The organism is Nonomuraea cavernae, from assembly GCF_040655715.1.
Taxonomy (GTDB): Bacteria; Actinomycetota; Actinomycetes; order Streptosporangiales; family Streptosporangiaceae; genus Nonomuraea; species Nonomuraea cavernae_A.
The window spans coordinates 508,664-594,483 of sequence record NZ_JBFAKL010000001.1; the positions used below are offsets into that span (position 1 = coordinate 508,664).

Annotated in this window: 83 protein-coding genes and 2 tRNA genes (1 of these 85 cut by a window edge); 31 read left to right on the top strand and 54 right to left on the bottom strand. The window is 69.5% G+C overall.

All coding sequences use genetic code 11. The annotated features are described in order from the left end of the window. Positions 1-215 carry the 5' end (the start) of a zinc-dependent metalloprotease gene (locus AB0I38_RS02345; protein ID WP_358460793.1) on the bottom strand. It extends 862 nt beyond the left edge of the window, so 215 of the gene's 1,077 nt are visible here — the first part of the coding sequence; it begins with the start codon at positions 213-215; its stop codon lies off the left edge, out of view. A 160-nt stretch (positions 216-375) separates the two neighbouring features. After that, the gene (gene dacB, locus AB0I38_RS02350) at positions 376-1,767 is read right to left on the bottom strand and encodes a D-alanyl-D-alanine carboxypeptidase/D-alanyl-D-alanine endopeptidase (RefSeq protein WP_358460796.1); all 1,392 of its coding nucleotides are present in this window, start codon (positions 1,765-1,767) and stop codon (positions 376-378) included. Between the two features lie 108 nt (positions 1,768-1,875). On the opposite strand from dacB, the gene AB0I38_RS02355 reads away from it, so the two are divergent. Then, positions 1,876-2,370 (top strand): inorganic diphosphatase, encoded by a 495-nt coding sequence (locus AB0I38_RS02355; RefSeq protein WP_189122210.1) that lies wholly within the window; start codon positions 1,876-1,878, stop codon positions 2,368-2,370. Here AB0I38_RS02355 and AB0I38_RS02360 read toward each other — a convergent pair whose 3' ends face one another. From AB0I38_RS02360 to AB0I38_RS02375, 4 genes are all read right to left on the bottom strand, one after another. Further along, positions 2,371-3,492: a C40 family peptidase gene (locus AB0I38_RS02360; protein ID WP_358460546.1), complete on the bottom strand. Its 1,122-nt coding sequence runs from the start codon at positions 3,490-3,492 to the stop codon at positions 2,371-2,373. A 94-nt stretch (positions 3,493-3,586) separates the two neighbouring features. Next, positions 3,587-5,044, bottom strand: a complete 1,458-nt coding sequence (locus AB0I38_RS02365; RefSeq protein WP_358460549.1) for a hypothetical protein — start codon at positions 5,042-5,044, stop codon at positions 3,587-3,589. Positions 5,045-5,242: 198 nt separating this feature from the next. Then, positions 5,243-6,040 carry a hypothetical protein gene (locus AB0I38_RS02370; protein ID WP_358460552.1) on the bottom strand — a complete coding sequence of 266 codons (798 nt, stop codon included), beginning with the start codon at positions 6,038-6,040 and terminating at the stop codon, positions 5,243-5,245. A 158-nt stretch (positions 6,041-6,198) separates the two neighbouring features. Beyond that, entirely contained in the window at positions 6,199-7,809 is a 1,611-nt protein-coding gene (locus AB0I38_RS02375) for an ABC-F family ATP-binding cassette domain-containing protein (protein WP_358460554.1), read from the bottom strand. Positions 7,810-8,069: 260 nt separating this feature from the next. On the opposite strand from AB0I38_RS02375, the gene AB0I38_RS02380 reads away from it, so the two are divergent. From AB0I38_RS02380 to AB0I38_RS02395, 4 genes are all read left to right on the top strand, one after another. Next, positions 8,070-9,335 (top strand): Fic family protein, encoded by a 1,266-nt coding sequence (locus tag AB0I38_RS02380; protein ID WP_358460557.1) that lies wholly within the window; start codon positions 8,070-8,072, stop codon positions 9,333-9,335. A 187-nt stretch (positions 9,336-9,522) separates the two neighbouring features. Next, complete coding sequence (locus AB0I38_RS02385; protein WP_358460560.1) at positions 9,523-10,689, top strand: DUF4185 domain-containing protein; 1,167 nt, start codon at positions 9,523-9,525, stop codon at positions 10,687-10,689. Continuing rightward, entirely contained in the window at positions 10,686-11,696 is a 1,011-nt protein-coding gene (locus AB0I38_RS02390; protein ID WP_358460563.1) for a DUF4432 family protein, read from the top strand. Before AB0I38_RS02385 ends, AB0I38_RS02390 begins: the two co-directional genes overlap by 4 nt. Next, entirely contained in the window at positions 11,693-12,463 is a 771-nt protein-coding gene (locus AB0I38_RS02395) for an SDR family NAD(P)-dependent oxidoreductase (protein ID WP_358460566.1), read from the top strand. The genes AB0I38_RS02390 and AB0I38_RS02395 overlap by 4 nt, the downstream gene beginning before the upstream one ends. Positions 12,464-12,563: 100 nt before the next feature. Here the strand turns inward: AB0I38_RS02395 and AB0I38_RS02400 are convergent, their stop codons facing one another. The 11 genes from AB0I38_RS02400 to AB0I38_RS02450 all read right to left on the bottom strand — a co-directional run bounded on the left by AB0I38_RS02400 (position 12,564) and on the right by AB0I38_RS02450 (position 25,230). Continuing rightward, complete coding sequence (locus AB0I38_RS02400; RefSeq protein ID WP_358460569.1) at positions 12,564-13,436, bottom strand: hypothetical protein; 873 nt, start codon at positions 13,434-13,436, stop codon at positions 12,564-12,566. Then, positions 13,433-13,852, bottom strand: coding sequence for a peptidase inhibitor family I36 protein (locus AB0I38_RS02405; protein ID WP_358460572.1), 420 nt, complete (start codon positions 13,850-13,852; stop codon positions 13,433-13,435). Before AB0I38_RS02405 ends, AB0I38_RS02400 begins: the two co-directional genes overlap by 4 nt. Before the next feature lie 108 nt (positions 13,853-13,960). Then, positions 13,961-15,193: an enolase C-terminal domain-like protein gene (locus AB0I38_RS02410; RefSeq protein ID WP_358460575.1), complete on the bottom strand. Its 1,233-nt coding sequence runs from the start codon at positions 15,191-15,193 to the stop codon at positions 13,961-13,963. Beyond that, entirely contained in the window at positions 15,190-18,192 is a 3,003-nt protein-coding gene (locus tag AB0I38_RS02415; protein ID WP_436838706.1) for a glycoside hydrolase family 38 C-terminal domain-containing protein, read from the bottom strand. Before AB0I38_RS02415 ends, AB0I38_RS02410 begins: the two co-directional genes overlap by 4 nt. A 1-nt stretch (position 18,193) precedes the next feature. Beyond that, positions 18,194-19,003: a carbohydrate ABC transporter permease gene (locus tag AB0I38_RS02420; RefSeq protein WP_358460581.1), complete on the bottom strand. Its 810-nt coding sequence runs from the start codon at positions 19,001-19,003 to the stop codon at positions 18,194-18,196. Then, entirely contained in the window at positions 19,000-19,845 is an 846-nt protein-coding gene (locus tag AB0I38_RS02425) for a carbohydrate ABC transporter permease (RefSeq protein ID WP_358460584.1), read from the bottom strand. The genes AB0I38_RS02420 and AB0I38_RS02425 overlap by 4 nt, the downstream gene beginning before the upstream one ends. Before the next feature lie 16 nt (positions 19,846-19,861). Beyond that, on the bottom strand, positions 19,862-21,115 hold the full coding sequence (locus AB0I38_RS02430) for an ABC transporter substrate-binding protein (protein ID WP_358460587.1): 1,254 nt from the start codon (positions 21,113-21,115) through the stop codon (positions 19,862-19,864). Positions 21,116-21,131: 16 nt separating this feature from the next. Then, positions 21,132-21,833 carry a FadR/GntR family transcriptional regulator gene (locus AB0I38_RS02435; RefSeq protein WP_358460590.1) on the bottom strand — a complete coding sequence of 234 codons (702 nt, stop codon included), beginning with the start codon at positions 21,831-21,833 and terminating at the stop codon, positions 21,132-21,134. 203 nt (positions 21,834-22,036) lie between these two features. Next, positions 22,037-22,594 (bottom strand): DUF305 domain-containing protein, encoded by a 558-nt coding sequence (locus AB0I38_RS02440; protein WP_358460593.1) that lies wholly within the window; start codon positions 22,592-22,594, stop codon positions 22,037-22,039. 37 nt (positions 22,595-22,631) lie between these two features. Continuing rightward, a complete protein-coding gene (locus tag AB0I38_RS02445) occupies positions 22,632-23,780 on the bottom strand; it encodes a hypothetical protein (protein WP_358460596.1) in 1,149 nt (382 codons plus the stop codon). Continuing rightward, positions 23,773-25,230 carry a serine/threonine-protein kinase gene (locus AB0I38_RS02450; protein WP_358460599.1) on the bottom strand — a complete coding sequence of 486 codons (1,458 nt, stop codon included), beginning with the start codon at positions 25,228-25,230 and terminating at the stop codon, positions 23,773-23,775. The genes AB0I38_RS02445 and AB0I38_RS02450 overlap by 8 nt, the downstream gene beginning before the upstream one ends. Before the next feature lie 114 nt (positions 25,231-25,344). Here AB0I38_RS02450 and AB0I38_RS02455 point away from each other — a divergent pair, with 114 nt between their 5' ends. Continuing rightward, positions 25,345-26,922 (top strand): serine/threonine-protein kinase, encoded by a 1,578-nt coding sequence (locus AB0I38_RS02455; RefSeq protein WP_358460602.1) that lies wholly within the window; start codon positions 25,345-25,347, stop codon positions 26,920-26,922. A gap of 187 nt (positions 26,923-27,109) precedes the next feature. Here AB0I38_RS02455 and AB0I38_RS02460 read toward each other — a convergent pair whose 3' ends face one another. The 7 genes from AB0I38_RS02460 to AB0I38_RS02490 all read right to left on the bottom strand — a co-directional run bounded on the left by AB0I38_RS02460 (position 27,110) and on the right by AB0I38_RS02490 (position 34,971). Then, positions 27,110-27,787: an SDR family NAD(P)-dependent oxidoreductase gene (locus AB0I38_RS02460; RefSeq protein ID WP_358460605.1), complete on the bottom strand. Its 678-nt coding sequence runs from the start codon at positions 27,785-27,787 to the stop codon at positions 27,110-27,112. A 127-nt stretch (positions 27,788-27,914) separates the two neighbouring features. Next, positions 27,915-28,256, bottom strand: coding sequence for a cupin domain-containing protein (locus AB0I38_RS02465; RefSeq protein WP_358460607.1), 342 nt, complete (start codon positions 28,254-28,256; stop codon positions 27,915-27,917). A 323-nt stretch (positions 28,257-28,579) separates the two neighbouring features. After that, positions 28,580-29,473, bottom strand: a complete 894-nt coding sequence (locus AB0I38_RS02470) for a permease-like cell division protein FtsX (RefSeq protein ID WP_358460609.1) — start codon at positions 29,471-29,473, stop codon at positions 28,580-28,582. Between the two features lie 113 nt (positions 29,474-29,586). Further along, positions 29,587-30,642 (bottom strand): ABC transporter ATP-binding protein, encoded by a 1,056-nt coding sequence (locus tag AB0I38_RS02475; RefSeq protein ID WP_358460612.1) that lies wholly within the window; start codon positions 30,640-30,642, stop codon positions 29,587-29,589. Continuing rightward, a complete protein-coding gene (locus tag AB0I38_RS02480; protein ID WP_358460615.1) occupies positions 30,639-32,147 on the bottom strand; it encodes an ABC transporter permease in 1,509 nt (502 codons plus the stop codon). Before AB0I38_RS02480 ends, AB0I38_RS02475 begins: the two co-directional genes overlap by 4 nt. Positions 32,148-32,272: 125 nt before the next feature. After that, positions 32,273-33,328, bottom strand: a complete 1,056-nt coding sequence (locus tag AB0I38_RS02485) for an iron ABC transporter substrate-binding protein (protein WP_358460618.1) — start codon at positions 33,326-33,328, stop codon at positions 32,273-32,275. Positions 33,329-33,636: 308 nt separating this feature from the next. Continuing rightward, on the bottom strand, positions 33,637-34,971 hold the full coding sequence (locus tag AB0I38_RS02490) for an NAD(P)/FAD-dependent oxidoreductase (protein WP_358460621.1): 1,335 nt from the start codon (positions 34,969-34,971) through the stop codon (positions 33,637-33,639). Positions 34,972-35,060: 89 nt separating this feature from the next. On the opposite strand from AB0I38_RS02490, the gene AB0I38_RS02495 reads away from it, so the two are divergent. Beyond that, a complete protein-coding gene (locus AB0I38_RS02495) occupies positions 35,061-35,690 on the top strand; it encodes a TetR/AcrR family transcriptional regulator (protein WP_358460624.1) in 630 nt (209 codons plus the stop codon). A gap of 83 nt (positions 35,691-35,773) precedes the next feature. Further along, complete coding sequence (locus AB0I38_RS02500) at positions 35,774-37,582, top strand: hydroxysqualene dehydroxylase (RefSeq protein ID WP_358460626.1); 1,809 nt, start codon at positions 35,774-35,776, stop codon at positions 37,580-37,582. Positions 37,583-37,702: 120 nt separating this feature from the next. On the opposite strand, the gene AB0I38_RS02505 is transcribed toward AB0I38_RS02500, so the two are convergent. Beyond that, entirely contained in the window at positions 37,703-38,122 is a 420-nt protein-coding gene (locus AB0I38_RS02505) for a hypothetical protein (protein ID WP_358460629.1), read from the bottom strand. Positions 38,123-38,172: 50 nt separating this feature from the next. Further along, positions 38,173-38,439, bottom strand: coding sequence for a MerR family transcriptional regulator (locus tag AB0I38_RS02510; protein WP_358460799.1), 267 nt, complete (start codon positions 38,437-38,439; stop codon positions 38,173-38,175). Positions 38,440-39,641: 1,202 nt separating this feature from the next. Between AB0I38_RS02510 and AB0I38_RS02515 the strand changes: the two genes are divergently transcribed. Continuing rightward, positions 39,642-40,100, top strand: a complete 459-nt coding sequence (locus AB0I38_RS02515; protein ID WP_358460632.1) for a hypothetical protein — start codon at positions 39,642-39,644, stop codon at positions 40,098-40,100. A gap of 250 nt (positions 40,101-40,350) precedes the next feature. Here AB0I38_RS02515 and AB0I38_RS02520 read toward each other — a convergent pair whose 3' ends face one another. Continuing rightward, a complete protein-coding gene (locus tag AB0I38_RS02520; protein ID WP_358460635.1) occupies positions 40,351-40,704 on the bottom strand; it encodes an ATP-binding protein in 354 nt (117 codons plus the stop codon). Positions 40,705-40,874: 170 nt separating this feature from the next. Here AB0I38_RS02520 and AB0I38_RS02525 point away from each other — a divergent pair, with 170 nt between their 5' ends. The 4 genes from AB0I38_RS02525 (at position 40,875) to AB0I38_RS02540 (ending at position 43,276) form a co-directional block, all read left to right on the top strand. Continuing rightward, positions 40,875-41,183 (top strand): putative quinol monooxygenase, encoded by a 309-nt coding sequence (locus AB0I38_RS02525; protein ID WP_358460638.1) that lies wholly within the window; start codon positions 40,875-40,877, stop codon positions 41,181-41,183. Beyond that, positions 41,180-42,382: a helix-turn-helix domain-containing protein gene (locus AB0I38_RS02530; RefSeq protein WP_358460641.1), complete on the top strand. Its 1,203-nt coding sequence runs from the start codon at positions 41,180-41,182 to the stop codon at positions 42,380-42,382. Before AB0I38_RS02525 ends, AB0I38_RS02530 begins: the two co-directional genes overlap by 4 nt. Positions 42,383-42,646: 264 nt before the next feature. Then, positions 42,647-43,006 (top strand): GNAT family N-acetyltransferase, encoded by a 360-nt coding sequence (locus AB0I38_RS02535; protein ID WP_358460644.1) that lies wholly within the window; start codon positions 42,647-42,649, stop codon positions 43,004-43,006. 12 nt (positions 43,007-43,018) lie between these two features. Continuing rightward, a complete protein-coding gene (locus tag AB0I38_RS02540; protein WP_358460647.1) occupies positions 43,019-43,276 on the top strand; it encodes a GNAT family N-acetyltransferase in 258 nt (85 codons plus the stop codon). 76 nt (positions 43,277-43,352) lie between these two features. Here the strand turns inward: AB0I38_RS02540 and AB0I38_RS02545 are convergent. The 4 genes from AB0I38_RS02545 to AB0I38_RS02560 form a co-directional block, all read right to left on the bottom strand. Further along, positions 43,353-43,429 (bottom strand) — tRNA-Thr (locus AB0I38_RS02545). Between the two features lie 332 nt (positions 43,430-43,761). Further along, on the bottom strand, positions 43,762-44,829 hold the full coding sequence (locus AB0I38_RS02550) for a DUF2776 family protein (RefSeq protein ID WP_358460649.1): 1,068 nt from the start codon (positions 44,827-44,829) through the stop codon (positions 43,762-43,764). 102 nt (positions 44,830-44,931) lie between these two features. After that, positions 44,932-45,777 (bottom strand): PSP1 domain-containing protein, encoded by an 846-nt coding sequence (locus tag AB0I38_RS02555; protein ID WP_436838708.1) that lies wholly within the window; start codon positions 45,775-45,777, stop codon positions 44,932-44,934. 214 nt (positions 45,778-45,991) lie between these two features. Further along, complete coding sequence (locus AB0I38_RS02560; RefSeq protein ID WP_358460651.1) at positions 45,992-46,690, bottom strand: CTP synthase C-terminal region-related (seleno)protein; 699 nt, start codon at positions 46,688-46,690, stop codon at positions 45,992-45,994. Between the two features lie 71 nt (positions 46,691-46,761). On the opposite strand from AB0I38_RS02560, the gene AB0I38_RS02565 reads away from it, so the two are divergent. The 3 genes from AB0I38_RS02565 (at position 46,762) to AB0I38_RS02575 (ending at position 48,886) form a co-directional block, all read left to right on the top strand. After that, a complete protein-coding gene (locus AB0I38_RS02565; RefSeq protein ID WP_358460654.1) occupies positions 46,762-47,616 on the top strand; it encodes a LysR family transcriptional regulator in 855 nt (284 codons plus the stop codon). 475 nt (positions 47,617-48,091) lie between these two features. Further along, positions 48,092-48,277: an ArsR/SmtB family transcription factor gene (locus AB0I38_RS02570; protein ID WP_358460657.1), complete on the top strand. Its 186-nt coding sequence runs from the start codon at positions 48,092-48,094 to the stop codon at positions 48,275-48,277. A gap of 12 nt (positions 48,278-48,289) precedes the next feature. Beyond that, the gene (locus AB0I38_RS02575) at positions 48,290-48,886 is read left to right on the top strand and encodes a GNAT family N-acetyltransferase (RefSeq protein ID WP_358460660.1); all 597 of its coding nucleotides are present in this window, start codon (positions 48,290-48,292) and stop codon (positions 48,884-48,886) included. Between the two features lie 129 nt (positions 48,887-49,015). Here the strand turns inward: AB0I38_RS02575 and AB0I38_RS02580 are convergent, their stop codons facing one another. Both AB0I38_RS02580 and AB0I38_RS02585 read right to left on the bottom strand, forming a co-directional pair. Then, a complete protein-coding gene (locus AB0I38_RS02580) occupies positions 49,016-49,399 on the bottom strand; it encodes a metalloregulator ArsR/SmtB family transcription factor (RefSeq protein ID WP_358460663.1) in 384 nt (127 codons plus the stop codon). A 148-nt stretch (positions 49,400-49,547) separates the two neighbouring features. Next, positions 49,548-50,975, bottom strand: coding sequence for an FAD-dependent oxidoreductase (locus AB0I38_RS02585; protein ID WP_358460666.1), 1,428 nt, complete (start codon positions 50,973-50,975; stop codon positions 49,548-49,550). A gap of 406 nt (positions 50,976-51,381) precedes the next feature. Between AB0I38_RS02585 and AB0I38_RS02590 the strand changes: the two genes are divergently transcribed. Further along, entirely contained in the window at positions 51,382-51,951 is a 570-nt protein-coding gene (locus tag AB0I38_RS02590) for a serine hydrolase (RefSeq protein WP_358460669.1), read from the top strand. Positions 51,952-51,975: 24 nt separating this feature from the next. Here the strand turns inward: AB0I38_RS02590 and AB0I38_RS02595 are convergent, their stop codons facing one another. The 5 genes from AB0I38_RS02595 to topA all read right to left on the bottom strand — a co-directional run bounded on the left by AB0I38_RS02595 (position 51,976) and on the right by topA (position 60,197). Further along, the gene (locus tag AB0I38_RS02595; protein ID WP_358460672.1) at positions 51,976-53,151 is read right to left on the bottom strand and encodes a DNA polymerase III subunit delta'; all 1,176 of its coding nucleotides are present in this window, start codon (positions 53,149-53,151) and stop codon (positions 51,976-51,978) included. Positions 53,152-53,160: 9 nt separating this feature from the next. Next, positions 53,161-55,203: a dTMP kinase gene (tmk, locus tag AB0I38_RS02600; protein ID WP_358460674.1), complete on the bottom strand. Its 2,043-nt coding sequence runs from the start codon at positions 55,201-55,203 to the stop codon at positions 53,161-53,163. A 257-nt stretch (positions 55,204-55,460) separates the two neighbouring features. Beyond that, on the bottom strand, positions 55,461-55,997 hold the full coding sequence (locus AB0I38_RS02605) for a helix-turn-helix transcriptional regulator (RefSeq protein ID WP_358460676.1): 537 nt from the start codon (positions 55,995-55,997) through the stop codon (positions 55,461-55,463). Between the two features lie 92 nt (positions 55,998-56,089). Next, positions 56,090-57,454: a metallophosphoesterase gene (locus AB0I38_RS02610; RefSeq protein WP_358460679.1), complete on the bottom strand. Its 1,365-nt coding sequence runs from the start codon at positions 57,452-57,454 to the stop codon at positions 56,090-56,092. A gap of 55 nt (positions 57,455-57,509) precedes the next feature. Then, the gene (gene topA, locus AB0I38_RS02615; protein WP_358460682.1) at positions 57,510-60,197 is read right to left on the bottom strand and encodes a type I DNA topoisomerase; all 2,688 of its coding nucleotides are present in this window, start codon (positions 60,195-60,197) and stop codon (positions 57,510-57,512) included. Between the two features lie 191 nt (positions 60,198-60,388). Here topA and AB0I38_RS02620 point away from each other — a divergent pair, with 191 nt between their 5' ends. Next, positions 60,389-60,574 (top strand): DUF5703 family protein, encoded by a 186-nt coding sequence (locus AB0I38_RS02620; RefSeq protein WP_189122240.1) that lies wholly within the window; start codon positions 60,389-60,391, stop codon positions 60,572-60,574. Between the two features lie 119 nt (positions 60,575-60,693). On the opposite strand, the gene AB0I38_RS02625 is transcribed toward AB0I38_RS02620, so the two are convergent. Both AB0I38_RS02625 and AB0I38_RS02630 read right to left on the bottom strand, forming a co-directional pair. Continuing rightward, positions 60,694-62,661 carry a chaplin family protein gene (locus AB0I38_RS02625; protein ID WP_358460686.1) on the bottom strand — a complete coding sequence of 656 codons (1,968 nt, stop codon included), beginning with the start codon at positions 62,659-62,661 and terminating at the stop codon, positions 60,694-60,696. 200 nt (positions 62,662-62,861) lie between these two features. Continuing rightward, entirely contained in the window at positions 62,862-63,461 is a 600-nt protein-coding gene (locus tag AB0I38_RS02630) for a hypothetical protein (RefSeq protein ID WP_358460689.1), read from the bottom strand. Positions 63,462-63,841: 380 nt separating this feature from the next. Between AB0I38_RS02630 and AB0I38_RS02635 the strand changes: the two genes are divergently transcribed. Both AB0I38_RS02635 and AB0I38_RS02640 read left to right on the top strand, forming a co-directional pair. After that, positions 63,842-63,927, top strand: a tRNA-Leu gene (locus AB0I38_RS02635). A 538-nt stretch (positions 63,928-64,465) separates the two neighbouring features. Beyond that, positions 64,466-64,828 (top strand): helix-turn-helix domain-containing protein, encoded by a 363-nt coding sequence (locus AB0I38_RS02640; protein ID WP_091081204.1) that lies wholly within the window; start codon positions 64,466-64,468, stop codon positions 64,826-64,828. A 26-nt stretch (positions 64,829-64,854) separates the two neighbouring features. Here the strand turns inward: AB0I38_RS02640 and AB0I38_RS02645 are convergent, their stop codons facing one another. The 5 genes from AB0I38_RS02645 to AB0I38_RS02665 all read right to left on the bottom strand — a co-directional run bounded on the left by AB0I38_RS02645 (position 64,855) and on the right by AB0I38_RS02665 (position 69,163). Continuing rightward, positions 64,855-65,445, bottom strand: coding sequence for a ClpP family protease (locus tag AB0I38_RS02645; RefSeq protein ID WP_091081201.1), 591 nt, complete (start codon positions 65,443-65,445; stop codon positions 64,855-64,857). Next, positions 65,442-66,068: a ClpP family protease gene (locus AB0I38_RS02650; RefSeq protein WP_355041006.1), complete on the bottom strand. Its 627-nt coding sequence runs from the start codon at positions 66,066-66,068 to the stop codon at positions 65,442-65,444. The genes AB0I38_RS02645 and AB0I38_RS02650 overlap by 4 nt, the downstream gene beginning before the upstream one ends. Before the next feature lie 454 nt (positions 66,069-66,522). Further along, positions 66,523-67,182: a response regulator transcription factor gene (locus AB0I38_RS02655; RefSeq protein WP_358460695.1), complete on the bottom strand. Its 660-nt coding sequence runs from the start codon at positions 67,180-67,182 to the stop codon at positions 66,523-66,525. Next, the gene (locus AB0I38_RS02660) at positions 67,179-68,333 is read right to left on the bottom strand and encodes a sensor histidine kinase (RefSeq protein WP_358460698.1); all 1,155 of its coding nucleotides are present in this window, start codon (positions 68,331-68,333) and stop codon (positions 67,179-67,181) included. Before AB0I38_RS02660 ends, AB0I38_RS02655 begins: the two co-directional genes overlap by 4 nt. After that, positions 68,330-69,163, bottom strand: a complete 834-nt coding sequence (locus tag AB0I38_RS02665) for a CPBP family intramembrane glutamic endopeptidase (protein ID WP_358460701.1) — start codon at positions 69,161-69,163, stop codon at positions 68,330-68,332. The genes AB0I38_RS02660 and AB0I38_RS02665 overlap by 4 nt, the downstream gene beginning before the upstream one ends. Before the next feature lie 362 nt (positions 69,164-69,525). Between AB0I38_RS02665 and AB0I38_RS02670 the strand changes: the two genes are divergently transcribed. The 4 genes from AB0I38_RS02670 to AB0I38_RS02685 are packed head-to-tail and all read left to right on the top strand — an operon-like array spanning position 69,526 to position 72,770. Continuing rightward, positions 69,526-70,056 (top strand): hypothetical protein, encoded by a 531-nt coding sequence (locus AB0I38_RS02670; RefSeq protein WP_358460705.1) that lies wholly within the window; start codon positions 69,526-69,528, stop codon positions 70,054-70,056. Continuing rightward, a complete protein-coding gene (locus AB0I38_RS02675; protein WP_358460715.1) occupies positions 70,056-70,988 on the top strand; it encodes a DUF4097 family beta strand repeat-containing protein in 933 nt (310 codons plus the stop codon). The genes AB0I38_RS02670 and AB0I38_RS02675 overlap by 1 nt, the downstream gene beginning before the upstream one ends. 16 nt (positions 70,989-71,004) lie before the next feature. Next, complete coding sequence (locus AB0I38_RS02680) at positions 71,005-71,970, top strand: ATP-binding cassette domain-containing protein (RefSeq protein ID WP_358460717.1); 966 nt, start codon at positions 71,005-71,007, stop codon at positions 71,968-71,970. Beyond that, a complete protein-coding gene (locus AB0I38_RS02685) occupies positions 71,967-72,770 on the top strand; it encodes an ABC transporter permease (protein ID WP_358460719.1) in 804 nt (267 codons plus the stop codon). The genes AB0I38_RS02680 and AB0I38_RS02685 overlap by 4 nt, the downstream gene beginning before the upstream one ends. 157 nt (positions 72,771-72,927) lie before the next feature. Here AB0I38_RS02685 and AB0I38_RS02690 read toward each other — a convergent pair whose 3' ends face one another. Next, positions 72,928-73,338: a hypothetical protein gene (locus AB0I38_RS02690; protein ID WP_358460721.1), complete on the bottom strand. Its 411-nt coding sequence runs from the start codon at positions 73,336-73,338 to the stop codon at positions 72,928-72,930. 291 nt (positions 73,339-73,629) lie between these two features. Here AB0I38_RS02690 and AB0I38_RS02695 point away from each other — a divergent pair, with 291 nt between their 5' ends. The 3 genes from AB0I38_RS02695 (at position 73,630) to AB0I38_RS02705 (ending at position 74,680) form a co-directional block, all read left to right on the top strand. Further along, on the top strand, positions 73,630-73,998 hold the full coding sequence (locus AB0I38_RS02695) for a hypothetical protein (protein WP_358460723.1): 369 nt from the start codon (positions 73,630-73,632) through the stop codon (positions 73,996-73,998). An 87-nt stretch (positions 73,999-74,085) separates the two neighbouring features. Then, positions 74,086-74,379, top strand: a complete 294-nt coding sequence (locus AB0I38_RS02700; RefSeq protein WP_358460725.1) for a winged helix-turn-helix transcriptional regulator — start codon at positions 74,086-74,088, stop codon at positions 74,377-74,379. A 115-nt stretch (positions 74,380-74,494) separates the two neighbouring features. Next, entirely contained in the window at positions 74,495-74,680 is a 186-nt protein-coding gene (locus AB0I38_RS02705; protein WP_358460727.1) for a hypothetical protein, read from the top strand. Here AB0I38_RS02705 and AB0I38_RS02710 read toward each other — a convergent pair. From AB0I38_RS02710 to AB0I38_RS02725, 4 genes are all read right to left on the bottom strand, one after another. Next, positions 74,677-76,359, bottom strand: coding sequence for a CehA/McbA family metallohydrolase (locus AB0I38_RS02710; RefSeq protein ID WP_358460729.1), 1,683 nt, complete (start codon positions 76,357-76,359; stop codon positions 74,677-74,679). The two genes, AB0I38_RS02705 and AB0I38_RS02710, sit on opposite strands and share 4 nt — an antisense overlap. 178 nt (positions 76,360-76,537) lie before the next feature. Continuing rightward, positions 76,538-77,383, bottom strand: coding sequence for an SGNH/GDSL hydrolase family protein (locus AB0I38_RS02715; RefSeq protein WP_358460731.1), 846 nt, complete (start codon positions 77,381-77,383; stop codon positions 76,538-76,540). Further along, the gene (locus AB0I38_RS02720; protein ID WP_358460733.1) at positions 77,380-77,955 is read right to left on the bottom strand and encodes a PadR family transcriptional regulator; all 576 of its coding nucleotides are present in this window, start codon (positions 77,953-77,955) and stop codon (positions 77,380-77,382) included. Before AB0I38_RS02720 ends, AB0I38_RS02715 begins: the two co-directional genes overlap by 4 nt. A 151-nt stretch (positions 77,956-78,106) precedes the next feature. Next, the gene (locus tag AB0I38_RS02725; RefSeq protein ID WP_358460735.1) at positions 78,107-78,715 is read right to left on the bottom strand and encodes a TetR/AcrR family transcriptional regulator; all 609 of its coding nucleotides are present in this window, start codon (positions 78,713-78,715) and stop codon (positions 78,107-78,109) included. Between the two features lie 81 nt (positions 78,716-78,796). On the opposite strand from AB0I38_RS02725, the gene AB0I38_RS02730 reads away from it, so the two are divergent. The 3 genes from AB0I38_RS02730 (at position 78,797) to AB0I38_RS02740 (ending at position 81,482) form a co-directional block, all read left to right on the top strand. Then, positions 78,797-79,795: an SDR family NAD(P)-dependent oxidoreductase gene (locus AB0I38_RS02730; RefSeq protein WP_358460737.1), complete on the top strand. Its 999-nt coding sequence runs from the start codon at positions 78,797-78,799 to the stop codon at positions 79,793-79,795. Between the two features lie 173 nt (positions 79,796-79,968). After that, positions 79,969-80,442, top strand: a complete 474-nt coding sequence (locus AB0I38_RS02735) for a SigE family RNA polymerase sigma factor (RefSeq protein WP_358460740.1) — start codon at positions 79,969-79,971, stop codon at positions 80,440-80,442. After that, positions 80,439-81,482, top strand: coding sequence for a hypothetical protein (locus AB0I38_RS02740; RefSeq protein WP_358460743.1), 1,044 nt, complete (start codon positions 80,439-80,441; stop codon positions 81,480-81,482). Before AB0I38_RS02735 ends, AB0I38_RS02740 begins: the two co-directional genes overlap by 4 nt. A gap of 41 nt (positions 81,483-81,523) precedes the next feature. On the opposite strand, the gene AB0I38_RS02745 is transcribed toward AB0I38_RS02740, so the two are convergent. From AB0I38_RS02745 to AB0I38_RS02760, 4 genes are all read right to left on the bottom strand, one after another. Beyond that, complete coding sequence (locus AB0I38_RS02745; protein WP_358460746.1) at positions 81,524-82,492, bottom strand: TIGR04500 family putative peptide maturation system protein; 969 nt, start codon at positions 82,490-82,492, stop codon at positions 81,524-81,526. After that, a complete protein-coding gene (locus tag AB0I38_RS02750; RefSeq protein WP_358460749.1) occupies positions 82,489-83,466 on the bottom strand; it encodes an MvdC/MvdD family ATP grasp protein in 978 nt (325 codons plus the stop codon). The genes AB0I38_RS02745 and AB0I38_RS02750 overlap by 4 nt, the downstream gene beginning before the upstream one ends. Before the next feature lie 69 nt (positions 83,467-83,535). Continuing rightward, positions 83,536-83,697, bottom strand: coding sequence for a hypothetical protein (locus AB0I38_RS02755; protein WP_358460752.1), 162 nt, complete (start codon positions 83,695-83,697; stop codon positions 83,536-83,538). Between the two features lie 614 nt (positions 83,698-84,311). Next, entirely contained in the window at positions 84,312-84,935 is a 624-nt protein-coding gene (locus AB0I38_RS02760; protein ID WP_358460755.1) for a hypothetical protein, read from the bottom strand. 275 nt (positions 84,936-85,210) lie between these two features. Here AB0I38_RS02760 and AB0I38_RS02765 point away from each other — a divergent pair, with 275 nt between their 5' ends. Further along, a complete protein-coding gene (locus AB0I38_RS02765) occupies positions 85,211-85,666 on the top strand; it encodes a hypothetical protein (protein ID WP_358460758.1) in 456 nt (151 codons plus the stop codon). The last annotated feature ends 154 nt before the right edge of the window (positions 85,667-85,820 follow it).

The window sequence follows — 85,820 nt, forward strand, 5'->3', positions numbered from 1 at the left end:
GCCTTGATCCAGCCGGGCCGGTCGACGACCGTCGCCGGCTGCGGGGCGGTCTCGGTGTGGATTTTGGTGAACTCGCGGACGTGTCCCTCGGCCTCTCGGGACAGGGTGCGGAGCTCGGTGACGGCCTGCCTGGCCTCCTCTCGGCTCACCTGAGGACCGGGGCGCACCAGGCGCGTGCCGGTCGTGACGGCCAGATCCCAGTCGATCACCTGCATACCGTCCACCGTACGTGCTCCATGCCCGTACCGCGAAGACGCGCCGGTGTCTGGACTGAGGAGAGAGGGAGCGAAGCGACCGAACGACGAGGGAAGACACCGGACCACAGCGGCTGAGCCGCGATCCGCAGGATCGCCATCAACCCGCGAAGAGGCGGCCTTATGACCTCGCGACGATGGCGGCGAGCCGGTCGAGTACGGGTTCGGCGTTGGACGGGACGTGGTCGGCCATGAAGGCGAAGGTGACCAGCCGGCCGTCCTTGGTCGTGGCCATCCCCGCGAGCGTGTTGACGTTGTTGAGGGTGCCCGTCTTGGCGCGGACGAGGCCGACCTGGCCCTTGCTGTCGCCGCCGGTGAAGCGCCGGCCGTTGCCAAGGGTGCCGGAGAACCCGGCGATCGGCATACCAGACGCGAGCGCGCGCAGGTCGGGCTGGCCGGAGGAGAGGGCGATCAGCCGGGCCATCCCGTCGGCGCTGATGCGGTTGCGCGTGGACAGGCCGCTGCCGTCGTAGACCTGGATGCCCTTGGCGACGCCGCGGCGCTGGAGGACGGCCTGGACGGCGTCGCTCGCGCCCTCGAAGGAGGCGGGCTTCCCCTCCTTGATGGCGACCTGCCTGGCGAGGGTTTCGGCCAGGTCGTTGTCGCTGTACGTCAGTGCGCGCTCGACCAGGGCGTAGACCGGGGCGGAGTCGACCTTGCCCAGCTCGGCGGCCCCTTGCGCGGCCTTGGCCGGGCGCATCGTGCTCGCGACGCCGATGCCGTTTCCGCGCAGGAGCCCGGCGAAGGCCGCGGCGGCGAAGCGCGGTGGGTCGGACACCCGCGGCTGGGAGTGCCCGGGGTGCTGCCGGCCCGCGTCGATGGTCAGGGCGTGCACCGGGGTGACCTCGCCGTCGGGCACGTAGTTCGGCTTCCAGCCGGGGGCGCGCGTGGGGCCGGTGTAGAGGGAGGTGTCGTACGAGAGCGTGACCTTGGTGACGCCCCGAGCCTTGAGGGCCTTGGCGGTGCGGGAGGCGAGCGTGGCGAGCGTGGGCTGCCTGGGGTAGGAGCCGGGCTTGGCCGACGGGCCGGCCAGCGTGGTGTCACCGCCGCCCACCAGCACGATCGAGCCGGCCGAGGCGCCCTCCACGACCCGTGTGGACAGGCGGGCGTCGGGGCCGAGCGCGGCGAGCGCCGCGGCGCAGGTGACGACCTTCGTGGTCGAGGCCGGGACGATGCCCGTGTCGGGATCGGCGGCGAAGAGGCGCTCGCCGGTGGCCGCGTCGAAGACGACCGCGCCGACCCTGTCACCGAGCGCCTTGTCACCCAGCGCGTCGGTGAGCTGTCGCGTCAAAGTACCCTTGGTCGGGAGAGGTCCGTCTCCGGCCCTCGCCGGCAGCTGGGCCAGCACAGGGCCCGCGGTGACCACGGAGACGGGGGGAGACTCCTTGGGAGACGCTGTCGGCGTGGTCGGTGAAGGCCCGCTCGTCATCGTGCTCAGGTTGAGATCGTTGCGCACCGCGTAGACGCCGGTGACGATGGTGACGACCTGCAGCAGGACGAGTGTGGTCAACATCACCCACCGCTCGTGCCGCGCCACGTCGCCTGACCTCTCTCTGGTGTTCGCCTACGAGACATTAACGCCCATCCGGGGGTACCCGGGGGCTTGAGCGGAGGAACCGCGGTGGAGTTCGACGTTGTCGTTGAGATTCCCAAGGGGCAACGGAACAAGTACGAAGTGGACCATGAGACCGGCAAGATCAGGCTCGACCGGCTCCTGTTCACCTCCACGCAGTACCCCGCCGACTACGGCTTCATCGAGAACACCCTCGGTGAGGACGGCGACCCGCTCGACGCGCTGGTGCTACTCCAGGAGCCGACGTTCCCCGGCTGCTACATCACCTGCCGCGCGGTCGGCATGTTCCGGATGACCGACGAGAAGGGCGGCGACGACAAGGTCCTCTGCGTCCCCTCCACCGACCCCCGGATGGAGCACATTCGCGACATCCACCACGTCGCGGAGTTCGACCGGCTGGAGATCCAGCACTTCTTCGAGGTCTACAAGGACCTGGAGCCCGGCAAGTCCGTCGAGGGCGCCAACTGGGTGGGCCGCATGGAGGCCGAGGTCGAGATCCAGCGTTCGTTCCAGCGGGCCAAGGACACCGATCACGCCCACTGATCATCCCACGGGCCGGGTGGCGCCCACGAGGTCGGGGCGCCACATCGAGGCGACCCGCACCACGTCGCCGGTCTGCGGGGCGTGCACCATCATCCCGCCGCCCACGTACATGCCCACGTGGTGGATCGTGCCGGGGTCGCTGGAGACATAGCCGAAGAACAGCAGGTCGCCACGGCGTAGCTGATCGAGCGGGATGTGCGGACCGGACGTCCACTGGGTGCCCGTCCAGTGGTCGATCCGCACCCCGACCTGCTCCCAGGCCCGCATGGTCAGGCCGGAGCAGTCATAGCTCGACGGTCCGTCGGCGGCCCACACGTACGGCTTGCCGAGCTGGGTCAGCGCCCAGTTGGCCGCCACGTCGCCCATCAGCGAGCCCGACCCGCGCAGCGCGGCGCTGTAGCCGACCTGCTGCAACGCCGCCAGCCGCCGCCTGGCCAGCCGCTCGGCCCGGCTGCGTGCCGCCTCCACTCGCCGCCGCAGGTGGGCGCGCTCGGCCCGCAGGTCCTTGGTCTCGGACCGCTGCCCGGCCACGGCCCGCGCGGCGGCGGCCTGCGCCTGTTCGGCGCGCTCGGTGGCGGCTTGGTGCTCGGTGTAGGCGTTGGCCGCCTGGGCGCGCAGGATGGCCGAGACCTCCTGCGCGTCGCGCAGGCGGCTGAGGATGTAGGCGCGTTCGCCGCTGAGTTGTTCGAGGGTGCTGGCCCGGTGCAGGTAACCGTCCTGGTCGCCGGTGTCGCTGATCAGGAGGATGGCCGAGCTGCTCACGTTGAGCCCGCCGTAGCTCTGCGCCGCCATCAGGGCCACCGCGTCGCGCGCCAGCGCCACCTCGGTCTCGGCCGCGCTCAGCCTGGCCCGCGCCAGGCCCAGCGTCTCGCGGGCCTGCCGGAGCCGGACGAGCTCGCCGTTGTAGGCCTCGACCAGGCGCTCGGCCCCGGAGGCCAGGTCATGGAGCCGGGCTTCGGCCGTGGCGAGCGCCGCGCTCGCCGCGCCCAGGTCCTTCTTCCGGTCGCGTACGGCGTGCCGCGCCTCAGCGATGTCGTGTGGCGACGGCCGGGGGTCGGCGTGGGCCGGTGTGCACAACAGGAGGGCCAGGCAGGCGACGAGTCCAGCCCTGACGGTGTGCATAGATCCCCCTCGGATGTGGTCTATGCACACCATTCCCACCAGTCACTCTTTGCACACACGACTCTTACGCAACGTAATCAACGCTGGTCCGGCCTCAGGTCGGAGTGGCCGTGGGCGCAGGGGTTTCGGTCGGTGTGAAGGTCGGAGCCGGGGTGACGGCCGGTGTGGCGGTCGGTGTGTGAGGGTGTCGCGGTCTGTCCGGACGTGGGCGGATCGGACCGGGTTTCGGGGTGGGGGGGCAGGGCGTGGGCGTGTGGCTCTGGTGGTCGCGGGGCGGCTGGCGCGGCGGCTCCTTGGGACCGGTCGGACCGACCGGGCCCACCGGGCCGACCGGGTCGGTGGGGTGGCCCGTGGGTTGCGGCTTGGGGGTGCCGGTGGGCCGGTGGGTCGGGGGTGTGGCGCGAGGCGAGGCGCCCGGAGGGGCCGTCGTCAGGTGCGCGCCGGGCGTGGCGGCCGGGCCGCTCGGCGAGGCCGAGCCCGTCGCCCCCACCGGGACGGTGTCCCGGGTGTCGAGGATGGGCTGAACGTTGACCGGGGAGTCCTGAGGGGCGGGCAGCCACGGGAGCCTGATGCCGGGCGAGTCACCGATCACCGGCAACGCGACCGTGCCGATGCCGGACCCGCCACTCTCCTGCTTGCCGAAGGCGTTGAGGAGCATCGCTATCGCCACCACGGTCGCGACCGCCGCCATCGCGCCCGCCACCGCCTGAGGCCATCGTCGAGCCGGCCTGCCACCGGGGATGGGAAATCCGGCGCCGTCCAGCGCTCCCGACCGCCTGGCCACGTAGCGCCGGTAGGGCACCAGGCCGGGGTCGACGAAGCAGCTCATCACCCTGACCCGGAGCGTCTCGGGCAGCGTGACCACCGGCAGCAGCTCGAAGACCTTGGCCTCGGACACGTGGCGGGTGCGGTGGGGTGAGCAGGCGGCGCAGTGCGGCACGTGCCTGACCAGCCGGTCGCGCAACTCCCGGGTCAGCTCGCCGTTGAACCCGGCCAGAATGCCCGCCCTGGCCGGGCAGTCGTAGGAGCTCTTGCGGGCCAGAACCTCCGCGGTGATCGCGTCACGGAGCCGCTCGCGGGCCTCATCACGGCGATCCTCGACCTGGCGCGGCGCCACCCCGAGGATCGCCGCGACGTCGGCGATCGGCATCTCGTGCCTGGCCGACAGCTCGAGCACCTCACGGTGGGCCGGGACCAGGCTCTGGGTCGCGTTCCACGCCATGACCCGCAGATCGGCGTCGGCGGGCTCGACGGGCGGCGCCTCGGTGCCGCCGGGCGGGCTCTCGCCGGGGCCCGCCGCCCGGCGGCGGCGCAGGCATTCGCTCCGGGCCAGCGCGTAGAGCCACGGCCGGAGACGGTCGGGATCGGCCAGGGAATCGGCGTGCGCCTCTGCCGCGATCAACGTGTCGCGGAGTGCCACCTGGGCGCCATCGGAGTTGCGGAGAAGGGACCAGCAGTATCTGTAGATGCCCTCGGCGTGCGAGTCGTAGAGCGCCGCGAGGGCACCCGGGTCGTCGGCGCGGAGTGCCTCGACCAGGACGCGGTCATTCATGTCACCGAAGGTAATGGATCGGTAACTAGTAGTTCTACCCTTTCACCATGAATAGCAGCGATCACTCTCGGGACGACCGAGAAAAACAACTCTTTTGCCCACCACACAGTACGGAATTTCACTGCCTACCCGATTTATAACCTTATTTGATTGAGATTCACCATAGGGCGAGCCGCGCCCGGGGAACGGGCGCGGGTCTCACTGCTTGCCGGTCACGATCTGGCTTCCCCGGTCCACGGCGAACGGCGGGGTCGTCGGCTTGATCGTGTGCAGCGGCACCGCGCCGCCCAGCGCGAGGTCCTCGTACGGCCGCGCGGTCGACCCCCAGGTGCGGGCCGTCACATCGGTCCTGGCCACCTTGGCCCCCTTGGGCAGCCCTTCGATGGTCAGGATGAAGCGCGGCGGGCGGCCCGCCTTCACGTCGTCGGCGAACGTGCTGCCTCCCCCGAGCAACCTGCCCGCCTTGTCACGCAGCAGCGCGTTCACCACCAGCGTGCTCGCGGGCAGTTGGTACGGGTTCGCGATGTATCCGGTGACGAGGTACGACCCGTTCTTCTGCGGCAGGGTCTGCACCCGCGTGACGGGGAACTGCTTGAACGCCGAGGCGATGCGGGCCGCGGGCCGCCACTGGGCGGGGCGGTAGCCGATCGTCACCTTGACCGGCTTCTGCGTCGCGGACGTCTGGCCGGTGAAGGCCAGCGAACCGCCCGGCGGCACCGCGTCGAGCGGTTGCTCCATCTTGACGACCTCGGCGCCGGCGGCGTCACGCCCGACGACCGTGGCCACGACATGCTCGCCGAAGTGCCACGGGTTGGCGTTGGCTAGGACTCCGGCCCAGTTCACGGTGTAGCCGTCGGATGACTTGACGACGTTCGACACCTGTTCCTTGAGCGTGAGCGGCTTGAGCTGGGGCTCTGGCGGTTTCTCCGTCGAGCACGCGGCGAGGCAGATCGCCCCGAGTGCGAGGAGGCTGACGATTCGGCTACGCGGGATCACTTTGCCGTGATAGCCCCTCGATGGGTGCGGATGGCAGAGGACACGCGCCAGCCGTACCAACTCTTTAACCCGGAGGCTCTTTGACGCGGAAGCTTCTCAATGCGGAAGCTCCTTAACGCGGAAGCTCCTTAACGCGAAGGCTCTTGACGCGGAGGCTCTTAACGCGGACGGACGACCCTGGCCTCGTCCCAGACCGGCTGTGGCGCCTCGTAGACCGTGCCGTCGGAGCCGAACACCAGGAAACGGTCGAAGTCGGCGGCGAACCAGCGGTCGTGGGTGACCGCCACCACCGTGCCGTCGAAGGCGTCGAGCCCCACCTGGAGCGCCTCGGCGCTGGCCAGGTCGAGGTTGTCGGTCGGCTCGTCGAGCAGCAGCAGTGTGGCGCCCGACAGCTCCAGCAGCAGGATCTGCAGCCGCGCCTGCTGGCCGCCGGAGAGCGTGTCGAACCGCTGCTCGGCGATCAGCCCCGCCAGCTCGTAGCGGGCCAGCGCCTTCATGGCCTGGCTCTTGTCCTTGGCGTGCTCGGACATCACGATCTCGACCGGCGTGCGGCGCAGCAGGTCGGGCCGGGCGTGCGTCTGCGCGAAGTGGCCGGGCACCACGCGTGCGCCCAGCCTGGCCACGCCGGAGTGGCCGACCGGCTCACCCGCGAGCAGTCGCAGGAAGTGGGACTTGCCCGAGCCGTTGGAGCCGAGCACCGCGACCCGCTCGCCGTACCAGATCTCCAGATCGAACGGCCGCATGAGGCCGGTGAGCTCCAGCTGCTCACAGATGACCGCGCGCTTGCCGGTGCGGCCGCCCTGGAGGCGCATGCTGATGTTCTGGTCGCTGGGGGCCACCTCGGGCGGGCCCGCCTCCTCGAACCTGCGCAGCCGCGTCTGGGCCGCGTGGTAGGGGGCGGCCATGCCGTCGTTGTAGCGGGCCTTGTTCTTGAGCATGTTGACCAGGGTCTTGATCTTGGCGTGCTCCTCGTCCCACCGCCTGCGCAGTTCGTCGAGCCGCTCGTTGCGGGCCCTGCGGGCCTCGGCGTAGGTGGCGAAGCCGTCGCCGTGGATCCAGATGTTGCCCGACTCGACGGTGACGATGCGGTCGACGGCGTTGGCCAGGAGCTGGCGGTCGTGGCTGACCAGCAGGACGGTCTTGGACGTCTCGCGGAGCTGCTGCTCCAGCCACTCCTTGCCCGGCACGTCGAGATAGTTGTCGGGCTCGTCGAGCAGCAGGGTCTGGTCGGGGCCGCGCAGCAGCGCCTCCAGGACCACCCTTTTCTGCTCGCCTCCCGACAAGGTGGACACTTCTCGATATTTCACGTTGTCGTACGGCACCCCGAGAGCGGCCACCGTGCACGTGTCCCAGAGCACCTCGATGTCGTAGCCACCGGCGTCGGTGTAGTCGGTGATCGCCTGCGCGTAGCGCATCTGCGCCTTCTCGTCGTCGCGCTCCATCATCACCAACTCGGCCTGCTCCAGCCGCTCGGCCGCCCGCCGCACGGACGGAGGGGCGACGCCGAGCAGCAGGTCGTGCACCGTGCTGCCGTCGCGCACGCTGCCGATGAACTGGCGCATCACGCCCAGCCCGCCGGAGCCGGCCACGCTTCCCTCGACCGGCTGCAGGTCGCCCGCGATGAGCCGCATCAGCGTGGTCTTGCCCGCGCCGTTGGGCCCGACCAGCGCGGCCTTGACCCCCTCACCGACCCTGAACGACACGTCGTTGAGCAACGGCCGCCCGTCAGGCAGCACGTAGGTCAGATGTCCTACTTCGACGTGTCCCACGACAGATCCTCCATGTCTCCCCGGCGGAGAGTACCTGCCGGTGGCCACGGCGGGCACGCCAATATTCCGTGCCACGACCCCGGACACGCGTCTCAGGCGGCCGAGGAGAGCCGACTCACCGCTGGCGGATCAGATCAGGACGGACTCATAGAGGATGCGGGCAGCTCATCTCCATCCACGGCTGGCTAAGTGTTCATACCGCAGAGTCATACGAACGGTTAACTTATAAGTGTTCGTATGAATGAGGAAGAGGAACGCTTGTGGCGGAGTACGTCTCCATGTCATGGACAGGCACCCCGAACGGCGCGACGCGGGCGGAGCGGCAGCCCTGCCCGTACCGAGCCTACGTCCCCGATCCTTTGGCGAGCCGCCCCCTGACCCTCTCTGCGCAACGCGTGGCGGACGTGAACGACGTGGAGCGACGGCTCGCCGACCTGAACGCCTCCCCGCAAGCTCTGGTCAGCCTGGAAGCCCTGGCCAGGCTTCTCCTGCGAGCCGAAGCCGTGGCCAGTTCTTTCATCGAAGGGTTGCAGATCAACGTGCGCCGCCTGGCCAAGGCCGACGTAGCGTCACGAACCGGTCTAGAGGCACGAGACGACACGGCGTACGCGGTTCTCGGAAACGTTCGAGCCATGGAATCGGCTCTCGATCTCGCGGACGCACCGACGGTGCGTGTGGACGATGTGCTCGCACTCCATCGAAGGCTTCTCGAAGGGACCCGAGACGAACGTTTCGGCGGACTGATCAGAACCGACCAGAACTGGGTCGGCGGGACTGGGATGTCGCCATGCACGGCCGAGTTCGTGCCTCCTCCACCGGAAAGGGTGCAAGCTCTCCTTGAAGACTTGTGCGCGTACATATCAGGAGACGATCATCCCGCCCTGGTCCAGGCGACTCTCGCGCACGCGCAGTTCGAAACGATCCATCCTTTCGTGGACGGCAACGGTCGTACCGGGCGGGCACTCATTCACCTGATCCTCCGGCGACGAGGAGTGACACCCAAATTCGTCCCGCCGATCAGCCTGATCCTGGCATCGCACGCCGATGCCTACATCGGAGCCCTCACGGCCTACCGCTACGAAGGTGCCCCTGACTCCGCCCAGGCGCAGGAGGGAATGGGCGTCTGCATCGATCGATTCGTCGCGGACACCGCCCGCGCCAGTATCGACACAGATCGATTCGGCACAGAGCTTGATGCGCTCGAAAGGGGATGGCGGAAGAAGCTGGGCAGGGTTCGGGCCGGATCATCCGTTGATCTGCTCTTGAGAGTGCTTCCCTCGGCTCCGGTTCTGACGGTGGCCACTGCCGCCGACCTGATCGGTCGATCCGCCCAGCGGGCCAACGACGCCGTCAACCAGCTCGTGACCGCGAACGTGCTCAAGCAGACGACGATCGGCAAGCGTAACCGTGCGTTTGAGGTGCCTGATCTCATCAGCGCGCTCACGGGTTTCGAGCGAGCACTCGCCAGCCCACTGGGCGACACCCGCCAGGCCGCGCCCATTCGTCCGGTTCCCTACCGGTCATAGGCGTTCACACCTCAGAGCCATACGAACGGTTACCGGGTAAGTGTTCGTATGGGCTGTCGGCGAGCTGGGGCGGGCGCCCGGAGGGCAGGACGGCACCGCTTGTTTCGTGGGGCTCACTGGAGGGGTGGACAGTAAGTGATCTAATGACTAGAACTGTAGGCAGCCATCCTCCCCCCAAGGACGTGTGATGTCGCGATTCCGGTCAGCCCTCATCCCGTTAGCCGCCGCCACGCTGCTCGGCCTGACCTCGGTGCCGCAGCAGGCGTTCGCCGCCCCGCCCAAGCCGGTGCCCTCCGTGGCCGTCGCCCAGCAGGCCACGGAGGCGTCCTCGTGCGCCCCCACGGTGCGAGGCGCGACCATCGACCCCAGGCTGACCAGCCTGTTCACCACCTACGGCAACGACAACAGCCACCTGGACGACTGGACCGGAGCCGACGGCACCTACTCGCTCCGGCTGCCGAACGGGCGTGAGCTGTGGGTGTTCTCCGACACGTTCCTGGGCCAGGTCAACGCCGACGGCTCCAGACCGCCGGTGGTCGAGGAGGGCGGCACGACCGTCTTCCTGAACAACTCCTTCGCCGTCGAGCGCGGCGGCCGGCTGTCGACCATCCACGACGGCACCGCCGAGCGGCCGACCGCGGTGATGCCGCCCCGCGACCAGAACCACTGGTACTGGGCCGGCGACGCCACCCTGGCCGGGGGCATCGTCGAGGTGACCTACCAGGAGTACGAGCGGTTCGGCAGCGGCGCCTGGGACTGGCGCTGGCACCGGAACGTGGTGGCCAGGTTCGCGCCGGGGCGCCTCAGCCGGCCGATCAGCGTGCACGACCTGCCCTCGGGGCACGGCGTGGCGTGGGCGTCCGGGATCCTCAAGGTCGGCGGCCACACCTACGTGTACGGGGTGGAGGACCACGGGTCGCCGAAGTACATGCACATCGCCCGGGTCAAGGGGCAGAGCCTGCTCGGCCGGTGGGAGTTTCTCAAGGCCGACGGCACCTGGTCGCCGAACGAGGCCGACTCGGCTCGCGTGATGAGCGGCGTGGCCAACGAATACAGCGTGAGCCGCGTCGGCGACGGGTACGTGCTGATCACGCACGACACGACCGAGGTGCTCAGCCCGAACATCGTGGCCTACTCCTCCTGCTCGCCGTTCGGGCCGTTCACCGGCAAGCAGCACGTCTACACCACCCCCGAGACGGGCGGGAACATCTTCACGTACAACGCCCACGCGCATCCCGGCGTGGCGGGTAAGGGGCTGGTCGTGTCCTACAACGTCAACAGCTTCGTCAACACCGACCACTACCGCGACGTGTCGATCTACCGGCCCCGGTTCATCGACGTGACGTTCGGGTGAGACGCAACTGGGGCGCCCGCCTGCGGCACGTCGTGATCGACGGGCTGCGGGCGGTCGTGCTCGAGAACGAGCGGCTCCGCGTGACCGTCGTGCCGGGCAAGGGCGGCGACGTGGTGGAGTTCCTGCACAAGCCCAGCGACACCGACTTCGTCTGGCTCTCCCCGCAGGGCCTGCGCGACCCGGCCGGCCACCTCCAGGGCGCGTCCGACGACGTCGCCCAGTTCGTCGACCACTACGAGGGCGGCTGGCAGGAGGTCTTCCCCAACGGCGGCGCCCCGAGCGAGTATCGGGGCGCGCGGCTGGCCCAGCACGGCGAGGTCGCGGGGCTGCCATGGGAGGCCGAGGTCGTGGCCGACTCCGAGCAGGAGGTCGCGGTCCGGCTCAGCGTGCGGACCAGGCGGCTCCCGTACCTGGTGGAGAGGACGTTGCGGGTGCGGTCGGGCACGGCCGCGCTGGAGATCGAGGGGCGCGCGACCAATGAGTCGGGCGTCGAGGTGCACGCGATGTGGGGCCAGCACATCGTGTACGGCCGGCCGTTCCTGCGGCCGGGCGCCCGGATCCGGCTGCCGCCCGGCGTCACCGTGGTGCCGCACGAGAGCGCGATCAACCCGGCCGGGCGGGTGGTCCGGGCCGGTGGCCCGTGGACGTGGCCGGTGGTGCCCGCCGAGGGCGGCGGAGAGACGGACCTGAGCGTGGTCGGGGCACCGGGGGCGCCGAGCGACATCGTCTACCTGACCGGGTTCACCGAGGGCTGGTACGAGATCTCGGCCGGCGTCGGCCTGCGCGTGGAGTGGGACGCGGCGCTGCTGCCCTATCTGTGGATGTGGCAGGAGTTCGGCGCGACGACCGGCTATCCCTGGTGGGGGCGGGCCTACACCCTGGGGCTGGAGCCGTTCTCCAGCATGCCGACCGACGGGCTGGCCGCGGCCGTGGCCAACGGCACGGCGCTCACCCTGGCCCCCTACGAGAGCAAGGTGTCGAGGTTGCGGGCGGAGGTTCTGGCATGAGCGAGTTCGGCGGGAAGGTGGCGCTGGTCACGGGCGGCTCGATGGGCATCGGGCGGGCGGTGGTCGACCGGCTGGCCGAGGGCGGGGCGTCGGTGGTGTTCTGCGGCGCCGACAAGGACGCGGAGTTCGACGGCGAGCACGTGACCGGCGTGGTCGCGGACGTACGGCGGGCGGGCGACATGCGCGACCTGGCCGACCTGGCCGTGACCCGCTACGGCGGGCTGGACATCGTCGTGACGTGCGCGGGCGTGCAGCGGTACGGCACGGTCGTCGACACCCCGGAGGACGTCTGGGACGAGGTCCTCGACATCAACCTCAAGGGCGTCTACCTCACCTGCCAGGCGGCCATCCCCCGGATCAGGGCGCGCGGCGGCGGGTCGATCGTGCTGATGTCGTCGGTGCAGGCGTTCTCCTCGCAGACGCGGGTGGCGGCCTACACCGCGAGCAAGGCCGCGCTCAACGGGCTGACCAGGGCGATGGCGCTCGACCACGCGCCCGACGGAATCCGGGTGAACGTGGTCTGCCCGGGCTCGGTGGACACACCGATGCTGCGCTGGGCGGCCGACCTGTGGCGGGGCGAGCTGTCGCAGGACGAGCAGGTGGCGCAGTGGGGCCGGGCCCATCCGCTGGGCCGGGTGGCGAGGCCGGAGGAGGTGGCGGAGCTGGTCGCGTTCCTCGCGGGGCCGCGCTCGTCGTTCATCACCGGCACGGAGCACCGGGTGGACGGCGGGCTGCTGGCGCGCAACCCGGCGGCGCTGCCCGAATGAGCGACGCGGGCCTCAGCGGCCCGTCCGCGCCGACACCGGTCTCAGCGGCCCGTCCGCGCCGGCACCGGTCTCAGCGGTCTGTCGGCGCTGACGCGAGGCTTCAGCGGTCGGTTACGGCGGAGGCGCGTGAGAGGCGGTGCCGAAGGTTGGCGCGCAGCATGGCGAACCGCTCGGGCTCGGCGGCGATGACGACCCGTTGGAGGGCGGCGTCCGCCGCGAACCAGGCCGCCACCAGGCCCGACGACCACTTGCAGGCGGTGTCGGCCGACGCGGTGCGCTTCTCCCCGGCCGTGATCGCGGCCTTCTCCAGCCGCCAGCGGCGGTCGGCGACGGCCGCCTCCGGCGTCGGATAGCGCAGGCCGGCGCGCTCCATGCAGGCCCTCCAGCGTTCGGTGGCCTCGGTGACGGCGGGCTGGGTGGCCGCCTCGTCGAGGCTGCGCGAGTCCTGCAGCGCCAGCCAGCGCCAGTCGGCCTTGGGCGCTCCCCCGGCGATCATCGCCGAGGCCTCGCTCATGCAGCCTGGACGTCCGGACGAGTCGTACAGGCGGTGGCGGGCGGCCGGGGACAGCTTGTCGTGCCACGCCGGACCGGCCGGGTCGGACGGAGCGAGGTGGTAGCCGTAGCGCCGGGCGTGCTCCGGGTCGGCGACCCCGTAGCGGCGGCTGTTGCCGGGATCGGTCCGCGCGATCTTGGTCGCGTCGGCCGGCGGCGGCGACACGGTGAACCCGTGGCGGCGCATGCACTGGGCGAGCAGGCCGGCGTGGGCGTCGGCGAGCAGGGCGCGGTGCCCGGCCGTCGGCTTGTAGGCGTCGAACGGCAGCACCAGGTCGGCCATGCCGGTGACCTGGACCACGGGCTCGGCCGCCCTCGGAGCAGGGGCGGCGGAGCAGGACGGCAGCCCGGCCAGGGCGACCAGGGCCAGCGCGAGCCGCCGCCCCGTCCCCGCCGGCCGGGCGCCGGCACCGGGCCTCACCCGCAAGAGATGTCGAGGGAGCTCGCGCTGTTGTCGCCGACGGCGTTGTTCGGCAGGTAGCCGTCGGCTGCGCCGGGCTCGAACGTGCTGTGCGCGCCGGTGAAGAAGCGGTTTTGCCACAGGGTGACACGGCAGAGGCTGTCGTTCCTGAGGGAGCTGGTCTCGTTGTCCACCCGGGACCAGAACGCGATGGCGTGGTCGCCGAAACGCCACCGGTTGTCGCGCAGGTCGGTGTCGTCACCGCCGAAGTCGGCCCACAGGTCGCTGAAGCCGTTGTTGAAGTCGGGCGCCTTGTACAGGCACACCCGGCCGGAGGAGCAGGTGCCCCTGGGGCCGGCGAAGGCGACGGCGGGGAGGACCAGGGTGAGCGACAGGGCCGCGCCCACGACGGCGGCGGCCCGGATGATCGGCTTCATGGGTGTCTCCTAGATCGGCGGAGCCTTTCTCGACCCGTAACCTAGCGTGCCGATGAGAGCGCGTCCCGTTATGACATGCCAGGTCAGGTAAGGGTTCCGCCCGCCCGATCAGAGGGTGATATTTCCGGAGACGGTGGGGTCTGCGAAGCGTTCGTTAGGCACCTGGGCGTACCAGCCCGGCCGCCCGGGATCGCGGTCGTACGGGTAGCCGCCCAGCTCCCGGTAGAGCTCGGCGTAGCGCGCGACCCGCTCGCGATCCAGCCGCACCCCCAGCCCCGGCCCGGTCGGCACCGCGATCGCGCCGCCGGAGTAGGCCACCTTGCCTCCCTCGATCACGTCGTCGCGGAGCTGGTGGTAGTGGGCGTCGGCCGCGTACGTGAGGTTGGGCAGCACCGCGCCGAGGTGCAGCATGGTCGCGAGCTGGATGCCCAGCTCGCCCGAGGAGTGCACGGCCACCCCGAGCTGGAACGTCTCGCACACCCCGGCCGCCTTCAGGCACGGCCGGATGCCGCCCCAGAACGTGGTGTCGAGCAGCACCACGTCGGCGGCGCGGCGCAGCACGTTGGAGGCGAGCTGCTCGAAGTTGACGACGACGGTGTTGGTCGCCAGCGGCACCCGGACCTGCTCGCGCACGCTCCTGAGCCCTTCGAGCCCCCAGACGGGATCCTCCAGGTAGTCGTTGTTGAGCCCTTCGATGGCCTTGCCGAACCTCAGCGCCTCGGGCAGCGACAGCACGGCGTTGGGGTCGTACCTGAGCCGGTCCTCGGGGAACTCCTCGGCCAGCGCCCGGTAGCACTCCAGCTCGTGGCCGGGCGGGAACACGCCGCCCTTGAGCTTGTGCACGCTGAACCCGTGCGCCGCCCTCAGCGCCCGCGCGTGCTCGACCAGCTGCTCGGGGGTGCGGATCTCGGCGTGGCCCTCGGCCGCGTAGCGGAAGAACAGATAGGAGGCGAACGGCACCTCGTCGCGGATCCGGCCGCCCAGCAGGTCGGAGACGGACACCCCGAGCTGCTGCCCGACCAGGTCGAGGCAGCCGAACTCGATGGCCGCGAGCAGCTGGGTGCGGTTGTTGTAGAGCGAGGCGGTCGGGTTGGCGATCTTGAACCGAAGGGCCTCCAGCTGGAACGGGTCGTGCCCCTTCAGGTACGGCAGGAGCGCGCGGAACGCCGCCTCGGCGCTCTCTCCGCCCCCGCCCATCTCACCCAGGCCGATCAGCCCGTTGTCGGCCTCGACCTCCACGATGGTCCGGACGAACCGCCCCCAGTGGGCGCCGTTGCTGTGCCGCAGCGGCGCCTCCAGCGGGACGGTGACCGTCGTGGCCCGGATGTCAACGATCTTCACTCGCACGTCCCCCAGACGGCGGCCACCCCGCAGGCGGGCAGCCGTACCTTGACCGATTCGCCGGTGACCTCGGCGGGCTCCAGCCCGCGCGCCAGCCCGGCGCTCACCCGTGCGCGCAGCAGGCCGGGCAGGCCGACCGTGACCTCGACCGGCTCGGCGGCCAGCGACTGCAGCCGGATCACCCGCTCCGCGCCCGCCCGGCCGATCGAGGTGACCAGCACGTCGGGGTGGTCGACGGAGACGTAGGTGCGGGCGGCGGCCTCGGCCGGGCCCTCCAGCAGCGCGCCGACGAACGGCTCGGTCAGCCCGGAGGCCGCCAGCGCGCCCAGGCGCCTGCCCTCGACGCCCGCCGCCGACATGACCGCGTAACGGAACGTCGTCTCGCCCTGCTGCTGCGCCGGGAAGTTCGTGTCCCAGATGTTGTTGAGCGCCCACGAATAGACCGTGCCGTCCTCCTTGTCGAGGGTCGGCGGGAACGGCGCGTACGGCATGTGGATGGTGCCGAGCTGCACCAGCGGCGCCTCCAGCGTGGCCCAGGCGATGGTCAGCTCGGAGTCGTCGAAGGCGATCCAGTGCCTGATCGGCAGCATGTACGCGGCCGAGCCCGGCACCTGGGGCACGTCGGGGCCGCCGACGCCGCCGGTCAGCTCCCACGCGGTCGCCGGCCCGGAGGCGAACGGGAAGGCGAGGAAGACCGCCTCCTTGGCCGGGGTGCCCTGCTTGGCGAGCTGGTAGGTCAGGTCGAGCCGGGCGACGCCGTGGTGCAGCTCGACCGTGGTGCGCAGCCAGTCGATGCCCTTGCCCTGCAGCTCGACGACCAGCTTCTCCCCCACGGCGGTGCGCTGGGCCTTGACGATCGTGGCGTTGCGGCCGATGGCCCGGTCGCCGAGCAGGGTCCGGTCGTGCGCCCCGACGTGCCCCGACAGGTGGTTGAAGTGCGGGGCGGTGGCGTATCGGTCGTAGACGTACTGGCCGAACCCGGCCGCCGCGTCGCCGTTGACCAGCTCGCGGCCGGCGGTCTTGTCGAAGATCGAGCTGATGTAGCCTTCGCGGACGTCGTAGACGACCCGGTAGAACTCGTTCTCGATCACGCCGCCGAGGTCGAGCTCGACCGGCTCGGGAGCCTGGCTCTCGCCCGGGACGACGTCGATCCGGGCATAGCCGTAGCCCGGAATGTCCGGCACGACCGCCCGCAGGTGGCGCCCGATCGGCCTGGTCGGCCAGTCCACCGGGTCGACGTACTCCTCGTGGTGCGCGACCCGCTCCCCGGTGCGCGCGTCGACCAGCGCGATCGGCACGTCGACCGGCACCACGTCGCGCGGCAGAAACGCCCTGACCACGTCGGTCCTGGCCCGCGTGCCGGGATTGAACACCGCGAACGACGCCAGCGGGCCCGGACTCTCGCCCGAGAGCGCGGCGGCGAACCGGCGGGTGGCCGCGTGCAGCAGATCGGCCGCGTCGTCCTGGGCGTCGTAGGCCCCCGACGACTTGCGCGTCCACTGCAGCCCGCCCGAGTCACCCGCCTCCTCGGCGTCCTCCCACGGGTTCGCGGCGCCCCAGGTGTGCTCGTTGAACAGCGCCACCTTGTCGTACGCCTCGTCGATCTGCTCGGTGGCGTCGGCGCCGGCCAGCGTGTGCAGCGTCTCGGCGGCCCGCAGCGCCGACTGCGCCCGCCGCACGTAACCGAGCGGGCGCGCGCCCGAGCCGAGCCCGTCGGCCCACCAGTCGGTCCAGTCGCCCTCGTGCACGGCCAGCCGGTCGAGGTGGTGCTCCTCGACGTGCTCGAAGAAGTCGCTGTTGACGGCCGAGCGCAGCCGGGGGAAGGCCCACTGCTCGTTCCACCTGCGGGCGATCGACGCGGGCACGATCGACGGGCCGGCGTTGTCGGCGTGCGCCCCCTGCACCCGCAGGTGCAGCACATCCAGCTCGTACGGCTCGCGCGGCGCGTCGGGCCCCTGCCAGCCGAACGTCCCCGGCCCGTACGGGTAACCCCGCGAGGCCAGCGCCGACAGGTAACGCGGCAGCAGGTCGTCGGCCAGCTCGTAGGAGTCGGTCAGCCCGACCGTGTTGCCCTCCATGTACGCCATGCCGTGCGGCGTGTCGGTGAACCAGACCAGCACCTCGTTGCCGCTCGGCGCCCGCCACCGGAACGGCCTGGTCAGCTTGTCGCCTCCGTGCAGGTAGGGCACGGACCTCCCGGCCCAGTTGTGGGCCGCGGCCAGGTAGCGCACCCCGGCGGCGTTCAGCGCGTCGATCAGGCCGACGACCGCGCCGGGCACGTCGGTGTGCATGGCCGACCGGGTGGCGAAGCCGTACCTGTGCTGGAGCTGTGAGGTGAAGCGGAGCTGACGGTAGAGCTCCTCGGTCGAGCAGGCCTCGGTGTGCAGTTGGAACGGCAGCGCGGTGACCTCGATGACGCCCTCGCGGGCCAGCGCGGCGAACGCGTCGACCTGCTCGGCGGGCCGGGCGGCGAGCCACTTCAGCGCGGGCATGGACGACTCGACGGTCCAGCGGAACTTCGCGTCGTCGGGCCAGGAGGCGGTCTCCTCGGCCAGCCGGAGCGCCGCGTCGAGGTAGTCGAGGTGGTGGCGCAGCACCGTGCCCTGCGGGTCGGTGTAGCCGATGTCGAGGTGGGAGTGGTGGACGACGAACACACTCCACTTGCGCTGCAGGGTGATCGTGACCTGGGCGGACCCGACGAGCCCGGCGTCGTCGCGCGACTCCAGCGTGAGCACGCGGGGCGCGCTCACCTCGGGCACCAGCAGCGTCACGTCGGTGCCGGTGGCGCTGTCGACGCCGACCAGCACGTGGGTCAGCGGCTGGGTGCTCGACACCCGGACCGCCTGGCGGCCGTCGTGGGTGAACAGCGGCAGCACCGCGACCCGCACCTCCAGCCCGCGCACGCTGATCACGGGCGTGGAGGTGTCGTCACGCAGCGCCTGCCGGATCCCGTCGTAGTCGGGGGAGCCGAGACTCCGCTGGAGCAACCGGCTGGTCAATTCAGACACTCCCTAGGGACAGGCCTCGGGCGAAGAGGCGCTGGGTGGCGAGGAACAACAGGACCGTCGGCAGCGAGCACACGAGCCCGGCGGCCAGCCCGACGGGCACCGGGGTGCCGGCGTAGACGTCGGTCATCAGCCCGGCGAGCGCGGTCATCACCGGCCGGACGTCGGCGGTCGTGGTCAGGGTCAGGCCGAAGATGAGGTCGTTCCAGATGAAGGTGAATTCGAGGATGAACACGGCGGCCAGCGCGCTGGTCGAGATCGGCAGGTAGATGCGCCAGAAGACGCGCCAGGTGGAGGCGCCGTCCATCCGGGCCGCCTCGAAGATCGAGAACGCCACGCCGGAGTAGAAGTTGCGCAGCACGAACGCGGCCAGCGGCACGTTGATCGCCGTGTAGAGGAGGATCATGCCGAGCCTGGTGTCGTACAGGCCGGCGTCGCTGTAACCGACGAAGAGCGGCACGAGCAGCATCTGCGACGGGAAGACGGTGCCACCGAAGATCAGCAGGAACCACCAGAACCCGTGGCGCAGCCGCAACACCACGATCGTGTAGCCGGCCAGCGCCCCGATGACGACGCCGAGCAGGGGCGAGACGACACTGTAGAGGGCGGTGCTGGCCAGGCTCTGCCCCAGGTCGGCGCTCTCCAGTGCCCTGCCGAAGTTGGCGAGCAGCTCGAAGTCGCCCGACGGCAGCCACGCCGTCGCGGGGTCGTAGGACGCGGCCGGCCGCGATGCGTTGACCAGCAGCAGGTAGGTCGGGCCCAGCCAGACGAGGCCGAGCACCACCAGGACGGCACGGCGGATCATCGGACCTGCCTCCTGAGATAGAGGTAGGACGCCAGCCCGGTGACCACGGTGAGCATCACGGCCACCGCGGAGCCGTAGCCGTAGTCGCTGGCCACGAACGTCTCCTTGTACATGGTGACCGCGAGCGTCTCCGAATTACGCCCCGGCCCACCCTGCGTCAGTACCCAGACGATGTCGAACGTCTTCAGGCTCGCCACCAGCGCCAGACCCACCACGACCGCGGTCAGCGGTCTCATCAGCGGCCAGATCACGTACCGGAACAGCCGCCAGCCCGACGCGCCGTCGATCCGCGCGGCCTCGATCGGCTCCTTCGGGATCGACTGCAGCCCGACCACGAACAGCAGCGTGTTGACGCCGAGCTGCTGCCACGTCCACACCAGCAGCATGGCCAGGGTGTTCTGCGGCGCCTCCTGTAAGAAGGCCGTGTCGACGCCGAGCAGCCGGTTGGCGATGCCGTCGTGCGACAGGATCGGACTCCCCACCAGGCCGAGCCCGGCCCCGCTCAGCGCGTACGGGAGCATGAACGGCACCCGATACCAGGCGCCGCCCTTGATGTCGTAGGACAGCACCGCCACCAGCAGGCCGAGGCCCACCGGCAGCACCATGGTGCCGATCACCCAGAGCAGCGTGTTGCGGATCGAGGTCAGCAGCGCCGGGTCGTCGAGCAGCTTGACGAAGTTGTGCGGGCCGATCCACTCGGGCGGCGCCAGGCCGTCGTAGCGGGTCAGGCTCAGGTACGCGGTCCACAGGAAAGGCGCGTAGAGCAGTCCCGCGACCAGTAAGGCCGCGGGAGCCACGTACCCGAGCCGGAAGCGGCCGAGCATGGGGGCGCGCGTGCTCATGGCTTCACGACGGAGGTCACTGGTGCGTGCTCCAGTACTCGTCCGCCTCCTTCTGGATGGTCTCCAGAACCTCCTTGTAGGTGCCGGGCTCGGTCACGAACTTGCCGAACCCGTCGAGCGCGGCCGTCAGGATGGGCGGCGGCGTGGCCTCGAAGTAGCGGTTGACCAGGCGATACTTACCGCTGCCCGCGTCCTTGGTGACCTGGCCGAGCGCCTCGTCCTTGATCTCCACCTTGGGGTTGGCGCTGACGTCGCCGCGGGTCGTGGCCCACTTCTCCTGTGCCTCGGCGGTGGTCCACCACGTGAGGTACTTCAGGCTCGCCTCAGGGTCGTCGGCCTTGGTCAGCGAGCAGAGCGGGCCGCTCTCGAAGATCATCGACGTCTTGGGCAGCGAGGCGTTGACGTTGGGGATCGTGAAGAAGCCGTAGTCGGTGCCGGCCTTCATGTCGCGCTGGGTCATGCTGGTGTTGAACCAGGTGCCGAAGGAGACCATGGCGGCCTTGCCGTTCTTCAGCACGTCGCCCGGGTCGGTCTTGTCGCCAGGATTCATGAAATATCCGGCGTCGATGAGTTCCTTCCACTTCTCCATCACCTGGACCACGCCCGGGTCGGTGTACTTCGCCTTGCCCGTGGACAGCCGGTCGTACAGGTCGGGGTCCATCCCGGCCATGAGCTGCTCGAACCAGACGAAGGAGAACAGCACGCTCGTGTGGTAGAAGGCCTTGACGTCGTTCTTCTTCAGTGTCTCCGCGACGGTGATCAGCTCGTCCCACGTCGCAGGCGGCCGCAGGTCGTGCTTGTCGAAGATCTTCTTGTTGTAGAACATCCCCCAGTAGGCGACGTTCATCGGCACGCAGTACTGCTTGCCGTCGATCGTGTAGTAGGGCGCCAGGTCCTGCGACAGGTCGCCCGCCTTGATCGCCTCCTGCCAGACGGCCGTGGTGTCGGCCACCTGCTTCTGCTTGACGATCTCCTCCAGCATCCCCCCGGTCTGCCAGGTGAACAGGTCAGGCTTGACGTTCGTACGGAACGACGCCTTGATGAAGGCCTGGTACTGGGCCGAGTCGGTGTAGCCCGTCGGCTTCATGCCCAAGCCGATCTTCTCCTTCGACAGGACCCCCATCTCGTCGAAGAACTTGCTCCACGCGCCCTTGTCGTTGTAGAGCGTCAGCTCGGTCTTCTTCTTCGCGGGCGCCTCGGCGCCGTTGCCGCCACAGGCGGCGAGGACAACGGCCGCCACGCCGAGCACGGCCATGCGTGACCGGATCATTCCCGGCCTCCTTGCTTCACTTGGGGGGGTGGTGCAACCTCTGCTCGATGACCGTCTTGACGTCCACCAGATGAGCCCGCATCCGCTCCTCGGCCGCCGCGGCGTCGCGCGCCACGATGGCCTCCAGGATCGACAGGTGCTCGTCGTGGTCGCGGCGGCGGTCGTCGAAGATCTGCAGGATCTCCCTCTGCTCGGGTCCGTGGACGGTGAGCAGCGAGTCGACGACCTCGTGCAGCACGCTGTTGCCGGCCAGCCGCGCGGTCGCCCGGTGGAAGGTCATGTTCGTGTCGTGGAGCTCGGCGTCCTTGCCGTCGAGATGCCTGGCGGCGTCGTCGAGCACCCGTTCAAGCGCCGCGAGCTCGGCGCCACTCGCCCGCTCGGCGGCCATCGCGGCCAGCGGCGGCTCGATGACGACGCGCGCGCCGAGCAGCTCCAGCAGCTGGGCGGCGTGCATCTCGCGCATGTTGGGGTTGGGTAGCACGAGGCGCTCGATGTCGGCGCCGACGTAGATGCCGGAGCCGTGACGCATCTCGATGGCCCCCGTGGCCTCAAGTCTGCGCAGTGCCTCACGCAATGTCGGGGTGGTGACGGCGAACCGCTCCGACAGCACCCTGGTCGAGGGCAACCTGTCGCCCGGCCGATGCCCGCCGGTGCGGATGAGCTCCAGCATGCGTTCGGTCAGCGCGTCGGAAAGTGTCGGCCGTGTTACCTCGGACATATCAAGTCATCTAATCACTTATTGCCAAGGCCGTCTATGAGGAAAGTATTTTTCCCGCTATGAAGCGGATCGTGGCGTGGCCCCAGCCGCTACGAACGGGCACCGCCCTTCACCGCACCGCCCTTCACCGCACCGCCCTTCACCGCACCGCCCTTCACCGCACCGCCCTTCACCGCACTGCCCGCACGGCCTCGGTCGCGAGGTCACGCCGGGAGCATGGCCCGCATCAGCCGCACCTGCTCCGTACGCGACGTCTCCACCTGCCCCGCCCACCGCCTGACCTCAGGATTGACCCCGGCCGTGAGGTGCTCGCCCGCCATCCGCGCGGCGACGCCCTGATGCGCGATCATCAGGTGGAGGAAGTCGCGCTCGAACCTCTTCGACTTCCGCAGCGCCTCGATCCGCTCGCGGTCGGTCTCCGGCAGGCCACCGTGATCGTCGTGCGACCCCGACGCGGCCGTCAGCGGCTGGCCCCAGGCGTGCAGCCAGCGCAGCATCATCTCGACCTCGTCCTGCTGCGTCGTCTCGACGGCCGCGGCCAGCGTCTTCAGCTCCGGTGTCCGCGCCCTGGCCGAGCCCAGTCTGGCGATCTCGATGCCCTGCCGGTGATGCTGCACCATCATCTGCACGAACATCACGTCGTCGGCGTCGACCGGATCGCTCGCGGGCTCGGCCACCCCGCAGGCGGCCACCAGCAGCAGCCCCAGGACGACGAGCCAGTGCGCCACCCCGCCGCGTTCCCGGATCGAGCTCTCGCGCACCGGCGCCCCCTAGGACGGGATTGGGAAAGAAACCTTCCTAAGGTTTCGACATTTCCCCTCGGCGCGCAAGGGCCCCCTCGGCCTCGTGCCTCAGATCAGTGGAGGCGGCCTCACGCGGTCTCGACCTGAGATGGGCGACCATCGCGACCGCGCCCATCAGCCAGCCGACCAGCAGCCCATAGGCGGCACCGTCGATCGCCGCACTGTACGGGAAGGATCCTATGAACTCTCCCTGGCTGGCGAGGTCCACGACGAGGAAGATCAGACTTTTCAGCACCCCGACGCCCCCCGCGACCAGGATCGTGCATCCCCAGCCGAGCATGAAGACGCCACCGGCACCCCCGCGTGGCCTGACGAACCGGACGGCCGCCCCCAGCAGGAGGGTCATGGTCACCACGGCGGCCACGGTCAGGAAGAGCAGAGCGCCCAGATCGAGTGCCACGACGAAGCCCGGAGGATCTTCACTGAAGTACCAGGAACCACTCACCGGATCGGGAAACGTGATCAGATTCAGGTAGCCGGCGCCGACTTCCACCGGATCACGCGGCGTCAGCAGGCCGCTGACCAGGAACAGCAACCCGAGGAACACCGCCGAGCTCGCGGCCGGCGTCCACGACGCCCTGCGCGTGCTCGGCGACGCCGCCCGGTGCGCCGGGGAGGAGGTGATGGAGTAGGTCAGCGCTGCCGCGAGGCCGCCCAGCCAGCCGAAGATCAGCCCCCACCCGGCGGCGCTGTACAGCATTCCCGGCATTCGCCAGAGGTCCACGTCGGGCCAGTAGACGCGGCCCGCGACACCGAACACGATCGCCGCGGCCCCCACGGCCGGGGCCGTGCACGCCCAGCCGAGCAGGAACACGGTGAAGCCCGCGCCGCGCGCGGGCACCGCCCGCCGTGACCCGGTCAGCAAAGCGTAGAGAACCAGCCCGACGATCGCGAAGCCCAGCACGATCCAAAGGATCCGAGGCAGGGAGAACCTCGGTAATCGCGGCATCGGGAACTGCAGCACGGACACCAGATCCGCGACCGGCCACGGGATATCAAGGGGCACGAGATCGATGCGGGATCCACCGAGCGCCCAGGTCGAGACGGCGACGAGAAGCATCGTGCCGCACACGGTCAGCGAGGCCGCGAGGCCGATCCTACGGCTGCGCCGCAGATCGACATGGTGCGTCGTCGTCTCACCCACAGGCCGCCCTCACTTCGCCCCAGATCTCGGCATAGTCGTTCACTGAGTTGCCGCGCCCGCTCGTCGAGATGTCGCGTCTGTCCGCGGCGGCGGCGGCCGTCAGAGCCCGCTTGAGCCGAGGATCCTCGGCTCGGGCGGCCAAGCTGGTCAGGACGGCAGCCCGCTGCCGGTTGTAGGCGGCGCGCTGCCGGTCGTTGGCATCGCTGTCCGCGGTCGTCATGGGCCGTGGCGGCAAGATAGTCACCGTTGCCAGTTGAGGCCCGATGTCGGCGCAGACCTCACCACCCCACAGCGCCGGCCGGGTCACCCCCAGCACGGCGGCCGCGACCCCGACGACCACGAGCACGCCGGCCAGTCGGCGGCGCAGGGGCGTAAGCGGCTCGTCGGGAACGTCGTCCTCATCGTCAGGCGGATGAGACGCCCCACCAGGAACAGGCACCGCCCCCCAAGGCGGCGGGCCGGCCCGAGCGGGCGCCTTCCCCGAAGGCGGCGGGCCGACCTGCTCGGACGACTCCCCCGAAGGCAGCGGGCCGACCTGCTCAGGCGACTCCCCCGAAGGCAGCACCTTGGTCAGTGGGAGCGCGTCTATGCGGGCGGTGATGTTGTCCGCAACGGCCACCGGCAGCCACGCCGGACCCGGCGCCTCATCTCCGGCCGCGAGCCGGTCCAGCACCTCTTCGGTGGTGGGCCGATCCTCGGGCTTCTTCGCGAGGCAGGCGGCGATGAGGTCACGCAGATCGCCGTCGGGCACCCCGTCCAGTTGGGGCGGCTCGTGCACCACCCGGTAGACCAGCACATGGGACGGCCCTTCCCCGAAGGGATTGACTCCGGTCACCGCATAGGCCAGCACGGCCCCCAGGGAGAAGATGTCGCCCGCGGGGCCCGCCACGTTCGCCGTGACCTGCTCGGGCGTCACGTAGCCGGGAGAGCCCATGACCATTCCCGATTGGGTGGCGGCGGTCGCGTCCGCCGCCCGGGCGATGCCGAAGTCGATCACGCGCGGGCCCTGCGGGGTCACGATGATGTTGGACGGTTTCAGGTCCCGATGGACCACGCCCGCCCGATGGATGGAGATCAACGCCTCGGCGAGTCCGGCCCCCAGCGTCCGTACGCTCTCCACGGGCAGCGGCCCGTGCGCCGCGATCGTGTCCTGCAGAGACAGGCCGGGCAGGAAGGCGGTGGCCAGCCAGGGCCGGTCAGCGTCGGGGTCCGCGTCGACGACCGCCGCGGTGTAGGCGCCGCCCACGGCACGCGCCGAGTTCAGCTCCTTGCGGAACCTCGATCTGAACTCCGCGTCCCCGGCGAGCTGCGAATGGATGACCTTGATGGCGATGGGAAGCCCGCCGGGCGAGCGGGCCAGGAAAACCTGCCCCATGCCACCCGCTCCGAGTCGCCCCGTAACGACGTATTTCCCGATCCGTGTGGGATCGCCTGAACTGAGCGGTTGCATAACGACCTCTTGCAGTCAGTGATCAGGCGCAGGCTAGCATCACGAAATATCACTGCAAATACTCTTTGACGCACGAACCGTTTCGCGGCTTTTGATGGCTCTAGGCTGTGCGCTGTGAACCCTGGGCGGATGGTCGTCGACGGCCGTTTCGAGCTGCTGGAACAGTTGGGAAGCGGCGGCATGGGCACAGTGTGGCGCGCCCACGATCTCGCCCTTCACCGGGAGGTGGCCCTCAAGGAAGTGCGCCCCTCCGGCCTTGAGCAGATGGACTCGGACAGGGCCGGGATGCTGCGCGAACGGGTGCTGCGCGAGGCCCGCGCGCTGGCCCGGCTCCACCACCCCAACGTGGTCGCCATCCACCACATCGTGGACACCTCGATGACGCCCCACCCGTGGATCGTCATGGAGCTCGTACGCGGCCGTTCGCTGCAGGAACGCCTGGCGCACGGACCGCTGGCACCGGTGGAGGCGGCCCACGTGGGGCGCGGCATCCTCGCCGCGCTGCGGACCGCCCACGCGGCCGGGATCTGCCACCGCGACGTGAAACCCGCGAACGTCCTGCTGCGCCACGACGGCAGCCCGGTGCTCACCGACTTCGGCATCGCCGCCCTGCACGACGCCCCCGGGCTCACGGTGAGCGGCGACGTGGTCGGCTCCCCCGAGTACATCGCGCCGGAACGGCTGCGCGGCCAGGAGGGCAACCCCGCCTCCGACCTGTGGTCGCTGGGCATGCTCCTGTACGTGGCGGTCGAGGCCCGTCATCCCATGCGCCGCGACACCCCCATCGCCACGCTCGCGGCCGTACTGAACGGCCATGTCCCGCCCCCGCGCCAGGCCGGTCCGCTGACCCCCGTGCTGACGGCGCTGCTGAACCCCGACCCCGCCACCCGCCCCAACGCCGCGCAGCTCGACTGGATGCTGGCCCAGGCGGCCGGCCAGCCCATGCCCGGCTACCAGCCGGGACCGTCAGGACCGCCAGGACCGCCGGGAAGCCGGCCCATGCCCGGCTACTCGACGATGCCGAACACAATCCGCCGCCCCCGCCGGCTGCGCGCGGTGACCATCGCCGGAGTCGCCGCGCTCGGCGGCATCCTCGCCACGGTCCTGGTGGTGCTCCCCAAGGTTCAGAACGGCCTCGGGAGCCCGACGACGTCCACGATCTCGCCGCCCGCCACCGCCCCGGAGTCCACCACTCCGGAGACCACCGCCACCAGCGCGAAACCGACGCCCCAGGACACCCCGGCCGGGTCCCTGCTGACCCCCAAGGGGATCAAGGCCGTGATCCCCCTGCTGGAGAAGGCGTCGGGCGGCACCGAGTTCACCGGGCTCACTGTGTACAAGGACTACGCGATCGCCCAGGCCCGGGTCCGGGGCAAGAAGAACCTCTACGACACCTACACCTACCGCAACGGCCAGGTCACCCGCGACACCGGCGGAACCCTCAGCCCCGACGACGCCGAGGTCAAGCTGAGCTCCTTCAACTGGGATGCCCTGCCCGCCCTGTGGCGCACCGCCGACAACCGGCTCGGCATCCCCAAGGCGACCAGCCGCTACCTGATCGTGCACGGCTCCTGGACGTTCGCGGACGACCAGCCCGTGCTGCTCGCCTACCTCTCCGACGAGTACGGCGGCGCCTACCTGGCCGCCGACGTCAAGGGCAAGGTGCTGACCCTCATGCCACGCGACGAGTGACCGCCGCGCCTCAGCCTTCCTCGGACACTCCCAGGCACATCACCCGGGGTTCGAGGCACCGCCGGTCAGCGAGATGATGGACCGGCTCGGCACGCCCCCGCTTTCAGGCGGGCCTGCTCGCCGCGGCTGGTGTGGCCAGGACACTCCACCCCACTGATCAGCCCGAGCCCTACTCCTTCAAGATGGGTCAGCGCGGCGACGGGAGTATGGACAGATCGCAGGCGTAGGCGTCGGCGGGCACGCTCAGCACCCAGACGATCATCGCGGCGAGCGACTCCGGCCGGATGCACGCCTCGGGATCGTGCGGTCGGCCGAAGGCATTTCTGACCTCGCCCAGCAGGTCGGTCGCCGTCGGGCCAGGGTAGACAGTGGTAACGCGAACTCCGCAGGCCGCCTCCTCCTCGCGGAGCGAATCGGCCAGCTCGCGCAGCGCCGCCTTGCTGGCGACGAACGCCGACCAGCGGGCGACACCGGTCATTCCGGGCGCTGCGTTGACGAACACCACGTGACCACGCGAGCGCCGTAGCGCGGGCAGCGTCAGCCGTACGAGCTCGGCGGCGGAGGCCACGTTCACCGCCAGCGTCCGTCGCCACGTCTCGGGGTCGGCGTCGGCTACCGCGGCGACAGGAGAGATCCCCGCGCAATGCACCAGCGCTTGCACATCCCCGAGCTCCCCCGCATCCTCCAGCGCTCCCATCGCGGCGGCAAGCGTCCCGGGCTCGGCGAGATCCACCTCGATCCCGCGCACATTCAGCCGCCCGACGTCGCGCCCCACGGCAGTCACCCGATGCCCGGCCTCCACCAACGCGCCGACCAGCGCCACCCCGATCCCTCCGGTGGCCCCGGTCACCAGCACGTGTCCCATGACGGCTCCCATCACCGGTCCGCAGCGTGATCATGGTACGCGCCCGACGACGGCTGCGGTATTCAGGAGCCAACCCTTCCGCGCAACCCCGCAGCCGACCTCGCCCTCTGGCGCGGCAGGGCGCGGATCAGGCCGGGGAGTCGGCGCGCGAGCCGTAGGCCGGGCCGAACACGACCAGCATCGCCAGATCCTCAGTGATGTCCACGAAGCGGTGCTCCTCGCCCGCCGGCACGAAGATCACTGCACCAGGGCCGACCTCCGCCTCGCCGTCCGGTGTCACGATCCGGGCCCGGCCTGCGGTCACCACGTAGATCTCGTCCTCGGTGTGCGGGCTCTGGGTGTCGACTCCGCCCGCCGGAATGCAGTACGTCCCAACGGACAGGTCTGGCACCTTGAGGTGCTCAACCCAGTCGTTGGGGGCCCCGGCAGCCGACGGCACCCATTCCCCCGCGCCCTTGATGATCTCCATGGCGGCTAACGTACGGCGTTCGCCCGCGACCGCGCAAAGGTGGCCGAATCTCGGTCAGCTTGACCTCAAGCATGGTTGAGGCGCCATTCTGGCCCGCATGGACCGGATCGGCTCCGACCTCGGCCCCTCGGGGAACCCCTGAACGCCTCATCCGTTGGGAGAGGAAGATCCGGAGGTGTCTCATGGCAGTCGTAGAAATCAGCGCGACAACGATCGGAAGGTTCTGCGATCGGAACCAGCCGGAGGATGTGTCGTTCCTCGCCGGAACCTTCGGCGGTACCGTGCGGCGGACACGCAAAGTGCCGCACCGCCTGCCACTGCGCTTACCCGCAGCCCCCGATTCCGGTCCTGAGCTTCCAGAGCCCGTATTCCGACCGCAGTCTCAGCTTCCGAAGCAGGCATCTCGAGTCGTACACCTGGCTCACTCCCGCCATCCGCTCCAGCCGACGGCGCGGGGGGTCCAAGTCGGCCGCGGACTGCATCCACAGCCGGTACGACTCAGGCATGTCCGACATCCTGGTGACCGAGATGAGTGCTTCGTTGTCCGCGTACGCCTCAACGAAGTTCCGGTACGCCGTCGCCTGGTCTTCGTACTCGTACGATTCGAGCCCGGGGATCCGCTCGATGACGGCGACGATGGCCTTCCTCTCCTTGACCGTGACCGCCGACTTGTTCGCCTTACCCCGTCCACGCAGACAGGCAGGCAGGAACGAGTCCTTCGCGCATAGAAATACCGACATATCCGACACTTGGGGTGTCGCCGCACCATCGACATGGCTGTCCGCATGGTCGACGGCGAGCCCTACACCTGGCCGCCGGTTCGCCGAGGCCACGATCCGGGTTCGGTCGGCCACTCCAGACACCCGCACGCGGAACGACTCCGGCACGTCTTTGGCACGCACACTCGCCAGCACCTTCTGCTGGCCGGCGAACTCCTGGCGGAAGTTCGCGTACGCCGCCGCCCGGCTCACGAAGCGCACCTCGGTCACCTCAGGTGTGGCCTGCAGGAACGTCTCGATGTCCCGCCTCTGCTTCGCCGTGGCGTACCGCTTGTGACACCCATGCGCGGACGGCGTACACAAGAAGACCGCGATCTCCCAGTCGTCGCCAACGTTGATCTCCGGGGCCGGCACCGCCTCGGCGGACACGACCGGCCCGATCATTCCGGAGAGCGCCACGACGGCCGCGACCGTCACCCACCATGACCAGCGCTTCACCGCACTCCTCGCTTGACGATCAGGGGGCTCGGATCGGGGGGGACCTTGGCTGCCGGCAGTTGCCGGCAATGCATGATCGCATGGGTAGGTCGCAGCGTCTCCCGGGCGGGTCGTCACCCGTCTCGCCAGGCCTGGCAGGTGCCTTCCACCTGTACGCTCACGGTCGCTCCGGCCGCCACCGGCACGGTATGGCCCGGCACCCGCGCGGTGATCCGGGAGCCGTCGGTCAGGTGAAGGGTTACGGTCGCGTCGTGGCCGTGGAAGTCGTGGCCGACCACGGTCGCGGTCACCACCGGGTCGACCGGTGCCGGGGCGATGCGGATCTGCTCGGGGCGCACCATCACGGTGAGCGGGCTCGTCCCGGCGGGCACCTCACCGACCGTGATCGGACCAAGGGCGGTGGACAGCGTGGTGCCGCCCGTGCCCGGCCGGGCGCCGTTTTCAGCAGGCAGGAACACCGCCTCGCCCACGAACGCCGCCACCCATGAATCGGCCGGCTCCCGGTAGACGTCGACCGCCGGGCCGCTCTGGAGCACCCGGCCGTCGCGCATCACCGCGACCTGGTCGGCGACTGAAAGGGCCTCACTCTGGTCGTGGGTGACCAAAATGCCGGTCGCCTCGTCGGCCCGCAGAGCCGCTCGCACGTCGCGCCGCAGTTCGGTGCGCAAGCCGGCGTCGAGCGCGCTGAACGGCTCGTCGAGCAGGATGACGGAAGGCCGTGGCGCCAGCGCTCTGGCGACCGCCACGCGTTGCTGCTGGCCGCCGGACAGATGATGCGGCATCCGCTTCCCGTAGCCGGACAGACCCACCAGGGTGAGCACCTCCTCGACCCGGTCGGAACGGCGTTCCTCGCGGCTCAGGCCGTACCCGACGTTGTCTCTCACCGACAGGTGCGGGAACAGCGCGCCCTCCTGCGGAACGATGACGATGTGCCGGCGTTCCGGGGGCGTGTGCACCCCCGGACCGGCGACGGTCCGTCCGTCGACGACGATCGCGCCGGCGTCGAGCCGTTCGAAGCCCGCCACGCAGCGCAGCAAGGTCGTCTTACCGCAACCCGACGGGCCGAGCACGGCGAGCAGCGTGCCGCTCGGCACGGTCAGGTCGGCTCCGGCGAGCGCGACCACCGAGCCGTAGCGCTTGGCGATCCCGCGTAGTTCCAGTCGGCTCATTTCGAGGACTCCCGAGTGAGAATGCCGGTGCGCGCGGTGAGCAGCCACGTGGGCACCGATGACAGCACCACGAGCAGTGCCGCGTAGGGGGCCGCGGCCGCGTAGGCGGCCACGGTGGTGTGCGTCCACAACTCGGTGGCGAGGGTGTCGGTGCCGGTCGGACGGAGCAGCAGTGTGGCTGGCAACTCCTTCATGCAGGTCAGGAAGACCAGGGCGGCACCTGCCCCGATTCCCGGCAGGGTGAGGGGCAGAGTCACGGTGCGCAGCACGGCCAGCGGTCCCTTGCCCATCGATCTGGCGACGTCGTCCAGGACGGAGGGCGCCTGGGCCGCCGCTCCGGCGACCGCGGTCACCGCCAGTGGGAGGAACAGCGCGGCGTAGCCGAGCGCGAGCAGCCAGGTGGTCTGGTAGAGCGGGTAGGCCAGAGTGACCCCGAAGGACACCAGAGACAGGCCGATGACCAGGCCCGGGAGGGCGTGACTCAGGTAGGCGAGACGATCGAGCAGTGTGGTCGACGGGCCGGGCGCCTTGGCGCTCAGCAGGCCCAGCGGCAGCGCGAGCAGCATGGTGAGCGCGGCCCCCGCCAAGGAGAGCGACAGCGAGTTGCCCATGGCGGCGGCCACTTCGGCCCAGGCCCCCGGCCGTGACGCGCCCTGGATCATCCGGTGGGTGAGACTCACCGCGGTGACGCCGAGCGAGAGCCCTGCCAGGGCGACCAGCATGAGGACCGCGGGCCACCGCATCCGGGCGAGGTTGAGCCGGGCCGGGACTCTACGGACGCCGCCTAGATGGGCGTATCGAGCGCCGCGTCGTCGGCTGGCCGTCTCACCGGCGAGGATGAGCATCGTGAGCATGACGAGCACGCTCGACAGCACCAACGCGCCGGTCCGATCGAAACCGAGGTCGAAGGCGACGAAGATGGCCCGGGTGAAGGTGTCGGTCCGCACGATCGACACCGCACCGAAGTCCGACAGAACGTACAGCGCCACCAGCAGTGCGCCTCCGGTGAGCGCGGGGCGGATCTGCCGTAGCGTCACGCTGGTGAAAGTGCGCCAGGCGCTCCTGCCCAGCGACCGTGCCACCTCCTCCTGCGCCGGGTCGGTCCCGTTGAGCGCCGCGGCGACGGGCAGGAAGACGTACGGATAGGAACACAGAGTCAGTACGAGTGCCGCCGCCCAGAAGCCCTCGAACCCGTCCAGGGTCGATCGCCAGGCGAACGCGGCGATGTAGGTCGGTACGGCGAGCGGCAGGGCCGCCAGGATGGCGAACGCGCGCCTGGCCGGAAGGTCGGTGCGTACGACCAGGAACGCCGAGCCGACCCCCAGCACGAGGCATCCGGCGGTCACCAGCGCCGCCAGACCGAGAGTGCGGAGCGCGAGCAACGCCACTCGCACGGTGAGCAGTTCCTCGGCGATGCGGGCCCAGCCGGCTTCGGCCGTTCGGACGCCGAGGTAGACCACGGGAACGAGCGCGACCGCGACGGTCACCACCGAGAGAACGAGCAACAGCGGCCTGCGCGGACGCCCGGCCGCCCGCAGGGCCCACCGGGCCGGTCCGTCACGACCCGCTCGCAGTGCCCACCGGGCAGGTCCGTCACGACGAACCCGCCGGTCAGGGTGCGAGGACCTGTTCAGGGAACGAGCCCCGAATCCTTGATCAACGCGATCGTGGCTTCGAGCTGGTCCAGCTCGTTGAGGTCCACCGTGGGCACCCGCAGCTCGCTGAGCGCGGGCACTCCGGCAGGCGGGGTGGCGCCGTTGACGACCGGGTATTCGAAGGTCTCCTCGGCGAAGTACTTCTGCGCGTCGGCGCTGAGCAGGTACTTGACGAAGGTCTGCACCTCGGGGTTCTCGGCGGCCTTCTTCAGCACGCCGACGCCCGCGACGTTGACCAGCGCGCCGCTGTCCCCGTTGGGGAAGAAGTGCAGCTTGGCCTTGAGTGCGTCGGGCGTCGTGCCCTGCTCCTTGGCCAGCTCGCCCAGGTAGTAGTGGTTGATGAGGCCGACGGCGAGCTTGCCCGAGTTGACCTCTTCGAGGATCGGGCCGTTGCCGTCCCGGATCTGCGGCTCGTTCGCCTTGAGTCCGGCCAGCAACTCCTTGGCCTTCGCCTCTCCGTGCTGGACCACGATGGCGGTGACGAACGCCTGGAAGGAGGCGTTGGTCGGGGCCACGCCGACCTTCCCCTTCCACTCCGGCTTGGTGAGGTCGAAGACCGACGTGGGCAGCTCAGCCTTCGGCACGAGATCGGGGTTGTAGACCAGGACTCTCGATCGAGCCGTGATGCCGACCCATTCCTTGCTCTTGGCCCGGTACGTCTCGGGCACCTGGCCCACGATTTCATCCGAAAGCGGGGCGAACATCCCCTTCTTGGCCACGGCGCCCAGCGCCCCGGCGTCCTGAGCGAAGAACGCGTCCGCCGGAGACCTGTCACCCTCTTCCAGCAACTGGCCGGCCATGGCGGCGGTGGCGGCGTACCGAGCTTCCACGACGATGCCGCTCTGCTGGGTGAACTTGTCCAGCAACGGCTTGACCAGTGATTCGCTGCGTCCGCTGTAGACCGTGATCTTCTTCTCATCCGCGGCGGAGGTGCCGGAGCCCTTGTCGGACGCGCCGCCGCAGGCGGTGAGTCCGAGCGCCAGGACGCTCGCGACCAGCGCGACTACAGCCTTGGGAACGTGGACGGACACAGTGATATTTCCTTTTGTCGGCGAAGAGGAGTCCGGCCAAGACTCCGACTACAGCACTGCAGAAGTTAGCTGAGCCTAACCTTGCCGTGGAACACCCAGCAAGGCACCCCCTCGATGTCCGAAGCAGACCGGCGACGCCCGCATCCGCACGGACGGGAGCGCCTTCGAGCTGGAGCCGCCTCCGCCGGAAAGTTGATGTGCGTGCCACCTGGCCGTCGCCGTCGTGAGCAAGGAGACCATCGATCCGGCGTTCCTGGCCGCCGTCGGCGGCTCCGACCGCCGCGGAGGGGAGGAAGGCCGACAGCCGGTTAGGCGGACACGGCGGGGCGGAGCAGCCGCTTGGCCTCGTCGTGGTGGCCGGCCATCTCGCGCAGCGTCTCGCCCGTCGCCTTCAGCACCGACAGGCGGGCACCCGGGTTGTCACGCAGGGCTCGGGCGACGGCCTTGACCATGCCGCTCATCGCCAGCGTCTCGCGCGGGTCGCGGATCCTGGAGTAGACCTCCAGGATCCGGCGGACCCCGTCGGGCCCGCCGGTCAGCCCGCGCAGCAGCTCGATCTGCACGTACGCGAGCCCGTCACCGCGCCCGAGCAGGTTCGTCCAGTGATACATGATCAGACACTGCGCGTCGCGTGACCGTTCCCAGGCGCGCGTCGCCTGGTCGAGGGCCGCAGGGTCGTCCACCACGTCGGCGACGCGCTCGCCGAGCAGCCGCCCGAACCTGACGGCGTCGCGGATGCCCTGCGCCGTGACCGGGTCCTTGAAGTGCCCGGCGTCGCCGACCAGTGCCCAGCCGGGGCCCGCCGACGTGCGGAAGAACGAGGGGTGTACGGCCGAGCTGACGATCTTCGTCGCCCTCGTGCACCCCTCCAGGCGCTTGGCCAGCCCCGGCACCAGGCCGACGGTACGGTGGAACTCCGCCTCCAGGTCGCCCCGGAAGTCCGCGGCCCGCGCGGCCGGCGGCATCAGCAGCACCATCGACAGCCCGCCGTCGCAGGGGAAGGCGTTGCCCAGTTCCCGCCCGGTCAGCCACATCGCCGCGGTCGTGCGCCACTCCTCATGCGGATCCTCGTAGTACGCGTAATAGCAGGCCCGGCCGTTGGCGTGGGAAACCCGCGGCCGCTCGGCGCCGACCAGGCGGGCGACGGTCGAGCGGCGCCCGTCCGCACCGATGACCAGGTTGGCGCGCACCTCGTACTCCCGGCCGCCGCGCTCGCTGACCTTCACACCGACGACCCGGCCGCCCTCCCACAGGAGGTCGACGACGCGGTGGCCCTCCCTGACCTCGGCGCCGGCCGCGCGGGCCGTGTCGACGAGAGCCGCGTCCAGCGCGGTCCGCCGCACGCACAAGCCGTAATCGATGCCGTCGATCGGGGTGTAGCGGCCGGAGGCAGCGTGGCCGGGGCCGCCGACGAAGGCGCGGGAGAGCTTCGGCGCGCCGATCTTCTCGACGCGTTCCAGGGCGCCGACCCTGGCCAGTTCGGCGACGCCCGAGGCGAACAGCAGATGAGTGGAGACCGTGGTGGACGGGAACCGCGCCGGGTCAACGACGATCACCTTGCATCCGCGCCGTGCCAGAGCGACCGCGGCGGCGGAGCCCGCGCAACGTGCTCCCGCGATGACGACGTCCGCGTGCTCTGGCATCTGGCCTCCTGGCGCGCCAACCGACTCTAGTGTCGGTTCTATGCCCACGACAGGCGCGGCGTCAACAGGTCGAGGGTAGGCTGCCGGGCATGGCGAGCCAGGAGCCGAGAAAACGCATGCGGGGCTCAGCCCGGCGGGCCCGCATCACCGAGGCGGCCCTGGACGTCTTCGCCGCCCGCGGCTACCACGCCACCGCCATGGAGGAGATCGCGGCCGCGGCCGGGGTCACCCGCTCGGTGCTCTACGACCACTTCCCGTCCAAGCGGGTCCTGCTCATCACGGTGCTGCAGGAGCAGAACGCGCGGCTGGTCGAACACATCGGCGCCCGCATCACCGGCACCGGCTCGCCCGGCCGGCGGCTGCGCGCCACGCTGGACGCGTACTTCAGCTTCTCCGAAGACTGGCCGGCCGCACGCCGCCTGCTGTTCGACCACACCGATGAGAACGACCCGGAGATCAAGATCGTCCGCTGGGGCATCCGCGAGACCCGCACCCGCTCGGTCGCCGTCATGCTCGGGCGCGACCTGCGCAACCTCGGGCTCGACCCCGACAGCGACACCGCGCACGCCGTCGTCGAGTTGCTCATCTCCGGCACTGACGGCCTCGCCCAGTGGTGGGCCAGGAACCCGTCGGTGCCGCGCGGGCAACTCGTCGAAGCCGCCATGCTCGTGCTGTGGACCGGTCTGTCCCAAACTCCGGGACGCACATCCATGTCTTGACAGAAGTGATCCCCGGGTTCATCGTCTCGCCTAGCTGAACGAACAGTCGTGTCGGTTAGCTATCGGCGAGCGGAGGCCGGTTCATGGCAGAGCAGGAAATCCAAGACAACGGTCAGGGCGGAATCAACCGGCGCAGGTTCGTCACCGGCGCGATGGCCGCCGCGGCGGGAGCGGCCAGCGGGCCGTTATGGGGCGCGGAGGGCGCCAGAGCGGCCGCCCCCGCGCTCATCAGCAGCAGCGCCGGCCGCAGCGTGGCGGTCTTCGGGGCCGGCATGGGCGGTCTGAGCACCGCCCACGAGCTGGCCGAACGCGGCTTCCAGGTCACCGTGTACGAGCGCAAGGTGCTCGGTGGCAAGTCCAGGAGCATCCCGGTGCCCGGCACCGCCGCCGGAGGGCGCAAGGACCTACCCGGCGAGCACGGCTTCCGGTTCTTCCCCGGCTTCTACCAGAACCTGCCGGAGACCATGAGCCGCATCCCGTTCGGCTCCGGCACCGTCCGCGACAACCTCGTCGCCGCCAGCCTGGAGGTCATCGCCTACCGGGGCAAGTTCCTGCGCATTCCCATCCCCAGCGAGCTGAGCGGCGGGCTCACCCCCGACGTCATCGGGGATTACTTACGAAGCGCGCTCGTCGCGGGCACCAGCATCCCGCTCACGCAGATCAACTTCTTCCTGTCGAAGATGATCACGTTCATCACCAGTGGCCCCCGCAGAAAGCTCGGCCAGTGGGAGAACATGAGCTTCTCCGACTTCACCAAGGCCAACATGATGTCGGTCGAGTACCGCGAGCTGCTGTCCAGGATGTTCACCGCCTCCCTGGTGGCCGCCCAGCCCGACCGGGCCAACACCCGCACGATCGCGATGATGTTCGAGGCGCTCCTCTACAGCGGGCTCGGACTCGGCCCGTACGGCCCGCCCGACCAGGTGCTCAACGGCCCGTCCAACGACGTGTGGATCAACCCCTGGATCAACTACCTGACCGGGCTCGGCGTCCAGTTCAAGGTCGGCTGGACCGCCACCGGGTTCGACTACAGCGGCGGCCGGATCACCGGCGCCCGGGTGACCGACCCCACAGGCGCCGCCGGCACCGTAACCGCCGACCACTACGTGGCCGCGATGCCCATCGAGCGCCTCACGCCCATCCTGTCGACCGCGATGAAGTCCGCCGATCCCCAGCTGGCCAGGCTGAGCAACCTGGAGACGGACTGGATGAACGGCGTCATGATCTACCTGAAGGAGCCCAGGCCGATCGCCGCAGGCCACCTGGTCTACGCCGGCACCCCGTGGGCGCTCACCTCGATCAGCCAAGCGCAGTTCTGGACCACCAACTTCGCCGCCACCTACGGGGACGGCCGGGCCCACGACTGCCTGTCACTCGACCTGTCCGACTGGAACACCCCGGGCATCCTGTTCGGCAAGACCGCCAAACAGTGCACCCGTCAGCAGATCGTCCAGGAGGTCCTGGCCCAGGTCCGCGCCGTCACCCCCAACGGCGCCCAGCTGCTGCCGGACTCGCTCGTCCACAGCTGGTTCGTCGACCCCGCCATCACCGGCGAGGGCACCCCCGCGGCGGCCAACGACGAGCCCCTGCTCATCAACTCCCCGAGCTCGTGGGCGAACCGCCCCGACTCCATCACCCGGATCCCGAACTTCTACCTGGCCGCCGACTACGTTCGCAACAACATCAACCTGGCGACCATGGAAGGCGGCAACGAGGCGGGTCGCACGACGGCCAACGCCATCCTCGACGCCGCCGGCTCCTCCGCGACCAAGGCCCAGTTGTACGACCTGTACCTGCCGCGCGAGTTCCAGACCCTCTACGACCTGGACGATGTCCGTTATCGGCTGGGCCTGCCCAACAAGTTCGACCTCCTCGCCCCGTACTGGCCGTGACGCCTCGGCTCCGGAGTTCGTGACGGACTTCGTCGCGGCATGGGACAAGGTCATGAACCTCGACCGGTTCAACGCCTGATCGCGACGGCCGGGCCGGCCCGTGCGGGCCGGCCCGGCCGCTCATCTTCCGCTGAAGAAGGTCCGGATGTCTTCCGCCAGCGGACCGGGGGCCGCCATCGCGAGCATGTGACTGGGGTGCTCGTGGTCTTCCCAGTGCACGATGGTGTTCCTCCGCTCGGCGATGCGGCGGAAGGCCGCGGGGCCGCCGTGGGAGACGCCGGTGGGCACCACATCCTGGTCGATCGGCATGCCTGCCGCGTCCTCGTAGTAGGTCCACGACGACGATCCGCCGGTGTTCGTCAGCCAGTAGAGGCTCGCGTTGGCGAGGATGAGGTCGCGGTCGATCGGCTCGTGCGGCGCCACGCCCTCGGGCCAGCCGTCGAACTCCTTGAACCGCTCCTGAGCGACCGTGATCGGCGAAGCGGCCAGACCACCGGCGACCAACACGACGACGGCGATCGTACGAGGAGTTGTACCCACGGGACCTGAGGATCGAGAATCGCAGCCCCCCGGAGATCGGGCCGCCCGCGTCAGTCTCCGGTCGTGCGCTCGCGTTCGTACGCGGCGTTGATGCGCAGCGCCTCGGCGAGCTGGTCTTCCAGGATGATGATCCGGCAGGCGGCTTCCACGGGGGTGCCCTGGTCGACGAGTTCGCGAGCGCGGGCGGCCAGGCGCAACTGGTAGCGGGAGTAGCGGCGGTGGCCGCCGCTGGAGCGCTTCGGCTCGATCAGCTTGGCGGCGCCCAGGGCCCGCAGGAACGTCGGGGTGACACCGAGCATCTCAGCGGCCGCGCCCATGCTGTAGGCGGGGTAGTCCTCATTCTCGAACAGGTCTTCGGCCTGGTGCGCGGCGCTGCCCGTGGCGCTGTCCGCGCTCGCGGCGGGGCGGGCGCCGGCGGTGCGGGTTTGATGCATCAATGCCTTTCATCATGCGAACAGGGGCCCCGGCGCCTGTTGCGCCGGGGCCCGAAGAGGTTCAACACCATCTACCGGCCATCCGGCCGGCTTACTGTATTCCGCACCCGCCGCGCTGTGCGGCGGTGACGCGGAAATCGCGGATGCGTGACCGTAGACCACCTTCCCATCATGTGGAACTGCGGCACCCGAGCGGCGAAACGCTTCAACCGGCTGCGGGCGATCCTCCGATGGCGTTCAACGCTCCTTTCTCCATACTTCTGGACGTATCGTCCACTTCATCTACGGCAGCGCGTCCACGATCAGGGCCCCTTACCACTGCACTGGCCCGTCACGTCCGACCTTCTGCCTCAACTACCTACTTCATCCTCGGTTCGGGCAGTTCGTCGTGATGCAGTAACAACTTCCTGCTGCCCGTTGGATCCGTTCCTTGCGATGTCACAAACTCTAGTACCCACATCAGCGAATGTCTACTTCGGTGGATACAGATTTCCAGTTCCGGACACAACAGACCTCTGACGCACTGCTCATGTGGGCCGGCAGCCTCCTCAGCGGAGACTTCCCGCAGATCAGCCCACGGCACCACACCCGGCTGCGCATCAGCGCCATCAGGGCAAGCACAGGTTCGGGATCGTCTACGGAACGGAACCGTCCCCCGAACGGCAGGTCATCCGGCTCGACAGAAGCCGCCGAACACCGCACTCACCATCTCCGCTCACCGACACGTTTCAGAACGAGAGCGACCATCCCACAGCCCGGACCACCGGAGCCATCCATCAATCGCACGGCCGGCGCATCCCTCGCAGAGCACGCAAGAGTCCCTGATCGCAACGGGAGCCAGCTACCACCTGAACCCCTCGTTGCCCAACTCAGAGAGCAGTTCGCGAGCGGCAGCGTGTGATCGTGTAACACCTCATTGCTGTACTTCTCTGCTGTACGGCGCTGAGCACATGGCAGGACGCCGACAACTGATCCGTAGCATGGTCCGCGGCGTGACGTATTACCTGCTGCTTACCTGCTGCGCCCCACATGAACCGTGATCAATACGTGCGCATCGCGAGACGGTCGGATCAGATGCTTGCGGTGTGGATACGCGCAACGCGAGTGTCTCACCCGCCACCGAGGAGCGGCTTGCCGAGCGGGTGGTCGCCGCCGGGCTCGCCGGCATCATCCTGCCCTTCGTCCAGTTCGGCTGGTTGCTGCTTGCAGCCGCCTTGTCCGATGACTCGCGCTGCGGCCACTTCGGCTGTGTCGGCCAGCTGGCCGGTGCGTGGACGGTGGGGAACTGGGCGGCGGTCGTGCTCGCCTGGCCGCTGCTGCACCTCCTTCGGGTGCACCCGGCGTGGTCCGTCGCCGTGCTGGCGCCCTTCTTCCTGGTGCCAATCTGGGAACTCGCCGACTTCCCGGTCAGGGTGGTCGCCGGATTGTTCGCCTACCCACTGGCCGCCCTGGTCAGCGCGCCGCGCCTGTCGTGGCGGCGGCGCAGTCTGGTTCTGGCCCTCTTCCTGCTGCTCTGCACCTTCCTCGCGCTTTCTTCCGGATAGTCCTGGCCGGGGCAGCCCTCGGTCGGCCAGCCCATCCGCCCCTCCGCCCGACGAGGGTTCCGGATCTCGTCGAAGGCCCTTCCCACTCTTGCGAAGTGCGCTCTCGGGATCGTCGCGCTCTGGGCCGCCGTCGAGATCGTCAAGCTGAGGGCCGACCCAGTCGTTCACGCGGCGGCGGGTCCCGGCGCGAGGGGCAGCAGGGCCCATACGGTGCGGCCATGGTGGTCGCCGTAGACGCCCCAGCGGGTGGTCAGTTCGGCGACGAGGTGCAGGCCTCTCGTCCGTTGGGCTGGTCGGTGGCGGTGTGCTGGATGTGGGGGGTCAGTGGGCCGCCTTGGTCGGTGATGGCGAGGAGGAGGAGTTGGCTGCTCATGTAGAGGGTGAGGTTGAAGTGGCCGCCGGCTTGTCCGCTGTGGGTGTGGCGGAGGGCGTTGGTGGCCAGTTCGGAGACGATCAGTTGGGCGGTGTCGGCTTGATGGTGTCCGGTGAGATAGCTGGCGGTGAAGTGGCGGGCCTGGCGGATCTGGTTCCGGGTCCCGGGGAAGGTGCGGCGCCAGCGGTGGATCTCTTTGCGGCTGTCCTGGGTGTTCGGGGCTGGAATCATGTCGGCGTACCTCGCGTTCGTGCAGCTCAAAGCACTGAGATCTACCATCGGTACTTAAAGTACTGGTACCGTACTTCTAGTACAAGTGATTCGATGTACTTGCGCCGCACAATAAGTACTGGTCAGGTAAGGGCAGCGATCCAGGTAGGGGCGGCGACCAAGGAGGGTGCATGTTCGGACTCATGGTCCGGTTCACCTGTAAGGACGACACGAGCGCCACGGCGTTCGACCAGCTCGTCACCGAGACGATCGAGGTGATCCACCGGCACGAGCCGGGAACCCTCGTCTACGCCTCACACCGGGTGGACGGTCAGCCGCTCCAGCGGATCTTCTACGAGCTGTATCGAGACCGGGCCGCGTTCGACGCCCACGAGCAGACCGAGCACACCAGGCACTTCCTGGCAGCGCGCGAAGATCTGCTGGCCTCGGTCGAGGTCGACTGGCTCGACCTGCAAACCGGGAAAGGCATCACGCCGTGAGCACCGAGTATCAACGCGCGCTCGGACGGCGCATCGCCCAAGAACGCAAACGGCGCGGCCTGTCGCAAACGGAGCTGGCCCGGCTGGTGGACCGGTCGGTGGCGTGGATCTCCCAGGTGGAACGCGGCGTGCGCAAGGTCGACCGCATGTCGGTGCTGGAGAAGGTCGCCGAAACGCTCGATGTGCCGCTGTCAGAGCTAGCCGCCGAAGCGCCCGTGGTCGCCGCCACCAGCGAAGAGGTTCCCGGCACGGCCGGGCTGCGCCTGGTCCTGTCCGGCGCTCACTCACTGCAGGCGATGTTGCACGCGACGCCCGCTCCCGCCACCACAGAGCTGAAGCCGCGGGTCGATCACGCGTGGGAGCTGGTGCACGCAAGCCGCTATGTCGAGCTGACCGACCTGCTGCGCGGCCTGGTGCCGATGCTGGAGAACGCGGTCCGCTCAGCCCCGCCCGAGCGGCAGCCGGAGCTGTTCGAGTTGCTGGCCGTGACCTATCAGGCGTGCTCGGCGGCGTTGGCCAAGCTGGGCGAGCCGGAGGCCGCGTGGATCGCCGCCGACCGGGCCATCAGCGCGGCCGAACGCGCGGGTGATCCGCTGATGATGGCCGCCGGCGCTTTCCGGCTGGGCTTCGTCTTCCTGGGGGCACGTCACTTCGACCAGGCAGAAGAGACCGCCCGGACCGCTGCCGAGGCGCTGTGGTTTCTGGCCGATCAGGGCAACCCGGAGGCGATGTCGCTGTGGGGCGGCCTCACCCTGCAACAAGCCGTGGCCGCCTCCCGGCTCAACCAAGCCGACAGCGCTTATGAGCACCTGGCCAAAGCTCGTGAGATGGCCGGACGGCTGGGCGATGGGCGAAACGACTACAACACCGAGTTCGGCCCGGCCAACGTCGCCCTGCATGAGGTGGCCGTGGCGGTGGAGGTGGGCGACGCCGGGCACGCGCTGCGGGTTGGGTCCGCGGTGGACACCTCGACACTGTCGGGTGAGCGCCGGGCCCGGCTGAACATCGATCTGGCCCGTGCGCACGCTCAGCGCCGTCAGGTCGATGAGGCCGTGGCCGCGCTGCTGACGGCAGAGGCGATCACGCCGGAGCAGATCCACAATCATCGCGTCGTCCGCCAACTGGTCTCCGACTTGCTGGCGATGCAGGATCCGGCCTCGTCTGACCTGCGTGGGCTGGCCGATCGGGTGGGTGCGTAGAAAGCACGTGTGATCATGGCTGGGGTCTGCGCTGGTGATGGCTTGGTGACGCCGGCGCCAGTCTGATCAGTGCAGGACGTCCTTGATCGAGCGATACCTGCAGATCCCGTAGGACAGTAAGAGTCCTTGTTCAGGCCTTCTGCAAGTACCGCAGTGGGCCTCAACGTACGCTTGGCATTCCCGACGGCGGCGGACATCGAGTCATACCCGGCCAGCAGGCCAACGCCCATAGGCAAAGTGCCGTCGCGCGATAACGTTCCGTCCGTGATCGAGAACGGCGGGACTGAGGAAAGCGGCCAAACGGATGGGGCCTCCAGCGTTGACCTGGCGCGCTCTCCTCGCGTGGTCTTGCGTCGCATCACCAGCCACGATCAAGACGAATTTCTTGAACGGGTCCCTGCCAGCGTCGGCCTGAACCTGCCCTCGACCCCGGAGGCGTTCCAGGCGTTCCTTGGTCGATTCGACGAGGGGCGATCTGCCGAAGGCTTACTGGTCTGCCTGCGCAACCCCGGAGCCATCACAGGCAATGTCAACATCAACAGCATCATTCGCGGACGCTTCCAGAACGGCTCGCTGGGCTACGCCTCCTTCACGCCCTATGCCGGTCGCGGATACATGTCATAAAGCCTTGGCCTGGTGCTGCGCCATGCGTTTGACGAGCTACAGCTGCATCGGCTGGAAGCGCAGATCAGCCCCGAGAACCAGGCGTCCATCAAACTGGTTCAACGCCACGGCTTCCGTTACGAGGGTTACTCCCCTGATCTCCTGTTCATCAATGGTGCGTGGCGAGGTCATGGCGATGGGCCCTCACCAACGACATGCATGGCATCGTTCCCGATGCTCCCCATCCAACACTGCCTGACCGGTGACGCCGCTGGCCAGCCGGGGCGCTGACTGTCGACCTGGACGAGACTGTTAGCAAGAGTGTTAGCAAAAGGCCCTCCCGGATGATCCGGGAGGGCCTTTGACCTGGAGCCGCCTTCGGGATTCGAACCCGAGACCCCTTCATTACGAGTGAAGTGCTCTGGCCGACTGAGCTAAGGCGGCATGCCGTACGGCTTGAAAGAGTCTACAGGAGCCGCAGGGCTCTTCGCTCCCGACGATCGGCCGATCCTGGGACAGATCTCGCCGTCCTCAGGAACCGTCCGCGTCAGCAGGTAGCCGTCCACAACCTCGCCCACACAGGCCCAGCCGTTCGAGTACGCCGGGTACCCGTCGCCGTCGAACCGAGGAGGACGCCCGGCTGGAACTGATCGGCCGGCAACTCGGACCAGGCGGACGGCGTGGCGGGATGGGCGCCGCGGCCATGGCGGTCGGCGGGTGGTTCCGGAGTGTCGGCGGGACGGGGCCAGTAGGCGCAGGGCAGGGGATTTCCGGCGCTATTTCGACGTCCCCGCCTCAAGGATGGAGACGATGGAGAAGAGCGTGAAGCAGACGGCCCCGAGGCCGACCATGACCCGGGCCGGGATGAAGAAGGAAGCGGCCGTGTCCGCGGCTTCGAAGAGGAAGGCCCCAAAAAACAGGCAGGCCAGTGCCGTGATCACCGGGATCATGGGAATGCGGTTGGCGAGAGGGAAGGTCCGGCGCCAGACCAGGGCCACGAGTAGGGCCTTGGAGAGGATGCTGTAACAGACCAGGCCCAGCCCGATGAGGATGCAGCCGGGGGCGATGCGGTAGGGCTCGTCAGAGGCGGCCAGGACGTAGGCGCCGAAGAGAACGTTGATGGTGCCCATGGCGATGACGAGCCAGCCCCAGCGGTAGCGCTCAGGCTCGTCGAAGGCGTTGCGTACCTGGCGGACGATGCTGGCGACCAGGGCGATGAGGCTGGCACAGACGGCGGCGAGGCCGAAGACGACACGACCGGCGGTGTAGTAGGCGCTGCCGCCCTGGGCCATGAGGATGAAGGCGTAGACGAACCCGACCAGGGCGCAGACGACGGGGATCGCTATCAGGATCCTGCCCACGGCTGACGAGTAGGCGTTCGGGGGCGGATCGTCCTTCGGCATACGGGCGGCATTGACCGGGATGAGGGAGAAGCAGGTCGAGGAGGTGGCCACGGTGCTGACACAGGTGCTGATCAGGCCGACACCGATGACCACGTGGCCGGCCACCACGTACTGGGCTTCGTCGCCTCGGGTGATGAGGATGATGCCGTAGATGATGGCGACGAGGGCGGCTAGGTAGCCGGTCAGGGGCAGGATGACCCGCCAGGCCAGGTTGTAGCGGTAGATCAGCTGACGGATGATCGTGGCCGCGGTGGTGAAGAGCGCGTAGCAGATGGCGGCCAAGGACACGACCACATGGCCGGCCACGAAATGGTTGGAGTCCGAGCCGCCCGTGAGGATGTACCACCCGAAGGCGACACAAATCACGCCCATCACCAATGGGATGGCACGGAAGACGACGCTCATCGCAAAGTTCACTGTTACCCCCCGATAAACAGCCATGCCTACTCCGGAAAGTGACACGTAGTAACAACTTACGCTGACCGTTTTCGGGCTGGTCGGGGGTCCCAATGGGGGCAGATTGCTACGTCCGTGCCGCCTGCCCTACCGCTGCTCCTCCGGGGGCGAGGTGCCGCCGTCCGCGCCGTACAACTTGTCGTGCTGTTGCCGTGGTGAGCAGACAGAGGCCGAAGGGCACGCACAGCGCCGTCCCCCGTCGTCCAGACGGACGGTGACCGTGTCGGCGGGCACGTTGTGCCCGACCACGCTTCCATCGCCTTGCGGCGTGCTCACGCGGCTTCCCGTACGCGGCATTCTGCTACGCGTCTCGACATAGAGCGGGTGCTCGTACTTCAGGCAGCACATGAGCCGCCCGCAGGCCCCTGCGATGCGCAGCGGGTTGACCGGGAGATCCTGATCTTTGGCCATGCGGACTGAGACGGGCTCGAAATCCTTGAGGAACGTCGCGCAGCACAGGTCACGACCGCACGGGCCGATGCCGCCCTGGAGTCGCGCCTCGTCGCGCGGGCCGATCTGCCGCAGCTCGACCCTGGCCCGGAGGTTGCGGGCCAGATCACGTACGAGAGCGCGGAAGTCGACCCGGTGAGGGGCCGAGAAGTAGACGGTGTAGACGTTGTCGCTGTCGAGGTAGTCGACGCCCACCACCTTCATCGGCAGTGTGTGGCGTTTGATCAGGCGTTTCGAGACACTGCGGGCCTCGGCCCGGCGGCGCTTGTTGGTCTCGTCACGGGATAGGTGTTCGTCGGCCGCGATGCCCTCGCACACCGGCAGCCCGTCGATGTCCTCGCTCGTATATTGCGGTGCCCACACGCACTCGGCCACCTCCGGACCGGAGTCCGTCGGCACCAGCACCTTGTCGCCGACCTTGGGGCTGTGCCCGCCCGGGTCGAGGTAGTAAAGCCTTCCATAACGGGTGAAGCTCACGGCCATGATCATTCCCATGGGCTCGTGCTCGCCTCCTGACGGCCTCGGGGGTCTAACGGCCTTCGGTTGACACAGTACGTGTGCGAACGCGCGTCGCGTGAATGCCCTAGTGGGATGACCACGAACGTTCACCGGGTTTGATCACGCAGCTTGGCGGCGACTGACGGCCCGCCTCCCACGGCGGCCCGGGGCGTGACGGCCCGAAGTGTGACGGCCCGCCTCACGTGGCCGCCCGGCGGCTGACGGCGGCAGCGAAGGCGGAGATGACCGGATGCGGCCGGCTTCCGTCGCCCGCCAGTTCCGGCTGGAAGAGCGTGCCGAGGAAGAACGGGTGGCCGGGCAGCTCGGCCACCCGCACGGTCCCGTCGTCGGAGTGCCCGGTGAACACCAGCCCATGGTCGGCCAGCGTCTGCTTGTAGGCCTCGTTGAGCCCGTAGGAGCAGTTGTAGGACTCGACGGTGACGGTCGCGCCCATGATCCCCGCGATCAGCGAGCCGGGCGTCAGCAGCGCCGTCCCCTCGTGGCCCGCCAGCGAGCACGCCAAGGGGGCCAGCAGAAGGTCGGCCGGCTCCGGATCCCCGCCGGCCTGGGTGTTCTCCGCGTGGGCGACGTCCAGCCCGCACACGCCGCGCGCGTACTCCAGGAGCATGTGCTGGAATCCGCCGCAGGTGCCGAGGAAGGGGATGCCGTGCTCGCGGGCGGTGCGGGCGGCGCCAACGGCACCGGCCTCACTGCGGTAGGGGCTGCCGGGCAGCACCCAGATGCCGTCGAACCCCTCCAGGTCGCCGGCGTCGGTGGTGGGGATCCAGTACGGGTCGAGGGCGATGCCGTCGCGCTCGCGCAGCGCCTCGATCAACGACGGGACGCGGGTGTGCGCGCGGACGCCAGGGGAGCGGTCCGCGACCAGAGCGATCTTCATGCCTTTCATGATGACCATCCACCCCCGTTAAGCGCCAACGATGATCTCTGTACGTGCTATAAGCATCACTGATGGATCCTCATGTGCTGCGCACCTTCGTGACCGTGGCCCGGCGCGGCTCGTTCTCGGCCGCCGCCGCCGAGCTGGGCTACACCCAGTCGGCGGTCTCCCAGCAGATCGCCGCGCTGGAGGCGGACCTGGGCATGCCGCTGCTGACGCGCCGCCCGGTGGCGCCGACCGCGGCGGGGGAGCGGCTGCTGGAGCACGCCGGCCCGCTGCTGCTGCGCATCGGCGCGGCCCGGGCCGACGTCCGCCGCGCGGCCGCCGCCCCGGCCCACCGGCTGACGCTCGCGGCGACACCTCTGGCGATGAACGCCGAACTGGCCCGGCGCCTGACCCGGGCGCGCCAGGCTCAGCCGCGGCTGTCGGTGACCGTACGGACGTGCGGGCGTGCGGAGGTGGCCGAGCGGGTGGCGGGCGGGCACGCGGAGCTTGGCCTGGCCGACGGGATCACGGCGCCGAGCGATCCGCTGCGCCTGCCGGACGTGGGGCCGCTGGCCACGGTGGGGGTCGCCGAGGAGCGGCTGGTGGTGGCGCTGCCCGCGGATCATCCGCTGGCGGGCCGGGCGGGGCTGCGGCTGGCCGATCTGGTGGACGCGCACTGGCTGGAGACGACGCTGTGCCCGCTGGGGCGGCTGCGCGAGCTGGCGGGCGACGGTTTCCGGCCGGGCCTGGCCTACACCGGCGACGACGTGCACACGGTGGCCAACCTGGTGGCGGCGGGGCACGGGCTGACCCTGTTGCCGGCCTCGGCCGGCTGGGGCGTGCCGCTGTCGGCGCCCCGCCTGGTGCACCGGGTCGAACTACTGCACGGCGCCCTGCCGCCGGGCCCGGCGGCAGACCTGGCGGCGGAGCTGTCACGCTGATCTTCAGGTCGCCGCTGGGTGCGCGGACAAAGTCGGTGATGGGCCGGTCCACCTCCGCGGGCCGCTCGGTGACCAGGCCGTGGCCGGCGAGGGTGGAGGTCTCGAAGAGGAGCCGGTAATGTCACGCGGCTCATGAACCTCTCGACGGCCCCACTGACGCGACGGTCGTGGGCAGCCTCCTTGCCTGGGCTCGCAGTCAGACGGTCTCACCCAACTGTTCGGCCACCCGCTCCAGGCCGCCCCTGATGAGCAGTCCATCTCGATGGACGGCCGCGCCGTGGCCAGCGCGGCGAGGTCGCGGCGCAGCCCGGCGCGGTAGGCGTTCATCAGGTCGGTCAGGGTGGGCGGCACGGGCGGGTTGCGGGCGGCCAGGACGATCAGGAACGGGACGGTGACCGCGCAGGTCGACGGCCACCACCCGGAAGGCGCCGGTCAGCCGGGAGGGCGAGGGCCTGCCAGGCGAGCAGCCGCGACCGTGGGGAAGACTCAGTCCACGGTCTCCCACCATCTGAAGATTCCCGCGGAGGTGCGGTTCGTGCTGGTCGCGCGCCACGGCACCTCCAGCCTCTACCGGATCAACGAGAACTGTGTGAGCTGCTTCCCCACAGCGGCCGACGTGGTGATGGGCAACCCCGTGCCGGCAGCCCCGGTGTGCGAGTGAGGAGAATCTCTGGTGGCTCATGACGAAGTGGTCGAACCCTATTCGGGTCTGGCCCGGGCGGCGCCGCTCGGGCGGGTGATCGTCAACTGCGGCCCGGCGGAGTTCGAGCACATCGGGCCGGGGCTGGAGATCCGGCCGATGCGTGACGCGGACGCGGCGCAGGTGCTGGAGATCTATCAGGCGGGCCTGGACAGCGGCCAGGCCAGTTTCGAGACCACCGCACCCGACTGGGAAGGCTTCACCGCGGGCAAGCTGGCGCACCTGCGCTATGTCGCCGTCGACACCGCCAGCGGCGAGGTCCTCGGCTGGGTCGCCGCCTCAGCGGTTTCCTCGCGCCCCGTCTATGCCGGCGTGGTGGAGCACAGCGTCTACGTCCACCCCGGCCGCCAGGCCCACGGCATCGGCCGCTCCCTGCTTCGCGCGTTCATCGCCGCAGCCGAGGACGCCGGCGTCTGGACCGTCCAGGCCGGGATCTTCCCCGAGAACACTGCCAGCTTGACTCTGCACCAGACGCTCGGCTTCCGGGTGGTGGGCACCCGCGAACGCCTCGGCCGCCATCACGGCCGCTGGCGTGACGTGCTCCTGCTGGAGCGCCGCAGCGGCGACTGAACGGCTGCGCATCCTGTCGATCATGGCCAGGCCTGGTGCCGGGTCTAACCCCGCGCTGGAGGCGGTGAGGGTCGGCGAGTTCTCGCTGCCGATCGATCGCCGACCTGCTGCCCGCCTGATGCCCGCCGCTCAGGCGTCTGCGAACTTCACATCGACCGGTTCGCCCACGACAGGGACCGGATCGGCCAGCGGAGCGAACAGCGCGCCGAGCCGGTTCACCACCTCCGGGATGATCCGGTAGTAGACCCAGGTGCCGCGCCGTTCGCCGTCGATCAGGCCCGCCGTACGCAGGATCTTCAGGTGGTGGGAGATCGTGGGCGCGGTCAGGTCGAAGGCGCCGGTCAGATCGCAGACGCAGGCCTCACCGCCCGCATGGGAGCCGATCATCGACAGCAGGCGCAGCCGTACGGGGTCGGCGACCGCCTTGAGCAACACCGCCAGCTCGGCCGCATCACCCTCGGCGAGGGGCCCGCGGGTGATCGGCGCGCAGCACTGGATCGTGACGGCGGTCATGGCGACAACCCCCTACTTCGACAATTGTCGAAATTATAGGCGATGGCAGGCGACCGTAACCAACGCGGCGAGGATGAGCGATCAGAGCTAACGCGGCGAAGGCGGGCGATCAGAGCCCGGCCCTCGCCCTCGGATTCCTTCCCTCAGCTCAGCCGCAGCAGCCGCCGCCACCGCCACCGCCGGCGTCGTCGTCAGAGGCGGAGACGGAGACGGTGGCCAGCGGGAGCGGCGTCGCCAGCAGACCGCCGCCGATCCCGGTGGCCAGGCCGAGGCGCTGTTCCTGGGCTTCGGCGAGGTTGGAGGAGCAGACGCCGGTCTCGGGCAGGTCGAGCCGAACGTCGCGGGCGGCCTCCCAGTCTCCGGCGACGGCGGCGACGACCGAGCGAACCTGCTCGTAGCCGGTGGCCATGAGGAAGGTGGGGGCACGGCCGTAGCTCTTGACGCCGACGGCGTAGTAACCGGGCTCGGGGTGGGAAAGCTCGTCGACGCCATGGGCGGGCACGGTGCCGCAGGAGTGCTGGTTCGGGTCGATCAGGGGTGCCAGAGCGCGGGTGGAGCCGAGAACCGGGTCAAGGTCCAGCCGCAACTCGCTCGCGATGGAGTGGTCGGGACGGTAGCCGGTCGCCGACACGATCCGGTCGGCGGTGACCGTCTGCTCGTGGCCGGACGGGTCACGGCTGATCACGTCGACGCCGTCGCCGCTCCGCCGCACGGTGTGGGCGAAGAAGCCGGTCAGCAGCCGGATGCGACCGGAGTCGACGTGCGCGCGCAGCCGGGTGCCGAGCGCGCCACGGGCGGGCAGCGCGTCGGCGTCGCCGCCCCCATAGGTACGGCCGGCGCTGCCCGCCCGGATCGCCCAGGTAATCCGGGTGTCCTCCAACTGGGCCAGGGCTAGCAGCGTGGTGGCCGCGGAGTGACCGGCGCCGACGACCAGGGTGTGCTTGCCCGCGTACCGGTCGCGGTCGGCGCCGAGCACGTCCGGCAGAGCGTGGCCGACGTCGACCCCGGACTCCCCGTGGGCGGGCAGGCCACTGGCGCCCAGGACGTTGGGCGTGGTGTAGGTGCCGGAGGCGTCCACGATCGCTCGGGCGTGGAGTTCCTCGCCCGAGTCCAGGCGGATCAGGAAGGGCGCGTCCTCACGACCATTGGTGCGGACGCGGTCATAGCCGAGACGGCTGATCGCGGCGACCTTGCTGCCGAGCCGTACCTTGTCGCCGAACAGCTTGGCCAGCGGGGCGAGGTAGTCGTCGATGAGCTCGGCGCCGGTGGGCAGCCAGTCGGCGTCAGGCGCCGTCCAGCCGTCGGCCTCCAGCAGGCGGCGGGCGGCGGCGTCGATGTTGTACTCCCACGGACTGAACACCCGCACATGCCCCCACTGCGCCACCGACGCGGCGACCTGCTGCCCGGCTTCCAGCAGGAGGAAACCGAGGCCGCGTTCGGCCAGGTGCGCGGCGGCGGCCAGGCCGACCGGCCCGGCGCCGATCACGACGACCGGCAGCGCGCTGGTGTCGCCGGTGCTCACCCGCTGCTCAAACTCAAGGGAGGTGGTGGTGGTGCCGCAGCATCCGTCGCTCATGATGGCGTCTCCTGAATCGGTGAGGTCCTGGCGGTCAGAGGTGCGGGCGCGCGCCTCATCAAAGGTGGCGAGGCGGGATCGGCAGAACGACGCGCACCTCTTGAATAGAAGATTGTCTAAGTAGCCATCATCATGACCTCTACTTAGAAGTGTGTCAAATTAGCTGGCTGTCGAATCAGGGCTCCAAGGTCGCGTGCGCGACTGCTGAAGTCCTCGACCGCCAAGCACCCACATCCCTCCCTTACGACCGGCGTTGGCATCTCGCGCAGGAGGGGTAACAGCGACTGTTCCGTCCCTGTAACCGGGGGAACGGTTGAGTGCTTTCTCGACAAGGAACCGGGCCGGGCGCCCTCCGCCCCGCAGCGAGCCTGAGAAACCGAACCCACGCGACCCATGAGGAGAATCTGTGACCGTTCGTACGACTGGACGCCGGGTGGCGATCGTGGCCGCCGCGCTCGCGACCGGGATGACCACGCTCCACACCAGCACGCCCGGCGCCGATCCGCACCTGCCCGAGCCGTACGCCAGGGCGTACATGCGGTTCCAGCGAGGCGGGCCGCTGGTGGACGTCACCGTCAAGAACCAGACGCTGGGCGACGCGGCCGGAGAGATGATCAGCACCACCGGCGACCTGAACACGTTCTTCCGTGCGCTCATGGACGGCAGGCTGCCGGCGCCCGCGCAACTGGCGGAGATGAAGAAGACCGTCGCGGCCAAGGAACTGCGGGCCATGGGGCCGCCGGGCGCCCGCTACGGGCTGGGCCTCCTCTACCGCCCGTTGAGCTGCGGCGGCGGCTACTGGAGCCACGGCGGAGACGGCGACGGCTACCGCACCAGACTGGGCGTCACACCGGACGGCCGTCGTGGGGTCGTGGTCTCGGCCACCTCCCGCTCGCTCACCGACTTCAAGGCCGAGCAGCGCGCCGACCGGGCGATGGCCACCCTGGTGGACCACGCCCTGTGTGCTACCGGTTGAAGAGAGTGCGATCTACGGACGGCGTCAGGGACTGCGCAGGGACAGCATCATCGCCTCGACGGCGATCTGGGGATTGACGTTGGCGTCGAGGCGTTCGCGGCACAGCATGATGGCGTCGATGCGCCGCAGCGCCTCCTCAGGCGTGGACCCCTTGGCCACCTGGTCGAGCTCGAACCGCAGGTCGTCGTTGGCCAGCTCCACCTGGGCGCCGAGCTGCATCACCACCACGTCACGGTAGAACGACACCAGCTCCAGCAGCGCCGAGTCGAGCGAGTCGCGCTTGATCCGGGTGGCACGGGACTTCTGCCGGTCCTCGAGCTCCTTGAGCGCGCCCGCGCCACCGCGAACCAGGCCACGGTTGAGCCCCTTGCCCGTGGAGCCCTCGCCGTAGAGCTTGCGCAGGTCGGAGGTCTCGGTCTCGTTGAGCGCGGCCGTCGCCGCCGCGGCCTCCTCCTCGGCCGTCTTGACCAGGCGTTCGGCGGCCGACACGCACTCCCCCACCCCGGTCAGCGACCTGGGGATGCTCAGGATGGCCTCGCGCCGACGGCGGACGCCCTCGTCGAGGGCCAGCGCCCTGGCTCGGCTGATGTGGCCCTGGGCGGCACGGGCGGCGAAGTGGGCGGTCTCCCAGGGCACGCTGTCACGAGTGGCCAGCACGTGGGCGACCGCCTCGGTGGTCGGTGTGGCCAGGGTGACCAGGCGGCTGCGGGACCGGATGGTGATCATCAGGTCGTCGGGAGCCGGAGCGCACAGCAGCCAGACCGTACGCGGAGGCGGCTCCTCGATGGCCTTGAGCAGGGCGTTGGCGGCGGACTCGGTGGCCCGGTCGGCCGCCTCGAACAGGATGACGCGCCAGCGCCCCTGGGTCGGCGCGCCCGCCGCTCTGAGGATGAGCTCCCGCGTCTGCTTGACGCTGTAGGACAGGCCGGCGGGACGTACGGTCTCAAGGTCGGGGTGTGAGCCGATCAGCACCTGGTGGCACTGGTCGCAGTGGCCGCAGCCGCCGTCGGGACACATCAGGGCCGCCGCGAAGGCGCGCGCCGCCTCCTCACGACCCGAGCCGGGCGGGCCGGTGAACAGCCACGCGTGCGTCATGCCGGCCCCACGGCCGCCGCTGATGACCTCGCCCGCGGCCGCCGCCGCCCGCGACAGCACGGCTACGGCCTGGTCCTGCCCGACGAGGTCATCGAAAACCGTCACGGACACAGGCTAGTCGCGGATGGCCGGCATCGTGCCCGTGGCGTCTTCGGACTCGTAGGGCACCGGGTCGGGCAGAATCTCCCGCACGCGATCCTGGATGGTGCGGCTGAGCTGGTCGGGCGGCAGAGTGCCGTCGACGACCACGTAGCGGTCGGGAGCGGCCGCGGCCAGCGCGCGAAACTCCTTGCGCACCCGCTCGTGGAACTCCAGCGGCTCAGCCTCGATCCGGTCGGCGGCCCCGCCCAGCCGGGTCAGCCCGATCTCGGGCGGAGTGTCGATCAGCACGGTCAGGTGCGGCACCAGCCCGCCGGTGGCCCAGGCGTTGACCTTGGACACGTCTTCGGGATCCAGCTCCCGCCCGGCCCCTTGATAGGCCAGCGAGGAGTCGACGTAGCGGTCGGTCACCACGAGCGCGCCCCGTTGGAGGGCCGGTCGGATGATCTTCTCGACGTGCTCGGCCCGGTCCGCGGCGTACAGCAGCGCCTCCGAGCGGGCCGACAGCCCCTTCTCGGCCGCGTCGAGCAGGATGGCCCGCAGCCGCATGCCGACCTTGGTGGAGCCGGGCTCGCGGGTCTGCACCACGTCATAGCCCTGGTCTCGCAGCCAGATGGCGAGCAGCCGTGACTGAGTCGTCTTGCCCGACCCCTCGCCGCCCTCGAACGCGACGAACAGCCCGGGCAACCGTTCGGCCGACTCGGGCTGGAACCGCTCCCCCCGCACCGCCGCGAGCAGGTCTTCGGAGAGCGAGACGCCCTTCCGGTCGTCCATGTGGCGGAGCGCCAGGATGCCCACGGCCATCGCCAGCGCGCCACCGACCAGCAGCACCAGGTTGGAGCCGTCGAACTGGTAGACCAGGTCGCCCAGCGTGAACAGGTGGGCGCCGACGAGCGCGGCCAGCGGGTTGGCCGCCGCGACCACGAGCAGCAGCGTCACCCGCGCCGTGGACTGGAGGAAGGAGAACGTGCGCCCGCGCATCGCGTCTTCGACCTCAAGACCGATCAGCGTGTAGCCGATGATCCAGGCGATGCCCGCGCACGCCCCCAGCAGCACCGTCAGCATGACCACGATCGCCAGGTTGTGCACCAGGGCGATCGCGGCCAGGACCAGGCCGGCCAGGGTGATGGCGAGCCCGAACAACCGTCTCCGCGACAGCTCCCGCAGGAACCGGAGCCCGAAGAACATGCCGAGCGCCATGCCGACGAAGACCGCGCCGAACACCACGCCGTAGGCCGCGTCGCCGCCGCCGAGCGCCTCCACGTAGATCTTGGCGACGCCCACGACCGCGCCGCCCGCCGCGAACGCGCCCAGCATGCCGATGATCAGCCCGCGCACCAGGCGGTTGCCGCCGACGAACCGCCAGCCGTCGATGATCTGCTTGAGCACCGACGGGGTGGAGATCGCTCCGTCGCGCCGCGGGATGTCGCGCAGGGTGAAGATGAGGGCCGCCGACACCAGGTAGGCGATGGCGTTGAGGATCAGCGCGGGTGCGGTCGGGTCCATGCCCGACAGGAACGGCACGAGGTTGCGCATCACGTCGGCCCCCACGGACAGCACCGCGAACAACAGGGCCGCGATCGGCGCGCTGCCATAGGTGACCAGCAGGTTGAGCTGGTTGGCCGACTCGAGCTGTTCCTTGGGCACCAGGTTGGGCACCGTGGCGTCCTTGGCCGGAACCCAGAACAGGTTGACGCACTCGACGAGGACCGTCGCGATGATGACCCACTGGTAGCTGCCGACCAGCGGAATCGACAGCACGACGGCGAAACGCGACAGGTCGGCGGCGACCATCGTCACCCGCCGATCGAACCGGTCGGCGAAGGCGCCCGCGAGCGGGCCGAGCAGGACGGCGGGCAGCATCTTGGCGATGAACACGCCGCCGATGGCCAGCGACTGGGTGCGGTAGTCGCCCTTCGTCAGGTTTCCGGCCATGGCGGTCAGAGCGAGGATGTTGAGCCAGTCACCCAGGCTGCACACCGACATAGCCGTCCACAACCGGCGGAACGGGGCGTTGGCCAGCACATGGATGGTTCGGCGTCGGCCAGGGGCGGTCATGATGTCAGCGTATCCAGGTGCTCGCCGGAACTTGGAAGACTAGCGAAAAGCCGGAAATGCCCCGGCTGTTCGTCGCTGAGAGTATTACGTCGGCAGGCGGTCGCGCAGGTGACCCACCCTGAATAGGCCCCCAAAAAGACCATGAACGAAACCTCCCGTCCCGCTCGTAGCTCTTCACACCCGTGCACGGGCTCCGTGAGCCTCCTCGAGGCTCTGTCACACATGAGCGCGGACTCCGTGAGCCTCCTCGACGCCCCTCACACCCGAGTGCGGACTCCGCGAGCCTCCTCGACCAGCGGCAGCCAGCCCGATCGGACGGCGGCGGGGAGGACCAGATCGTCCCAGAGCTCGACGAGCAACACCCCGTCGACATGGTCGAGCAACTGCTCAGGTTTACCTTCCCTGAGCAGCACGGTGTAGGCCTCGCGACGCTGGTCACGGTCGGCCAGGTCATGGCCGGCGCCGTGCAGCCACACGGTGCCGAGCGCCTGGGCCGCCGGTAACCGGGGCAGCCTGCTGGGCACGAAGAACCGGCGGCCGTCGGTGATGCCGCAGGTGAACTCGATCTTCGGCTCCAGCACCAGCCGGAACCCGGCCGCGTCGAGGATGCGTCCCGCCGTCTCCAGGGTGGGCGACTTCCTGCCGTGCTCGTAGGCCGACAGCGTCGTCCTCGACGTGCCACTGACGCTGGCCAGCGCCGACTGCTTCATGCTCGCCGCATGGCGGGCCTGCTTCAACAGCAGCCCGCCTCGCTCCGCCCAGAACGTGACGTCGGGGACCGGCGAAGAGATCATCGTCACCACCTCCGGAAGGCGTATCCAGTTGGATACTACTCCCCTACAGAGCAGGCGTGACCGGATGATCGCGTAACGTAATCGACCGAAGGTCACCGCAGTTCGGCCAGCGTGATCTCCGGCGGCGCGCCAACCCGGACAGGCGGGCCCCAGAACCCGGCCCCACGCGTGACATAGACCTGCACCCCGTCAATCGTGGAGAGCCCTGTCACGGCCGGCTGCTGCAACGGCACCACCAGATTGAACGGCACCATCTGCCCGCCGTGCGTGTGGCCCGACAGTTGCAGATCGACCTTGTGCCGGGCCGCCTCCTCGACCTGGATCGGCTGATGCGCCAGCAGGACCGTGGACCGCGTGGTGTCGCGACCGCCGAGCGCCCTGTCGAAGTCGGGCCCGTCGTCCATGGTCGTGCCCGTGACGTCGTTGACCCCGGCCAGGTCGAGCACGCCGCCCTGGTGACGGATCTCCACGCGTTCGTTGCGGAGCGACCGCACCCCCAGCGCCTGAAGCTCGTCGATCCACTCCGTCGGGCCGTTGGCCGTGTAGTACTCGTGGTTGCCTGTGACGAAGTAGGACCCGTAGCTCGCCTCCAGGTCGGCGAACGGCCTGGCCAGAGCTCCCAGCTCGGCCACCGTGCCGTCGACCATGTCGCCCACGATCGCCACCACGTCAGGCCGCAGAGAATTGATCATCCGGACGATGCGTTCGGCGTGCGCCCTGCCCGTCAACGGGCCCAGGTGAATGTCGCTGACCACGGCGAACCGCAGGCCGCTGAGCCTGGGATCGAGGTTGGGCAGCACGATCTTGACCGGCTCGATCACGGGATCGCCGAGCGCGGTGCGTATGCCGTACCCGACCGTGCCGAGCGCGCTGACGCCCGCGATGGCAGCGGTGGTCCGCCCGAGGAACAACCGCCTGCTCATCGCCTCATCGACCGGCTCCCCTCCGGAAGAATCGCCCTGACCGGCCGGCTCCCCTCCGGAAGAATCGCCCTGACCGACCGGCTCCCCTCCGGAAGAATCGCCCTGACCGGCCGACGCCACCGGAGAGGCGTCACGCGCGGCCTCCCCAGCGGAACCGGACGCCACAGACGGACTCGAGACGGTCGAACGTGCGGCGACAGGGACCGCGACCGGCGGCTGGGACGTCTTCGCACGCAAGGACCGGCGGATGAGCAGCCACGCCACAGCCCGCGGGATCTCCAGCACGACGAGGAACACCAGCAGGTAGAACATGATCGCCAGCCAGAGGTAGCCCGGCCAGGCCAGCCAGTGCCCCCACTCGGAGCGCGTGCCCGCGAACGTCACGGGCACCAGCGCCCCCAAACCCACGAGCCCCCAGGTCAACGCCCTGCGCGCCCTCCCGCGCCGGGTGGTGGAGCGCACCAGCCGATGCCACAGGTACACGTGCACGGCGATGACCACCGTGATGACCATGCCTACGAAGCCGACAATCACCTCGTCATGCTACGAGCCGAGCCATACCGGCGTGCGCTCACGCCTGAGAGGGCTCTCAGGACTTGGCCGCAGGCTTCTTCTTGGCGGGCGCCTTCTTGGCCGGAGCCTTCCGAGCCGCCGTCTTCTTGGGCGCGGGCGCCCGCTCACGTCGCTCGGCCAGCAACTCGGCCGCCCGTTCGATGGTGATCTCCTCGACCGTGTCGCCCTTGCGGAGCGAGGCGTTGGTCTCGCCATCGGTGACGTAAGGGCCGAATCGGCCTTCCTTCACCACGACGGGCTTCTTGGAGTTGGGGTCGTCGCCCAGCTCGCGCAGCGGCGCCGCGGCCGCGGCCCGGCCCCTGCCTCGCTGCTTGGGCTGCGCGAACAGCTCCTTGGCCTGGTCGATCGTGACCGTGAACAGGTCTTCCTCCGAAGTCAGCGACCGGGAGTCGGTGCCCTTCTTCAGGTAGGGGCCGAACTTGCCGTTGTGCGCCACGACCTGCTCGCCGTCGAGCTCACCCACGGCCCTCGGAATCTCCAGCAGCTTGAGCGCGTCGTCGAGCGTCAACGTGTCGAGCGACATGGTCTTGAACAGCGAGCTCGTACGCGGCTTGGCCACGTCGGCCTTCTTGGTCCGCTTCTTCGGGGTCTCCTCCTCCTGGGTGGGGAGGATCTCCGTGACGTACGGCCCGAACCGCCCGTCCTTGGCCACGATCGTGTTGCCGGTCACCGGGTCCTTGCCCAGCTCGCGGTCGCCCGTCGGCCGCGAGAACAGCTCCTCCGCCTTCTCGGCGGTCAGCTCGTCGGGCGTCATGTCCTCGGGAACGTTGACCCGGGTGCCGTCGCGGTCGAGGTAGGGCCCGTAGCGCCCGACCCGGATGACGATGTCGGTGCCCCTGATCGGGAAGGAGCTGATCTCCTTGGCGTCGATGTCGCCGAGGTCGCTGACCATCTCCTTGAGGCCCTCGTCGCCGTCTTCGCCGTAGTAGAAGCGCTGCAGCTCGGGCACCCGCTCGGCCCGGTCGTTGGCGATGTCGTCGAGCACCTTCTCCATTTCGGCGGTGAAGTCGTAGTCGACCAGGTTGCCAAAATGCTGCTCCAGCAGGTTGACCACCGCGAACGCCAGGAACGACGGCACCAGCGCGGTGCCCTTCTTGAACACGTAACCCCGGTCGAGGATCGTGCCGATGATCGAGGCGTACGTCGAAGGACGCCCGATCTCGCGATCCTCCAGCTCCTTGACCAGCGACGCCTCGGTGTAGCGGGCCGGCGGCTTGGTCGAGTGGCCGGCCACGTCGAGCCGCGTGACGCTGAGCGCGTCGCCCTCGGCCAGGTTGGGCAGCCGCTTCTCGGAGTCGTCGCGGTCGGTCGACGGGTCGTCGGCGCCTTCGACGTAGGCCTTCAGGAAGCCGTGGAACGTGATCGTCCGGCCCGAGGCGCTGAACTCGACGTCCTCGCCCGAGGAGGACCGGCCGCCCACCTTGACCGTGACCGACTCGCCGACCGCGTCCTTCATCTGGGACGACACGGTGCGCTGCCAGATCAGCTCGTACAGCCGGAATTTGTCGCCGCTCAGCCTGGTCTCGCCCGGAGTGCGGAACTCCTCGCCGGACGGCCGGATCGCCTCGTGCGCCTCCTGCGCGCTCTTCACCTTGCTGGTGTAGACGCGCGGCTTGTCCGGAACGTACGCCTGGCCGTACAGCTTGATCGCCTGGGAGCGCGCGGCCGCGATCGCGGTCTCCGACAGCGTGATGCTGTCGGTGCGCATGTAGGTGATGAAGCCTTCCTCGTAGAGGCGCTGCGCGACCTGCATCGTGTACTTGGCGGAGAAGCCCAGTTTGCGGCTGGCCTCCTGCTGCAAAGTGGTCGTCCGGAACGGGGCGTAGGGCTTGCGGGTGTACGGCTTGCGCTCGACGGACTTGACCGCGAACGACGAGCCCCGGAGCCGGCCGGCCAGCTCACCGGCGGCGGCCTCCGACAGGTGCAGGACGTCCTTGGTCTTGAGCTGCCCGGTGCTGGCGAAGTCGCGCCCCTGCGCCACGCGCTTGCCGTCGACGTTGGTCAGCGTCGCGCTGAAGTCACGTGGCCGCTCCTCGGCCCTGCCCGTGTCGAACAACGCCTGCAGGTCCCAGTAGTGGGCCGACGTGAACGCCAGGCGCTCGCGCTCCCGCTCCACGACCAGGCGCGTCGCCACCGACTGGACCCGGCCGGCGGACAGGCGGGGCTTGACCTTCTTCCATAGGACCGGGCTGACCTCGTAGCCGTAGAGCCGGTCGAGGATGCGCCTGGTCTCCTGGGCGTCGACGAGGCGCAGGTTGAGGTCGCGGGGGTTGGCGACCGCGTCGCGGATCGCCTGCGGGGTGATCTCGTGGAACACCATGCGGTGCACCGGCACCTTGGGCTTGAGCACCTCGCGCAGGTGCCACGCGATGGCCTCGCCCTCGCGGTCCTCGTCAGTGGCCAGGTAGAGTTCGTCCGCATCCTTCAGCAGCTGCTTCAGCTTGCTGACCTGCGCCCTCTTGTCAGGGTTGACGACATACAGCGGCTCGAATTCATGATCGACATTCACGCCCAGACGTGCCCACGCCTCCCCCTTGTACTTCTCGGGGATGTCGTCGGCCTTCTCCGGCAAGTCACGGATGTGGCCGATGCTCGATTCGACGACGTAGCCGCTACCGAGGTACTGCTCGATCGTCTTCGCCTTGGCCGGCGACTCGACTATCACCAGGCGGGTTCCGCCGACGCTGCCGTTCTTGGCTGGCACGCTGCTTCCTACCTCGCTGTTCGCTAACAATTCCCCCTGCCGGGAGCCGGCACAGATCTGAAAGGTAACCCGTCTCGCGGATTTTTCCTTCCCCCGGGGCTACCCACTAGCTTCCGGGTCCACCCACCAGCACGCAGAATAAGGCCCACTGAGCGGCATCGCGCCCTGACTCACCCTGGAGACTAATCGCTGTGCTCGACTACTCCTACATGGATATCTACATTCCGCGCGACCTGTCCCGTGAAGCCGCACGTCAACTGCTGACCGAACACGCAGAGTACGGCCACTGGGAGCTCGCGCGGGTGCGGCTGCATCCGGACGGAAGTCGTCATGTGCGGCTCCGCCGCAAGATCATGCGGGTGCGCCGCACCCTCTGAGTATGGCCATGCTTTGCCTGCCAAGTATGGACATGGCTTTGCCCGCCCCGGGGCCGCGCCCCCCGGAACGGGCAAAGCGTCACGTGAACCGGCAGCTCACAGGGTGCCGGCTGGGGATGCTACTTCCTGCCGAGACGGAACCGGCGGGTCGCCGCGAACAGCGTCGCCGAAGCGGCGAACATCCCGCCCAGGACCAGCGCGAACAGCGAACCGTTGTTCATGCCGGTGACGCCGATGGGCTGAGCGGCGCTCATCAGCCCGATGGGCAGAGCCCCGGCCGCCGACGTCACCGCGCCCCCCACCGGGGTCGAGGAGACCAGCGAGGTCGCCGGGCTGACCGCGGACAGCGGCCCGGAGGGGCCCGCGACGCTGGACGCGGCGGCGGTGGCGCGCTTGCCCGGCTTGGCCGGCTTGCCCGGAGTGGCGGGCTGGCCGGGCAGCCCGGGGAGACCGGGCAGGGCGGGGAGCCCGAACGACTGGGACACGTCACCGACGACGGGCAGGGCCGGCAGGCCACCGCCGCGCATCGACTGCGTGACGTTGCCCGCGTCCTGCAGGCCGCTCAGGGCCGGCACGACCGGCAGCGCGGACATGCCGCCCTTGGCCTGTGCGACCTTGCCGCTCATCTGGGTGTAGCGGTCGAAACGGTCGTGCCCGTGGTCGACCGGCCGGCCGACGCGAGCCCCGCCGAGGCAGCCGGCGGCGGCGTCGCCGAGCACCGCCACGGCGTTGCCGCAGACGTTGATCGGAGCGGTGATCGGCGCGACCACCTGGTTGCCGGCCAGCACGCCCGACCGGCCCGATGTGGTGTTGCCACCGCCGCCCACGCCCTGCTGGGGCGAGACACTGGCCCCGCCCTTGCAGTGGGCCTCGGCCAGGCCGAGCGCGGCGACCGCGTTGCCGCAGGCGTTGATCGGGGCGGTGATCGGGGCCACGACCTGGTTGCCGGCCAGCACGCCCGACCGGCCCGACGTGGTGTTGCCACCGGCGCCCCGGCCGCCGTTCTGCACGGACGCGCCGCCCCTGCACCCGGCGAACGCCTCTCCGAACGCGGCCACGGCGTTGCCGCAGACGTTGATCGGAGCGGTGATCGGCGCGACCACCTGGTTGCCCGCCAGCACGCCCGACCGGCCCGACGTGGTGTTGCCACCGGCGCCGGAACCGCCGCCGCGGTTCTCGACGGACGCGCCGCCCTTGCAGCCGGAGGCCGCGTTGCCCACGGAGTTTCCGCAGGCGGTGATGGGCAGGCTGATCGGCGCGACGACCTGGTTGCCGCTGCCGGCGCCGAACCGCCCGTCGGTGTCGTTGCCGCGGGAACCGGGGGTGCCAGGGCCGCTGTGGTAGCCGTGACCGGGCTTGCGACCGCCGTTGGTGACGGACGCGCCGCCCTTGCAGCCCGAGAACGCCTCGCCGAACGCCGCGACCGAGTTGCCGCAGACGTTGATCGGCGCGCTGATCGGGGCGATGACCTGGTTGCCGCCGAGCACGGAGCTGCGACCGGAGGTGGTGTTGCCCCCGGCGCCGACACCGGTGTTCTTCACCGAGGCGCCGCCCTTGCAGCCGGCGGTCGCCTCGCCGAAGATCGCCACCGCGTTGCCGCAGGCGTTGATCGGAGCGTTGATGGGTGCGGTGACCTGGTTGCCGCCGAGGATGCTGTGGTCACCGGAGGTCCGGTTGCCTCCCGCGCCGCCCTTACCGGAGTTGGTGACCGAGGCGCCGCCCTTGCAGCCCGCGTCGGAGCTGCCGAAGATCGCCACCGCGTTGCCGCAGGCGTTGACCGGAGCGTTGATCGGCGCGTTGACCTGGTTGCCGCCGAGGATGCTGTGGTCACCGGAGGTCCGGTTGGGGATGCCGCCCTTTCCAGTGTTGGTCACCGTCGCGCCGCCCTCGGAGGACGCGTTGGACTCGCCGGCCACGCCGACGGCGTTGCCGCTGATGTCGATCGGCAGCGAGATCGGCAGGTTGACCTGGTTGCCGCCGCCGATGGAGTTGTCGCCGGACGTGTCGGCGAGCGCGGTGCCGCTGAACGACATGACCGCGACCGCCAGCAGAGCGGCAGGAGTGGAAGCCTTGGCCCACGTACGCATGATGGATGCTCCTGTGTGGTTCTAGGGGGATTGCCTGACAGTTCGCGGACAGCCGAGGCCGTGCGAGGTCGCAGGGCGCCGCGCACAGCGGGACCTCGGATTCGGCGAACCAGTGATGACTGACGTGTCTCTCGCTGGCGGAGGGGATCGATGCCGCGCTCCGCCGCCGGCACGTGAAGTGCCGGAACCTGTGGCGAGGATCAGTCAGGTGAGAAAGAAGGGTCGTCCGCCGCTGTGCGGACGACGGGGGGAAGCACGCGCGCCAGGGGGGCGCGCACAGCTTCGGGACGCGGGCCGTCAACAGACCTCGCAATATCCCCCATACTCGGCCCGAACGGGCCGCTGCCACCGCCGTTGGGCACCAGACCGTCGGTGTCCAGCATCGTGCTCGCGGAGGAAGGTGCGGGCAGGCCAGGGTCGGACTGGCTGGTGAGCCCGTCGACCGTCAGCCCTGCCATCGCCTCGGCGTCGTCCAACGCCGTGGCCTCGCCGTCGACCGCGGCAAACCCGTCGGTAACGGACTCTGTGACGGTGAGAGGCGCGCCGGCTCCTGGCGCCGCGGTGGACTCCGCAGCGGCAGGAGCGGCGAAGGTCATCCCGAACAGGACGGCGAGCAGCCAACCAGCGGCCAGCAGGAAGCCGACCGCGACCGCTCGTGCGATGACCTGACGGACGCCGGCCGCGAACCGCGCCATCCGTGCGGCCCGCTCGGTCATCACATCCTCCGCCCGGAGGGACATGGACGCGCGCCGCACGGCGGAGGGCTGCGCCCTCAGCTGCCGCATCGGCGTGCGTGCCACGTGACCTCCTGGAACTCCAGAACCGACCTCACATGGTGAGGCCGGTCCATGGACTCACCCCTCAACGGTCCGTAACCGTAGCAGCACCCACAGTTGCCACAAGGGGTTTTCAGCAGAGATCCAGTAATCGGTCATGCACCCGCACCCCGAACCGCAGCGAATCGCCCTGCTCCCGCTCGTCCATCCCATGGGAGACCCCAGAGAAGGCCAGGCCGGTCGGCGGCCTGCCCGGCACGACGCGTAGCGGCTCCTCGGCAGCTCTGACAGGGGGTGTGAATGCACCCCGATAGGCTCCGCGGAGTACTGGTATGACGCACCCCTGAGAGTTTGCTAACCTTACGGAGCCGACGCGGGATGACGGTCCCACGTGCAGGCACCACGTCCGGGTGGCGGAATAGGCAGACGCGCTAGCTTGAGGTGCTAGTGCCCTTTGCGGGGCATGGGGGTTCAAGTCCCCCCTCGGACACCGGTCACATAAAGCGCCAGGTCTCTGACCTGGCGCTTTTGCTTTGTCTTGGCGCTGAGGGTTCAAGTCGAGGAACCTATAGCCCCAGGCCCGGCGCATGGGGGTTCATCTCCCCCTCCGACATACACGGTAAGCCCATGGTCCTCAGTACGCCGTCGGTGAAGAGCCGGCGGCGGGCTGAGCACCTCGGGTCCTGATGCGCCGAGGTGCTGGGTCTGGGGGTCGGTACGGCGAGTGCGGGAGGGGCGGTCGGCACCGGCGACGGACGTGGCGTTCAGGATGCCCGCGCCTCACACGAGTGGCCGGCCTGGCGTTGGAAGGACCGCAACCCGGCTTCCGGACCCCGCCTCACCTTGCAGAGCGCGGTGTGCGCCCTGGTCACGTGGCCGGGTGACCGGTGTCACCGAGTGGTCGCCGCCGCAGCGCCCACTCGTGAGCGGGCGGAGGCGCCCTGAGGGCGGGCGAAGGGGCCAGTGACTGGTTCTGCTCTACGCGAAGCCGACAGGACTCGAACGTGAGGTCTCCCTATGGTGTAGGCATGGCCTCCTCCATCCCGCCGCTGCGTCCGGCGATCGATCGGACCGCCCCCGAGTTCTCTCCGGTTCGCGAGCGGCTGTGGAGGCAGGTGCTCGGTGAGTGTCTGCGAGGCATTCGTCACGAGCGAGGCGAGAAGTTGAGCGAGACGGCGAGTCGCGCCGGAGTCTCACCGCAATATCTCTCCGAGATAGAACGAGGGCTCAAAGAGCCGTCGAGCGAGATGATCGCTGCGGTCGCCGGAGCGCTGGATGTGACCCTGGTCGATCTGACCCTTGCCGTGGCCGAGAGCCTGCGCCCCGCTCAGCACAGCGTGTCGAGAGGCGCTACCTGCTCGGCGGCGACGGCGTACGCACTGGCCGCATAGCGCGGCTTGCCGGGGTGTCCACGGGGTTAGGAGTGCTCCTCGATGATCTGGTCGAGGAGCCCGTACTCCAAGGCCGCGGTCGCGGTGAACACGCGATCGTGATCGGTGTCGGCGCGTAGGGTCTCGATCGTCTGGCCGGTGTGGCGTGACAGGATGCGCTCAATGTCCGCCCGGACACGTACGACCTCGTCAGCCTGCAAGATGAGATCGGGGATCGTTCCGCGCCCTTGAGCGGCCGGTTGGTGCAAGATCACCCGTGCGTGTGGGAGAGCGGCACGTTTTCCCTCGGCGCCTGCGGCGAGAAGGACAGCGCCCACGGCGACGGCCTGTCCGACGCAGGTGGTCGAGACCCGCGGGCGGATATGACGCATCGTGTCGTAGATCGCGAGCATCGCGCTCGGGTCGCCGCCTTCGCAGTTGATATAGAACTGGATCTCGGCATCGGGGTTGTCCGACTCCAGAAAGATCAGCTGCGCGATGAGCGCGTTCGCGACGCCCGCGTCAATGGCGGTGCCCAGATAAACGATTCGCTCGGTGAGCAGGTGCGAGTAGACATCCATGATCCGCTCGCCGCGAGGATTCTGGGCGATTACGTTCGGGATCGTATATGAGGTCACTTGCCGACTCCTTCGGTGATGCCGAATCCGGGCCGCGGGCGATGGTGGGGCGCGATTTCGCCGAAGTTCTGCACGATCGCATCGATGAAGCCGTAGTCGAGTGCTTCTTGCGCTGTGTACCAACGATCGTGCAGGGAATCCTCGAATATGCGCCCGACGGGTTGTCCCGTGTCCTCGGCGATGAGGCCGAGCACCGTGTCGCGCGTATGCCGAAGGTCGTTGGCCTGCAGTTCGATGTCAACCGCGGTGCCGCCGATTCCCGCCGAACCCTGGTGCATCAGGACGCGTGAGTGCGGCAGGGCACGGCGCTTCCCGCGGGCTCCCGAGGACAGCAGGAATTGCCCGGCACTGTAGGCGATGCCCAACACGAGGGTCGATACGTCGCAGGGAATGAGTCGAATGACGTCGCGAATCGCCAGCATCGAGGGAACCGAGCCGCCCGGGGAGTGGATCCACAATGCGATGTCGGTCGACGCGTCCTGCGTGGCGAGTGTCATCAATTGCGTGGCCAGCAGCGTCCCGTTGTCATCGTCGAGAGGGCCGTCGAGAACGAGAACACGCTGCTCATAAAGCTCGCGTCTTACCTGCGCGTTCAACAGCGGAAGTTTTGATTCTTCGCTCATGCGTCCATCATGTGCAGCGATTCGGACCAGGGGTGACGCGATCTGCCTGGGGCAGATCTGCTGTGAGCTGATCGATCTCCTGAGCTGGGACGACTCGGCGGCCAACGGGTCGGGGAAGGTGGCGACGGTCAGCGGGGTTCAACTTGGTCGCGATCTTGGAACCCGGCGCCGCCGCACAGTGCGACCACCTGCGCGAAGGTCTCCAACCTGATCCGTCACGGACATCGTCAGGCCACATGAATGCGATGTACAGGAATAGAAATATCGGCAGGCCATGTGCGACCGGTGGTGCTCGCCCCTCGGACACACTTCGTACATGATCGCCCGAGCTCATCTCGGGCGATCACTGCGTTTCGGGCCGGTTCGCCGGTCGAACACAGACCGAGCCGCCGCACACCTCGGCCTACGGGCCGGTTCTTCGCTGCCCTTGCGCCATACCCGGCGAGCGCGGCTCTCAGCTCACCAGGCCCCTGCGGTAGGCGTAGACCACGGCCTGCACGCGGTCACGCAGGTCGAGCTTGGTGAGGATGCGCGACACGTACGTCTTGACGGTCTCCTGGCTGATCACCAACGTCGCGGCGATCTCGCTGTTGGACAGGCCGTCGGCGATGAGACGGAGCACCTCCAGTTCGCGCGGGGTCAGCACCATGTCGTCCGGCGTGCCCTCGGCGGGACGGATCCGCGCCGCGTACCTGCCGACGAGCTGCCGCGTCACCTCGGGTGCCAGCAGCGCGGCGCCTGCCGCGACGGTGCGGATGCCGTGCAGCAGTTGCGCCGGTGGGGCGTCCTTGAGCAGGAAGCCGCTCGCGCCCGCGCGCAGCGCCTCGTACACGTACTCGTCCAGGTTGAACGTCGTCACCACGAGCACCTTGACCGGGTGCGTCACCCCGGCGCCGGCGAGCAGGCGGGTCGCCTCGATGCCGTCGAGCACCGGCATCCGTATGTCCATCACCACGATGTCCGGGTTCAGCCGGCGGGCGAGGTCGACCGCGGCGCGGCCGTCCCCGCACTCGCCCACCACCTTGAGGTCGGGCTGCGCACCGATGATCGTCACGAAGCCGGTGCGGATCAGCGCCTGGTCATCGCAGACCAGCACCCGGACCGGCGCGGTCACGACGAGCTGCCAGCGGGGACGCGGGCCCGCACGACGAAGCCGCCGCCCGCCCTCCGGTCCGCGCTGAACTCGCCGCCCAAGGCGTAGACCCGATCGCGGAGCCCGGCCAGGCCCCGCCCGCTCCCGCCGGGGGAAGCGGCCCGCGAGCCGGGATCGTCGGTGCTGACCTCCACGGTGATCTCCCTCTCGCCATGGCGCACGTGGACCGTGGTGCGGCTGCCGTGGGCGTACTTGAGCGCGTTCGTCAGAGCCTCCTGCACGACCCTATAGGTCACGAACTCGGCACTGCCGGCCGATCGCGCTGGTCTGCCCTCCTCGGTGAACTCCACCGGCTGCCCCGCCGAGCGCGTCTGCTCCACGAGCGAGTGAAGGTCGCCGACGGACGGAGTCCGGACGTCGGCGTCGTGGCCGGGGTTGAGCAGGTCTAGCAGGTGCCGCAGGTCGGCGATGGCCCGCCGGCCGGTGTCGGTGACGGCGTTCAAGGTCGCGTCGAGGCGATCGGGCGCGGCGGTCAGGTAGCGCGCCGCTTCCGCCTGTACGACCATCGCCGTCACGTGGTGGGTCACGACGTCGTGGAGTTCGCGGGCGATGCGGGTGCGTTCGGCGACGCGGGTGGTCTCGGCGACGTGGTGGCGGCGTTCGGCCTCGGCGGCCCGGGTGGAGCGCAGCCAGGCCCCGATGCCCCATGCGAGGACCAGCGCCAGGTAGAACAGCACGAATCCTTCCGGCTCCTCGCCCACGCCGGCCCGATCGAGCGCGACCGCCAGCGGCAGGTACGCCACGGAGAGGAGGACCATGGTGACGCGCCGGTGACGTTCCAGGTGGGCGCCCGCGCTCACCAGGGCGATGGGCAGCGCGATGCCCGCCAGCGCGTGATAAGCGAGGAACTGGTCGAGGGCGAAGCCGAGCGACACCAGGGCGAGACAGACGGCCGGCCACCGCCGGCGCACGGCGAGCGGGAGGCATTCGAGGGCGATCACCGCGATGGCCGGTGCGTCGAAAGGGCTGGGCGGCAGGTCGCCGAGCTGCGTCCCGTGGCCCTGCAAAGCCGGCAGGAATGACGCGACGGACAGCAGCAGAGCGAGCGGAAAATCGCGGACCGTGACGTCGGATCGCCGCCAGAGGTCCGCGACCCGCCGGAGATCGATCACTGGGAGAGCGTAGCGGTCGCGTCGGCGCGGGTGCCGCGCCGACGGGGGACCAGGTTGCCACGCCGGCGGGCCAGCCACATGAACACGATCGTCAGCAGCAGGCCGAAGACCACCGCGTACGGGCTCGCCTCCGGCCCGAACTCGCCACCGGTGAGCAGGGCCGGGCCCGACATCACGCCGTTCAGCAGCCCCGACGTCGCGCCGTTGCCGGAGACCTCGGTGCTGAAGATGCCGGCAGCGGCGAAGTTCCAGCCGAGGTGCAGGCCGATCGGTACCCACAGGGTGCGGGTGGCGGCGTAGGCGGCGGCGAGCATGCCGCCGGCCTCGATCGCGACGGCGATGGCGCCCCACAGGCTGGCGTTCTGGTTGAACAGGTGCATCAGGCCGAACAGCAGACCGGTCAGCACCAGCGCCATCCAGGTGCCGGCGCGTTCCTCGACGATCCGGAACAGGATGCCGCGAAAGATCAGCTCCTCCGACACCGCGGCGGCGGCCATGACGCCGAGCAACGCGACCGCGCCAGCCGCCGAGCCCAGGCCGTCGATCCGATAGCCGCCCAGGAAGGCGATGTTCACGATGACGGCCGCGAACATCCCGACCCCGATCAGCACCCCTCGGCCGGTGGCGGCGGCAGCGCCCTTCGCGGCCACTTCTACTGGCGCGCGGCGCTCGGACCACCGCACCACCCAGGCGTACACGAACACCAGCAGCACGGCTGTCGAGAGACCGAGGAGCAGGGTGAGGATGGTGTTCCCCTGCACCGCGTGCACGCCCAAGCTGCCGATGTACGCGACCGCCGCGACGGCCACAAGCTGCTTCAACAGTCGCATGACGACTCCTTCGCGAGATCCCTCGGCCTGGCGCCGCGGGTACGTCGAGAACGCTATGGATTCGACGGCCTCGAATCGTCACCGCACGGTGGACACTCGCGGGTAGCTCGCACGGGGGACAAGCGTGGCGCGGTGTTCGCCGCGCCACGAGGAACGGACTTCTGTCCACGTGATCGCCTGGGCGGTGAGGGCCTTTCGGCGTTGGACGTCAAGGCCAAGGTCCTCGGCGTGCTCATGGCGCTCCAGGTCCAGGGTGGGGCCGGGCGGTGATCAGAGCCACCGAGCTCCATGGCGTCGCTGTGGCGCCACAGAGATGGCGTCATCCGCTTGTTTTGACGCCATTGCGATGTCACTATGACGTCATGGACCTTGCGCCGTATGTCGATCATCTCCGCCGCGAGCTCGCGATCACCGCCGGCGCGGGCGGGGAGGAAGCTCGTGCGCTGGCGGAACGGCTCGCCGCGACGCTCGAGTCGGCCACCCGGCTCGCGCTGCTGGAGGCCCTGTCGGCCGCCGCGGATGAGATCACCCACGACCTCGCACCGGGCTCGGTCGAGGTACGCCTACGCGGGCGCGACCCCGATTTCGTCGTGACGCCACCGCCGAGCGCCCGCCCGTTCGAGGAGGAGGGCGAGATCAGGCAGGTCGAGACACCGCCCGCCCCGCTGCCACCCCCGGACACCGACGAGGGCGGTACGTCCCGGATCTCGCTCCGGGTCCCCGAGCATCTCAAGCCGCGCATCGAGGAGGCGGCCACCCGCGACGGGCTATCGGTCAACGCCTGGCTGGTCCGCGCCGTCACCGCCGCGCTCGACCCCGGAGACGCCGGCGGCCGGTCCAGCCGGCGCCCGGTTCAGCAGACCGGCAACCGCTACCGCGGCTGGGTGCGCTGATGACCACAACCCACGAGAGGACCGGAATGCCGACCTTCAACACCCCCGAACCCATCCTCGCCATCATCGACCTGGCGAGCGCCGCCGTCCGGATCAACGCGAGCGACCGCGCCGACACCATCGTCGAGATCCGCCCGAGTGACGAACTCAACGACGCCGACGTGCGGGCCGCCGAGCGCACCGTGGTCGAGTACGCCGACGACAGGCTCCTGGTGCGGACCGACAAGGAGGGTGCCGGCTCGGCCTCCGACTGGGGCCTTTCGCTCGACAAGCTCTTGGAGTCGCCCGCGGGCTGGGCGCGTTCGCTGCTGCTCGGCCCGGGCTCGGTCGACGTGCGCATCGACCTGCCGACCGGCTCCCGCCTCGACGCCAAGACCTCGGGGAGCCTGCGCTGCCGGGGCTCGCTCGGCGAGGTGACGCTCACCACCTCCTACGGCGACATCCGGGTGGAGCAGACCGGTCGGCTACGGCTGAAGAGCACCCATGGCGACATCTCGGTCACCCGCGCGTCCGGTCACCTCGAGGTCACCACGACCCACGGCGGCATCGACATCGGCGAGATCAGCGGCACCGCCTCGGTCAAGACCTCCCATGGCGACGTCCGTCTCGGCAAGGTGACCGGCGAGCTGCGGCTGAACAGCGCCCACGGCGACATCGCCGTCGACCGTGCCCTGGCCGGCGTCTCGGCCAAGACCGCGTACGCCAGCGTGCAGATCGGCGAGGCGGTGTCCGGCCTGATCGTCATGGAGACCACCGGCGGTGGCCTGGATCTCGGCATCCGCGAGGGCAGCGCCGCCTGGCTGGACGTGAGCTCCACGTACGGCACCGTGGACGTCTCCCTCGACCCCAGCGACGTCCCCGCCAGGACCGATCAGACCGTCGAGGTGCGGGCCCACACCACCCACGGCGACATCGTCATCCACCGTTCCTGACAACCGAGGAGATCTCATGCCTGACGCGATCGTGGCCGAGGGACTGGTCAAGAAGTACGGTGACGTGGCCGCCCTCGACGGGATGGATCTGACCGTTCCCGAGGGGACGGTGTTCGGGCTGCTCGGCCCGAACGGCGCCGGCAAGACCACCGCCGTACGGATCTTGACCACATTACTGAAGCCGGACGCCGGGCACGCCGCGGTGGCCGGGTTCGACGTCGTACGCGACGCGGACCGGCTGCGCGCCCACATCGGCGCCTCCGGCCAGTACGCCGCCGTGGACGACCACCTCACCGGCGCCGAGAACCTGGAGATGGTCGGCCGCCTCTACCACCTGGGCGTCAAGCGCAGCCGGCGGCGCGCCCGCGAGCTGCTGGACCACTTCGACCTGACCGAGGCGGCCGACCGCCCCGTGCGGGGCTACTCCGGCGGCATGCGACGCCGGCTCGACCTGGCCGGCGCATTGGTCGCCAACCCGCCCGTGTTGTTCCTCGACGAGCCCACCACCGGCCTGGACCCCCGGGCCAGGATCGGCCTGTGGGACGTCATCTCCGGGCTCGTCGCGGAGGGCACGACGGTGCTGCTCACCACCCAGTACCTGGAGGAGGCCGACCGGCTCGCCGACCGCATCGCGGTGGTCGAGCACGGACGCGTGATCGCGCTCGGCACCGCCGACGAGTTGAAGGACCAGGTCGGCGGCGACCGGATCCAGCTGTCGGTGACGAACGCGGCGAACCTGGAAACCGCCGCCAGGACGCTGGCGCCGCTGGCCGCCGGTGACGTGCAGATCGATGCCGCCGCGCTGCAGGTGACGATTCCGGTGACCGGAGGCGCGACCTCACTGACCGAGGCGCTCGGCCGCCTGGCCGCCGAGCGGATCACCGTACGCGATGCCGGCCTGCGCCGGCCGACCCTGGACGACGTGTTCCTGAGCCTCACGGGACACGAGGCCGACGACAAGATCGAGGAGACCGTCCGATGAACACCCTGCAATTAGCCGTCGCCGACGGCGTGACGATCGCCCGGCGCAACGCCCTGAAGATCCGCAGAGCACCCGACCTCCTGGGCGGCGTGATCATGCTCCCCATCGTGTTCGTGCTGCTGTTCACCTACGTCTTCGGCAGCATGATCAGCCTGCCCGGCATGTCGTACGGCGAGTACCTGCTCCCCGGGATCTTCGTCATGACCATCGTCCAAAGCGCGCAGATCACCGGCTACACGCTGACGCAGGACCTGCAGAAGGGCATCTTCGACCGGTTCCGCACGCTGCCGATGTCGCCCTCGGCGGTGCTGACCGGCCAGACCATCAGCGACGTGATCATGAATCTGACCAGCGTCGTCACGATGGCGCTCGTCGGTCTGCTCGTCGGATGGCGCATCCACAGCTCGCCTTTCGAGGCCGCCCTCGGGTTCCTGATGCTGCTGCTGTTCGCCTACGCCTTCTCATGGGTGACGGCCACGGTCGCGCTGGCCCTGCGCACGCCCGAGGTCTTCAACAACGTCGCCACCATCATGTCGCTTCCACTGATCTTCCTGTCCAACGCCTTCGTCGACAGCGCGCGCCTGCCCGGGCCCTTGAAGCCGATCGCCGAATGGAACCCGGTCTCCACGCTCGTCCAGGCCGCGCGCGAGCTGTTCGGCAACACCAGCCCGGCCATCCCCGTGTCCAGCGCCTGGCCGCTGCAGCACGCGGTGCCGGTGTCGTTACTGTGGTCGGTCCTGCTCCTGGTCATATTCGTGCCGCTGGCCACGCGGCTGTACAAAAGGGCCGTCAGCCAATGAACACCGTCGCCGACCTCCCGGACGAGGAGGTGCTCCGGCCGGCCTCCGCAGGCGGGCGAATCACGCGGTCGGGCGACTGGCACGTCCCGCGCCGGCTGCGTATCGACTGTGAGTACGGCAGCCAACGTCCGAGCCGGCCGCCGGCGGTCGGGGACTGTCAGATGGCGGCGGGCGGTGCCGGCTGCGACGGGGTGTACGGGGTCTGGAGTGTAGGGGCGAACCAGGCTCTCGCTGGAGGAAGCAGGAGCAGAGTCACGATGAGCGCGGACCAGGGTGCGGTGAGGACCCACGAAAGGGTGTCTTCGATCAGGAAGTGGATGAAGTCGAGCAAGGGGATGGCCAACTGGACGGCGATGGTGGCGTGACGGACCCGCGGGCGACGAGTGCGCCACTGGTTCGCCAACCAGCCTGCGGCGAGTGGCGGGAGGTAGAAGGGGGCGTAGAGCAGTCCCTCCTGTAAATCGCTGGGGTCGAGAACCAGCCCCAGGATGAGCAGAACGATGCCGAGCAGGGTGAGTGTCGCCTGGAACCAGATCAGGTTCCGGGCGACCCTTACAGACAGGGGCATGCTGGGGGTCCACTTCAGTTCGCGGGAGCGCGGCGGAGGCGTCCGCGCGGACGGCTCAATGGTCCCATTTCTTCGAGGCGGATGATCTCGTCAGGTAAGTCGTACCTGTCCGGCGACGAGCGCCGGGCCGGCCCTCCGTCTCAAGGGCGGCCCGGCGCACGCCGGGAAGGAGGCACGTGCGGCTTCACGATCTCCAAGTGGTGCAGCCGAACCCGCTGGCGCAGACTCTGTGCCGGTCGTCATGTCGAGGCACGCCGCCCACGCGAGGCGGTCTCCCCGAGCCAGGCGCGGGTGGCTCTGGAGTCGTTCCGGCGTGCGCTCAAAACCAGGGACCTGCAGGGCCTGCTGGACGTGCTCGCCCCGCAGGTCGTTCTGGTGAGCGACGGCGGCGGCGTCAAGCAGGCCGCGCCGCAGCCGATCACCGGCGCCGACAAGGTGGCCCGCATGATCGTCAGCGGCCTCGGCAAAGCCCAGATCGCGCTCACCAGCGAGCCCATCGTGATCAACGGCAACCCCGCGCTCCTGCTCCGCGTGGACGGCGAGATCGACGGCGTCATCGCGGTCCGGGTCGAGGACGCCCGCATCACCGGCCTTTACTACGTCCGCAACCCGCAGAAGCTGACCCGCATCGCATCCGAGACCCCGCTCACCCTGCGATGAACACGGCGGCGGAACAGCCACCGCGTCTGGCTTCATCCCAAAAGGCCCCGAACACATTCAGCCAGATCTTCTACCAGGAGGTCCTTCATGCCGAACAGCGTTACCGGCGAACCTACCGACCTGGAACTGCCGGTCGAGCGTGGCTGCCCGTTCGCCGTGCCCCCCTACGAACGTCCGCCGGGAAGCCGGCGTGGCCTGATCCTCATCAGAAGAGCACTGGGGCGTGCCGACCGGGGGCGCACCGGGCAAGGGGTCTCCCAGCGGATGCTAACGGTCACCACGAAACGGCTGTGCCGTGACGACCTCATTGAAAGGACCGTCTATCCGACGCTTCCTCCGCAGACCGACTACCGGTTGACGGACATGGGACGCAGCCGCTGAACGACGTGGTCCGCCCCGCGCTGGACGCGCTCGGCCGCCGTCCTTTCAAAGGAGCGGATCGAGGACGGGTGGAAAATGGCCTGATCTTGTCGGTGGCGCCTGCGATAGTGAGGGAGTGTTCCACACCTCCTCTGTCTCCCTCGTCCCCTGCCATGTGCGTCACCTGCCCGAAGGCGCGATCGAGTTGATGCCGATCGTGCTGCCCATGACCCTCACGGCCGCCCAGCGCCGCAGCCTGGCCGCCATCCTGCTGGAGGGCCTCGACGACGCGCCCGCCGGCGCCGAGCTCTGCCTCGCCTAACCCAGCCTCGCCCGATAGACCTGCCGGGCGCGGTCGTAGAGCGCCACGTGATCGCCGTACTGATCCTTGGTGGCGAAGACGCGCGACTCCCGCAGCACCTCCTCCAGCCGGTCCAGCCAGTCGAGGCACCACCACACGTCCTCGGGCCGCGCCACGTGCTTGCCCGCCACGTTCAGGTAGACCGGGCTCGTGTGCGCGTACGCGCCGCTCCTGTGGAAGGTCCGCGGGTGCGGGCCTCCGGTGGCGACCGCGACCACGTACGTGGCCTCGCCCGCGTCGAGCGTGGCCGTCAGGCGGCCGGGCGGTCCCTGGGCCAGCACCCTGTCGGCGGTGCGGATCTCCAGGGTCTCGACTTCGGGGCCGACCGAGGTGACCGTGATCTCCACGCGTTCGCCCGGCGCGAGGTCCAGCGTGTCGCCGGGGCCGTGGCCGTTCACGCTCAACCCGAGCCACGGGCCGGTGGTGGCGAACGTGCGGCCCATGAGGATCGCCTCGGCGAACGACTCGGCGGTGAGCGGGCCGTCCACCCGCGCGTACACCCGCTCCCAACCGGGCGGGCCCGATGAGGTGCCGCGGTGGCAGAACGACAGCACCGCGTCGGTGCCGGCGGTCACCGTCAGCCGGTTGCCCGCCCCGATCAGGCGTCTGTAGACCGTGGCGGTGGCGCTGATCGACGAGTGGTTGAGCACGTCCAGCGTGTCGATCAAGCCGAGTGCGGCGTCCGCGACGATCTCCCTGGCCGAGCAGTTGCGTCCGCGCGTCACCGCCTTCTCCGGCGGGTCATCGTCGGAGACCGGCGAGTGGAATGGGTGCCCGTAGCCGAGCACGGCGCCCAGCCGGTGCAGTTCCTCGCAGGCGACCGCGTTCGGCGGCCAGTCGACGGTGCCGGAGAAACCGGTGTGGAAGCGCTCCGGCAGCCCGCGCAGCCCGACCTCGGACTCGGTGTACTCCATACCCCTGGTTACCGTCACTGTGATCGGCTCGGCGGGCACGGCCACCACGAGATCGTCGCCGTGGAAGTACGGTCTGCCGTGCCCGTCGACCTTGGGCGGCCGGCCCTCTGGATACCAGCCCTGCCCGTCGGCCGACGTCACGCTCCACCGGCACGGGAACCCGGCGCGCAGCCGCACCGTGGCCGCCTCCGCCCGCCTGGTCAGCGGCGCCAGATCGATCGGCGCCCCGTCGGCGACGACCTCCCGCCGCACGCCGACGATCTTCGCGCCGTGAGGCGGGATCTCGTACGCGGTTCCGTCCACGATCAGCGTGGCCGGCTCGTCCCGGCTCGAATCCAGCAGCAACCACGTACGGATCGGCTCGTCGCCGAGCACCGTGCGCGCGTGGGCCTCTAGCGTGACTCCGCTGGGCCGCAGCCGCAGCCGCAGCGCGGCCAGGGAGGGGAGCAACTCGCCGCCGAGCGCGTCGCGGACCACCCGGTCGACGTCCACCTCACCCATCCGGTCGTCGACCTCGTCCTCCGACGCTTCCGGCAACCGCTCGGCGAGCTGCCGCATCCCGGTGTCCCAGTAGGGATGGCGGTGGTCGAGGAAGACGGTGGCCCACGCCTGGACCACGTACGACAGGGGTTCCTCACCCCAGCACACGCCGTGCCGGTCACGGAGGTCCCGGTATTCGGCCAGCGCGCGGGAGACAGCATCAGGAAGCAGCGGATCGTCACACATCGGACGCTCCTTGAGGTCGCAGACATCGACTCACGAAACGCTGGCCCCGTCAGGCCCTTACCACCCGCCACCCGACTGCATGGCCGACATGACCACGGCGAGCCCGCTCATCCCGACCATCCCGACCATCCCGACGATGATCAGCAGGGCAATGATGCGACGGTTCACATGGCGGATGCTACCCGGCGGACGGCTGGCTTTCTCCGCACGACGCCGCCGGCGCCTCTGACCCCGCCGCCGGCACGCTCGCGGCCGGCTGGGCCCACGGCGTGAGCTCCGGGCGCTTGGCCGTACGGCCGTCGCCCGAGGAGCGGCCGCGGATGCGGCGGCCGATCCACGGGCCGGCGAAGGTGGCGAACCAGCGTAGCTCGGCCGCCGCCACCCGCCACGCCGCCGCCGGGGGCAAGGACGGGAAGGGCAGCATCCACGTGTCGTCGCTGCCGGGCAGGCCGAGGGAATGCGCCATGGCGGCGGCGATGCGGGCGTGGCCCGCCGGGCTCGCGTGCAGCCGATCCGTGCCCCACATGCGCGCGTCGGTGACGAACTCCAGCGCGAACGTGTCCACCACCGTGACCCCGTGGCGGGCCGCGGCGGCGCGGATGCGGGCGTTGAGGTCGAGCACCTTGGGCCGGAGCGGCCGGGCTATCGGGGCGATCTTCCCGATATCCGGAAAAGTCACGGCAACCACGTGTGCGCCCGACTCGGTGAGGGCGGCGTACATCTCCTCCAATACCTCCGCCACGGCGGCGGGCTCGCAGCCGGGGCGGATGAGGTCGTTCATGCCCGCCATGACCGTGGCCAGGTCGGGGCGCAGCGCCAGCGCGGGGGCCAGTTGCTCGGAGCGGATCTGGCCCGCGAGCCGGCCGCGGACCGCGAGATTGGCGTACAGGAGATCGGGGTTGGCACAGGCCAGGTGCTCGGCGAGGCGGTCGGCCCAGCCGCGGTGGCCGGTGACGTCGTCGCCGTCGCCGAGGCCCTCGGTCTGGCTGTCGCCGAGCGCGACATAGCGCGTGTAGACGGTCATGAGGTCTCCCTTCCGGTGCGGGCCATGCGCTCGCCGAGCGTCCGCGCCGCCCCCAGGCACCACGCGCGGGTCTCGCGCTCCAGCCTGCATCCCGCCAGGCAGGACAGGTAGGGGCCGACGTGCTCGCTCTGGCGCAGGAACGTCTCCTCGTCCAGCTCGCCGCGCAGGCGTAGCAGGAGCTGCTCGAAGACCTCCAGCTTGGCGGCGGCCTCCCGGGCCCGGTCGTGCAGCTGCTCGATCACCGGCGCGGGGTCGAGCAGGTCGACGGCGTGCACCTTGACCGCCAGGTCGTCGCGGATGACCAGGGGCTTGGCCGGGGTGGCGGCGAAGGCTGCCAGCTCGCCGAGCCCGGCCTCGGTCACCTTGAACACGCGCTTGTTGGGGCGGCCCCGCTGGACCACCTCCCGGCCCGTGACCAGGCCGTCGGCCTCCAGCTTGGTCAGCTCGGCGTAGAGCTGCTGCGGGGCGGCGTACCAGAAGTTGGAGACGCCGATGTCAAAGATCTTGGTGAGCTGGTATCCGCTGTATTCGCCGTCGAGCAGCGCCGCCAGCACCGCGTGTCGGAGGGCCATCGACTAACGGTACTCATGAAGATGACTAGTCATGAATATGACTATATGCCGACAGGCGCGCCGGCGCCAGCGGGCCGCCACGGAGCGCAGAGCCAGGCCGCGCCCAGCAGGACGACCACGGCGGCGGTGCCCAGCGGGGGCCGGACCGCGATCATCCGTCAGTGACGGATTGCGCCACCAAGGCCATGGCCTGCCGCATGGCGTTCCGTACCTCGTCGGGTCCGTCGCCGCGCTCCAGCGCGGTCAGCGCGGAGGCGCTGACCGCGCCCACCATCGCGCCGACCAGGGCGGAGGCGGTGATCGTGTCGAGTCTGGCGGGGAACGCCCGCTGCAGCGCCTGGGCCAGCTCGCCCTGCGCGGTGAGGTACCGCTGCAGCAGCCGGGCCTGCAGTGCCGGCACCGAGGCCGCCAGTCGCGCCCGAAGCGCGGCGAGCCCGCTGGAGAGGTCGCCGTCCCAGGCATTGGCGATCATTTGCTCCATCGCCCGCACCAGCACCTCGGACAGCGGTTCGTCGGCGCCGCACTCGGTGATCGCCCGCAGCGCCAGGTCGACGCGCACGTCGGCGTTGGCCAGGAGCACGTCCTCCTTGCTCTGAAAGTGCAGGAAGAAGGTGCGGGGGGACACCTCCGCGGCGTCGGCGATCTCGGCCACGGTCACCTGGTCGTAGCCCCTGTCGTCGAACAGGCGCACCGCCGCCTCGATCAGTGCCTGCCGGGTGCGTTGCTTCTTGCGCTCCCGCAGTCCCAGTTTCTCCACCATGTGAGCCACTTTACTGGTGAGACTGCAGTAGTGCATACAATGTATTGATACATCGACTGTAGCGATTGAAAGGCGGTCAGCATGGGGAGTCTGGACGGACGTGTCGTCCTCATCACCGGAGCGGGGCGCGGCATCGGACGGGAGGAGGCGTTGTTCTTCGCCGCCGAGGGCGCCAAGGTCGTCGTCAACGACCCCGGCGTCGCCATCGACGGCACGGGCGGCGACGCCGGCGTGGCCGCGGAGCTCGTCGAGGAGATCACTGCCCGTGGCGGGCAGGCCGTGGCCAACACCGACAGCGTCGCCGACTGGGACGGCGCCCGCCGCATGGTGGAGACGGCCCTGCGGTCCTTCGGCGACCTGCACGTCGTGGTCAACAACGCGACCATCGAACGGAACCTGGGCCTGACCGACCTGTCGGAGGAGGACTTCGACGAGGTCCTGGCCGTCAAGCTCAAAGGCACCTTCGCGGTGACGCGCTGGGCGGCCCGCCACTGGCGCGACCGATACCAGGCAGGGGACCGCGCCGACCGCGCCGTCGTCAACACCTCCTCCGGCTCCGGACTGCTCAACCCGCTGCCCGCGCAGGTCTCCTACGCGGCGGGCAACGCCGGGGTCGCGGCGCTGACCATCGTGGCCGCCCTCGAGCTGGGCCGCTACGGCGTGCGGGTCAACTGCGTCTCGCCCTCGATGGCCCGCACCAGGCTCACTCTCGGCGTTCCCGGCATGAGCCGGGAACCGTCGGCGGGCCGGTTCGACCCCCTGCATCCGGGCGTCAGTGCGCCGGTCGCCGCCTATCTCGCCAGCGCGACCTGCCCGCTCACCGGCCAGGTGCTGTCGGTGCGAGGCGGTACGGTCGCGGTCAACCAAGGCTGGTCCCTCGGCGGCCACATCCACAAGGACGGGCCATGGAGCGTGGAGGAACTGGCCGAGAAGGTGAAAGAGCTGCCGATGGACGATCCCTTCGACAAGCTCGCCCAGGCCCTGTCCGGCGCGCTCGGCGCCACCGGACGCGCCGAGCTGCAGGAGATGATCAACACCCTGCTGGACCAGGGAGGCCAGTCCGGCACGGCCTCCGCATGACGCGATAGCGCACAGCCCGGACCGCGTGCTCAGGTTCGTGGTCCGGGGGACGGACGGGGCCCGTCCCGACCGAGCGATCGGGCGAACGCGTCCAGCTCGGCCCGCGCAGCTCCCGACTGGCCGTCGGCGCTCGAAGATTTCTGCAACGACAACGGCCGCTGATGCGTCCCTGGATGGTGGAGTTCGAAGAGTTCGTCCGCGCCAGAAGTCATGCGCTGCTGCGCTACGGCCTGGTGCTGACCGGCAGCGCCGATGACGCCGCCGATCTGGTGCAGGAGGCGCTGCTCAAGCTGAGCTCCTCGTGGCGGCTGGTGCGCAACAAGAACGACCCCGAGGGCTACGTACGAACGATCATGGCTCGGCAGCATGTGAGCTGGTGGCGCAGACGGCGGCGGGAGCACCTCACAGCCGAGGTGCCCTCGCCGGTTCACGAGGACGAACACGAACTGGGCGAGATCTGGCAGTGTCTGCGGGCGTTGTCGGCCAGGCAGCGCGCGGTGCTGGTGCTGCGCTACTACGAGGACCTCGCCGACGGGGAGATCGCCGCGCGGCTGGGCATTTCGCAGGCGACCGTACGCAGCCAGGCCTCTCGGGCGCTGGCCACTCTCCGCGTCCGCGGACAAGCACTCACCGGGAGATGGCGATGACGACCGAGGAGAAGCTGGCCCAGGCGCTGCGCACGATCGCCGATCGGGCTGAGAACCGGGAGGTCCTGTCCGGTGTGATCGCGAAGCGGCGTCACCGGACGCGCAGGCGGGCGACGGGGGCCCTGGCGGCGGTCTGCGCGGTGGTCCTGGGCTGGGGTGCGCTGGTCGCCTGGCCTTCACCACCGGTTGTGGTGGAGGCGGTCGCGCCGAGGGCGGATTCGGTTGAGCGGGTGTGGCCGCAGGCTGTGTTCACCATGCCCAAGGGCTCCACGCCGCTGGTGGCGATCAGCGCCAAGGAGGTGCTGGTCTGGACCGAGCGAGGGAAGATCGAGGTCTACGACGCCGCTGCCAAGCGGTCGCGAGTCGTCGCCGCGCTGTCTCAAGCTCCGCGGTATCGGGCCGTTGACGGTGATCGGGCGCTCTGGCTCGCCGGCGGCTACGCGTGGGTCGCCCCCTTGAGAACCAGCGGGAAGGCAAGGAGGATCGGGCCGATCACCGGGGAGAACGTCGATCGGATCGCGCTCGCCGGAGAGTACGTCGTCTGGTCATCGCCGCTGGATGGCGTGTGGCGGATGCGCCTCGATGGCGGGCGTCCGGAGCGGGTGGCCACCTCCAAGGGGCTGCAGCTCGTGGAGTGGCCCTGGGCGACCGATGAACCGCTCGACGTGCGGACGAATCCGACAAAGGTCGTGAACCTGCAGACGGGACGGACCATCAAGATCCGTCCCTTGCCTGGGGTGGAGGGGCTGCGCTGCGGGCCCACCTGGTGCACCGGGACACGCGGAGAGAGCACACTCGTCCAGCGCACCGACGGCGCCTGGAGCCGGGTGCACCGGGGAGGGCCGCGCGGCTATCCGTTCCAGGATCGGTTCTTCCCCGGCTTCGGGGAGATCTACGACGCCCGCACCGATACGACGGTGACCTTCGAGGGAGCCGAGCTTGAGACGTCAGGCGGCAGGCACTGGTCGGGGGGCGCCGGTGTCATCTTCTGGCCGCAGGGCGATGGAGTGGTCACGGTGAACTTGGCCGCCGTTCCCTAGCGAAACGGCGCGCGCGGTTGCTGAAGCGCGGACGGGCAGGCTCAAAGCCAATGCCAGGTGATCTGCGCTCGCTCGGCGGCGTCGGCCAGCCACTGATCGAAGGCGGCCTGTCCCGCGGCCTCCAGTGTCTCCGCGTCCGCCACCGCCTCCTGCCGTTCGGTGATCAAGCCCGTCAGAAAGCGCCCATCGCGGGAAACCGGTCCGGCACCGCCTCCGGCCGGCGTCTCGCGCAGGGGGGCGGGCAGTTCGCCGGACCAGGTCCGGGCCCTGGTCAGGTGCAGCTCCCACCGGTCCCCGAGTGAGCCGTGCAGTTCGGCGACGTCGATCGGCTCCTCCGACAGCACCCAGGTCGCCCGTACCCGCGCGAAGTGCTCACGATGACGGGCCAGATGCCCGGGACCGAGTTCCGCACGCATCCGGGCCCGGAACCGGTGATCCCTTGCGCTGGCAGCCATGTGGTCATGGAACGCCTCGGCGCTCAGCCCCATCCGGTCCAGCCACTCCTTCATCGTGTCCCGGCTGGTCAGGCCGCGCCGCTTGCGGAAGCTGTCCGCGGCCGCCTGGATGTCGTCCAGGCTGACCTGCTCCTTGGCGGCGGCGTCGCGCAGGAGGCAGAACCGCACCAACTCGTCCTGCGGCGACAGCCCGGGGCGGGTGAGCGAACGGAGCATGAGCATCGCCTCGGAAACCGAGACGGGTGTGCCGTCCACGGTCAGCAGCCGGCTGGCGGCCCAGTGCGTCGCATGATCGACAAGCCAGGACGCCCCGTCGTCCACCTGGACGCCGAGCATGATGGTGCCGCCCGACGGGTCGTCGATCAGCAGATCGTAATCGACGAGCGGGGACCCGGGACGCGGGCTGGCCACGAGCTGGGCGGCGAGCGAAGGATGCGCCGTGGCCCAGGCGTCGGCGGTGTGGCGCGCCTCCATCACCGCGGACCGCCGCCGGGTCAGCCCGCGGAGCAGGTTCACGCCGCTTTCCAGGGCAGGGCCGAGGGAGGACTGAGTCATCGCGGGTCCGTTTCTTTGGCCGTGAGCCAATCGGCGATGGCGGTGCTGATGGGCAGGCCGGTCAGATCTTCGATCCAGCCCCATTGACCGTTGGGGTTGATCTCCAAGAACACGTACTCCCCGTCGGGAGTCAGGATGAGGTCGATCGCCCCGAACGACACTCCGAGCGCCGCGACCAGATCCACGCACCGGCGAGCCACGTCATCAGGCAGGTGGTGCACGCTGTGCCGGGCGCGGTCGAAGTCATAGTGACGCCAGTCGACCCGCGTACGCGGCGAGTCCTGCGAGGCGATCTCGGCGGTGAAGACCTGGTCGCCGACCACCGTGACCCGCAACTCCACCGCCTTCTGGACGTACGGCTGCAGGATGGTCGGCTCATGGGCGATCCGGCTCCGGCCCACGAGATCCCTCCGTTCGACCACGGTGGTGAACACGGTGTGCGCCTCCCCGTCGATCTCGAACGGGGTGTGCTCCATCGGTTTCGCGATCAGCCGCCCGCCCGCCCGCTCATAGGCGGGCGCCAGCTCGGACGGATCGTTGGTGACCGTGGTCGGTGGCACGGCGAAGCCCAGTTTCCGGGCCAGGGCCAGGTGGACCAGCTTGTTGTGCGCCCGGCGCAGCACCGGCTCCCTGCCGGGCAACCAGCGCGCGTCCAGCAGATCCCAGAGGCCTTCGAGAAACCACGCCGAGAGCTCCCCGACGCGATCCCGCAGATCGGCCGCCGTGACCTGCTCCGCGGCGCGCGGGGCCCCGGGGCGTCGGAACCACACGGCCGTCGCCTCGGAGAGGTCGGTGACCTCCCCGCCTCTGGCCAGGATGAGCCGGGTTCCGTCCGCGTCGAATCGGGCGGTCAGCCGGGCGTCGGCCGGATACTCGCCGGGATCCCACCACAGAACGTCCACCCCACGGGCTTTCAGCTTGGGCAGGACCATGTGAACCGTCGCGTCGCCGGGTTCACTCAGGATCAGCAGCAACTCTCCCCCTCAGCCGCGTGGGAGGGACGCGTCTCCCTCCCACGCGGCGCCATGAACGAGCCCCTGGGTCTAGTAGTCCGAAACCCAGCCGTCGGACGGCCTGCCTTCGGTGCCGGCCGTGTGGTAGCACCGCTCCATCCGCTGGCCACCGGTGACGAGGCCGAGATCGATCTCGTCGATCGCGGTCAGCTCTTCGCTCAGGTCGTCCAAACGCACGATCTTCTTGTCCACTGGTCCCTCCCTCCCTTTCGATGAGTCGCGAGCCCCCATGGCAAGGTGCGAAGACGTCGTCGGCTCGCGGTCGAAGCTCACCACCTGGCATTTGTGGATCACTTGGAGGCGACTTGTATGCGGACATCAGGAAATGGTGCTGGCGCAAAGATCGCGTGTTAGCACTCCAGCCGCACTAGGGCTGATGGCGTTCTCGGATGGCGGGACGGTGGCAGGAAGCTTCGCAGATCACGGGTTGATCGCGTACGGCGTGGCGGGACGCTGACATGCGACAAGGCCCCGTAGAACGGCGGTTCTCACGCCAATCCGATCTACCGGGTCCTCCCTACTCACGATCGGTGGGGAACGGCTCTCACTGGCCGCTGGATCAGGCCCGGTCCAGCCTGCGACGGCCAGCGTCTGGCGGGCTTGCTACTCGCTCGCGCGGTGCACGACAGCGTTGATCATCCGTATCCGGCCCTACCATTGTCGGCCCTGATCCGGGCTGCCGCCGGGACCGCCCAGGTGCGCAGGTGTCCGGCAATCCGCAACTGTGGCCCGGCCAGCAGATAGGCACCCACGGCGAGGTAGATCCACTGCCCCGCGCTCAGGGGCTTGCCTCCCGCCACGAACGGCTACCACAGCGCGCTGATCTCCGGCGTGTAGAAGCAGATCGGCGCTTCGTACTGGCCGCCCCCGTCGGGCCAGCACACCTTGGGAACGTCAACGTCTCCGAACACCGCGCCGTTGAGCCCAGCCCAAACCGACAGCCCAAGCGCCAAGACTGTGACGAGGTCGGCCACAGCCGAGTCACCCGGCCGATAGCACTGTACGGCCAGCGCGAACGCGGCGGGCACTGCAGCGAACAGCAAATACCGCGGCCCCCAGAATGATGAACCGCTCCATGACCAATACATCGCGTACAGCAGCAGCAGACCGATCACGAACGCCAACCACAGATCGTAAAGCTGCCGTCCGGCGGCTAGGTAACGCAGCCGCTGCCGTACCGGCAGGAACAACCCGGGGGCGAAGAGCAGGCCTTTGCCGAAGGAGAAGATAAGTGACAACATCCCGAAGAAGATCGGATAGCTGAAACCTGGCAGGCCTGAGTAGGGCATGATCGTGCGACGCCCGTGGTCATCTGCCTCATAGCCAGTCGCGAATGGACTGCTACGCCGCAACCACGCCTCCACCATCACCAGCGCAACCGCCCGCACACCGCCAGCATCCAGCACAGTCGCCGGACGTCCCAGATCCACTTGGCGGTCATCAGCGCCATAGCGGGCAGGGCAGCGGGCATGCTGGCGACCCGATGGCGCCCCTTTGAATGCGGTAGGCCATGAGGCGGCCGACCTCTGGCTTTATGAATCCAGTGGTCAAACCGCCTCATGATTCGCAAGCTCGGCCAGCGGGATGGAACCGTCAGCCGGTCACTCGAAGGTTTTTCCTGACCAACGTAGGAGCAGGTGCCTCAGGGTGCCTATGGTCGTAGCAGGGCTCGTGGCGCCCATGGCCATGAGAACATGGCGCGAGCTTGATCGGCTTTTTAATCGGCCTGATCGGCTTCTTAGTTGGGGTCGGGGTCACCGTCGGAGTGACCGTCGGAGTGACCGTCGGGGTCACCGTCGGGGTCACCGTCGGGGTCACCGTCGGGGTCACCGTCGGGGTCACCGTCGGGGTCACCGTCGGGGTCACCGTCGGAGTGACCGTCGGAGTGACCGTCGGGGTCACCGTCGGGGTCACCGTCGGAGTGACCGTCGGGGTCACCGTCGGGGTCACCGTCGGGGTCACCGTCGGAGTGACCGTCGGGGTCACCGTCGGGGTCACCGTCGGGGTCACCGTCGGAGTGACCGTCGGAGTGACCGTCGGAGTGACCGTCGGAGTGACCGTCGGAGTGACCGTCGGAGTGACCGTCGGAGTGACCGTCGGAGTGGGAGTCGGTGTTGCGCAGTCGTCGATGTCGACGGTGTTGGTATCAAGGCTGACCTGACCGTTACGGGCCAGTAGCCGGCCATTGACGGTGGTGGCCGTGGTCGCCGAAATCGAGGTTAGTACGGCAGTCGTAGATCGTGATCTGGTCATTGGCGAGTGAGGCGGGTTCGTTGGTGGAACCAGCGGGCGCGGGCTTGGTGACGTCGGCGCCA

Bases quoted from the DNA above. Each gene is read 5' to 3' on its own strand.
- dacB (WP_358460796.1), bottom strand. From the start codon at position 1,767: ATGTTGACCACACTCGTCCTGCTGCAGGTCGTCACCATCGTCACCGGC.
- AB0I38_RS02360 (WP_358460546.1), bottom strand. From the start codon at position 3,492: ATGCACACCGTCAGGGCTGGACTCGTCGCCTGCCTGGCCCTCCTGTTG.
- AB0I38_RS02365 (WP_358460549.1), bottom strand. From the start codon at position 5,044: ATGAATGACCGCGTCCTGGTCGAGGCACTCCGCGCCGACGACCCGGGT.
- AB0I38_RS02385 (WP_358460560.1), top strand. From the start codon at position 9,523: ATGTCGCGATTCCGGTCAGCCCTCATCCCGTTAGCCGCCGCCACGCTG.
- AB0I38_RS02395 (WP_358460566.1), top strand. From the start codon at position 11,693: ATGAGCGAGTTCGGCGGGAAGGTGGCGCTGGTCACGGGCGGCTCGATG.
- AB0I38_RS02405 (WP_358460572.1), bottom strand. From the start codon at position 13,852: ATGAAGCCGATCATCCGGGCCGCCGCCGTCGTGGGCGCGGCCCTGTCG.
- AB0I38_RS02420 (WP_358460581.1), bottom strand. From the start codon at position 19,003: ATGATCCGCCGTGCCGTCCTGGTGGTGCTCGGCCTCGTCTGGCTGGGC.
- AB0I38_RS02425 (WP_358460584.1), bottom strand. From the start codon at position 19,845: ATGAGCACGCGCGCCCCCATGCTCGGCCGCTTCCGGCTCGGGTACGTG.
- AB0I38_RS02430 (WP_358460587.1), bottom strand. From the start codon at position 21,115: ATGATCCGGTCACGCATGGCCGTGCTCGGCGTGGCGGCCGTTGTCCTC.
- AB0I38_RS02435 (WP_358460590.1), bottom strand. From the start codon at position 21,833: ATGTCCGAGGTAACACGGCCGACACTTTCCGACGCGCTGACCGAACGC.
- AB0I38_RS02450 (WP_358460599.1), bottom strand. From the start codon at position 25,230: ATGCAACCGCTCAGTTCAGGCGATCCCACACGGATCGGGAAATACGTC.
- AB0I38_RS02460 (WP_358460605.1), bottom strand. From the start codon at position 27,787: ATGGGACACGTGCTGGTGACCGGGGCCACCGGAGGGATCGGGGTGGCG.
- AB0I38_RS02465 (WP_358460607.1), bottom strand. From the start codon at position 28,256: ATGGAGATCATCAAGGGCGCGGGGGAATGGGTGCCGTCGGCTGCCGGG.
- AB0I38_RS02475 (WP_358460612.1), bottom strand. From the start codon at position 30,642: ATGAGCCGACTGGAACTACGCGGGATCGCCAAGCGCTACGGCTCGGTG.
- AB0I38_RS02490 (WP_358460621.1), bottom strand. From the start codon at position 34,971: ATGCCAGAGCACGCGGACGTCGTCATCGCGGGAGCACGTTGCGCGGGC.
- AB0I38_RS02495 (WP_358460624.1), top strand. From the start codon at position 35,061: ATGGCGAGCCAGGAGCCGAGAAAACGCATGCGGGGCTCAGCCCGGCGG.
- AB0I38_RS02500 (WP_358460626.1), top strand. From the start codon at position 35,774: ATGGCAGAGCAGGAAATCCAAGACAACGGTCAGGGCGGAATCAACCGG.
- AB0I38_RS02510 (WP_358460799.1), bottom strand. From the start codon at position 38,439: ATGGGCGCGGCCGCTGAGATGCTCGGTGTCACCCCGACGTTCCTGCGG.
- AB0I38_RS02520 (WP_358460635.1), bottom strand. From the start codon at position 40,704: ATGATTCCAGCCCCGAACACCCAGGACAGCCGCAAAGAGATCCACCGC.
- AB0I38_RS02525 (WP_358460638.1), top strand. From the start codon at position 40,875: ATGTTCGGACTCATGGTCCGGTTCACCTGTAAGGACGACACGAGCGCC.
- AB0I38_RS02550 (WP_358460649.1), bottom strand. From the start codon at position 44,829: ATGGCTGTTTATCGGGGGGTAACAGTGAACTTTGCGATGAGCGTCGTC.
- AB0I38_RS02555 (WP_436838708.1), bottom strand. From the start codon at position 45,777: ATGGCCGTGAGCTTCACCCGTTATGGAAGGCTTTACTACCTCGACCCG.
- AB0I38_RS02560 (WP_358460651.1), bottom strand. From the start codon at position 46,690: ATGAAGATCGCTCTGGTCGCGGACCGCTCCCCTGGCGTCCGCGCGCAC.
- AB0I38_RS02565 (WP_358460654.1), top strand. From the start codon at position 46,762: ATGGATCCTCATGTGCTGCGCACCTTCGTGACCGTGGCCCGGCGCGGC.
- AB0I38_RS02580 (WP_358460663.1), bottom strand. From the start codon at position 49,399: ATGACCGCCGTCACGATCCAGTGCTGCGCGCCGATCACCCGCGGGCCC.
- AB0I38_RS02585 (WP_358460666.1), bottom strand. From the start codon at position 50,975: ATGAGCGACGGATGCTGCGGCACCACCACCACCTCCCTTGAGTTTGAG.
- tmk (WP_358460674.1), bottom strand. From the start codon at position 55,203: ATGACCGCCCCTGGCCGACGCCGAACCATCCATGTGCTGGCCAACGCC.
- AB0I38_RS02605 (WP_358460676.1), bottom strand. From the start codon at position 55,997: ATGATCTCTTCGCCGGTCCCCGACGTCACGTTCTGGGCGGAGCGAGGC.
- AB0I38_RS02625 (WP_358460686.1), bottom strand. From the start codon at position 62,661: ATGCGTACGTGGGCCAAGGCTTCCACTCCTGCCGCTCTGCTGGCGGTC.
- AB0I38_RS02640 (WP_091081204.1), top strand. From the start codon at position 64,466: ATGGCCTCCTCCATCCCGCCGCTGCGTCCGGCGATCGATCGGACCGCC.
- AB0I38_RS02650 (WP_355041006.1), bottom strand. From the start codon at position 66,068: ATGAGCGAAGAATCAAAACTTCCGCTGTTGAACGCGCAGGTAAGACGC.
- AB0I38_RS02665 (WP_358460701.1), bottom strand. From the start codon at position 69,163: ATGCGACTGTTGAAGCAGCTTGTGGCCGTCGCGGCGGTCGCGTACATC.
- AB0I38_RS02670 (WP_358460705.1), top strand. From the start codon at position 69,526: ATGGACCTTGCGCCGTATGTCGATCATCTCCGCCGCGAGCTCGCGATC.
- AB0I38_RS02675 (WP_358460715.1), top strand. From the start codon at position 70,056: ATGACCACAACCCACGAGAGGACCGGAATGCCGACCTTCAACACCCCC.
- AB0I38_RS02680 (WP_358460717.1), top strand. From the start codon at position 71,005: ATGCCTGACGCGATCGTGGCCGAGGGACTGGTCAAGAAGTACGGTGAC.
- AB0I38_RS02685 (WP_358460719.1), top strand. From the start codon at position 71,967: ATGAACACCCTGCAATTAGCCGTCGCCGACGGCGTGACGATCGCCCGG.
- AB0I38_RS02690 (WP_358460721.1), bottom strand. From the start codon at position 73,338: ATGCCCCTGTCTGTAAGGGTCGCCCGGAACCTGATCTGGTTCCAGGCG.
- AB0I38_RS02700 (WP_358460725.1), top strand. From the start codon at position 74,086: ATGCCGAACAGCGTTACCGGCGAACCTACCGACCTGGAACTGCCGGTC.
- AB0I38_RS02710 (WP_358460729.1), bottom strand. From the start codon at position 76,359: ATGTGTGACGATCCGCTGCTTCCTGATGCTGTCTCCCGCGCGCTGGCC.
- AB0I38_RS02715 (WP_358460731.1), bottom strand. From the start codon at position 77,383: ATGACCGTCTACACGCGCTATGTCGCGCTCGGCGACAGCCAGACCGAG.
- AB0I38_RS02720 (WP_358460733.1), bottom strand. From the start codon at position 77,955: ATGGCCCTCCGACACGCGGTGCTGGCGGCGCTGCTCGACGGCGAATAC.
- AB0I38_RS02725 (WP_358460735.1), bottom strand. From the start codon at position 78,715: ATGGTGGAGAAACTGGGACTGCGGGAGCGCAAGAAGCAACGCACCCGG.
- AB0I38_RS02730 (WP_358460737.1), top strand. From the start codon at position 78,797: ATGGGGAGTCTGGACGGACGTGTCGTCCTCATCACCGGAGCGGGGCGC.
- AB0I38_RS02735 (WP_358460740.1), top strand. From the start codon at position 79,969: ATGGTGGAGTTCGAAGAGTTCGTCCGCGCCAGAAGTCATGCGCTGCTG.
- AB0I38_RS02740 (WP_358460743.1), top strand. From the start codon at position 80,439: ATGACGACCGAGGAGAAGCTGGCCCAGGCGCTGCGCACGATCGCCGAT.
- AB0I38_RS02745 (WP_358460746.1), bottom strand. From the start codon at position 82,492: ATGACTCAGTCCTCCCTCGGCCCTGCCCTGGAAAGCGGCGTGAACCTG.